Source organism: Undibacterium sp. TJN19 (assembly GCF_049339485.1).
Classification (GTDB): domain Bacteria; phylum Pseudomonadota; class Gammaproteobacteria; order Burkholderiales; family Burkholderiaceae_D; genus Undibacterium.
This window is the reverse complement of record NZ_JBMPPL010000008.1, coordinates 172,616-287,600: the sequence shown is the minus strand read 5'-3', so window position 1 is coordinate 287,600 and position 114,985 is coordinate 172,616. Positions and strand designations below refer to the sequence as shown.

General features: G+C 50.4%; 115 protein-coding genes, 4 tRNA genes and 1 riboswitch. Of the genes, 29 read left to right on the top strand and 90 right to left on the bottom strand.

Translation table 11 applies throughout. From position 1 onward, the window contains the following. Positions 1–414 precede the first annotated feature (414 nt). Positions 415–1,371, top strand: coding sequence for a polysaccharide deacetylase family protein (locus tag ACO0LH_RS21155; protein WP_422943107.1), 957 nt, complete (start codon positions 415–417; stop codon positions 1,369–1,371). A 58-nt stretch (positions 1,372–1,429) separates the two neighbouring features. Here the strand turns inward: ACO0LH_RS21155 and ACO0LH_RS21150 are convergent, their stop codons facing one another. After that, positions 1,430–1,858 carry a hypothetical protein gene (locus ACO0LH_RS21150; RefSeq protein WP_422943106.1) on the bottom strand — a complete coding sequence of 143 codons (429 nt, stop codon included), beginning with the start codon at positions 1,856–1,858 and terminating at the stop codon, positions 1,430–1,432. Between ACO0LH_RS21150 and ACO0LH_RS21145 the strand changes: the two genes are divergently transcribed. After that, the gene (locus ACO0LH_RS21145) at positions 1,857–2,159 is read left to right on the top strand and encodes a hypothetical protein (protein ID WP_422943105.1); all 303 of its coding nucleotides are present in this window, start codon (positions 1,857–1,859) and stop codon (positions 2,157–2,159) included. The genes ACO0LH_RS21150 and ACO0LH_RS21145 overlap by 2 nt on opposite strands. On the opposite strand, the gene ACO0LH_RS21140 is transcribed toward ACO0LH_RS21145, so the two are convergent. The 22 genes from ACO0LH_RS21140 to ACO0LH_RS21035 all read right to left on the bottom strand — a co-directional run bounded on the left by ACO0LH_RS21140 (position 2,133) and on the right by ACO0LH_RS21035 (position 25,607). After that, complete coding sequence (locus tag ACO0LH_RS21140; RefSeq protein WP_422943104.1) at positions 2,133–3,371, bottom strand: beta-ketoacyl-ACP synthase; 1,239 nt, start codon at positions 3,369–3,371, stop codon at positions 2,133–2,135. The genes ACO0LH_RS21145 and ACO0LH_RS21140 overlap by 27 nt on opposite strands. Further along, positions 3,368–4,093: a 3-ketoacyl-ACP reductase FabG2 gene (locus ACO0LH_RS21135; protein WP_422943103.1), complete on the bottom strand. Its 726-nt coding sequence runs from the start codon at positions 4,091–4,093 to the stop codon at positions 3,368–3,370. Before ACO0LH_RS21135 ends, ACO0LH_RS21140 begins: the two co-directional genes overlap by 4 nt. Continuing rightward, on the bottom strand, positions 4,093–4,560 hold the full coding sequence (locus ACO0LH_RS21130) for a 3-hydroxylacyl-ACP dehydratase (RefSeq protein ID WP_422943120.1): 468 nt from the start codon (positions 4,558–4,560) through the stop codon (positions 4,093–4,095). Before ACO0LH_RS21130 ends, ACO0LH_RS21135 begins: the two co-directional genes overlap by 1 nt. Positions 4,561–4,562: 2 nt before the next feature. Continuing rightward, on the bottom strand, positions 4,563–5,759 hold the full coding sequence (locus ACO0LH_RS21125) for a beta-ketoacyl-ACP synthase (protein ID WP_422943102.1): 1,197 nt from the start codon (positions 5,757–5,759) through the stop codon (positions 4,563–4,565). 16 nt (positions 5,760–5,775) lie between these two features. After that, entirely contained in the window at positions 5,776–6,327 is a 552-nt protein-coding gene (locus ACO0LH_RS21120; RefSeq protein WP_422943101.1) for a DUF3261 domain-containing protein, read from the bottom strand. After that, positions 6,311–8,698: an MMPL family transporter gene (locus ACO0LH_RS21115; protein WP_422943100.1), complete on the bottom strand. Its 2,388-nt coding sequence runs from the start codon at positions 8,696–8,698 to the stop codon at positions 6,311–6,313. The genes ACO0LH_RS21120 and ACO0LH_RS21115 overlap by 17 nt, the downstream gene beginning before the upstream one ends. 34 nt (positions 8,699–8,732) lie before the next feature. After that, positions 8,733–9,350, bottom strand: a complete 618-nt coding sequence (locus ACO0LH_RS21110) for a LolA family protein (protein ID WP_422943099.1) — start codon at positions 9,348–9,350, stop codon at positions 8,733–8,735. Further along, on the bottom strand, positions 9,347–9,790 hold the full coding sequence (locus ACO0LH_RS21105; protein WP_422943098.1) for an acyl-CoA thioesterase: 444 nt from the start codon (positions 9,788–9,790) through the stop codon (positions 9,347–9,349). The genes ACO0LH_RS21110 and ACO0LH_RS21105 overlap by 4 nt, the downstream gene beginning before the upstream one ends. Next, positions 9,783–11,339 (bottom strand): HAL/PAL/TAL family ammonia-lyase, encoded by a 1,557-nt coding sequence (locus ACO0LH_RS21100; protein ID WP_422943097.1) that lies wholly within the window; start codon positions 11,337–11,339, stop codon positions 9,783–9,785. The genes ACO0LH_RS21105 and ACO0LH_RS21100 overlap by 8 nt, the downstream gene beginning before the upstream one ends. Beyond that, positions 11,326–12,282: an acyltransferase gene (locus ACO0LH_RS21095; protein ID WP_422943096.1), complete on the bottom strand. Its 957-nt coding sequence runs from the start codon at positions 12,280–12,282 to the stop codon at positions 11,326–11,328. The genes ACO0LH_RS21100 and ACO0LH_RS21095 overlap by 14 nt, the downstream gene beginning before the upstream one ends. Continuing rightward, complete coding sequence (locus ACO0LH_RS21090) at positions 12,279–13,046, bottom strand: glycosyltransferase family 2 protein (protein ID WP_422943095.1); 768 nt, start codon at positions 13,044–13,046, stop codon at positions 12,279–12,281. Before ACO0LH_RS21090 ends, ACO0LH_RS21095 begins: the two co-directional genes overlap by 4 nt. A 1-nt stretch (position 13,047) precedes the next feature. Next, positions 13,048–14,127, bottom strand: a complete 1,080-nt coding sequence (locus ACO0LH_RS21085; protein ID WP_422943094.1) for a class I SAM-dependent methyltransferase — start codon at positions 14,125–14,127, stop codon at positions 13,048–13,050. Further along, on the bottom strand, positions 14,121–15,860 hold the full coding sequence (locus ACO0LH_RS21080) for an AMP-binding protein (protein ID WP_422943093.1): 1,740 nt from the start codon (positions 15,858–15,860) through the stop codon (positions 14,121–14,123). The genes ACO0LH_RS21085 and ACO0LH_RS21080 overlap by 7 nt, the downstream gene beginning before the upstream one ends. Then, complete coding sequence (locus ACO0LH_RS21075; protein ID WP_422943092.1) at positions 15,853–16,365, bottom strand: hypothetical protein; 513 nt, start codon at positions 16,363–16,365, stop codon at positions 15,853–15,855. The genes ACO0LH_RS21080 and ACO0LH_RS21075 overlap by 8 nt, the downstream gene beginning before the upstream one ends. A gap of 47 nt (positions 16,366–16,412) precedes the next feature. Continuing rightward, positions 16,413–16,658 carry an acyl carrier protein gene (locus ACO0LH_RS21070; RefSeq protein WP_422943119.1) on the bottom strand — a complete coding sequence of 82 codons (246 nt, stop codon included), beginning with the start codon at positions 16,656–16,658 and terminating at the stop codon, positions 16,413–16,415. A gap of 29 nt (positions 16,659–16,687) precedes the next feature. Continuing rightward, a complete protein-coding gene (locus ACO0LH_RS21065; protein WP_422943091.1) occupies positions 16,688–16,942 on the bottom strand; it encodes a phosphopantetheine-binding protein in 255 nt (84 codons plus the stop codon). Then, positions 16,935–17,708, bottom strand: coding sequence for a lysophospholipid acyltransferase family protein (locus ACO0LH_RS21060; protein ID WP_422943090.1), 774 nt, complete (start codon positions 17,706–17,708; stop codon positions 16,935–16,937). The genes ACO0LH_RS21065 and ACO0LH_RS21060 overlap by 8 nt, the downstream gene beginning before the upstream one ends. Continuing rightward, a complete protein-coding gene (locus ACO0LH_RS21055; RefSeq protein ID WP_422943089.1) occupies positions 17,701–18,438 on the bottom strand; it encodes a beta-ketoacyl synthase chain length factor in 738 nt (245 codons plus the stop codon). Before ACO0LH_RS21055 ends, ACO0LH_RS21060 begins: the two co-directional genes overlap by 8 nt. Before the next feature lie 404 nt (positions 18,439–18,842). Then, positions 18,843–21,998, bottom strand: a complete 3,156-nt coding sequence (locus ACO0LH_RS21050; protein ID WP_422943088.1) for an efflux RND transporter permease subunit — start codon at positions 21,996–21,998, stop codon at positions 18,843–18,845. 9 nt (positions 21,999–22,007) lie between these two features. Continuing rightward, the gene (locus ACO0LH_RS21045; RefSeq protein ID WP_422943087.1) at positions 22,008–23,234 is read right to left on the bottom strand and encodes an efflux RND transporter periplasmic adaptor subunit; all 1,227 of its coding nucleotides are present in this window, start codon (positions 23,232–23,234) and stop codon (positions 22,008–22,010) included. Between the two features lie 164 nt (positions 23,235–23,398). Beyond that, positions 23,399–24,859, bottom strand: coding sequence for an efflux transporter outer membrane subunit (locus ACO0LH_RS21040; RefSeq protein ID WP_422943086.1), 1,461 nt, complete (start codon positions 24,857–24,859; stop codon positions 23,399–23,401). A 7-nt stretch (positions 24,860–24,866) separates the two neighbouring features. Then, entirely contained in the window at positions 24,867–25,607 is a 741-nt protein-coding gene (locus ACO0LH_RS21035) for a CerR family C-terminal domain-containing protein (protein WP_422943085.1), read from the bottom strand. A gap of 194 nt (positions 25,608–25,801) precedes the next feature. Between ACO0LH_RS21035 and ACO0LH_RS21030 the strand changes: the two genes are divergently transcribed. Then, on the top strand, positions 25,802–27,811 hold the full coding sequence (locus ACO0LH_RS21030; protein ID WP_422943084.1) for a methyl-accepting chemotaxis protein: 2,010 nt from the start codon (positions 25,802–25,804) through the stop codon (positions 27,809–27,811). 218 nt (positions 27,812–28,029) lie between these two features. Here ACO0LH_RS21030 and ACO0LH_RS21025 read toward each other — a convergent pair whose 3' ends face one another. The 9 genes from ACO0LH_RS21025 to ACO0LH_RS20985 all read right to left on the bottom strand — a co-directional run bounded on the left by ACO0LH_RS21025 (position 28,030) and on the right by ACO0LH_RS20985 (position 36,282). After that, the gene (locus ACO0LH_RS21025; protein ID WP_422943083.1) at positions 28,030–28,404 is read right to left on the bottom strand and encodes a MerR family transcriptional regulator; all 375 of its coding nucleotides are present in this window, start codon (positions 28,402–28,404) and stop codon (positions 28,030–28,032) included. Between the two features lie 8 nt (positions 28,405–28,412). Continuing rightward, positions 28,413–28,826, bottom strand: a complete 414-nt coding sequence (locus ACO0LH_RS21020; protein WP_422943082.1) for an integration host factor subunit alpha — start codon at positions 28,824–28,826, stop codon at positions 28,413–28,415. A 50-nt stretch (positions 28,827–28,876) separates the two neighbouring features. After that, the gene (gene pheT, locus ACO0LH_RS21015; protein ID WP_422943081.1) at positions 28,877–31,303 is read right to left on the bottom strand and encodes a phenylalanine--tRNA ligase subunit beta; all 2,427 of its coding nucleotides are present in this window, start codon (positions 31,301–31,303) and stop codon (positions 28,877–28,879) included. A gap of 76 nt (positions 31,304–31,379) precedes the next feature. Next, a complete protein-coding gene (pheS, locus tag ACO0LH_RS21010; protein WP_422943080.1) occupies positions 31,380–32,396 on the bottom strand; it encodes a phenylalanine--tRNA ligase subunit alpha in 1,017 nt (338 codons plus the stop codon). Between the two features lie 284 nt (positions 32,397–32,680). Beyond that, entirely contained in the window at positions 32,681–33,040 is a 360-nt protein-coding gene (gene rplT / locus ACO0LH_RS21005) for a 50S ribosomal protein L20 (RefSeq protein WP_422943079.1), read from the bottom strand. 28 nt (positions 33,041–33,068) lie between these two features. Continuing rightward, positions 33,069–33,266 carry a 50S ribosomal protein L35 gene (gene rpmI / locus ACO0LH_RS21000; protein WP_110253942.1) on the bottom strand — a complete coding sequence of 66 codons (198 nt, stop codon included), beginning with the start codon at positions 33,264–33,266 and terminating at the stop codon, positions 33,069–33,071. A 202-nt stretch (positions 33,267–33,468) separates the two neighbouring features. Further along, positions 33,469–33,990 carry a translation initiation factor IF-3 gene (gene infC / locus ACO0LH_RS20995; RefSeq protein ID WP_110253943.1) on the bottom strand — a complete coding sequence of 174 codons (522 nt, stop codon included), beginning with the start codon at positions 33,988–33,990 and terminating at the stop codon, positions 33,469–33,471. A 70-nt stretch (positions 33,991–34,060) separates the two neighbouring features. After that, positions 34,061–35,968, bottom strand: a complete 1,908-nt coding sequence (gene thrS / locus ACO0LH_RS20990) for a threonine--tRNA ligase (protein WP_422943078.1) — start codon at positions 35,966–35,968, stop codon at positions 34,061–34,063. A 237-nt stretch (positions 35,969–36,205) separates the two neighbouring features. Further along, positions 36,206–36,282 (bottom strand) — tRNA-Val (locus tag ACO0LH_RS20985). 185 nt (positions 36,283–36,467) lie between these two features. Here ACO0LH_RS20985 and ACO0LH_RS20980 point away from each other — a divergent pair. Next, complete coding sequence (locus tag ACO0LH_RS20980; protein WP_422943077.1) at positions 36,468–37,394, top strand: cation diffusion facilitator family transporter; 927 nt, start codon at positions 36,468–36,470, stop codon at positions 37,392–37,394. A 74-nt stretch (positions 37,395–37,468) separates the two neighbouring features. Here the strand turns inward: ACO0LH_RS20980 and ACO0LH_RS20975 are convergent, their stop codons facing one another. The 3 genes from ACO0LH_RS20975 to ACO0LH_RS20965 are packed head-to-tail and all read right to left on the bottom strand — an operon-like array spanning position 37,469 to position 40,943. Next, a complete protein-coding gene (locus tag ACO0LH_RS20975) occupies positions 37,469–39,706 on the bottom strand; it encodes a RelA/SpoT family protein (protein ID WP_422943076.1) in 2,238 nt (745 codons plus the stop codon). Between the two features lie 5 nt (positions 39,707–39,711). Beyond that, the gene (locus ACO0LH_RS20970; protein ID WP_422943075.1) at positions 39,712–40,062 is read right to left on the bottom strand and encodes a RidA family protein; all 351 of its coding nucleotides are present in this window, start codon (positions 40,060–40,062) and stop codon (positions 39,712–39,714) included. Positions 40,063–40,073: 11 nt separating this feature from the next. Then, a complete protein-coding gene (locus tag ACO0LH_RS20965; protein WP_422943074.1) occupies positions 40,074–40,943 on the bottom strand; it encodes an alpha/beta fold hydrolase in 870 nt (289 codons plus the stop codon). Positions 40,944–41,240: 297 nt separating this feature from the next. Here ACO0LH_RS20965 and ACO0LH_RS20960 point away from each other — a divergent pair, with 297 nt between their 5' ends. After that, positions 41,241–41,768 carry a DUF3617 domain-containing protein gene (locus ACO0LH_RS20960; protein ID WP_422943073.1) on the top strand — a complete coding sequence of 176 codons (528 nt, stop codon included), beginning with the start codon at positions 41,241–41,243 and terminating at the stop codon, positions 41,766–41,768. 108 nt (positions 41,769–41,876) lie between these two features. Here the strand turns inward: ACO0LH_RS20960 and ACO0LH_RS20955 are convergent, their stop codons facing one another. Then, positions 41,877–42,518, bottom strand: a complete 642-nt coding sequence (locus tag ACO0LH_RS20955) for a CoA transferase subunit B (protein WP_422943072.1) — start codon at positions 42,516–42,518, stop codon at positions 41,877–41,879. A gap of 19 nt (positions 42,519–42,537) precedes the next feature. Continuing rightward, positions 42,538–43,239 (bottom strand): CoA transferase subunit A, encoded by a 702-nt coding sequence (locus tag ACO0LH_RS20950; protein ID WP_422943071.1) that lies wholly within the window; start codon positions 43,237–43,239, stop codon positions 42,538–42,540. A gap of 179 nt (positions 43,240–43,418) precedes the next feature. Here ACO0LH_RS20950 and ACO0LH_RS20945 point away from each other — a divergent pair, with 179 nt between their 5' ends. Then, entirely contained in the window at positions 43,419–43,979 is a 561-nt protein-coding gene (locus tag ACO0LH_RS20945) for a LuxR C-terminal-related transcriptional regulator (protein ID WP_422943118.1), read from the top strand. A 29-nt stretch (positions 43,980–44,008) separates the two neighbouring features. Here the strand turns inward: ACO0LH_RS20945 and ACO0LH_RS20940 are convergent, their stop codons facing one another. Both ACO0LH_RS20940 and ACO0LH_RS20935 read right to left on the bottom strand, forming a co-directional pair. After that, positions 44,009–44,470, bottom strand: coding sequence for an acyl-CoA thioesterase (locus tag ACO0LH_RS20940; RefSeq protein ID WP_422943070.1), 462 nt, complete (start codon positions 44,468–44,470; stop codon positions 44,009–44,011). Further along, positions 44,467–45,243 carry an SDR family oxidoreductase gene (locus ACO0LH_RS20935; protein WP_422943069.1) on the bottom strand — a complete coding sequence of 259 codons (777 nt, stop codon included), beginning with the start codon at positions 45,241–45,243 and terminating at the stop codon, positions 44,467–44,469. Before ACO0LH_RS20935 ends, ACO0LH_RS20940 begins: the two co-directional genes overlap by 4 nt. A 344-nt stretch (positions 45,244–45,587) precedes the next feature. On the opposite strand from ACO0LH_RS20935, the gene ACO0LH_RS20930 reads away from it, so the two are divergent. Further along, positions 45,588–47,210 (top strand): electron transfer flavoprotein-ubiquinone oxidoreductase, encoded by a 1,623-nt coding sequence (locus ACO0LH_RS20930; RefSeq protein ID WP_422943117.1) that lies wholly within the window; start codon positions 45,588–45,590, stop codon positions 47,208–47,210. Positions 47,211–47,444: 234 nt separating this feature from the next. On the opposite strand, the gene ACO0LH_RS20925 is transcribed toward ACO0LH_RS20930, so the two are convergent. The 27 genes from ACO0LH_RS20925 to ACO0LH_RS20795 form a co-directional block, all read right to left on the bottom strand. Further along, entirely contained in the window at positions 47,445–48,011 is a 567-nt protein-coding gene (locus ACO0LH_RS20925) for an NUDIX domain-containing protein (protein ID WP_422943068.1), read from the bottom strand. Continuing rightward, entirely contained in the window at positions 48,004–48,315 is a 312-nt protein-coding gene (locus ACO0LH_RS20920) for a DUF2818 family protein (protein WP_422943067.1), read from the bottom strand. Before ACO0LH_RS20920 ends, ACO0LH_RS20925 begins: the two co-directional genes overlap by 8 nt. A gap of 12 nt (positions 48,316–48,327) precedes the next feature. Beyond that, positions 48,328–49,812, bottom strand: coding sequence for an NADH-quinone oxidoreductase subunit NuoN (nuoN, locus tag ACO0LH_RS20915; protein ID WP_422943066.1), 1,485 nt, complete (start codon positions 49,810–49,812; stop codon positions 48,328–48,330). Between the two features lie 76 nt (positions 49,813–49,888). Beyond that, positions 49,889–51,382 (bottom strand): NADH-quinone oxidoreductase subunit M, encoded by a 1,494-nt coding sequence (locus ACO0LH_RS20910; RefSeq protein WP_422943116.1) that lies wholly within the window; start codon positions 51,380–51,382, stop codon positions 49,889–49,891. A 26-nt stretch (positions 51,383–51,408) separates the two neighbouring features. After that, a complete protein-coding gene (nuoL, locus tag ACO0LH_RS20905; RefSeq protein ID WP_422943065.1) occupies positions 51,409–53,499 on the bottom strand; it encodes an NADH-quinone oxidoreductase subunit L in 2,091 nt (696 codons plus the stop codon). A gap of 77 nt (positions 53,500–53,576) precedes the next feature. Next, positions 53,577–53,885: an NADH-quinone oxidoreductase subunit NuoK gene (gene nuoK / locus ACO0LH_RS20900; protein WP_422943064.1), complete on the bottom strand. Its 309-nt coding sequence runs from the start codon at positions 53,883–53,885 to the stop codon at positions 53,577–53,579. After that, positions 53,886–54,536 carry an NADH-quinone oxidoreductase subunit J gene (locus ACO0LH_RS20895; protein WP_422943063.1) on the bottom strand — a complete coding sequence of 217 codons (651 nt, stop codon included), beginning with the start codon at positions 54,534–54,536 and terminating at the stop codon, positions 53,886–53,888. Between the two features lie 15 nt (positions 54,537–54,551). Further along, a complete protein-coding gene (gene nuoI, locus ACO0LH_RS20890) occupies positions 54,552–55,040 on the bottom strand; it encodes an NADH-quinone oxidoreductase subunit NuoI (RefSeq protein ID WP_422943062.1) in 489 nt (162 codons plus the stop codon). 12 nt (positions 55,041–55,052) lie between these two features. Beyond that, positions 55,053–56,117: an NADH-quinone oxidoreductase subunit NuoH gene (gene nuoH / locus ACO0LH_RS20885; RefSeq protein WP_422943061.1), complete on the bottom strand. Its 1,065-nt coding sequence runs from the start codon at positions 56,115–56,117 to the stop codon at positions 55,053–55,055. Continuing rightward, positions 56,117–58,423: an NADH-quinone oxidoreductase subunit NuoG gene (gene nuoG, locus ACO0LH_RS20880; RefSeq protein WP_422943060.1), complete on the bottom strand. Its 2,307-nt coding sequence runs from the start codon at positions 58,421–58,423 to the stop codon at positions 56,117–56,119. Before nuoG ends, nuoH begins: the two co-directional genes overlap by 1 nt. Positions 58,424–58,455: 32 nt before the next feature. Continuing rightward, positions 58,456–59,751: an NADH-quinone oxidoreductase subunit NuoF gene (nuoF, locus tag ACO0LH_RS20875; RefSeq protein ID WP_422943059.1), complete on the bottom strand. Its 1,296-nt coding sequence runs from the start codon at positions 59,749–59,751 to the stop codon at positions 58,456–58,458. After that, positions 59,751–60,236, bottom strand: coding sequence for an NADH-quinone oxidoreductase subunit NuoE (nuoE, locus tag ACO0LH_RS20870; protein WP_422943057.1), 486 nt, complete (start codon positions 60,234–60,236; stop codon positions 59,751–59,753). Before nuoE ends, nuoF begins: the two co-directional genes overlap by 1 nt. 37 nt (positions 60,237–60,273) lie before the next feature. Next, complete coding sequence (locus ACO0LH_RS20865) at positions 60,274–61,527, bottom strand: NADH-quinone oxidoreductase subunit D (protein ID WP_422943056.1); 1,254 nt, start codon at positions 61,525–61,527, stop codon at positions 60,274–60,276. Beyond that, positions 61,527–62,123, bottom strand: a complete 597-nt coding sequence (locus ACO0LH_RS20860) for an NADH-quinone oxidoreductase subunit C (RefSeq protein ID WP_422943055.1) — start codon at positions 62,121–62,123, stop codon at positions 61,527–61,529. Before ACO0LH_RS20860 ends, ACO0LH_RS20865 begins: the two co-directional genes overlap by 1 nt. Before the next feature lie 29 nt (positions 62,124–62,152). Then, positions 62,153–62,629 carry a NuoB/complex I 20 kDa subunit family protein gene (locus ACO0LH_RS20855; RefSeq protein WP_162041816.1) on the bottom strand — a complete coding sequence of 159 codons (477 nt, stop codon included), beginning with the start codon at positions 62,627–62,629 and terminating at the stop codon, positions 62,153–62,155. A 6-nt stretch (positions 62,630–62,635) separates the two neighbouring features. After that, positions 62,636–62,995 (bottom strand): NADH-quinone oxidoreductase subunit A, encoded by a 360-nt coding sequence (locus tag ACO0LH_RS20850; RefSeq protein ID WP_422943054.1) that lies wholly within the window; start codon positions 62,993–62,995, stop codon positions 62,636–62,638. Positions 62,996–63,110: 115 nt separating this feature from the next. After that, positions 63,111–63,195 (bottom strand) — tRNA-Leu (locus ACO0LH_RS20845). A gap of 85 nt (positions 63,196–63,280) precedes the next feature. Beyond that, positions 63,281–63,664, bottom strand: a complete 384-nt coding sequence (gene secG / locus ACO0LH_RS20840; RefSeq protein ID WP_422943053.1) for a preprotein translocase subunit SecG — start codon at positions 63,662–63,664, stop codon at positions 63,281–63,283. Between the two features lie 40 nt (positions 63,665–63,704). After that, the gene (gene tpiA, locus ACO0LH_RS20835; protein ID WP_422943052.1) at positions 63,705–64,454 is read right to left on the bottom strand and encodes a triose-phosphate isomerase; all 750 of its coding nucleotides are present in this window, start codon (positions 64,452–64,454) and stop codon (positions 63,705–63,707) included. Positions 64,455–64,639: 185 nt separating this feature from the next. Then, complete coding sequence (locus ACO0LH_RS20830; RefSeq protein ID WP_422943115.1) at positions 64,640–65,623, bottom strand: NAD(P)H-quinone oxidoreductase; 984 nt, start codon at positions 65,621–65,623, stop codon at positions 64,640–64,642. 159 nt (positions 65,624–65,782) lie between these two features. Further along, positions 65,783–67,924: a polyribonucleotide nucleotidyltransferase gene (gene pnp / locus ACO0LH_RS20825; protein WP_422943051.1), complete on the bottom strand. Its 2,142-nt coding sequence runs from the start codon at positions 67,922–67,924 to the stop codon at positions 65,783–65,785. Positions 67,925–68,143: 219 nt separating this feature from the next. Then, positions 68,144–68,413 (bottom strand): 30S ribosomal protein S15, encoded by a 270-nt coding sequence (gene rpsO / locus ACO0LH_RS20820; protein WP_110253976.1) that lies wholly within the window; start codon positions 68,411–68,413, stop codon positions 68,144–68,146. A gap of 139 nt (positions 68,414–68,552) precedes the next feature. Further along, positions 68,553–70,091, bottom strand: a complete 1,539-nt coding sequence (locus ACO0LH_RS20815) for a 2-isopropylmalate synthase (RefSeq protein ID WP_422943050.1) — start codon at positions 70,089–70,091, stop codon at positions 68,553–68,555. Between the two features lie 395 nt (positions 70,092–70,486). Next, positions 70,487–71,356 carry a CDP-diacylglycerol--serine O-phosphatidyltransferase gene (gene pssA / locus ACO0LH_RS20810; protein WP_422943049.1) on the bottom strand — a complete coding sequence of 290 codons (870 nt, stop codon included), beginning with the start codon at positions 71,354–71,356 and terminating at the stop codon, positions 70,487–70,489. Between the two features lie 263 nt (positions 71,357–71,619). Next, the gene (gene ilvC, locus ACO0LH_RS20805) at positions 71,620–72,636 is read right to left on the bottom strand and encodes a ketol-acid reductoisomerase (protein ID WP_110253979.1); all 1,017 of its coding nucleotides are present in this window, start codon (positions 72,634–72,636) and stop codon (positions 71,620–71,622) included. A gap of 63 nt (positions 72,637–72,699) precedes the next feature. Beyond that, entirely contained in the window at positions 72,700–73,191 is a 492-nt protein-coding gene (gene ilvN, locus ACO0LH_RS20800) for an acetolactate synthase small subunit (protein ID WP_110253980.1), read from the bottom strand. Next, complete coding sequence (locus ACO0LH_RS20795; RefSeq protein ID WP_422943048.1) at positions 73,191–74,906, bottom strand: acetolactate synthase 3 catalytic subunit; 1,716 nt, start codon at positions 74,904–74,906, stop codon at positions 73,191–73,193. Before ACO0LH_RS20795 ends, ilvN begins: the two co-directional genes overlap by 1 nt. A gap of 540 nt (positions 74,907–75,446) precedes the next feature. On the opposite strand from ACO0LH_RS20795, the gene ACO0LH_RS20790 reads away from it, so the two are divergent. From ACO0LH_RS20790 to rarD, 11 genes are all read left to right on the top strand, one after another. Beyond that, entirely contained in the window at positions 75,447–76,019 is a 573-nt protein-coding gene (locus ACO0LH_RS20790; protein ID WP_422943047.1) for an RNA polymerase sigma factor, read from the top strand. Next, complete coding sequence (locus tag ACO0LH_RS20785) at positions 76,016–76,432, top strand: DUF3619 family protein (protein ID WP_422943046.1); 417 nt, start codon at positions 76,016–76,018, stop codon at positions 76,430–76,432. The genes ACO0LH_RS20790 and ACO0LH_RS20785 overlap by 4 nt, the downstream gene beginning before the upstream one ends. Positions 76,433–76,434: 2 nt before the next feature. Beyond that, positions 76,435–77,139, top strand: coding sequence for a DUF3106 domain-containing protein (locus ACO0LH_RS20780; RefSeq protein ID WP_422943045.1), 705 nt, complete (start codon positions 76,435–76,437; stop codon positions 77,137–77,139). A 4-nt stretch (positions 77,140–77,143) separates the two neighbouring features. Further along, positions 77,144–77,662, top strand: a complete 519-nt coding sequence (locus tag ACO0LH_RS20775; RefSeq protein ID WP_422943044.1) for an RDD family protein — start codon at positions 77,144–77,146, stop codon at positions 77,660–77,662. Positions 77,663–77,735: 73 nt separating this feature from the next. Next, positions 77,736–78,407, top strand: coding sequence for a TetR/AcrR family transcriptional regulator (locus tag ACO0LH_RS20770; RefSeq protein ID WP_422943043.1), 672 nt, complete (start codon positions 77,736–77,738; stop codon positions 78,405–78,407). Then, positions 78,404–78,985 (top strand): TIGR00730 family Rossman fold protein, encoded by a 582-nt coding sequence (locus tag ACO0LH_RS20765; RefSeq protein ID WP_422943042.1) that lies wholly within the window; start codon positions 78,404–78,406, stop codon positions 78,983–78,985. Before ACO0LH_RS20770 ends, ACO0LH_RS20765 begins: the two co-directional genes overlap by 4 nt. Before the next feature lie 106 nt (positions 78,986–79,091). Continuing rightward, positions 79,092–79,301, top strand: coding sequence for a DUF3460 family protein (locus ACO0LH_RS20760; protein ID WP_422943041.1), 210 nt, complete (start codon positions 79,092–79,094; stop codon positions 79,299–79,301). Positions 79,302–79,351: 50 nt separating this feature from the next. Further along, positions 79,352–80,209 carry a segregation and condensation protein A gene (locus ACO0LH_RS20755; RefSeq protein WP_422943040.1) on the top strand — a complete coding sequence of 286 codons (858 nt, stop codon included), beginning with the start codon at positions 79,352–79,354 and terminating at the stop codon, positions 80,207–80,209. Between the two features lie 43 nt (positions 80,210–80,252). Next, positions 80,253–81,092, top strand: a complete 840-nt coding sequence (gene panC, locus ACO0LH_RS20750) for a pantoate--beta-alanine ligase (protein ID WP_422943039.1) — start codon at positions 80,253–80,255, stop codon at positions 81,090–81,092. Next, positions 81,092–81,985 (top strand): cobalamin-binding protein, encoded by an 894-nt coding sequence (locus ACO0LH_RS20745; RefSeq protein ID WP_422943038.1) that lies wholly within the window; start codon positions 81,092–81,094, stop codon positions 81,983–81,985. Before panC ends, ACO0LH_RS20745 begins: the two co-directional genes overlap by 1 nt. Before the next feature lie 81 nt (positions 81,986–82,066). After that, positions 82,067–82,963, top strand: a complete 897-nt coding sequence (gene rarD / locus ACO0LH_RS20740) for an EamA family transporter RarD (protein WP_422943037.1) — start codon at positions 82,067–82,069, stop codon at positions 82,961–82,963. Positions 82,964–83,044: 81 nt separating this feature from the next. Here the strand turns inward: rarD and ACO0LH_RS20735 are convergent, their stop codons facing one another. After that, positions 83,045–83,563, bottom strand: a complete 519-nt coding sequence (locus tag ACO0LH_RS20735; protein WP_422943036.1) for a hypothetical protein — start codon at positions 83,561–83,563, stop codon at positions 83,045–83,047. A 196-nt stretch (positions 83,564–83,759) separates the two neighbouring features. After that, positions 83,760–83,858, top strand: a riboswitch (TPP riboswitch). A 58-nt stretch (positions 83,859–83,916) separates the two neighbouring features. On the opposite strand from ACO0LH_RS20735, the gene ACO0LH_RS20730 reads away from it, so the two are divergent. Beyond that, entirely contained in the window at positions 83,917–86,037 is a 2,121-nt protein-coding gene (locus tag ACO0LH_RS20730) for a TonB-dependent siderophore receptor (RefSeq protein ID WP_422943035.1), read from the top strand. Between the two features lie 71 nt (positions 86,038–86,108). Here ACO0LH_RS20730 and ACO0LH_RS20725 read toward each other — a convergent pair whose 3' ends face one another. The 10 genes from ACO0LH_RS20725 to ACO0LH_RS20680 form a co-directional block, all read right to left on the bottom strand. Then, positions 86,109–86,861, bottom strand: a complete 753-nt coding sequence (locus tag ACO0LH_RS20725; RefSeq protein WP_422943034.1) for a CPBP family intramembrane glutamic endopeptidase — start codon at positions 86,859–86,861, stop codon at positions 86,109–86,111. 141 nt (positions 86,862–87,002) lie between these two features. Then, on the bottom strand, positions 87,003–87,554 hold the full coding sequence (locus ACO0LH_RS20720) for a TetR/AcrR family transcriptional regulator (RefSeq protein ID WP_422943033.1): 552 nt from the start codon (positions 87,552–87,554) through the stop codon (positions 87,003–87,005). A 368-nt stretch (positions 87,555–87,922) separates the two neighbouring features. Continuing rightward, entirely contained in the window at positions 87,923–89,380 is a 1,458-nt protein-coding gene (locus ACO0LH_RS20715; protein WP_422943032.1) for a Ppx/GppA family phosphatase, read from the bottom strand. 120 nt (positions 89,381–89,500) lie between these two features. After that, positions 89,501–90,388 carry a class I SAM-dependent methyltransferase gene (locus ACO0LH_RS20710; protein ID WP_422943031.1) on the bottom strand — a complete coding sequence of 296 codons (888 nt, stop codon included), beginning with the start codon at positions 90,386–90,388 and terminating at the stop codon, positions 89,501–89,503. Between the two features lie 241 nt (positions 90,389–90,629). Continuing rightward, positions 90,630–90,705: transfer RNA gene (locus ACO0LH_RS20705), tRNA-Lys, on the bottom strand. 55 nt (positions 90,706–90,760) lie between these two features. Next, a tRNA-Lys gene (locus ACO0LH_RS20700) sits at positions 90,761–90,836 on the bottom strand. Positions 90,837–90,905: 69 nt separating this feature from the next. Further along, entirely contained in the window at positions 90,906–91,667 is a 762-nt protein-coding gene (gene ybgF / locus ACO0LH_RS20695) for a tol-pal system protein YbgF (protein WP_422943030.1), read from the bottom strand. Positions 91,668–91,768: 101 nt separating this feature from the next. Continuing rightward, positions 91,769–92,299, bottom strand: coding sequence for a peptidoglycan-associated lipoprotein Pal (pal, locus tag ACO0LH_RS20690; RefSeq protein WP_422943029.1), 531 nt, complete (start codon positions 92,297–92,299; stop codon positions 91,769–91,771). A gap of 32 nt (positions 92,300–92,331) precedes the next feature. Beyond that, positions 92,332–93,579 carry a Tol-Pal system beta propeller repeat protein TolB gene (gene tolB / locus ACO0LH_RS20685; RefSeq protein WP_422943114.1) on the bottom strand — a complete coding sequence of 416 codons (1,248 nt, stop codon included), beginning with the start codon at positions 93,577–93,579 and terminating at the stop codon, positions 92,332–92,334. 45 nt (positions 93,580–93,624) lie between these two features. After that, positions 93,625–94,488, bottom strand: coding sequence for a TonB C-terminal domain-containing protein (locus tag ACO0LH_RS20680; RefSeq protein WP_422943028.1), 864 nt, complete (start codon positions 94,486–94,488; stop codon positions 93,625–93,627). Between the two features lie 329 nt (positions 94,489–94,817). On the opposite strand from ACO0LH_RS20680, the gene ACO0LH_RS20675 reads away from it, so the two are divergent. The 6 genes from ACO0LH_RS20675 to ACO0LH_RS20650 all read left to right on the top strand — a co-directional run bounded on the left by ACO0LH_RS20675 (position 94,818) and on the right by ACO0LH_RS20650 (position 100,271). Beyond that, entirely contained in the window at positions 94,818–95,219 is a 402-nt protein-coding gene (locus ACO0LH_RS20675) for a VOC family protein (RefSeq protein ID WP_422943027.1), read from the top strand. A gap of 91 nt (positions 95,220–95,310) precedes the next feature. After that, positions 95,311–95,859 carry a cytochrome b gene (locus ACO0LH_RS20670; protein ID WP_422943026.1) on the top strand — a complete coding sequence of 183 codons (549 nt, stop codon included), beginning with the start codon at positions 95,311–95,313 and terminating at the stop codon, positions 95,857–95,859. A 147-nt stretch (positions 95,860–96,006) separates the two neighbouring features. Then, positions 96,007–96,873, top strand: a complete 867-nt coding sequence (locus ACO0LH_RS20665) for a hypothetical protein (RefSeq protein ID WP_422943025.1) — start codon at positions 96,007–96,009, stop codon at positions 96,871–96,873. A gap of 84 nt (positions 96,874–96,957) precedes the next feature. Further along, the gene (locus ACO0LH_RS20660; RefSeq protein WP_422943024.1) at positions 96,958–97,197 is read left to right on the top strand and encodes an N-acetyltransferase; all 240 of its coding nucleotides are present in this window, start codon (positions 96,958–96,960) and stop codon (positions 97,195–97,197) included. 192 nt (positions 97,198–97,389) lie between these two features. Beyond that, complete coding sequence (locus ACO0LH_RS20655; protein WP_422943023.1) at positions 97,390–97,959, top strand: hypothetical protein; 570 nt, start codon at positions 97,390–97,392, stop codon at positions 97,957–97,959. A 344-nt stretch (positions 97,960–98,303) separates the two neighbouring features. After that, positions 98,304–100,271: a TonB-dependent receptor plug domain-containing protein gene (locus ACO0LH_RS20650; protein WP_422943022.1), complete on the top strand. Its 1,968-nt coding sequence runs from the start codon at positions 98,304–98,306 to the stop codon at positions 100,269–100,271. 107 nt (positions 100,272–100,378) lie between these two features. Here the strand turns inward: ACO0LH_RS20650 and ACO0LH_RS20645 are convergent, their stop codons facing one another. The 7 genes from ACO0LH_RS20645 to ACO0LH_RS20615 are packed head-to-tail and all read right to left on the bottom strand — an operon-like array spanning position 100,379 to position 106,191. Further along, positions 100,379–100,876, bottom strand: a complete 498-nt coding sequence (locus tag ACO0LH_RS20645) for a lipocalin-like domain-containing protein (protein WP_422943020.1) — start codon at positions 100,874–100,876, stop codon at positions 100,379–100,381. Between the two features lie 33 nt (positions 100,877–100,909). Next, on the bottom strand, positions 100,910–101,134 hold the full coding sequence (locus ACO0LH_RS20640) for a hypothetical protein (RefSeq protein WP_422943019.1): 225 nt from the start codon (positions 101,132–101,134) through the stop codon (positions 100,910–100,912). Beyond that, a complete protein-coding gene (locus tag ACO0LH_RS20635; protein ID WP_422943018.1) occupies positions 101,131–102,393 on the bottom strand; it encodes a PQQ-dependent sugar dehydrogenase in 1,263 nt (420 codons plus the stop codon). The genes ACO0LH_RS20640 and ACO0LH_RS20635 overlap by 4 nt, the downstream gene beginning before the upstream one ends. 6 nt (positions 102,394–102,399) lie before the next feature. Next, the gene (locus tag ACO0LH_RS20630) at positions 102,400–102,945 is read right to left on the bottom strand and encodes a manganese efflux pump MntP family protein (protein ID WP_422943017.1); all 546 of its coding nucleotides are present in this window, start codon (positions 102,943–102,945) and stop codon (positions 102,400–102,402) included. A 10-nt stretch (positions 102,946–102,955) separates the two neighbouring features. Beyond that, the gene (locus ACO0LH_RS20625) at positions 102,956–104,638 is read right to left on the bottom strand and encodes a PQQ-binding-like beta-propeller repeat protein (RefSeq protein ID WP_422943016.1); all 1,683 of its coding nucleotides are present in this window, start codon (positions 104,636–104,638) and stop codon (positions 102,956–102,958) included. Between the two features lie 24 nt (positions 104,639–104,662). After that, positions 104,663–105,697, bottom strand: a complete 1,035-nt coding sequence (locus tag ACO0LH_RS20620; RefSeq protein ID WP_422943015.1) for a ferritin-like domain-containing protein — start codon at positions 105,695–105,697, stop codon at positions 104,663–104,665. A gap of 44 nt (positions 105,698–105,741) precedes the next feature. Continuing rightward, positions 105,742–106,191: a GAF domain-containing protein gene (locus tag ACO0LH_RS20615; RefSeq protein ID WP_422943014.1), complete on the bottom strand. Its 450-nt coding sequence runs from the start codon at positions 106,189–106,191 to the stop codon at positions 105,742–105,744. A 353-nt stretch (positions 106,192–106,544) separates the two neighbouring features. Between ACO0LH_RS20615 and ACO0LH_RS20610 the strand changes: the two genes are divergently transcribed. Further along, on the top strand, positions 106,545–107,231 hold the full coding sequence (locus tag ACO0LH_RS20610) for a VTT domain-containing protein (protein ID WP_422943013.1): 687 nt from the start codon (positions 106,545–106,547) through the stop codon (positions 107,229–107,231). 102 nt (positions 107,232–107,333) lie between these two features. Here the strand turns inward: ACO0LH_RS20610 and ACO0LH_RS20605 are convergent, their stop codons facing one another. Continuing rightward, positions 107,334–107,615 carry a hypothetical protein gene (locus ACO0LH_RS20605; protein WP_422943012.1) on the bottom strand — a complete coding sequence of 94 codons (282 nt, stop codon included), beginning with the start codon at positions 107,613–107,615 and terminating at the stop codon, positions 107,334–107,336. On the opposite strand from ACO0LH_RS20605, the gene ACO0LH_RS20600 reads away from it, so the two are divergent. Further along, positions 107,607–108,410 carry a MipA/OmpV family protein gene (locus ACO0LH_RS20600; RefSeq protein WP_422943011.1) on the top strand — a complete coding sequence of 268 codons (804 nt, stop codon included), beginning with the start codon at positions 107,607–107,609 and terminating at the stop codon, positions 108,408–108,410. The genes ACO0LH_RS20605 and ACO0LH_RS20600 overlap by 9 nt on opposite strands. A 112-nt stretch (positions 108,411–108,522) precedes the next feature. On the opposite strand, the gene ACO0LH_RS20595 is transcribed toward ACO0LH_RS20600, so the two are convergent. The 5 genes from ACO0LH_RS20595 to ACO0LH_RS20575 all read right to left on the bottom strand — a co-directional run bounded on the left by ACO0LH_RS20595 (position 108,523) and on the right by ACO0LH_RS20575 (position 112,937). Next, complete coding sequence (locus ACO0LH_RS20595; RefSeq protein ID WP_422943010.1) at positions 108,523–109,665, bottom strand: acyltransferase family protein; 1,143 nt, start codon at positions 109,663–109,665, stop codon at positions 108,523–108,525. Positions 109,666–109,790: 125 nt separating this feature from the next. Next, a complete protein-coding gene (locus tag ACO0LH_RS20590; RefSeq protein ID WP_422943009.1) occupies positions 109,791–110,741 on the bottom strand; it encodes a DMT family transporter in 951 nt (316 codons plus the stop codon). 91 nt (positions 110,742–110,832) lie between these two features. Continuing rightward, the gene (locus ACO0LH_RS20585; RefSeq protein ID WP_422943113.1) at positions 110,833–111,657 is read right to left on the bottom strand and encodes an AraC family ligand binding domain-containing protein; all 825 of its coding nucleotides are present in this window, start codon (positions 111,655–111,657) and stop codon (positions 110,833–110,835) included. Between the two features lie 79 nt (positions 111,658–111,736). Continuing rightward, positions 111,737–112,171, bottom strand: a complete 435-nt coding sequence (gene rnhA / locus ACO0LH_RS20580) for a ribonuclease HI (protein ID WP_422943008.1) — start codon at positions 112,169–112,171, stop codon at positions 111,737–111,739. After that, positions 112,164–112,937 carry a class I SAM-dependent methyltransferase gene (locus ACO0LH_RS20575; protein WP_422943007.1) on the bottom strand — a complete coding sequence of 258 codons (774 nt, stop codon included), beginning with the start codon at positions 112,935–112,937 and terminating at the stop codon, positions 112,164–112,166. Before ACO0LH_RS20575 ends, rnhA begins: the two co-directional genes overlap by 8 nt. 8 nt (positions 112,938–112,945) lie before the next feature. On the opposite strand from ACO0LH_RS20575, the gene gloB reads away from it, so the two are divergent. Together gloB and earP are read left to right on the top strand one after the other, a co-directional pair. Beyond that, positions 112,946–113,731 (top strand): hydroxyacylglutathione hydrolase, encoded by a 786-nt coding sequence (gene gloB, locus ACO0LH_RS20570; protein ID WP_422943006.1) that lies wholly within the window; start codon positions 112,946–112,948, stop codon positions 113,729–113,731. A 35-nt stretch (positions 113,732–113,766) separates the two neighbouring features. After that, complete coding sequence (gene earP, locus ACO0LH_RS20565; RefSeq protein WP_422943005.1) at positions 113,767–114,957, top strand: elongation factor P maturation arginine rhamnosyltransferase EarP; 1,191 nt, start codon at positions 113,767–113,769, stop codon at positions 114,955–114,957. The last annotated feature ends 28 nt before the right edge of the window (positions 114,958–114,985 follow it).

The following is a 114,985-nucleotide window of genomic DNA, read 5'->3' as shown; positions in this document are numbered from 1 at the left end:
TCGTCAGATTCGCGTAAGTCGCTGCGTATTCTGGTTGCACTGAGAAACTTTGGGCGATGTCTTTTAAAGACGAATTGCTTGCTACCCAATAGGCCAGACCCAACGGGTCAGCTGGACGGTTGAAATAAGCGATGTATAACTTCTGGATGTCAGCTGCTGTGTTGGCCATTTGGGGTCCTGGGAAATTAATTCAAAAATACGAAATTGCATTAGTTACACACTATTACAAATAGTAGCGATGTGAGGTTAACAGGTCAATATTGATTTACTCGCAAGACAGATCATTAATCACTAATAGCAAAGATTTGATAAGAATTAACATTTTCTGACAATGATCACAGATCATAGCACCGAAAAATGCTAAAAAGACCATTAAACATATTAGCCAATCCTTCGTTGTTTATACTGCCAGAAATGAACAAGAAAAATTTACGGAGGGCAGATACAATATGCCTTTCTGGCAAAACCCGTATCCCGACTTTGTTTAGCTTCCATAACAAACATTCCCCCTCCTCTTGCCTGCTATTCCTGCTGATAGCGGGATTGTGCAATGTATCGTCAGCTACCAATACCTGCGAGGCAAATCCTGCCCCTATCCGGTTTGTCCTGACCTTCGATGATGGGCCAAGCGCGGTACAACCGAATAACCCGACAGAAAAAGTGCTGAGCACTTTGCTGAAAAACCGTTTCCAGCAAGATATCAAAGCGATTTTTTTCACGCAAACCCGAGCAGTGAATGGTGGCGGCACCGAATTTGGCAGGAGCATGCTGAAACGCGAAGTAGAGGCTGGCCATGTGCTGGCTTTTCATACTGCGACACCGCGTCACTCTAATCATCGTTATCTGAAAGAAGGACAACTCGATACCTCACTGGACCTGGGTATCGCTGACCTGACGGGTATGACCGGCATTGCACCAAAGCTGGTGCGTCCGCCTTTCTGGAATTATGATGCCCGTACACTGGATAGTTATCACGGCCATGGCCTGCAAATGCTGTTGACGGATCTGAGTGCGAATGATGGCATCATTTACGGCATCAATTTCAGTCTCACCAAGCGTCGCAATATGCGCAAGATGCTGCTGACAGTCCGTCCACAATGGTGCCGGAATGAAATGCCCTCAGTCGACGGGGCAACGCCCATTATCGTCACATTTCATGACATCAATTCCTATACCGCCAATCATATGGATGAGTACCTGGAAATTCTTTTGGATGTGGCAAAAGAACTGGAAATACCGACCAGCGAAAAACCCTTTTATGATGACCGCGAAGAACTGGAGCGGGCAGCCCTGGTGAGGGTCATCAAAGATGCCGGCAATCCACCGGAATTGCCTGGCATGTGGAACTGGTTCTGGCGTTTATTCAGTTGACGAACCCGTTTGCAACAGTTGCGTGTCTCTATGAAATGCCCTGTGCATCGAATTCGTTTTAGCGCGCCAGTGCTTTTTCATCGGCACCTGTTGGCCCACCTTTTGCCGTAGTGTAGTTGGCGATGATGTAGTCGGTCGCCAGATTCGCGACGCGGGTAAGCATCAAGTTATCATGCACCCCGAATATGAACCCTGCTGCCATGGCACCGGCGCGCTGGAAGAATTCGGGGGAAGCTATCGTTACACCAGTTGCATCAGTGATCTTCAAGCGCAGCAACACGCCTGAACTGCCCGCCAATGGCCCCAGCAAAATACGTTTGGCACCATGCTTGAATTGCATTTCCTCAACGATAGGCTCTATGATCAGAGTACGTCCATTGTCGGGGCGTTTGTTCCACGTATCGACGTAACTGGCCATGTCTTTTTGAATATTCTCATTGATCTTGGTCAAGCCGGACATATCGCCTGCATAACCGTCTTTAAACATGGCTGTCTTTATCTGTATGCGCCCGAAAGCAGAAAATGCTTCCTTTGGCGCAGGGTTTTCCAGTGAAGTTGCCTTAACCGAAGTTGCACACTCTTGCAACAAGCTCAGTGAAAATAATGTTGCCAATAACAACCCGAGTTTTACAACTGTCTTCATTTTGAATACTGTCAAATTAAAAAAGGGGGGAAACAAGCAAATCAATTTGGCTTTCATTCTCACGCTTCTATCAGGTGTCTTTATAAAAGCGCGTCAGGCTAAAATCCTGAAATTTAAATCACCGGTATTTTTTAAAAATCAATGATGTATTGATGCCGCCAAATGCAAAGTTATTGGACATCACATATTCGCCGTCAATCGCCCTGCCCTCGCCCCGGATATAATCAAGTTCTGCACATTGAGGATCAAGTTCCTGCAAATTGATGGTAGGTGCAAACCAGCCTTCGCGCATCATTTCTATGCTGATCCAGGCTTCCAGTGCGCCGCACGCACCCAGGGTGTGGCCCATATAGCTTTTCAGTGAACTGATGGGGATGCGGTTACCGAAAACCTGGGCGGTTGCCTGGCTTTCGGCAATATCACCCTGTTGTGTACCTGTGCCATGCGCATTCACATAAGCAATATCGGATGGCACAAGTTCTGCGTCAGCCAGGGCCAGTTGCATGGCAATTTTCATGGTTTCGGCATTGGGTTGCGTCACATGACAACCGTCGCTATTGGTACCAAAGCCCACCAGTTCTGCATGGATGACGGCACCTCTGGCCAAGGCATGTTCGAGTTCTTCGAGTATCAGGCAACCAGCACCTTCACCGATGACAAGGCCATCACGGCCAGCGTCAAAAGGCCGTGGCGTATCACCAGGGTGGTCATTGCGTACGCTGGTGGCAAACAGGGTATCGAACACCGCCGCTTCCGTCGCACATAACTCTTCTGCGCCACCGGCTATCATGGCAATTTGCTTGCCACTGCGTATGGCTTCATACGCATAGCCTATGCCCTGACTGCCCGAAGTGCATGCCGATGATGTTGTAATCACGCGGCCAGTCAATCCAAAAAACACACCTATGTTGACTGGCGCGGTGTGCGCCATCATCTTGATATAGGTAGTGGCATTGATGCCTTTGGTCGTACGTTCTTCCATCATGCGGCCGAAATCACCTATGGCGCTGGGCGTACCCGCTGACGAACCGAAGGAAATACCCATCTGCCCGCTGGTAAGCAGCGAGTCTTCAAGCAGGCCGGCATGCGCCAGCGCCATCTCACTGGCACGGGTTGCCATCAAGGCCACCCTGCCCATGCTGCGTGTGGCTTTGCGGTTATAGCGTTCATTCAACTCAAACGGTGCAGCGGGCGCACCGAGTTGCGTGTTCAAACCATCATAATCACTCCACTCCTGCATGCGGGTGATGGCATTGCGGTATTCACCAAGTTGCTTGCGTATGCTGGCCCAGTCATTACCCAAGGGACTGATACCGGCCATGCCGGTTACGACTACACGACGGTTGGTCTGACTCATGCCATGCCTCCATTGACCGAAATCACTTGCCGAGTGACATAAGCCGCATCTGCATGCATCAGGAAGCTGACTACGGCTGCCACTTCTTCGGGCTTGCCAACGCGGCGTGCGGGTATCATTTTCAATGCCTCTTCCATCGGTACTTCACTGATCATATCGGTTTCTATCAAGCCCGGCGCCACGCAATTAACAGTAATAGCGCGCTTGGCCAATTCGATTGCGAGCGCCTTGGTGGCGCCGATAATGCCTGCCTTGGCAGCACTGTAATTGACCTGTCCACGATTACCGATCAGGCCAGAAACTGAAGCCAGGGTAATGATGCGGCCTGGCTTGCGACGTTGCACCATGGGCATGACGACAGGGTTCAGCACATTATAAAAACCATCGAGATTGGTATTCAAAACAATGTCCCAGTCTTCGCCTGACATGGCGGGAAAAGCATTATCCCGTGCCACACCGGCATTGCAAACGACGCCGTAGTAGCAACCATGCAGTTCGATATCAGCCAGCAGTGTTGATGCGGCCTGTTCGCGATCGCTGATATCAAATTGCAATACCCGGGCCTGCTGGCCCATGGCAATAATTTCAGTGGCGACCAGTTCAGCCTCTTCTCGCTGGCTGCGACAATGCAAGACGATATCGTAGCCATCGCGGGCCAGGCGCAATGCAATTGCCTTGCCTATGCCCCGCGACGATCCTGTCACCAACACACTCATACTCATTACGAACTCCGTTGCAAAAAATCTTTCACATTGTCAGGCTGAAATACCGTGACTGTGGCGGTTGCCAATACCGTGGCGCTGGCACTATCATCAATGTGGCATTCAAAAGCACCGAGGCCATTGTCACCTTGCAGCGCACGCTTCACGTGCACATGCAATATACTGCCCAGCTTAAACAGTGGCTGGCTGCATTCATAGCGACGCGCCCCCAGCAAAAAACCTACTTTGACAGGTTCACCACGCAGGCTGGCCAGATAGCCTGCATGGGCAGCAATGGCCTGCGCCATGTATTCGATACCGACCCAGGAACCTACACCCTGCCCATCGCAAAAAAGCGTATCTGCCTGTATTGCTACTTCTGCACACAGGGTTTCATCGTCGGCTGCAAGCAGGCGGTCGAGCAAGACCATGTCGCCATCATGCGGAACCAGTTCACGTACCGGTGGCAGGCTTGATGCGTTTATCATATTCATACTGCCCGTCCCAATATCAGGGTTGCATTCGATCCACCAAAGGCAAAGGAGTTACTCAGTGCCCAGCGCAATGGGCGTCCCAAAGGCTTGCTGCTTGTCGCCAGACATAAGACTGGTAATTGAGCATCAGCAATGCCGTCCCACAAATGAGGTGGCAGGCAACCCTGTGCATTATCGTCCTGCATCGCCAGCCAGCACAAGGCCGCTTCTATCGCGGCAGCAGCGCCAAGCGTATGCCCGGTAAAGGGTTTGGTGGAACTGACTGGCACGGTATCACCAAACAAATCGTGAATCACCCGTGCCTCCATCGCATCATTTTGCAGGGTGGCAGTGCCATGCAGATTGATATAGTCAATGTCCGATGCGGCAATACCCGCACGTTGCAATGCCTGCGCGATCGCCAGACGTGCGCCGCCGCCAGCAGGGTCAGGCGCAGAAATATGATGGCCATCCGAAGATTCACCCCAGCCGCATAACATGATGTTTGCGCCACGGTCTACCGGTTCCGCAGTCATCAGGAAGAAAGCCGCACCTTCGCCGATATTAATACCATTGCGGTTGGCGCTTAAGGGGTTACATCGTTCAGCACTGACCGATTCCAGCGCAGAAAACCCTGCGACAGTAAACGCACACAGCGTATCCACGCCACCAGTCAATACAGCATCACACAAACCCATTTTAATGAGTCGTGCAGCACTTGCCATCGCTTTTGCACTGGACGAGCAGGCGCTGGAATGCACATAAGCCGGGCCGCTGATGCCCAGTTCAAAAGCCAGCATTTCTGCTGGCGACGACATCTCTTGCTGGGCATAATGAAACGATGCTGGCAAATGCCCCTGCTCGCTATATTCACGCAAAGCGGTTTCTGTGTTGGCAATGCCGGATGTACTGGTGCCGATGACAATACCGACGCGGTCAGCACCAAAACGGGCAACGACATTATCGACAGCTGTCCTGATCTGCGCCAGCGCTGCCAGTGCCAGCTGATTATTGCGGCTATGCATGCTTATGGGCAAGTGACTGACATCCGGCAATGGGCTGCTAACTTCGCCCAAAGGCAGGACGCGGCCTGGAGACCAGGCATCGGTCGGCAGCACGCCGGTACTGGCTTCATGCAGCAGGTGTTGCTTGATATCGTGATGATTATCGCCCAGGGCGCACACAATACCGCAGTGATTTAAATACATCTTCATAGTGACAAATAAGCGATCAGGATGCTGACTGTATGGTCAGGCGGTAGTGGTAGCGCAAATTATTCAAGACCACCGTCCCACTCCAGCGTGGCAAACCACTGTAATCAATGGTCGCGACCACATTCTCAGCCAGATACAAGGTGCGGTGCAGGCCTTGTTCTTCTATACGCCAGCCTTCTGGTAATGCCATGGCAATGGCCTCTACCGGCCACAGGCTCAGTTGCATGTCCTCCAGCACGTCTTCAGCTTTTACCTGTGCCGGCAGCATGACATGCCGCCAGGATTTCAATTCTTTCCCATCATAGCTAAGGCTCAAAACGCGCTGGCCAAATGCCAGACCCACCAGTTCGAGGTGCGCGGGATCAACTTCCAGCGCAGCATCCAGTTCATCAATACGGCCATTTCTTTCCACTTTCAGATGTTGCTGCACACTGAAAGTATCACCCAGCGCCGACGGCGCCAGCATCAGACCCAGCCTTGCAGAATTAGCGGGCGGAACACTGGCACAGGCGCTTAACAATAAAGGAATCAGCAAACCACGGATAAATAATTTAAGAGGTTTGCGCATGCTTACTTTCTGAAGAGGTGAAACAAGGGACGATCAGCCACACCAGGCCGGTACCGATCAGCATGGTCAGGCCAAAAGCCTGCAAGGCTGGCGTATGGCTCAAGCCCAGCAGGCCGAACGACAGTATGGTATTGGCAGCCGACAAACCAACTGCCAGCCACGGTGTCGCATTGCGACGGTCTGGATGCTCCTGCATGAAAATACCATAATCGACGCCGACTCCCAGCAACAGCATCAGTGCCAGCACATGAAATAGTTGCAGGTTTTGTCCGGCCAGACCCAGCAATGACAATGTAGCTATGCTGGCAAACATGGTAGGTGCCAGCACCCGCCACGCATTGCCACGATAGCGTGGACTCAATAGCGCAAATACGACCAGGTAGGCTGCCATGATCACCCAGCCCATATAGCTGCGGTAACGCCCCAGCACGGAAGATATTTCATTGACCTTGTCGACCCACTGTACTCCTTCTAGGCCATGGCCGGCCTGCTGCAAAGCCGTAAAATTGTCGGCACCATAAGCAAGGCCGCGCAAGGCGACGATGCTGGCATGCTCGTTGCCAATCTGCCCCAGCCATAAGTGGCGCCAAGGCTCACCTGCCGGTGTTTTCAGGAAATCATCGACCGTCATGTTGCTGGTTAATTGCTTTAGGTGGGTACGAATGCCAGCGGACCAACTTGTATCTTCTTCCACCTTACTGGCCAGCATGGACAAAGGCCCACCATCTGCGAGCAGTTTTTCGTATATCAGTTGCTGATGCGCCTTCTGCAATTGTGCTGAAGGTATCCAGTTCGACAGCGCCTGATAGCCGGAAATAATATGGCGTATAACCAAAGGATCAAGCTTGCGCTTCAATGCCTCTTCTCTTTGCAGGACGATTTCAGCGCTTTTACCTCGCACCAGAAAATATTGGACTGGTGTTGGTGCATCCAGCAATTTACCCAACTTGATCTGATCGCTGACCAGTTGTTTGGGCGGCGTTTGCAACAGGCGGATATCATCATTCACACCCAAGCGGGAACAGCCAAATACAGCAAATACAATGAAAACCGTAATTGTTGCCATGCTGCGGCGATTGAACCCTAATCGCGGCCAGTGCAATAAGGCCGCACTATAGACTGCCACCAGTCTGCCACTTTTCAGGCTGCTCGCGCTGATCAGTTGCGGGAACCAGCAAACCACTGTCAACCACGCAAACACCAGACCCAGCGCCGAAAAAGCCGCCATATGCCGCAAGCCAGGGAAAGGTGTCATACCCAGGCCCAGATAACCAATGACGGCCGCCAGCAAAGTCAGGCACAGGCCGGGCATCAGGCGTTTCAGCAGTTGGGGTGAACTTTGCTGGGAGTCGGCACTGAGACGGTTACACAAAAAATAAATACCATAATCTTGCGCGACACCGATCAGGCTCGCGCCAAATACCAGCGTCAGCAGATGAATGCCGCCAAACAAAATCCAGCACATCGACAGCGCACCAAGAAAGCCGACGCCGATAGACAGCAAAATTAAGGCGATCGGTTTCAGCGAGCGAAAGCTCAGCCACATCAATAAAATGATACCAATCAAGGAACCAACACCGATAGTGGACATTTCCGACGCCGCCTGTTGCCCGGCTGCAGCTGCGTGCAGGATCACGCCAGCACTGATGATTTGTACTGATGGGACAGCCTGCCTGGCGGCATCGGCAGCCCTGTTTAGCAAAGGCAATGCGGCCTCTTGCGCGCTCAGTGAAAAAGCTGGTGGTTTTAAAGTTAAAGGCAGCAAGACATACTGGCGTTCAGCATCGGCAACGAAAAGATGCCCATCACGTGGACGTACTGGGGTTTCCTGCGCCCTTTCCTGTATCCAGCCACTGAACAGGCTAAATGGATCATCCTGGAATGCGCCCAGCTTGGGGCCTGAAAATGCACCATAGATTTTTGCCAGCGCGATATCTGTCCAGAATTGCGGTGTTTCAGTACGCAATTGCAATTCCTGTTGCGCGGTCAGCAAACCCAGGCTATTTTTCTGAAAGGTCGACAGCCAGTCGCTTTGAGTCTGGTCATTGATAGTCGTCGACACCAACAAATCACGGCGAGTTGCCAGTACGGCTTGATAGGCATCGGCGGCACGTTTTGCCTGCTCCCAGTCGGGTGCGCCCAGCAAGATAATGACGCGCTGCTGTGCTGTATCCACCATGTGGGCGAAAGACTGCTGCAATACCGCGTCACGTTCCTGCACGGGCAACAACGCCAGAATGTCGGTATCAGGTGTAATGCGTTTGCCCAGCCACAGATAAGCATTATGCGCAAGCAGCAGGCAGACCACCAGCGCCCAGGCAATTGCCAGGCTTGATTTAAACCGTTTCGTTGTTGGAATACCTGCGCTCATCATCCCTGCTATTGAAATCTTATTATTTTATATATCAGAACAGTGCCAGCTCTTCCGCCGTAATGGCAGTCTCGCCTGTCTTGATATCTGAAAATACGATGCTGGTACGGTCACCGCTGGCATCGTCGATATGGATATTCTTGACGTACAAACCACCATCAAGCGAAATGGCACCAATGGCTTTCGCCAGTGCGGCTTCTTTTGCTTTCAGGCTGACTTTCCAGCTGGAGACATCGGCAGTGCCATCGACTTCAAACAGGGTTTCGAGTTTGCTCAAATCACCAGACAACAAGGAAAACAGCACACTGTTAATCATGCGCACAGCAGGTTCTTTCTGCGCATCCAGCCGCATCGCCACGCGTTCGCCTTGCAGATGCACAATTTCGTCGCGTGTCAGACGCAGGGTATTTGGAAAGGGTTGCAAGGTACGCCATAACACGCCTTTGCCGTTGACCACACAAAAACGGCCATTCGATGCCAGAGGCTTTTTCATGCCTGTCAGCTGCTTGGTCTGGTCGAAACGCCCACATAAAACTGCAGGCTTGGCCAGCATGCCCTGGATTTTTGCGATGGGGGCAGCCGCTGCAATGGCATTCACACTGTGCAATGCGGCGACAGCAGTAATGCTCAGCGCGATAAAAAAACGTTTCATGGTGCAGGTACTCCCAATTTTTCAAACAAGACTGGCGGCGAAACAAAACACATTTCCCCGCTGGCGATATCAACAGCGACCTGGGTCGTAGTGGCACGTGTCAAACGCTTGCCGCTGGCCGCATCGGTGATCAGGTAATCTATTTTCAGGCGGTTTTCCCATTCCACAATTTCTGCACGCAATGTCAGGCGCTGGCCAAAACTGGCTGGTGCAACATAGCGCAACTGCATATCGATGACTGGCCAGGCATAACCCGACTGCTTCATCTGTACATAGTTATACTGAATCTTGTCGAGCAAGGTACAGCGCACGACTTCCAGGTATTTGACGTAGTTGCCATGCCAGACGATTTCCATCGGATCAAGGTCAAAGAACTGTACCAGCATCTCAGTTTCAGCAAACCAGCGGCTGCTTGCGGCATTCTTGTTCACTTTACGCATACAACATCCAGTCTTGTTCGCGTATGCGTTCAAGCATCAGGCGCAAATCCGGTTCCAGGCGACGGTCTTCCTGTACTACAGCGATATCGGTTTCCAGGGAATGCATCATTTGTTGCAAGGCTGTTGACAATCGCAGTTCAGGGTTCAATCGCGCGCGCAGCCATACGCCCTGGCGTACCGTAATCAGCAGGGCGGCGACCACTTGTTCTGTCAGTTCGAGCACGCGCAGGCAGTCACGGGCGGCAATGGTGCCCATGCTGACCTTGTCCTGGTTATGGCATTCGGTCGAACGTGAAAATACCGATGCAGGCATGGTCAGTTTCAAGGCTTCGGCTGTCCAGGCAGAAGCGCTGATCTGCAATGCTTTCAGGCCATGATTAATGGCGGCACGTGGCCCTTCCATGCCTGACAGATTCGCTGGCAAGCCGTGGTTGTAACGGCTGTCGACCAGCAAGGCCATCTGGCGGTCTAGTAAATCAGCCAGGTTGGCAACAGCGTTTTTCATGCCATCCATGGCAAAAGCGATATGGCCACCATAAAAATGTCCGCCATGTAAAACACGTTCATTGTCGGCATCAATGATGGGATTATCGTTGGCGCTGTTCAATTCATTTTCAATTGCCTGGCGAAAGAAAGGCAAGGCATCGGCCAATACGCCTATCACATGCGGCGCGCAACGGATGGAGTAACGATCCTGCAAACGCTTGCCATTACGTTCAGCCTCGCCGGCTGGCAAGTCTGCACGCAGCCATGCTGCGACGCACTGCATACCGGCATGCGGCTTGACTGAGAACAGCACTTCATCAAAGTGGTGTGCATTGCCGTCCAGCGTAACCGATGCCATGGCGGTGATACACGTTGTCAGTTTCACCAGATAACTGGCACGATCATAAGCCAGACAAGCCAGGGCTGTCATGACAGCCGTACCGTTCATGATTGCCAAACCTTCTTTAGGGCGCAGACGCAGGGGTTTGATACCGGCCTCGTGCAGTGCCTGAGCGGCAGGCACCTGCATGCCATTGCGCCAGACTTCACGCTCCCCACAAAGAACAGCAGCAAGGTAAGACAGCGGGGTTAAATCTCCACTGGCCCCCACCGAGCCTTCAGAAGGAATCAGGGGTAACAAACCAGCATCAAGTAAACGCGCTATCTGTTCCAGCAACTCTACGCTGACGCCGGAAAACCCCTTGGACAAAGACGCCAGGCGTGTCGCCATCACCGCACGCGTTTGCGCCGGGCTCAGGTATTCGCCCAGGCCGCAGCCATGATAGGTATACAAATGATGTGGCAATTCACCGACCAGGTCAGCCGGAACTGTCACCGTACAGGAATCGCCATAACCGGTAGTCACACCATAGATAGTGCCGTCTTCACGCAACAGGCGGTCAAGGAAATCTGCGCCACGGGCAATAGCCGCACGAAACGCGGGGTCGGCAGACAGTTCTGCTGTTGCCCTGCCCTTGGCGATATCGACGATATCTTCTATGCTGAGCCTGTCACGGTCAAATTGGACAGTGCGCAGTCTGGTATTGGTGTCAGCGGGATGCATCAGTTTTTTCCAAATGAGGTAAATGCCAGAAATCGTAAAAATTAAACCATTGCAAAGGGGCGCGCAGGCAATAATGTTCGAGGCGTGCAGCATAAGCAGCCACCAGGTCTTTCAGCGCATCATCGCGCCCCTTGCGTGGCAGTCTGACTGACTCTTGCAAAAGCTCAAAGCATACATGCGGCATATCGTTGATTTGCAGCGAAAACAGCAGATATACCGGACACTGCAAAATACTCGCCAGTACATACGGGCCAACCGGGAAGGCTGCTTCGCGGCCTAGAAACTGCGCATACGCAACGCGAGGCTGTGGCGCTACGGGAATACGGTCACCGGCGATAACGACAAATCCACCCGCAGCAATTTTGTCTGCCAGTAGCATGGCAGTGGCCGGGGTCATTTCGGTCACCTGCAATAAATCCATCTGGCTGGCGGGATCAAGCTGTCCCAGCATGCGATTAAATGCCTGTGCATGCTTGGTATGAACCAGCACCGTCAATTTGACCTCAGGGAAATTGCGCGATAACACACGGCACATCTCCAGATTGCCGACATGCGAACAAATCAACAGGCCACCCCGCCCTGCCATGACCTGTTCATGCATATACGCCTGGCCTTCGTAACGTACCTGTCCGGTCTTGAACAGGCCACCCCACAGCAACATCTTGTCGAGTATATTTTCGGCAAACGCAGCAAAATGTTTGATGACGCCGCGCCAGCCTATAGTTACTGGCACGTAGGCGCGCATGCGCTGCAAATAGGCGATGGAAGCACGTCTTGCCGCACCTTGTGCAAGTACGTACCAGACCAGTACGGGATACAGAATAATGCGAAACGGCCAGCGCCCGAACAGGCGGAATATCCAAAATAACAGGCGCATACCTGCCACGAAACTGACTTCGTTGATATTCGCCCAGTGACGTGAGGTATCTGGCCTGGTGGTCATTTGCCATCCCTTTGCGACTTGCCTGACTCACGCCAGTTCCGCGCCAGAAGGTTGGGCAAACGCAGCAACATGCCGAAGAACAATCTGGTATGCATGCCGGTAATGAGCACATTGTCGCGCCAGACGCGGAAATGCGATACGCCATCCGCAGGATAACCCACACGGGTCGGCAGATTAACCATCGCCAGCCCTTGCCAGTACAACCTGACCAGGATGTCTGTATCAAAATTCATGCGCCGGCCTATCCTCTGCTTCGCCATCAATGCCATGACAGCCGCAACAGGATAAACACGAAAGCCACACATGGAATCCCGTATGGCGAACGACAGCGTATTGATCCATACCCACACATGCGTCAGGTAACGCGCGTACAGGCGCAATGCGGGCACGCTTTCATCATAGACCGGATAACCAACGATCACTGCCTGCGGATGCGCTGCTGCCTGTGCCAGAAAATGTGGAATGTCGGTCACACGGTGCTGACCATCGGCATCAATTTGCAGCACATGCGTGTAAGCCGTTTTTGCAGCATAAGCAAATCCGGTCATGACTGCGGCTCCTTTACCCTGATTGTGCGCATGGCGCAGCAAGTGCAGACGTGCTGGCCGCGTTGCAATTAGCTCATCGAGTACTTTGGCGCAAGCGTCTGAACTGCCGTCATCGACTAGTATGCAATTGACATCATGCGTCAATATGCCATCAACCACCATGGCAATCGCGTGCTCGTGGTTATAAACGGGGATGAGGACACAGGGTTTAAACAATTTACTTACCTGCCTTGGCAAAACGCAGCAATGAATGGCAATAACCGATATCGTCACGTGCCGTTAATAATTGCAACCCCGCCGCTTCGGCCATGCGTATGTAATCGGCGCTCTCATAAATCTTGCTGTTACCACTGGCCATCGCAGTGAAATATGGGGAAGTGTTGATGAGACAAAAAGCAGCGATATCGTAACGCTGGCGATCCCAGAAAGTATCCATGATCAGCAGTTGACCGTTTGTCGCCAATGCCTCAGATGCACGTTGCAAGATACTCGCAATTGCCGGTTCAGAGAAACAGCTAAGGAACTGGCTCATCCAGATCAGATCCATGTCTGCAGGCAAAGCGGCTTCTTTATCGAGCAAATCGATGCCATGAAAACTCGCTCTTTCGTGTACACCGGCTTTTTGCAAATTATCTTCTGCAACGGTCAACTGCCGCGGCAAATCAACCAGATGCATTTCTACACTGGGGTTATAGGCCAGCGCTGCACAACTGAACTTGCCAGTATTAGCGCCTATATCCATCAGGCGGCGTGGTGCTGTAGCAAACACATCAGGCAAAATCGTCGGGAAGGATGTGTCGGAATAATGATGATCGAAAGCAAACCAGCTGGTCTTGGCGGGTTCAGGTAATTGCGACAACCCCTGATACAAGGTAGCCCAGTTGCCAAATGCTGTCAGACCAAGCGGTTTTTCCTGGTCAAGAGACTGATCCAGCTTGAACAAGCCTTCGTAACAGACGTCATGATTAAAATCAAGGTTGATCTGGGTAATGGCATCAGTCAGCACACAATAGCCCGTTTTATCGATGACATAACGACCCGCACTCAGATAAACGACGCCTGCCGACAGGCAGGTTTCAAGCACTACTTTCAGGGCGTATTCTGTCCATTTGCCAGTTTCAGCCATGTCAGTGACCGTCAACCCGGTGCCACCAGCATCTGCCAGTGCTTGCAGCATGCCGCGTTTCCATGCATAACGCACACATTGGAAGACCACAGGGCCGAAGGCGATTTTTTGCGCTTCAAAACGGGCTGCGAACGCGCTCTGGCGCTCAGGGGAAAACTTCTTATCTAGCATGTGGTCTTTTCGTTGGCAAACAAGATGCGTCCACCGGCATGCTGCCCGGCGTCGGAAAAATAACGGAACTGCAAACTACTTTTCGCTACGTCATGAATAAGTTCCAGCATGACCGGGCTTTCCGCATGAATCACATGCTGGAATTTTAAGGCGTGAATACCCAGAAATACAGGTGGCAAGTCCAGGTATTGCCTGGCAAAACGAATAACCCAATCGACCTGTACAACGCCAGGCAAAACCGGTGCCACGTTGAAATGCCCATCAAAATAAAACAGCGAGGCTGGCACTATCAATTCAAACATCACCCGCAGTGGTGTTTGTTCCAGCAAGCGCAGGCGTGGCAAACGTGGCCGCGGATCCGCCTCTTCATTGAGCAAAGCAAGCAATTGCACATGACTGGTTTTACCTTGTGCATTGACGGGTATCTGCTCAAGAAAGCGCCAGCGTCGCGGTAAAGCGATAGCTTCGACAACGCCCGCCAGTATCGCCCGCAAACGCTGGTTGAAGGCGTACTTCCCCTCGTCCGAAAAGATTGCGGCACCTTTTTCTGAAGTGACGACGAAGGCTGTCAGTTTCTGCCTTTGTCCGGTATCAGCATGATCCGCAATAACTCTGACTTCGCTGACCAGATCTGAAGCCAGCAATGCCATCTCCATGGCATCGAGTGAAATGCGTTTTTCTTCTATCTTGACGATACGGTCACTGCGCCCCAGTAATAGAAGGCGACCATGTTCAGTCATCTGCGCTTTGTCGGCAAGGCGTAACCATTCTGTATTTTGCAGATGAGGGGAACGCACTTCCAGCAAACCCTGATCCTGCGCAATACGCAAAATCACATTGGGCAAGGCGTCCCAGGCATCCACTGCACCGTGCTGGCGCTGCCGCCAGGCAATGCCGCCAGTTTCAGAGCTTCCGTAAACTTCAAGTGGGATTTTTCCCAATAATTCACCGACCGCAAAGGCGGTTTCAGGCGCCAATGGGCCACCAGATGAAAATACGGCGCGTACGTTTTTCCTGACTGACTGCCAGTCCAGATGTTCCGGCAGGCGTTTCAGATGTGCCGGGCTGGCGATCAAAACAGATTCGCCTTGCGCCAGCACTTGGGTAAATTGCTCAGGAAAATTCAAACTCAGCGCGTGGACTGGGCGGCCTGCCATCAGTGGCCACAATACCTTGAATAACAAGCCATAAATATGCTGATGAGAAACCGTTGCCGCGATGCTGGCATGACCAACCCGTGCGCCGAATACCTGTTCCAGGCTGGCAACTTCACTGAACAATTGCGACAATTTTTTGGGTATAGCCTGGGCGACACCCGTACTGCCGGAAGTATGCACAACCAGCCCGATAAATTGAGGATCAAGCTTGCCAGGGATGGCCAGCCTGCTTGACTGCGCTGCGGCCTGCAAGGGCTGATATGCATCCGGGAAATTACCCAGAAATGCATCGACGGTTTTATGCAATACCTGGCAAGTGGCAGGCAAGGTGTCAGCGGTCAGCCATACCGTTTTTTTTAGCTGCCATGCAGCAAACAAGGCGGCGGCAAATTCCAGACTATCATCCATATACAATGCCAGATTATCTCCGGCAATATTTTGCAGCAGACTGTCCCACGCGGCCATACGCTGTAAAAACATTGTCTTTAAGACAGGGCCTGACGCATTCCAGCCCATGACATTCTGCGCTGAACGGGAGGCCAATGCCTGGCAAGGATCGGGATAAAAATCAGACATGGTGAAGTCGTTTAAAGCGCAGGCGTACCAGGTATTCAATACCAAACAGCAAACCCATCAAGAGGTAGGCAATGACGCCTGTATAAAGTGACCAGACCGCTTCAGACGCCCACAAGGCGGTAGAGAGAGCGAGGGCACCATTGATGATAAAGAAGGCGCACCAGACTTGCGTCACACGACGCGTGTAGGCAATTGCGACATCTGGCAAATCAGGTTCACGCAAACGCGCAAAACGTTCCACCATTGAAGGTGGTACGGCAAGACTAAAGCCAAATACACTCAGCAACACCGCATTGACCAGCACTGGATACAATTTCAACGGCAACAAGGCATTTGCCCACACGGCACAGGCGGCCAGCAATAAGGCACACAGCATGAACCAGCGTGCAACCGTACTGACCTTAAAAGTTGGTATTCTGCTAGCGGCAGCCAGTAGCAACAGACCTGCGAGCCAGCGCGGCTCCACCTGCCCCTGACCATACCAGATCACGAGCGGGTATAACACAGTCAGAATGACCGCCACTGCGGTCAAAATTACGCGAATGATGCTGATTACTCCGCAGGCAGGTCGACAAGCGCATCAATCACATCACCAATAGTGCGGATTTTCTTGAACACTTCAGGTTGTAAACGCATGCCTGTCATTTGTTTCAACTTCACCGCCAGATCGACCGCGTCAATACTGTCGATATCCAGATCGGCATAAAGATTCGACTCCAGCGTCAGCGAAGATTTATCCAGCTCAAACATATCGGCCAACAGCTCTGTTACCCACACAAAAAGCTCGTCCTTACTCATTGCACTTACAACTACCATCACCAGCTCCCTTACTTCTTTCTATTTGCTTCAATTAATGCAGCAAGTGCGTTCACCGACGCAAAATGACGGCGTGTATCTTCTGAATCTGCCGACAGTGAAATGCCATAACGCTTTTGCAATGCCACGCCGAGTTCCAGCGCATCAATAGAATCAAGACCCAGCCCTTCTACGAACAAAGGCGCATTGCTATCTATATCAGCGGGGGTAATGTCTTCCAGCTGCAACACTTCTATGATCAATTCTTTTACTTCTTGCTCAAGCATAATGTTGACTTTCTTCGGTAAAATAATTTTGCAGATACTCCGTCAAATGACGGGCTGCCATGACATCTGATTCACCAGCACCAATAAAACGCTGGATGGGAATGTCTTCTTTCACTTCTATCCGGAACCTTGCAAAATGCGGCGGTACCCGCCACCACTTTTCGCCTTTACCCAAGGTGGGCGGATCGCAACTTATCACTACTGGCGTCACATTGCAGATGCCACGCACTGCAATATTTGCGGCGCCACGTTTCATGCTGATCACGCCATCTGCCGGAGTGCGCGTCCCCTCAGGAAAAATGATCAGGTTATTCCCTGCACGCAGGGTAGCGATACAGGCTTCCAGCAATTCCGTACCTTGTTCATTACTGATGTAGCCTGCTGCCCTCACCGGCCCACGGGTAAACGGGTTATTCCACAAATTGCTTTTGACTATGCAATCTGCGTGTTTCACAAATGCCATCAAAAATACGGTGTCAATCAAAGTCGGATGATTCGCCAGTATCAGCAACCCCTTGCGCTCGAGCTTTTCACTCCCGACGATTTCGTAACGTAAAACCCCAAGCAAACGCATCAGCCCCACAAAACCACGAAAAACCCAACGAATAATGCTGCGTGACCAGGCAATACGCTGATTTTTTTGCCTGACAAGCAATTGCAATACTGGAAAAACCAGCACCCTCAATAGCAAGCCGCCAATACCGAAGGCAGTAAAACTGATGCCCGTAGCCAGGACACGCCAATACCGCCCGAGTCGGTCAAGCATGTCTTGACCATCGCCAGCAGCGCTGCCCTGCCACACGTTCCAGCAATGTCTGCCCACTCAGTTGAAAGCGCAAGACTTCCAGCCCTGCTGCCATGGCAGCATTGCCCTGCATCACCCCATCAGACGACAGGCAACTCAATTCAATCACATCAGCCTGTTCTGGCACCATCAACCAGGCCCAGGCATAAGCCTGCTCATTTCCTTCCTTGAACTGGCTAAAGACATCTGGCAAGGTATTATCATAGGCAACCAGCAATACCATAGGTTCGCCTTCCGCCAATAAACCACAGGCTTCGATGACTGCATGCTCTATGGTCCCGTCCCCGGCTGCCAGCGCTATATGATTTGCCTGATCTTTACGCGCAATAGAAAACAAGCCAGCACTGGCATTGTGCACAGCCAAACCAAAACCGGTTGGCGACACAGATTGTTGCTCTACCAATTCTGAAATCAGATCAACAGCGCGTGCCACCTCACCATGACGTGAACAAAATACGGTGGGTACACCGGTACGCCCATCCAGACACTGATAGGCAACTTCAAGTGCCATTTTGCCAAGAAAACCTGCACGCCTGCGCAGCATCGCTGGCATTGCAGTGACAAGCGGGTCAGCGCCTCCCGCAAACGGGAAAGGTGCTTGCGCCCATTCCTTCCAAGCTTCTGTTGTATTTACCCCTGGTGCCCAGGCAGCATGACTGGCAATTGAAAAACGAACCCCATTCACACGCATTATTTTAATTTTCCACTAAGCACTGATACTGAACAGCGGTTTGCATGCTGCTAAAAATACAAAACTGGTATATACAATTTGTAACAAATTTGGCTGGCATTATAGCAAAGCCTGATTGGACTTCATAATTAGATATATCTTCGCGCAATGACTTGCTCTTTCTGTCTATTTATTACAACTTATTTTTAGAAATTATTTTTCATAACTTACTTGTCAAATGTTTATCACATGCTTATCACATACTGATCACAGCTTGAAATTGCCATCCGATATCAATGATCTTAAAAAAATAACAAAAAGACAATAATAAAAAAGCCCGACAGCATCTTTGCATGCTATCGGGCCTTTATATGCCTGACTGTTACCTGGCGCACATAAGAACCAGGACTTGACGGAATTAAAACCTAGTGAACTACCGGGGCCACACTGCCGCCCTTCAAGCGATTTTTGATTTTCCCAAGTAAGTGTTCAAAATCATCCACATAGGTGAACACGGCTGGCACCACCAGCAAACTGAGCAGGGTCGAAGTGATCAGACCACCGATCACTGCAATCGCCATCGGCGAGCGGAAACTGGGGTCAGCACCCCAACCCAGTGCCAGTGGCATCATGCCAGCACCCATGGCAATCGTTGTCATGATGATGGGGCGGCTACGCTTATGACAGGCATCAACCAGGGCATCAAAACGGCTCATACCAGCTTCACGGGCAATCACGGCATAATCCACCAGCAAGATGGAATTCTTGGTGACGATACCCATCAGCATAATCAGACCAATCATTGATGGCATGGACAAGGCGCGGCCGGTAATCAGCAAGGCGACGAATGCACCGCCTATGCTTAAGGGCAAGGCCGCCAGGATAGTGATGGGTTGCAAAAAATCCTTGAACAGCAACACCAGCACACCATAAATACACAGCACACCAATCATCATGGCAATACCGAAACTGGCAAACAGTGCCTGCATCTCCTGGGCGTCACCCAGTTCAGCAATGCTGACAGAGGGTGGCAGGTTTTTCATGCTGGGCAAGGCACGCGCCTCTTCATTGACTTCACCGAGTTGACGGCTGCCCAGTTCTACATCCAGCGTGACGTTACGGCTACGGTTGAGCCTGTCTATCTGCGCCGGGCCGGATTCCATTGTTACGGTGGCGACACTGCCCAGCATGACAGGGCCATTTTTACCGGGCACGGTCAGGCGCTCTATCTCGGCCAGGTCAGCGCGGAAACTGTCCGGCAATTTGACACGAATTGGCACCTGGCGTTGTGACAGGTTCAGCTTGGGCAAGGCCTGGTCATAATCACCGGCTGTTGCCACGCGCACTGTTTCACCTATGCTGGCCGCAGTCACACCCAGATCTGCTGCACGTGCCACGTCAGGGCGGACTATGATTTCTGGTCTTACCAGTGAAGCGCTGGAGCTGACATTGCCGACACCTTTCAGGGTCCGCAATTCCCTTTCGACTTTTTTAGCAGCCTCTACCAATGCCAGCGGGTCTTCACTTTGCAATACCAGCTGCATTTTGACGCCGGTATCCGGGGGGCCGACATTGAATTTGGCACCCGAGATATTAATGACTTGCTGACGGATTTTTGCATCGATATCGGCAATGGATTCTTTACGCGAATTCCTGTGCTTGGCTGTGACCGTCAACACGGCTCTCCTTGCCTCTGCTGCGGCGCCTGGCGCAAAAGCATCACCGCTGGAACCACCACCTACAGAACTGAACACGCTCAGGATATTTTTATCATTCATGATGGCCACACGTGTCTGCTCAGCCACTGCACGGGTTTCTGCCAGCGTGCTGCCTGGTGGCAATTCAATATTTACCTGCGTTTGCGCACGGTCAGCGGATGGGACGAAACCGGTTGGCAACAAGCCCACCAGGCCAATCGAGCATACAAAAAAGACAGTAGCAGCAATCATCGTCACCAGACGATGACGCAGACACCATTGCATGGTCTTCATATAACGTGTCATGACCCAGCCATCTTTTTGCCCATGCATACCCTCGGTATGCTCACCAGACTTGCCAGATGGTTTTGGCGATTTCATGATGTAGGCTGCCATCATCGGTGTCAGCAAACGCGCCACCACCAGCGACGCCAGAATCGCGATCACTGCGGTCCAGCCAAACTGCTTGAAGAACAGGCCAGGTACACCTCCCATGAAAGCAGTAGGCAAGAACACCGCAACCAGCGCAAAGGTGGTGGCGATAACCGCCATGCCGATTTCATCAGCGGCTTCCATCGCTGCCTGCATCGGTGTTTTACCCATATGCAAATGGCGCGCAATATTTTCGATTTCAACAATAGCATCATCAACCAGCACACCGACTACCAGGGCCAGTGACAACAAGGTGACCGTATTAAGCGTATAGCCAAAATATTTCAAGCCCAGAAAAGTAGGTATGACAGACAAAGGTAAGGCTGCCGCAGCCACCAGCGTTGCACGCCAGTCACGCAGGAACCACCAGACCACGAGAATAGCCAGCAAAGCGCCTTCATACAGTAAATCCATCGAGCCATCGAAATTTTCTTCGACCGGTTGGGCATTGTCGATGGCCTGGTGAAACTTCATGTTCGGATGTGCGGCCTGCAATTCAGCGACAGCTGCGTGCGACCCCCTGGCGACATCAACTTCACTCGCCCCCTTGGTACGGAAGACTTCAAAACCGACGACAGACTTGCCATCAAGCGTAGCGACAGCACGCGGTTCACTGACGGTATCAAGGACGCGGGCAACTTGGTCCAGACGGATATGCCTGCCATCTGGCAAGGGTATATCCAGCGTCGCCAGTTCTGCCGCTGTCTTGACGGTGGCAATCGTACGCACTGATTGCTCGGCACCACTGACATCACCGCGACCACCCGGCGCTTCCTGCTGTACCAGTTTCAAACGACGCGATACGTCCACAGCGGACACATTGAGTGCCGCCATTTTATTGATGTCCAGCTCCACCCGTACTTCGCGGCTGACACCACCCATGCGCCTGACAGCCCCCACACCTGGCACGCTGCGCAGGCGTTTTGCGACTGTGTTGTCAACGAACCAGCTCAGTTCCTGATCATCTGGCCGGCTGCTTTCACCTGCCTTGACGGTGGCGTCTTGAGTCGATGCTGCGGCCTCGACCGTATAAGTCATGATGACACGGCCTGCGGTAGATGCCTTGGTGACTGTGGGATCACGCATTTCGCTGGGCAGGTCAGCACGTACGGTTGCCACGGCATCACGCACTTCATTGACTGCATCCGAAATCACTTTTTCCAGCACAAATTCGACGGTGACTTCGACGTCGCCATCAAGTACCTTGGTGTAGACGTTTTTCACGCCTTGCAAGGACGCAACGGCATCTTCGATCTTACGTGCGACCTCGGTTTCCAGCTGTGCCGGTGCAGCGCCTGACAGCGGCGCACTGACCGTCACGATAGGTAATTCGATATCAGGAAAATCCTGCACTATCGTGCTGCGGAACGACAATATCCCTGCCAGCGTCAGCAGCGCGAACAGCATGATGGCAGGGATCGGGTTCTTGATTGAGAGAGAAGAAAAGTTCATGTCTGTCCCTTATTTCCTGGCAGTGCCAGCTGCTGGAGCTGGAGTTGGAGTTTGGGCAGGAGCAGCCGCCGCTGGTTTGACCGCTGCCACGACTTTCACCGCGTCCCCATCATTCAAAAAGCCTGCGCCATTGGCAACGATAGTACTATCAGCGTTCAAGCCTTGTGTGACCTCGACCTGATCACCGTCGCTGGTAGCGATACGGCGGCCCGTCTGCAATTTGATCTGGGTCACACGGCCATCGGCATTGAGGCGGAAAGCATAGCTGAAGCCATCACGTACCACTACGGCTTGCTGAGGTATCGTCAATGCCTGTGAGTTACCCATGATGAATTCGCCCTTGGCATACATGCCGGGTTTGAATGCGGTGACTACCGTGCTGCCAGGTTTAAGCGCTTTCATATCTGGCACCAGGTCGACATACACCAGACCCATGCGGGTTTGGGCATCGACGGTAGGGGATACTATTCTGACCTTGCCCTTCCATTGCGCACCGCCCGGTGCGGTGACGATGGCTTCGGTACCTGGTGCTATCCTGGCCATTTCACTGGCGGTGACTTCGGCGCGCCACTCAAGACGACCCTGGCGTATCATACGGAACAATTCTGTCCCATTGGCAACCACGGCCCCCAGCGTTGCAGCGCGTGCGGTAATAATGCCGCTGTCGGGTGCCAGTACCTGGGTATGCTTCATACGCAACTGCTGGGTATCCACTGTCGCCCTGGCAGATTCTACCCTGGCCTTGGCAGTTTGCTCGGTGGTCACATATTGGCCAATTTGCTGTGCGCTTAAGGCACCGCTGGTTTGCAATGAACGCGCTCGCTCTGCATTGGCGGTGGCATCAGCCAGATTGGCGTTGGCTTCTGCCAGGCCAGCCTGAGCCTGGGCCAGGTCTGCCTTCACCGTTTCACTGGCAAAACTGACCAGCAATTGTCCGCGCTGTACGACATCGCCGATATTGGCGTGTAATTCCTGTATGCGTATGCCGTTGGCTTCTGAACCTATCAGGGCTTCCTGCCAGGCTGCGACATTACCATTGGCAGCCAGCTTGATAGCCAGAGTGCTGATGCTGGCCTTGGTGGTGGTCACTGTCAGAGCGGGCTTGGTTGCTGCTTTAGCGGGCGCGTCTGCGGCAACGGATGACGCTGTCACCCATAAACTGCCTGTACCGACGGCAATCATGCCTGCCAGGGCCAGGCCAAGAGAAATTGGTTTGCGTGAAGTGAATTTGATCATAGCAATCTGCCTTCTACTAATCGTTAATTATTCGTTAGAGTATTGGTTTGAAGTTTGAATATGGGTCGCGCTATCGGCTTGAATATCAGTTTGGATATTGGTTTGGATATCAGTTGGATATCGGTTTGAACGCACGTCGCCATATTCCTGTTTATTCATTCGATTCAGGTATTTGATCCAGTAGACATGCTGACGCTATCCTTGCCGTTAACGTTGCCATTGCTGGTAGGAACGGGCTGGCTGGCATCCCAGCCGCCGCCGAGGGCGCGGTACAGCGAGATCCAGGCACGGTTTCTTTCGAGCTGCAAGTTCACTAAAGTCGATTGCGAAGCAAATGCAGTGCGTCTCGCATCTTCAAGTTCCAGCAAACTGGCCATACCCTTGTTATAGCGTGCCGTAGTAGATGCCAGCGCTTCACTGTAAGCCCTTGCCGCCAATTCAGAATCCAGACGACGCGCATCTGTGCTTTGCAGGTTCACCAATGCTTCTTCCACTTCACGTACCGCCTGCCGGACTTTGCTGTTGTAGTTGCTGGCGGCAGCAACATAACGGGCCTTGGCAGCTTCAATATTGGCGGAGATCTGTCCGCCATCAAACAGGGGGAGCGTTAGGGCCAGCGGGCCAACTGACCAGGTATTCATATTGGTATCTGTACCCATGGTGCTATACCGCATCGTCCCTATTGACCCACTGAGGCTCAGGCGCGGGTAACGACGGGCTTCTGCGGCACCTGTCTGCTCACTGGCGGCTGTCACTTCTTTTTCGGCCGCATAGATATCTGGCCGCTGATTGAGCGCCTTGGCGGGCACGCTGGTGACGCCAGCGGGCAACAGGTTTTTAAACGTGGCAGCAGCGGCTGTCAATTTTTGGCGCAACTCGGGTTCTGGTATGGCGGTCATGGCAACCAGCGCCTTGATATCGAGATCACATTGCGCAGCCTGCTGTATGGCCCGGCTATTGCCTTCAGCGGCACTGGCACGTGTCACGCCTGCGACTGCACTGGCGGTCATGCCTGCCTGGGCGCTCAAGTCAGTCAGCCTGGCAGTTTCTGCACGGGATTTTGCATCTTGTGCAGTCAAATCGGACAATTGCTGGCAACTGAGCGCAGAAAAATAGGATTGCGCCACTTCAGCAGCGACAGATATCCGCGCATCATGCCACAAGGCCTGGCTGCCTTCAAAATCGGCCTGCGCTGCACGATTGGTTGCCCGGTTGCCACCAAATAAATCCAGTTCCCACGCTGTCTGCAAACCCGCTTGCGAAACTGTCGCAACAGGTACACCAGGCTGGTTTTTCACGCGGCTGCTATTAACCACAGCATCCAGCGACGGCAACAAGGCTGCACCGCTGGCTACCCTGCTCGCCCTTGCAGCTTGTATTCGCGACCATGCCTGAGCAACGGAAGGGCTGACCGCCTGTGCCGCATCAATCAATTCCAGCAATGTGGCATCGGCCTGGGCTTGCCACCAGAGTCGTAAATCTGCGGCTTTTTCATTTTGTTGCGGCAAGCTGGCTTGCCATTGCGGCGCAGGTGGTGTCAATGGCGCATTGACCGGCCCGGATGCAGTGCAGGCCACCAATGCAGATGCCGCACTGACGGTAAGAATGAGACGTGTTATTTTCATGGCGTTGTCAGGAAGTTGAAATTTCAGAAGAATGCAAGAGGCGACGACGTTTTTCGTCTTCACACATCGCCAGGGCATAATCAACCAGACGCCCGGCATACAGATCAATTGCTTTTGGCTTGGCTATCAATGCTGGCCTGATGGCTTGCATGATATCGCCGCTGAGCATCAGGGAAATCGCCAGACCGGTAATGGAAAAAGCCAGTCTGTGGATGTCATCATCAGCGCGCGTTACACCGAGGTGACGACAAAGCAGCTTGACCAGCCCCTGATGGGCTGGCCGTATGGTGTTATCGATTTCTTCCACCCACAGCCCGGTCGGTTCCAGCATTTCACGTAGATGCAGTTTCATGCAGGTTTCTATGATTTCACCCTGTTTCAAAGAATCGGTAAAGGTGCAAAGCAGCATGGACAAGGCAGAACGCAAATCACTGTTTCCCGGCTCGAAGATGGCCGGATCGACAGTAGGATTGGTGCGCGGGTCGTTATACACGGCACGATAAAGGCCAGCCTTGTCACCGAAATAATAGCTGATAGCTGAAATATTGACGTTGGCAGCTCTGGCGATTTCCCGAGTGGAAGTCTTGGCATAGCCGCGTTCAGCAAACAGATGCAATGCGCTGTCAAGCAGACGTGTGCGCGCTTCTATGCCATCGACCCGGAGTGTTTTACCACTGTGAGCGGCTGGCGAAGGCTGATTGCTCCCGGCTGGCTGATGGACAGTTGTGATGTGTTTAGATTTTCCCATGCTGCGCATCCTAACACATAAATCAAACGTTTGATTTAACTATGACTCATTTTATAAACAGGAATGAGATGAGTTCATATCATCAAGACAGGGGCCAGAAAAAGCTCTGTCATTTGCATGCCAAGGTCACGGCATAGTCATATTGACGGTTTAGGCTACCCGGAAATTGTATTCACATATCATTGGTGCCCCAAATGACTATACTAAGTTCGACCACCTCCCCTGCCATCCATTTTTTTCGCAATTTTAAAATCGCTCGCAAGTTCAGCTTCGTAGCAATTGCTTTTGCCATTCCCTTACTTGTCGTACTCGCCTTGCTCTTTCAGGATTTGCGCTTGGGCGTTTTGCAGATTCATGAAAAACAGATCGCCATACAAAAAATTGCAGACAGAAACACCGTTCGCGGTTTACTGCAAAAACAGCGCGCACTGACCCATATGCGCCTTATTGGTAACAAGCAGCTTGACAACGAAATAGCCGGCAACCAGGGCAAGCTGGAGCAAAAAATTGAATTGCTGAACAATAAGGAGCAAATCAAATCTCTGTGGAAGGGATTGCAAGGAAGGCAAAGCAGTTTGAAAGCGGTAGACAATTTTGCCGGGTACAGCAAACTGATCGCCATCCTGGATATGGAAATTACCAATATCGCCAATACGTCAAAGCTGACACTGGACAGTGATTTGAAAACACATCAATTGGCAAATTCCTACGTACATACGCTGCCACAAATAGAAGAAAAAATCGCCATAATTGCAGGTCGTGGTGCCGCCTATATAGATAGCGGTCTGTTTGAGGCAGGTGAAGATGTGATGCTCAATTCCCTGCATATGCTGGCAAGGCACGAATTGTCGCAGCTGACGCAATTGATGCAAGACATGGGCAAAAGCAACCCGGCATATGCAGTGACGTCGGTGCAGATACAGGAAAAGATTGCAGACGTAAAAAAATATCTGGATCGCTCTCAAGATGAGGTGTTAGCTTCTGTGAACCAGACTTCAGGAACTGCTTTCTTCCAGGCTGGCATTGAAACTCTTGAAAGACTGAGCATGGCAAATACTGCCATTGCAGAACTGGTCAATGCTAATCTCGCTAAAGAAATTGACAAGGCAAATCAAAGTGCATGGAAGATGTCTGCAGGAATTATTCTGCTGTTACTGATCGCCAGTTATTTTTTGACTGCCATTTATCTTGCGCTGACCAGAGACTTGAATTTATTGACACAAGCCATTGCACAAACGGCAGCGGGAAATCTGCAGCATGAAATCAGCAGCAAAGGAAAAGATGAGCTGGCACACCTGATCAATGCAGTTGGCAGAATGAATGCTGGTTTAAGTGAAATGGTGGCGAATATACGTAATAGCGCGTTGACGGTGGACATCATCGCCAGAGAAATTCATGACGAAAATACGGATCTTGCCAGCCGCACGGAAAGCCAGGCCAGCGCCCTGCAACAAACTGCCAGCACCATAGATGAACTGACTGCCACCATTACAGAAAACGCAGGCAACCTGGCACAGGCCAATAGTCTTATCCATACTTCAGCAGAAAGGGTACAGCAGGGCTTAGAGGTGATGGATAACACGATCTTGTCCATACAGACCGTCACTGCCAGCTCAAAAAAGATTTCAGAAATTATCGGTGTGATGGATGGTATCGCATTCCAGACCAATATTCTGGCATTGAATGCCGCCGTGGAAGCAGCCAGAGCAGGACAGGAAGGTCGCGGATTTGCAGTGGTCGCTGCCGAAGTTAGGAACCTGGCTCAACGCAGTACCAATGCTGCCAGAGAAATCAAGCAACTGATCGCCGCATCTGGCAAAGCAGTGGAAGACGGTAGCAGCATGATCAATGCGGCTGGAAAAACCATGCAAGATATTGCCGTGAACGTGGACGTAGTGACGGAACTGATACGGCAAATTGCAGATGCCAGCCAGGAACAAAGCACCGGAATATCGCAGGTCAATGAAGCCATTGCCGACATTGACCAGATCACCCAGGATAACACCCGCCTGGTAGATGAAGCGACCGAATCCACTGCAAGGCTGGAAGAACAGGCCGCCTTGCTGGGTGCAGCGGTCAGTGTATTCAAAACCAAACAATCAGTTGCTGAGGTACCGGAATTGCATCTGGCAAATACGTCTCACCAGGACTATCCGCTTGATATCGCAATCCAGAGAAAGGAAAGAAGAAAACTGGCGGCGTAATTAAAGGCTGCTGCAAAAACTGCCTGGTCGAATTGACCGCCTAGCGGGAAGCCCTGAGCCATCTCGATTTTTAAAGCGCCTCACTTATTCATTCCGGTCATATACATTTTTCAGCTATAAGCCAGATTGTGAAGCAATAAAAAAACCACCGTATTCGCTGCTGCGCAGCACGGTGGTTTTTTAAGTAATTCAGGGTCAAACGGATTGTCGGTACATTCTCAAATTTTTAGCAGCGCCTGTATGGACAGTAATTCATCCCGTATCTGATGCAGATTCACTGGTTCTTCTGCATGCTCTATCACCACGGGATCAGCAGGACCACCATGCACATTAAGCTTATTTCTGGCTCCATTGATGGTGAAGCCCTGCTCATATAACAGTTCACGGATACGGCGTATCAGCAAAACCTCATGATGCTGATAATAACGGCGATTACCACGCCGCTTTACAGGCTTGAGTTGTGAAAATTCCTGTTCCCAGTAACGCAGAACATGCGGTTTAACGCCACACAATTCACCAACTTCGCCTATCGTAAAATACCGCTTGGCCGGAATAGGCGGCAGTACAAAAGACTCAATCTTGATTTCAGTCATGGAAAATATCAGGCAGCGTGTGCAAGAGGTTGATTACCAACTTCATCGACCATGCCCTTGAGTTTTTGACTGGCGTGGAAAGTAACGACACGACGAGCGGTAATAGGAATTTCTTCGCCAGTTTTAGGATTGCGACCGGGGCGTTGCGGCTTGTCACGCAACTGGAAATTACCAAAACCGGACAACTTGACGGCCTCGCCTCTTTCCAGTGCGTCACGAATTTCATCAAAAAAAGTTTCTACCATATCCTTGGCTTCGCGCTTGTTCAAACCGACATGCTCGAACAAAAGTTCTGCCAATTCTGCCTTGGTCAGGGTAGGCAGTTCCTTTTCCGCCTGTGAGCGCGCCCTGGCTTCCAGCATCGCACGATTCAAATCAGCATCCAGCACCGACTGAAATTCAGCGGAAATAACGTCATTCATTTTGAAACTCTTCTCAAGTAAATCTAATAGGTCTGATGATATAAGTAAACTCAACGCAGTTTGGCCGCAAATTGCAGGCCAGCAGCTTCCACCAGCGCTTGCTTCGCTGCTTCAACTTTATCATCTTGCAGGGTACTTTGAGTATCTTGCAAGCTAACGCGGAAAGCAAGACTTTTCTCATCAGCTTCCAGACCCTTGCCACGATATTCATCAAACAAAACAACAGCTTGCACGATTTTACAAGCTTCGTTTATTTGCGTTTCACGTGTAAATACATCCAGCAAATTCTGCACCAAAACTGTTTGCTTGACAACCAAGGCGATATCCCTGGTCACAGGTTGAAATTTGGAAATTTCCTGATATACCGGCACATCAATATTTTGCAAGGCAGCGACATCGACTTCAAACAAGACTGGCGCCAGTGGCAAGTCATATTTTTGCTGCAAACGCGGATGCAATTCACCAATAAAGCCAATCACTTTACCATCGCACTCGATTGTAGCGCTACGACCAGGATGCAATGCAATATGCTCAGCTTTGGCAAAGCGCAAGGTTTTGGGTGCAAACAAAGCTTCCAGATCAGCCTTGACGTCAAAGAAATCGACGTTGCAGGTATCCTGCCCCCACTGCTCTTCCGCTACCGGACCATAGGCCAGTGCAGCCAGACGCTTGGGCTGATGATAGCCTGCCACTTCGAGCGGGCCATCCTGCACACTGGCATCCTGCAAATACACTGCACCGATTTCAAAAATACGCACACGGTTCAGTTTGCGGTTCAGGTTATAACGGGTATTTGCGATCAGGCTGCCGATCAGATTGGTGCGCATGACACTCATCTGGCTGGCAATCGGATTCAATAAACGCACTGGCGCATCATTACCGCAAAAATCTTTTTCCCATGCTTCTTCAACAAAACTGTAGTTCAGCACTTCCTGATAATCCTGATCAGCAATCAGGCGGCGTATGGCAAACAAAGAGCGCTGGCTTTCTGGCGCTATCAGCATGGCACTGGCCGCGACAGGTGGCAAAGCCGGAATATTTTCAAAACCATAAACACGGGCGACTTCTTCAATCAGGTCTTCTTCGATTTCTATATCGAAGCGATATGAAGGTGGTGTCACCAAAAATTCACCAGGCTGCTGTGTGAAAGCCAGACCCAGGCGAGTAAAAATATTCGCTATCTGTGCATCGTCAAGCGCAACACCAATGACTTTGACAGCACGCGCCGTACGCAATTTCACCGGTGGACGCTGTGGCAAATTGACAGACTGGTCATCGACCGGGCCAAGCTTGACCTGGCTCGCGCCCCCACAAATTTCAACGATCAGTGCACTGATGCGCTCTATGTGCTCGACGATAGATGCGAAATCCACTCCACGTTCAAAACGATGGGATGCATCAGTAGAGAAGTTGAAACGACGGGCACGACCCTGTATCGCCTGCGGCCACCAGAAAGCGGCCTCCAGATAAATATTCTGCGTGTCCAGCGTGACAGATGTGGAATCACCACCCATGATACCGGCCAGGGATTCAATTTCCTTGTCATCCGAAATCACACCCACCCATTCGTCAATGGCAACGGTGTTGCCATTCAAGAGCTTCAGCGATTCACCAGCTTTGCCCCAGCGCACTTCCAGGCCACCGTGGATTTTATCGAGATCAAAAACATGCGAAGGACGACCCAACTCCAACATGACATAGTTGGAAATATCGACAAGCGCAGAGATAGGACGCTGACCGCTGCGTTCCAGTCTTTGCTTCATCCAGTCTGGCGTTGCGGCACGGGCATTGACGCCACGGATAACACGACCAGCAAAACGGCCACACAAGTCAGGCGCACTGACTTTAACAGGCAAAACTTCCTGCAAAGTCACAGGCAGCACAACGGCTTCCGGCAATTGCATGGCGGTGCCAGTCAGCGCAGATACTTCACGTGCCACGCCGAGTAGCGACAGGCAATCTGCCTTGTTCGGTGTCAGCTTGATGGTGAATTTCAGGTCATTGAGTTGATAGTAATCGCGGAAGTTCTGACCGACTGGCGCATCGGATGGCAAGTCCATCAGGCCACCGTGGTCTTCCGACAATTTCAATTCACGGGCTGAGCACAGCATGCCGTAAGATTCTACGCCGCGCAGTTTGCCTATCTTGATTTCAAATGGTTTGCCGTCTGCACCAGGAGGCAGAATAGCGCCTACCATGGCGCATGGCACCTTCATGCCCACGCGCACATTTGGCGCGCCGCAGACGATGTTCAGCAAGCTGCCTGTGCCTACATCAACCTGGCAGACATTGAGCTTGTCAGCATCAGGATGCTTGGCGATTTCGCGGATTTCCGCGACGACGACATGACTAAATGGCGGAGCAACCGGCTCTACCTCTTCGACTTCCAATCCCGACATGGTGAGCAGATGGGACAACTCATCCGAAGTCATCTTCGGATCGACCATGGTACGTAGCCAGTTTTCAGAAAATTGCATAATTCAGCCGTCTAATGTTGGATGCAGGGCGCGATGCGCCACTCAAAAATTCAGGGATGCGCTGCTTAAATTTGTTTTAATTGAATTGTTTCAGAAAGCGTAAATCGCCTTCGTAGAACAGACGCAAATCGTTGACGCCATAACGCAGCATGGTCAGGCGTTCGAGACCAGAACCAAAGGCGAAGCCTATGTATTTTTCCGGGTCCAGGCCCATATTACGCACCACGCTAGGATGTACCTGGCCAGAGCCGGACACTTCCAGCCAGCGGCCTTTCAGCGGGCCACTACCAAAGGCGATATCGATCTCGGCTGAGGGTTCAGTGAACGGGAAATACGATGGGCGGAAACGCACTTGCAAATCGTCGGTCTCAAAGAAGGCTTTGACGAAGTTCAGGTACACGCCTTTGAGGTCAGCAAAGCTGATGTCTTCAGCAATCCACAAGCCCTCAACCTGATGGAACATCGGGGAGTGTGTGGCATCGCTATCGACACGATAAGTACGACCAGGTGCAATGACCTTGATCGGTGGTTTGTTCATGCGTGCATAACGCACCTGCATGGGGCTGGTATGGGTGCGCAGCAATAATTGCTTACCCTGGCTATCTTTGCCATCGACATAAAAGGTGTCCTGCATCGAGCGTGCAGGATGGTTTTCCGGGCTATTGAGCGCGGTAAAATTGGTCCAGTCCGTTTCGATTTCAGGGCCGTCGGCCACGTCAAAACCGATGGAACGGAAGATTTCTTCAACACGCTGCCAGGTGCGCATGACAGGGTGTATGCCACCAATACTGCGGCCACGACCGGGCAAGCTGACATCGATCGCTTCTGCATTCAGGCGCGCCTGCATTTGCGCATTGGCCAGTGCATCGCGTCTTTCGGTCAAGGCATCTTCAATCTGTACCTTGGCAGCATTGATCACTGCACCTTGTACTTTTTTTTCTTCTGGAGGCAATTTACCGAGGCTTTTCATCTGCTCGGTAATCTGACCGCTCTTACCAAGGTAAAGGGCTTTTGCGTTCTCTAATGCGGCAGCATCATTTGCTGCCAGAAAATCAGCACGTGCCTGGCTGACGATTTGATCTAAAGGGTTCATGCCTTGTTCCCGCTTACCACGAAGCTGAAATAATGATCTGAAAACAAAACGGGGCATAGGATTCAACCTCTGCCCCGCTTGATATTTGCAACTGACCTTGGTCAGTCGCTACGACTCACTGATTGCAATCACTAAGAACCTATTTGCGATCTTACTGCGCCTGCCTGATCGGTGCTCATGTGCTGCTCAAAATGCTCATGTACTAAAGTACATTCCGCTTTTTGCGCTGCTCTTCACCCCGCTGACGCACGCTCGCTACAGATCGTAAATGGGTTCGAATGTGATTAGGCAGCCAGGTTAGCTTTGACTTGATTAACAATCGCAGCGAATGCTGGTTTGTCCATCACAGCCATGTCAGCCAGTACTTTACGGTCGAGTTCAATCGCGGCTTTTTTCAGGCCGCTCATAAACACACTGTAAGTCAGGCCATGCTGGCGAGCCGCTGCATTGATACGTGTGATCCACAAAGCGCGGAATACACGTTTCTTGTTGCGGCGATCACGGTATGCATATTGACCAGCGCGCATAACTGCTTGCTTGGCAATACGGAATACCTTACTACGACGACCACGGTAACCTTTAGCAAGGTTGAGAACTTTCTTATGACGGGCACGAGCTGTAACCCCACGTTTTACTCTAGGCATAATAACTCCTTAAATAATGAGTATGAGGTTAAGCTGTTGGCATCATGCGCATGACGGATACCATGTTGGTGTCATGAACACCGACGGAACCGCGCAATTGACGTTTGTTCTTGGTAGTTTTCTTAGTCAGAATGTGACGTTTGAAAGCTTGACCGCGTTTAACGGTTCCACCTGGACGGACGCGGAAGCGCTTCTTGGCGCTGCTTTTCGTCTTCATTTTTGGCATAGTACTATCTGTCTTTTAAGACAGCTCCACTTTTATATGATGGTAGGTGGCAGCAACAATCGCTACTCTTGGATGCCTACTTCTCACTTATTGTGACCCGCCCAGAAGGTGGGTCTTTCGCAATGCGCGCTGATGCGTGCCTCACAAACCTGCTCAAGAAACACACAGAAAATAAGCAAAACTTATTTTCTGTTATTTCTCATTATTTCTTTTTCTTCGGTGCCAGAATCATGATCATCTGACGACCTTCCATCTTCGGAAACTGCTCGACCTGGCCATACGGTTCCAGATCAGCCTTCAAACGCTCCAACATACGCATACCGATTTCCTGATGCGCCATTTCACGACCACGGAAACGCAGTGTGATTTTAGTCTTGTCGCCATCATCCAGGAACTTGGTCAGATTACGCAATTTGATATTGTAATCACCATCATCTGTACCCGGACGGAATTTGACTTCCTTGACCAGAATGACTTTTTGCTTCAGCTTGGCTTCGTGAGCTTTCTTTTGCTCCTGGTATTTGAACTTGCCGTAATCCATCAAACGGCAAACTGGCGGCTGCGCCGTCGGCGCTATTTCCACCAAATCAACATTGGCCTCTTCCGCCAAGCGGAAGGCTTCACCCAGTTTTACGATGCCCAGAGGCTCGTTCTCAACGCCGGATAAGCGCACTTCTGGCGCTGTAATTTCACCGTTGATGCGATGTGACTTGTCAGTAGCTATTGCAGTTTCCTTCGAAAATAATAATAAAAGGCTATGCAGCCCTGTTTAAAACAGGGTCGCTGCTAATCTGTTAAACCTTGGTTTCAACTTCGTTTTTTAAACGAGCTATAAAGGCGTCCAGAGGCATTACCCCCAGATCCAGATTGCCACGCGTACGCACAGCCACTGTATTGGCATCCCTCTCTTTATCGCCTATCACGAGGATATATGGCAGTTTTTGAATGGAATGCTCGCGTATTTTATAGGTAATTTTCTCATTACGCAAATCAGTATTTACTCTAAACCCTTGTTTCTTCAGGATTTCTGCAACAGATTGTGAATATTCAGCCTGCGATTCCGAGATATTCAGGACGGAAACCTGCACCGGCGCCAGCCACACAGGCAAGGCAGCAGCATGATTTTCTATCAAGATACCGATGAAGCGCTCCATCGAGCCGACAATCGCACGGTGCAGCATGATAGGCACTTTACGGCTGTTGTCATCTGCGACATATTCTGCACCCAGGCGACCAGGCATGAAGAAATCGACTTGCATGGTACCTACCTGCCATGGGCGACCTAGGCTGTCTTTCAGGTGATATTCGATTTTAGGACCGTAGAAAGCGCCCTCGCCCAGCAATTCTTCCCATTCCACACCACAAGAACGCAAAGCAGTACGCAAGGTATCTTCAGCCTTGTCCCAGATTTCATCGCTGCCGATACGGTTATCAGGACGCAAGGCCAGCTTGATGAAAATCTTGTCAAAACCAAAATCTTCATACACTTTCATCGCCTGCGGATGGAAAGCCATGACTTCCGCTTGGATCTGATCTTCAGTACAGAAAATATGACCATCATCTTGAGTAAAGCCACGTACGCGCATGATGCCGTGCAGCGCACCAGACGGCTCATTACGGTGACATTGCCCAAATTCGCCAAAGCGCAAAGGCAGGTCGCGGTAGCTCTTCATGCCAGAATTAAAAATCTGCACATGGCCAGGGCAATTCATCGGTTTAAGTGCGTAGACGCGGTTTTCCGACTCAGTGACAAACATATTGTCTTTGTAGTTATCCCAGTGACCAGTCTTGCCCCACAGGCTGCTATCAAGAATTTGCGGGCCCTTCACCTCCTGGTAACCACAGTCCTGATAGACCTTGCGCATGTATTGCTCTACCTGCTGCCAGATAGTCCAGCCTTTGGCATGCCAGAACACCAGGCCAGGTGCTTCGTCCTGGAAGTGAAACAGATCCAGCGCCTTGCCCAGCTTGCGGTGATCGCGCTTTTCTGCCTCTTCCAGCATGTGCAGATAAGCTTCCTGATCTTCCTTCTTGGCAAAAGCAGTACCGTAGACACGTTGCAGCATCTCGTTTTTGGAGTCACCACGCCAGTAAGCACCAGCCAGTTTCATGAGCTTGAATACTTTCAGCTTGCCAGTCGATGGCACGTGCGGGCCACGGCACAAGTCAGTGAAACTACCTTCTGTGTACAAGGACACATCCTGGTCAACAGGAATCGATTCGATGATCTCCGCCTTATAGGCTTCGCCTATGGATTTGAAATAGGCAACAGCCTCATCACGCGGCAAGACCTTGCGTGTAACTGGCTCGTCTTTTTTCGCCAGTTCAGCCATTTTCTTTTCTATCGCTACCAGATCATCTGGCGTGAATGGGCGCTTGTAGGAAAAGTCGTAGTAAAAGCCATTCTCGATGACCGGGCCGATAGTGACTTGCGCATCTGGATACAATTCCTTGACGGCATAGGCCAGCAAGTGCGCGGTAGAGTGGCGTATCACTTCGAGGCCATCCGCATCCTTGTCAGTGACAATGGCGAGATCCGCGTCAGCATCAATCAGATGTGAGGTATCGACCAGTTTGCCATTAACGCGTCCAGCCAGAGCAGCTTTTGCCAGGCCAGCACCGATGCTGGCAGCAACTTGCGCTACCGTTACCGGCGCATCGAATTGTCGTTGCGAACCATCAGGAAGTTTTACTGAAACCATGTCACTCTCCAAAGCGGAAAAAATACAAAAATAATTGAGATAATTGAAATAAAGGATGAGTCTAAAAAACGCAGACGAAAAAAAAGCACGGCTAGCCGTGCTTTTTCAGTTTGTTTCAAACGAAAAGTATCCTCGACTAGAGTCGCTCCCAAACCAGTTTAGTGGTAGTTCGCGGTGTCATAACCAAGGATGCCTTTCTCGCTCTTAACTATAATGTTTTAATAATTTTAAAATCTTTGGTAGGCACGATTGGACTCGAACCAACGACCCCTACCATGTCAAGGTAGTGCTCTAACCAGCTGAGCTACGCGCCTAAAGAAACGAGAGTATAGCAGAGACTTTTGAGAAATTGCTAGCCCTACGGCCAAATTATTTTTCCACCGCCCTTCGACAGGTGCTCAAATCGTGGACAATCAGTCTGCTATAAATTTGGCAAACCTATAAATTACCGCCTTAGGCTACACTAACGCCATCTTCTCAATTCCAGCGATTTTCTGCCATGTCTGAACAAGCCCACAGCAACAATAGCGAGCATTTGCACGATCACCGTCATGGCGATGCCGAGCACAAACATTTCTTTGAAAACCGCAGCCAGAAAGTCTTATCCTGGGCACTGGGCCTGACACTGAGTTTTGCCGGCGTTGAAGTCGCATTTGGCTTCTTGTCAAATTCACTGGCGCTGATTTCCGACGCCGGGCATATGGTGACCGATGCCGCTGCGCTTGGCCTGGCCTTGCTGGCACAAATGATTGCCAAACGGCCGCCAACAGCCAAGAATTCTTTTGGCTTTGGCCGCGCTGAAGCCCTGGCTGCCTTTGTCAATGGGCTGGTCATGCTGGGCGTGATCATCTGGATAGCGAAAGAAGCGATACAGCGCTTTTCAGCACCGGAAGTCGTACAAGGCGGTACGGTAATGCTGGTGGCAAGCATAGGCCTGGTCATTAATATTGTCGTTGCCTGGGTCTTGTCGCATGACAAGGAAAGTGTCAATACCAAGGCTGCCCTCGTGCATGTCATGGGCGATTTGCTAGGCTCAGTCGCAGCCATCGTTTCTGGTGCCGTCATTTATCTGACAGGCTGGATGCAGATCGACCCGCTGCTTTCCATTTTTGTTTCCCTGCTGATTCTTAAATCCACATTTTCGGTACTTGCAGAGTCTTATCATTTTCTGATGGAAGGTGTTCCGCACAATATTGACTATGTACAAATCGGTCAGGATCTTGAAAGCATCAACGGGGTTTTATCAGTGCATGACTTGCACGTATGGGAAATGTCACCTGGCTTCCCTGCCCTGATTGGCCATCTCGAAATCGAAGACCTGAGCGCCTGGCCCAGAATATTGGAAAGCGTCAAAAGCATGCTGCTGAGCAAGCATAAGATTGATCACATAACGCTACAGGCAGAAGTGCCTGAAGATGAAGGCTAGCAAACAATTGTCACCGCCAGTGCGCTGGCAATGACAATCTCAGTGAGGAACCAAGCAATTAAATGGTCGACCATTTAATTGCGCCGCACTTCCAACACACCACTTACCTCATGCAAAACTGTCAGTGCTTTTTGCAATTGTGTTGTGCCGCCAATTTCAACAGTGAAAGACATTCTCGCCTGCGATTTGGCACTCTGCGTATTCACCCCAATCACATTGATTTTCTCACGTGAAAAAATTTCAGAAATATCCCGCAGCAAGCCCTGCCGGTCTTGCGCCAGCACAAAAATATCAACGGGATAGACAGTGTCCTTGCCATGATCACCCCAGGTGGTTTGAATAACACGCTCGGGTGCCTTATTGCGCATTTCTGCAAAATTCTTGCAGTTCAGCCGGTGAATTGATACGCCTTTGCCACGAGTGACAAAACCGACGATATCATCAGGTGGCGCTGGTTTGCAGCAACGTGCCAACTGGGTCATCAAACCTTCGGTGCCCACTACCAGCACGCCAGATTTGGCACCTTGGGTCACACTGGACGCACGGCTTTTATTGGTGAAGCTCAGCTCATCCGGTTCGACTTCAGCTACATTTTCGCGCAATACCGTTTCAATCTGACGCAGGCTGAACTCATCTTTACCAACAGATAAAAATAGTTCGTTGACTTCGGCAAATCCCAGCTTGCGCGCCAGGTCTTCCAGGTTGACGGCGGTCTTGCCTTCACGCTGCAAGGTTTTTTCAACCAGGGCACGGCCATTCGACAGGGTTTCTTCCTGGTCGATGGTATTAAACCATGCGCGAATTTTTGTACGCGTACGTGTGCTGGCAGAATATTCAGGCGTCAGCCAGTCGCGCGAAGGACCAGCCTGAGGCGAACCTACTTTCAGGGTAATGATTTCCACCGTCTGCCCGTTTTTCAACGGCGTATTCAGTGGCACCATGACATTATCGACACGTGCGCCGCGGCAGCGGTGACCAACATCGGTATGCAGGTGGTAGGCAAAATCTACCGGCGTCGAATCACTAGGCAACTCGATGACCCTGGCTTGTGGTGTCAGCACATAAATTCTGTCATCAAGCGTGGCAGCTTTAAGCTTTTCCACCCATTCGCGCTGTAAAACTTCCTGCTCGACGACGACATCGGTGACATCGGTTTTCCAGGCCAGTAATTGCCTTAACCAGGCAATTTTTTCATCATATTCCTGCGCTGAAAAATTTGATCCACCAGATTCCTTATAGCGCCAGTGTGCCGCCACACCATATTCAGCAAACTGGTGCATTTCGCGTGTGCGTATCTGTACTTCCAGTGGCCTGCCATCTTCTACGATGACGACCGTATGCAGCGATTTATAGCCATTTGGCTTGGGCCGGGAAATATAGTCATCAAATTCTTTGGGTATCGGCGTCCAGGCGTTATGGACGATACCCAGAACGGTATAGCAATCCTTGATGTCGTCGACGATGACACGGAAGGCACGCACGTCATACAATTCGTCGAAATCGACAGACTTGCCTTTCATCTTTTTCCAGATGCTATAGATATGCTTGGGGCGGCCTGTCACTTCGGCCTTGACGCCAACGGTGGTCAATTCCTGATTCAAACGGGCAATGGCACTGACGACGAAGCTTTCACGTTCCAGCCGTTTTTCTTCCAGCATCTTGGCAATGCGCTTGTACTGTTGCGGCTCCAGGAAACGGAAAGACAGGTCTTCCAGTTCCCATTTCAACTGCCAGACACCCAGGCGGTTTGCCAACGGTGCATACAAATCCATGGTTTCACTGGCGTATTGCTGGGCAGCGCCATCTTCCCGTTTGCATTCGGCAAAATAACGCAAAGTGGTCACTCTTGATGCCAGCCTTACCAGCACCACACGCATATCAGTGGCCATGGCCAGCACCATTTTGCGCAGGGTTTCCATCTGATTCGCCGCTTTTTCGGCAGCATCTTTGCCACGTCCCACGTCATGCTGGGTCAAGGCGGCTTCGCGTAATTTCATGAGGCGGCGTATGCCTGAAACGAGGTCGGCAATTTCCTTACCAAAACGTATTTCTATTTGCGATGCCGCGACAGGATTTAATTCCGGTAACTCGAACAGGAGCGCTGCAATGCGCGTATCCACATCGGTACGCAACATCGCCAGGGTAGCCACCACGCCATTCACAAACTGCAAGGCATTTTGTTCAGTAATGACATTTTTATTGACATACAGGGGCGTGACAAATTCGAGCGCAGCAATAACGCGGTCTGCATCTGCTTCAGACAAACCTTCAAGCAGCGCTGATTCAGAAGCTGTGGTCGAGATTGATACCATATGATTTATTTCTGTGCGGCAGTAACAACGATCTCAATCAACCATTCAGGTTTGGCCAATTTCGCCTCTACCGTTGCCCTTGGGGGCGAATTGCCTTCTGCAACCCAGGCATCCCAGACCTGATTCATCGCACCAATCTGGCTGATATCTGACACAAATATCTGGCAACTCAGGATGCGTGTCTTGTCGCTGCCCGCTTCTGCCAGCAAACGGTCTACATGCGCCAGTACCTGCCGGGTCTGGCCTTGCATATCCTGGGTAGCATCATCGGGAATTTGTCCCGCCAGATACACGACATTATTAAATACCGCTGTTTCTGACAAACGTGGCCCTACATGAAATCTTTGAATACTCATTTTCTCTGCAATCAAACCTGGTTCAATAAAAAATCACTGGCGATGGCAATCTGCTCAGGCTGCACAAAGGTCGGGGCATGCCCGACACCTGGAATTTCGACCAGCTTTGCGCACGGCCCGCGCTGCGCCATTTCGTGTGCTGATGCAGTTGTGAGTAAATCCGATTTCTCACCGCGCACCAGCAAGGTTGGACACTTTATCGCATCATACGCTGCCCACAACATATTCTGTCCAATGGCTGCCATTTCCGGCGTACTGGCTTTCAAGGGTATCGCCAGACCAAGATCATAATGGCGCACCCATTGACCGTCTTCATTCTGCCGCAAGACATCACGCGCCAGCTTTTCCCATTGCTCTGGCGTATGCGGACCGAACGACAATGAAATGCTCTTGATATATTCCTGCGCGTCCTCGAAATTATCAAAGCGTACATCCTGCCCGATATAGTCACCGATTCTGGCCAGAGCATCCGGGTTCAGCACAGGTCCGACATCGTTCAGGACCAGTTTGGCGATCGGGTTATCCGGCAAACTGGCCAGGCTCATGCCTATCAAGCCACCCATGGATGTGCCAAACCAGTGTACCGTTGTGGCATTCAGGCGTGCCAACAGTGTCACCATATCACTGACATATTGCGGTATCTGATAATGCATGGGGTTGCGCAATCGCCCTGAATAACCGCGCCCCACCACGTCCGGGCAAACCACGCGATAATCCTGACATAAGGCGATGGCCAATGCATCGAAATCATCTGATACACGCGTAATACCGTGTACACAGACCAAAACCTTAGGGTTCAGCGGATCACCCCATTCTTTATAGGACATGGTATGCAAGCCGGAAGGCGAGATACATTGCACTGTTTTGCGTGTCGCCTGCATGAGCTATCCTTGTGAGCAATATTTTTACTAATGTCTATGAATGACATTTTACCGTTCGTTGCGTTTAAAATCTTTGATATATGTTCCAGCGCACGATTTTTAAGCCAAACAAAGCTTAAGGATCACTACATTGGCAGCGAAACCAACGCCATGAGGCATACATATACAAGACTAAGTTGACACAATAACACTTGATGCCTCAAAACCCTAAAACCTTGCCTTAAGCTGACATTTATTGCTTTCATCGCTTTTTTTTCAGATGTATAGTTGCATAACACTAACGGACCGGGATTTCCTATGCATACTTTTACTCGTTTTGTCGGCATCTCTACGCTTTTTTTCACTGCTGCAACTTGTAGTGCGGCAGATAAAATGAAACCCGGCCTGTGGGAAATGACCATGAAGTCGGATGCCATGAAGACCATGCCCAAGATTCCGCCTGAGCAACTGGAAAAAATGAAGCAGATGGGTATCAAGATGCCCGACATGCAAAATGGCGGCATGGTACATAAAGTTTGCTTTACCAAAGAAATGGTCGATCAGGATAGACCGCCCTCCGCCAGTGGACGCGATCAAAGCTGCCAAAGCAAAAACTTTACGCGCTCAGGTAATAGCTACACTGGGGATATTGTGTGCGAAACCGGAGACATGAAAGGCACGGGTACGGTGAAGGGCAGTTATACACCAGAAAACCTGACTTCCGTCTATGATTTCAAGGGCACAGCGCATGGCCAGCCCGTATCGCAACATATGGAAACGACAGGCAAATGGATAGCCAATGATTGTGGCGACACCAAGCCCTACCCTATGCCAGCAAAGAAATGAAGTTGCTGTTTGCAATTAAGACTTAATCAGTCAAGATAAAACAGGAAAGCCGCTGCAAATACAGCGGCTTTCCTGTTTTAATTCAGCTCGAAAAACCTTAACAAGGCGTCAGCCCAGGACACTCACATCAAGGTTGGCTTCAGTCTTGGCGATAATTTCTTCTTTTGTCACACCCGCCGCCAACTCAACGAGTTTCAAGCCAGTTGGCGTCACGTCAATCACCCCCAGATCGGTGATGATGCGATTGACGACGGCGACGCCTGTCAACGGCAAATTACAGGCTTTCAAGATCTTGTGGGCATCACCCTTGGCAACGTGCTCCATCAAGACTACAACACGGCCTACGCCAGCGACCAGATCCATCGCACCACCCATGCCCTTGACCATCTTGCCGGGAATCATCCAGTTGGCCAGGTCGCCGTGCTCACTGACCTGCATCGCGCCAAGGATAGCCAGATTGATTTTACCGCCTCGTATCATGGCGAACGAATCTGCCGAACTGAAAATCGAAGAACCAGGCAAGGTCGTCACCGTTTGCTTGCCGGCATTGATCATGTCAGGGTCAACTTCTTCTTCAGTAGGGAAAGGGCCTATACCCAACAAACCGTTTTCGGATTGCAGCCAGACTTCCATGCCTTCTGGCACGTGGTTGGCCACCAGGGTAGGCAAGCCTATGCCCAGGTTGACGTAAAAACCGTCTTGCAATTCCTGTGCTGCACGTGCAGCCATTTCATCACGATTCCATGCCATCTTGTGTCTCCTGCTAGTCTTATTTTGAAGGGCGTACGGTACGCTGCTCTATACGTTTTTCGGGATTGGCATTGACGACAATACGCTGCACGAAAATACCTGGTGTATGGACTTCATCGGGATCAAGCTCGCCGGTTTCGACCAGTATTTCCACTTCCGCCACGGTGATCTTGCCAGCCATGGCGACATTAGGATTGAAGTTACGGGCGGTTTTGCGGTAGACGAGATTGCCGGACTTGTCGGCCTTCCAGGCTTTGACGAGGGATACGTCAGAGACCAGCGAGCGCTCCATCACATATTTCTGGCCATCGAATTCGCGGATTTCCTTGCCATCAGCCACGATGGTACCGACACCGGTTTTGGTGAAAAAAGCCGGGATACCTGCACCGCCGGCACGCAGTTTTTCTGCCAGCGTGCCTTGCGGCGTGAATTCCAGTTCCAGTTCACCAGCCAGGTATTGGCGTTCAAATTCCTTGTTTTCGCCGACATAGGACGAAATCATTTTCTTGATCTGGCGGGTCGTCAGCAACTGCCCCAGGCCAAAACCATCAACCCCGGCATTATTGGAGATTGCCGTCAGGTCTTTGATGCCGGAATCGCGCAAGGCAGCGATCAGCGCTTCAGGAATGCCACACAAACCAAAACCACCTACAGCGATAGTCTGCCCGTCCTTCATGATGTCTGCGAGAGCGCTTGCTGCATCAGGATAAACCTTGTTCATCGTGTCCCCTTTCGTTATTCTTGATAAGTATATTTCTCGTGCTTATGCTACAGCAGAAGTGCGGGAAATGCTGTCAACAAGCTATATTTTCAGTAAGCTTACAGGATATGATGCTGCGTTATACTGCGCAATACCGTAAAAATACGCCTTTACTGAAACCACATTAGCAGATCATGGAAATGAACGTCGAACAGAGCATAGATTTCGAATCCATATTTCAACAAGCCCCGGTCGGCATGTGCGTGTCGCAAAACCGTGTTATCCGCGCATGCAATGATGATCTGGCGAAAATGTTCGGCTATAAAAAAAATGAATTGCTTGGCCAGTCTTTTCTGGTGCTTTACCCCAGTCCGGACGAATTTGAACGCACTGGCGCCAGGATCACGCCTATCATGAATGCCAAAGGTTATTATTCAGACGAGCGCATCATGAAGCGCGCCAGCCAGGAGTTATTCTGGTGTCATGTGTCAGGACGTGGCTTGAATAAAGATGATCCGCATGCTGCAGGCATCTGGACTTTTGAAGACCTCAGCGCCAAGCGTTCCGTCACCGCAGAACTGACACCGCGTGAGCGGGAAATTGCCGCCCTGCTGGTTGAGGGTAAAACCAGCAAACTGATTGCACGGCAAATCGCACTAAGCCCACGGACCGTGGAAATGCACAGGGCAAAACTGATGCGCAAATTCAATGCGTCTACCTCCAGCGAACTGGTACACAAGCTGCTGGGAATAATGCACTAGCGGACTATGGCCGCCCTTCCAATGTGCCACTATGATGAAGTCAAGGTTTTGCGTTTGCCAGCAGTTTTAATCTCACTTAGTTTTTGCTTGATGGCATCAGGCAAGGCGATTGACTTACCATTTTCAGCCGCAACCCAGACGACTTTGGCACCGCCCTCAGCATACAGGGCATAACCATCGCCGACAGAACGCATTTCCTGCATGGTTTCAAAACTGCTGCGCCCTGCCGCACCGATATAAGTGCAGACCTCTACCTGGCCTGGGTATTTCAGGGGCTTCTTGAAGGTGCAATAGGCATTGACGATGACCGGGCCATTGCCGTTTTCATCGGGCATACAACCCATCATGCTCAGCCACTCTATCCGCGCCTGTTCCATATATTGGAAATACACGGTATTGTTGACATGCCCCATGGCATCCATATCGCCCCACCGGATAGGAATGGTGACGGTATAGACGAGCTTCTTTTCCGTAACCTTATTCTCTATCATTGCACGCTCATACCATCATCAGCTGTAACAATGGCACCATTGAGGAAGCGTGATTCTTCAGCTGCCAGCAATAGCAAGATGCCATCCAGATCTTCAGGAACGCCAACGCGCTTGCGTGGCAACATATCAACCAGTTTCTGACCTGCGTCAGTGGCAAAATAATCTGAATTGATTTCAGTGGAAATATAGCCAGGGCAAATGGCATTCACATTAATGCCGTATTTACCCCATTCCACTGCCATCGATTTGGTCATGTGCACGACTGCTGCCTTGCTGATGCAATAAATGCCGATTTGCGGCAGGTTACGCAAACCGGCAACGGAAGCGATGTTAATAATACGGTGCTGTTTTTTCGGGTCGCCTTTGTGTCTGGCGATCATGCGCTTGGCGGCTTCCTGTGCAACAAAGAAGGCACCACGCTGATTGGTGTCCATCACATAGGCATAATCATCCGGGGTCACATCAACCAGGCGTTGCGTGGTTGATACACCTGAATTGTTGATCAGAATGTCGATGGGACCAGCCTCTGTCTCAGCATGGGCAATGGCAGATTTGATGCTGGCATAATCAGTGACATCCAGAGCAACCACGTGGGCCGCACCACCTTCGGCTTCGATTTCAGCACGCAATTCCTTTAACCTGTCTATGCGGCGTGAGGCCAGCACAACCTGTGCACCCGCCTGCGCCAGTATTTTGGCGAATCGTGCACCCAGGCCACTGGAAGCACCAGTGATTAACGCAATCTTGCCTTCGAAATTGACTTCTATGCCCATCTGAATCTCCACTAATATTTGGAATAAGCTTACGCATCTACGAAGCGCTATGATGACATACTGATTATGCTTTTGTGGTATGGATTTGAATTAGTTGAAGATTTTTACAGAAATATCAGATCTATTTCATAGGATCTTGATGCATACCAGAGTTGGCTCTGCGATAATTCCAGATATTTTGCGTATCAATAACAAAAGAATATTCGAGTACGCTCTCAGTTGCGCAATACCTTAACAGCAGCTAACATGCTAAGAATAAATAAGCACGCTCGTTCGAAAATATTCAGAAAGTGAAAATAGCCATGACACAAAGCATACTTGAACAGTACGGCCCCCGCGATGCAATGGAATATGATGTCGTCATCGTCGGTGGTGGGCCAGCTGGCTTGTCGGCAGCCATTAAGTTAAAACAACTGGCGGCAGAGAAAGGCACAGAAGTGTCTGTCTGCGTATTGGAAAAAGGCGGCGAACCTGGCGCACATATCCTTTCTGGCGCAGTCATGGACCCGAAGGCACTGACCGAGCTGTTTCCCAACTGGAAGGAAATGGGGGCGCCTCTCAATACCGAGGTGACCGAAGACCGCGTTCTGGTACTAACAGAAAAAAACGCCTACCGCACCCCCAACTGGATGCTGCCTGCCTGTTTCGAGAATCATGGCAACTACATCGTTTCGCTGGCGAATGTCACGCGCTGGCTGGGTCAGCAGGCAGAAGCGCTGGGCGTAGAAGTATTCCCGGGCTTTGCCGCAGCAGAAGTCTTGTACAACGATGATGGTTCGGTCAAAGGTGTGGCAACTGGCAATATGGGTGTTGACCGTCATGGCCAGCCTACATCGTCATTCCAGCTGGGTATGGAATTGCACGCCAAATATACCTTGTTTGCCGAAGGTGCCCGCGGCCACTTGGGCAAACAAGTGATTGCCAAATACGACCTGAGCAAAGGCAAGGACCCACAATCGTATGGCATAGGCATCAAGGAATTGTGGGAGATCGATCCCAAGCAGCATAAACCCGGCCTGGTTGTGCATACGACTGGCTGGCCTTTGATGGATCAATATAGCGGCTCTTTCCTGTATCACCTCGAAGACAATCTGGTCGCCGTAGGCTATGTGGTCGGGCTGGCATATGAAAACCCTTATCTGTCGCCTTACGAAGAATTCCAGCGTTTCAAGACCCACCCTTCCATCCGCACTTTCTTTGAAGGTGGCAAACGGATTTCCTATGGTGCCCGTGCCATTACAGCGGGTGGCTTGCAGTCCCTGCCCAAGCTGGTGTTCCCTGGTGGCGCACTGATAGGTTGTGATGCTGGCTTCCTCAACATGAGCCGCATCAAGGGCAGTCATGCAGCGATCAAGACTGGCATGCTGGCCGCCAGCGCCGCCTTTGATGCCCTTGCAGAAAACCGCCAGCATGATGAGTTGACACGCTATTCGTCGACCTTTGAAACCTCATGGCTGCATGAAGAATTGCATACGGCCCGCAATGTCAAACCGCTGTTGAAACGCGGCACTTATGGTTCTCCCCTGGTATGGCTGGATCAGGTTGTCTTACGCGGCAAGGCACCGTGGACCTTGCATCACAGCAAGGCAGATCATGAATGCCTGCGACCAGCGGCCGACTTTAAGCCGATTGTCTATCCAAAGCCGGATGGCAAACTGACCTTTGACCGTTTGTCTTCGGTATTCATTTCCAACACCAACCATGCAGAAGACCAGCCTATCCACCTGACGCTGAAAAACGCCGATGTGCCGGTATCAGTCAATCTGGCCACCTATGCAGGGCCAGAATCGCGTTACTGCCCGGCGGGTGTGTATGAGTTCGTCAAGAACGAAGAAGGCAAAGATCGCTTGCAGATCAATGCACAAAACTGCGTGCACTGTAAAACCTGTGATATCAAAGACCCGACCCAGAATATCGTCTGGGTCACACCGGAAGGTGGCGGCGGACCGAATTATCCAAATATGTAAGCGAAGCCCTGATTAAGCTACTGCACAGGGCGATTTCGAGCCTGTTTTTTTGCAAATGCGTAGTCATACATCCGTACAACTACGCTTCTTAACTCACACTAGCCCTGCTCGCTACGCTTACTCATAACTTCTTGAGATACCGTAAACACTGCCTGCTTTGGATAGGTCATGAATGCAAAACGCCGCTGATTAGCGGCGTTTTGTTTTTACGGCTTTCACGATTCCAAGCTGCAATCACCACTTACCGGCCAGGATTTTCTCTAGCCAGAATGTGCCTATAACGGTTTTTACGTCGGTGATCTGCCCATTTTTGATCCATGCCAGCATTTCTGGCAAGCTTGCGGTAAATACTTCGAGGAATTCTTCTTCATCCAGTGCCGCCTGCCCTGCTGTCAAACCCTTGGCCAGGTAAATGTCAAGATGTTCATCAGAGTAAGCGATGGCATTGTGGATGGTGCAGACAAACGACCAATCTGTTGCGGTATAACCCGTTTCTTCGCGCAATTCACGCTGGGCACAGACCAGGGGGTCTTCACCCGCGTCAATTTTACCTGCGGGAAATTCAATGAAAACTTGGTGCAGCGGATAACGGAACTGCTTTTCCAGTAATATGCGCCCGTCATCAAACAGGGGAATCACCACCACTGCACCGGGGTGGCGTATATATTCGCGGGTGGCTGTCTGACCATCCGGCAACGACACTATATCCTTGTCGACCTTCAGGAAGCTGCCGTCATAGGCCAGCTCACCGGAAACACGGGTTTCCTGCAAGTTGAGATTGGTCTGAATTTTGTCAGTCATGTCGCCGTCTCATATAGCGATACACGAAGCCAGGAAATGCCAGTACCAGGAACAGGCAGGCATTGATGGCGTAAAATTCCCAGCCTTGAGAAAAGGAATTACCTGCGCCGGCTTCCAGCGCATAAGCAATTACCCCTACGCAGAAATACAGCGTGATCAATTCCAGCAAGCGTACCCACAACGGCTTGGAAATGACAAAACGCTGGATTGCGACCAGCGCAAAACAGCGTTCGTTTAAAAAGGGTAGATTGGCAGCCAGGACTGCCAATACGATTACCAGCCAGCTTGATGCAGAGCTACTCACTAATCTACCGTATCAGTACTTAAGTGTGTTGGCGATGGCATTCACGCAGGCTGTCATCAAAGAACCAGGCAACAAGCCCATCACCAATACGGCCAGACCATTAATGCTCAGGACGATACGCATGTCAGTATGCACAACGATAGGTTTGTTATCGACAGGTTCATCAAAATACATGAGCTTGACCACACGCAGGTAGTAGAAAGTACCAATCAGCGAGAACAGTACTGCAACGATGGCCAGCCACAACTGCCCCGTAGACAGGACTGCCTGCAAAACTGACAGCTTGGCATAGAAGCCCATCATCGGAGGGATGCCTGCCAGTGAGAACATCAACAGCAACATCACCAGCGCAAACCATGGGCTACGCTTGTTCAGGCCTTTCAGGTCTTCGAGGTTCTCGGCTTCAAATCCGGAACGTGCCAGCAACATCACGACACCAAAAGTACCCAGAGTCGTCAATACATAGGTGATGCTGTAGAACATAGATGCGCTATATGCATCCACTGCCAGATCAGCATTGCCGTTGGCGACGCCAGACAGCATGCCCAGCAACATGAAACCCATTTGCGAAATGGTGGAATAAGCCAGCATCCGTTTGAGATTGGTTTGCGCAATCGCTGTCAGGTTACCAACCGCCATTGACAAGACCGCCAGCACTACCAGCATTTGCTGCCAATCAACCGCCAGCGGGAACAAGCCTTCTACCAGCAAACGGAAAGTAATTGCAAATGCTGCCAGCTTGGGTGCACCGCCCAGCAGCAAGGTCACCGCCGTTGGCGAGCCCTGATACACGTCAGGCACCCACATATGGAAAGGTACAACACCCAGTTTAAACGCCAGGCCAGCTACCAGGAAGACGATACCAAACACCAGGATAGTCTTGTTGGCCGTTGCTGTCGCTGCCACTTTGACGACTTCGCTTAAATGCAAAGAGCCAGTTGCACCATACAACATGGAAATACCATACAGCATGAAGCCTGATGCCAGAGCACCGAGGATGAAATACTTCATCGCCGCTTCTGTTGATACGGTATGGTCACGACGCAAGGCAACCAGAGCATATAGCGACAGGGACATCAATTCCAGGCCAAGATAAATGATCAGGAAATTATTGCCCGAGATCATGATCATTTGCCCCAACAGAGCGAACAGGGCGAGTACATAAAATTCACCACCCAGATGCGTATTGGTCATGCCACGGTCACTGACATATTGACGCGAATAAATCAGCGTAATGCCCACCGCAACATACGAGAACAATTTCAGCAAATTCGACATCGGGTCAGAAACAAACATATTGTTACTGACATAAATCGATATCACCGTATCAGAATTTGCCACGGTCAATGCGCCGCACACAGCCAGCGCAATGATACTGAGGACATAGGTGACATTGCGCTTGCTGTCCGCCAGGAACATATCAATGAGCAGGATGGCACAGATTGCCAGCAGCAAAAAGATCTCAGGATAAAGTGGTATCAGGTTCATATTATTCATTTTTTACTAGCATTGATCTGCAGCCACGAATTAAATCCAAACTGGACGTTGCGTGGTGTGCGCATCCATATCTCTATCAAGGCAACACTTTTGTCGTCGCGACGTGCTTCAACAAGTCTGTCACTGACACCTGCATTGCATCGGTAAATGGTGCCGGGTACAGACCCATCGCAATTACCGCAATCGCCAATACACCCAGCATGAAAAATTCACGCTTGTTGACATCAGCCAGATGCGCTACGTGCTCATTGGTAATAGCGCCAAACAAGACGCGTTTCACCATCCACAAGGAATAAGCTGCGCCGAAAATCAAAGCGGTTGCTGCCAGCATGCCTATCCAGAAATTAAACTGAACCGCACCCAGTATTACCATGAATTCACCAACGAAACCCGAGGTCGCAGGCAAGCCGCAATTAGCCATGGAAAACAGGACGAACAAGGCAGCAAACTTGGGCATGGTGTTAACCACACCGCCGTAGTCAGCGATTTCGCGGGAATGTACACGGTCATACAGAACACCGATACACAGGAACATTGCGCCTGAAATAAAACCGTGAGAAATCATCTGCACGATGGCACCCTGCACTGACAACTCATTAAACATGAAGAAGCCAAGTGTCACAAAACCCATATGAGCGATGGAAGAGTAGGCCACCAGTTTTTTCATATCCTTTTGTACCAGAGCCACCAGGCCAATATAAATCACCGCAATCAGCGACAGAGTGATAATAAAGTTCGCCATGTAATGGCTCGCATCCGGGGCAATCGGCAAAGAGAAACGCAGGAAGCCATAAGCACCCAGTTTCAGCATGATCGCTGCCAGTACGACGGAACCACCCGTAGGTGCTTCAACGTGGGCATCAGGCAACCAGGTATGCACTGGCCACATCGGCACTTTGACTGCAAAAGCCATCAGGAAAGCACAGAAAATCATGATTTGTGCTGTCAGTGGCAAAGGCAGTTTATGCCATACCATGATATCGAATGAATGACCGGACTTCAGATACAGGTAAATAATCGCCACCAGGGTCAGCAAGGAACCCAGCAAGGTGTAGAGGAAGAACTTGAACGCCGCATACACGCGGTTTGGCCCACCCCAGACACCCACGATGATGTACATCGGTATCAGGGTCGCCTCAAAGAAAACATAGAACAGCAAACCGTCAGTTGCACAGAAAACGCCAATCATCAGGCCCGATAAAATCAGGAAGGCGCCCATGTATTGCGCAACTTGCTTCTCGACTACTTCCCAGGCAGCGATCACCACAATAACGGTAATGAACGCAGTCAGAGGAATCAACCACAGGGAGATGCCATCAACGCCCAGCGCATAAAATACATTGAAGCGTTCTATCCAGGAAAATTTCTCTACAAACTGCATACCGTGTGCAGTGTTATCGAAATTTCTGACAATAGGAATCGTCACCAGAAAGCTGGCCAGTGAACCGATCAGTGATACACCGCGCACCAAGCCAGGGTTGCTGTCGCGACCAAAGGCCAGTACAAAAATACCGAACACAATCGGACACCAGATTGCGAGGCTAAGTAGAGTAGAAGTTGACTGCATAATGATTATCTTTTTATAGCCGTGGTCACTTATTTAGCGAAGGGAAACAGCACTGTGTACGCAAGGAAGGCCATGACGCCGAGTATCATCACAAACGCATAGTGATAGATATAACCACTTTGCAATTGACGTATCACCCTGGAAACCCATCCAACCAGTTTCGCGCTGCCATTGACGACCAGACCGTCAATCAAGCCTTTATCGCCGATATTCCACAAACCACCACCCAGCATGCGCGCGCCACCAGCAAAGACGATTTCGTTGAAACGGTCCATATAGTATTTATTGTCCAGCAGCGTGTAAATGACACCTGCTTTTTCCTTGATCGCAGCAGGAATACCTGGTTTGACCATGTAGAACACATACGAGGTTGCCACACCTGCCAGTGCCAGCCAGAACGGCGGCGTCATCAGGGCATGCAGGGCCATGGCGAACGGCGAATGGAATTCATGCTTGAGTTCTTCCATTGCATGATGCGCTTCGTTGACGAAGATCACGTTGTCGAAGAACTTGCCAAACAACATAGGCTCAATCGAGAAGAAACCGATGAAGACAGAAGGAATCGCCAGCAAGACCAGCGGCAACCATACTACCAGTGGTGATTCATGCGGTTTTTGTCCTGGTGCCAGTCCATGATGATGCGCGTCGTGGTCATCATGTGCGTTATCTGCGTGTGCGTCGTGGCCATCCTTTGCATGCGCATCTTTGGCATGGTGATCGTCATGATGAGCATGTGCATGGCCGAAGTTTTCTTTACCGTGGAACACCAGGAAATACATACGGAAAGAATAAAAAGCAGTCACAAACACACCCGCCAGCACTGCGAACTGGGCAAAACCTGCGCCTGGCAAATGACTTGCCTGCACTGCTTCAATAATGCTGTCTTTGGAATAGAAGCCAGAGAAGAACGGTGTACCAATCAATGCCAGTGATCCAAGCAGGGATGTCAGCCATGTAATCGGCATGTATTTACGCAGACCACCCATGTTGCGGATGTCCTGATCATGGTGCATACCAATAATTACAGAACCGGCCGCAAGGAACAACAAGGCCTTGAAGAAAGCATGCGTCATCAGATGGAATACCGCTACCGAGTAAGCAGAAGCACCCAGCGCAACTGTCATATAACCCAGTTGTGACAACGTGGAATAAGCGACCACACGCTTGATATCGTTCTGGATGATACCCAGGAAGCCCATGAACAAGGCAGTAATCGAACCTATTATCAGAACAAAGGACAATGCCGTATCAGACAACTCAAACAGGGGCGACATGCGTGACACCATGAAAATACCGGCGGTCACCATCGTTGCAGCGTGAATCAGGGCAGAAATTGGCGTCGGGCCTTCCATCGAATCTGGCAACCAGACGTGCAGAGGGAACTGTGCAGACTTACCCATCGCACCGATAAACAGGCAGATACAGGCAACTGTGATCAACATCCAGTTGGTATGTGGCAGTATCAGTTTTGCCAGTTCTTCTTTTTTGGCAAATACTTCTACGTAATCCATGGAACCCGCGTAAGCGACCAGGATGCCTATGCCCAATATGAACCCAAAGTCACCAACACGGTTCACCAGGAAGGCCTTCATGTTGGCATAAATTGCTGTTGGCTTGGTATACCAGAAACCGATCAGCAGATAAGAAACCAGGCCCACGGCTTCCCAGCCAAAGAACAATTGCAGGAAGTTGTTGCTCATGACCAGCATCAACATCGAGAACGTAAACAAGGAGATGTAGGAGAAGAAACGGTTATAGCCTTCGTCTTCTGCCATATAGCCTATGGTATAGATATGCACCATCAGCGACACAAAGGTCACTACGCACATCATCATCGCCGTCAGGCTGTCCACCATGAAGCCGACTTCCAGCTTCAGGCCGCCAACATTCATCCATTGGTACAGCGTCGCGTTATAGCTTGCACCGTCCAGCACGGCAGACAATGTAATGCAGGAAATGACGAAAGCGATCAGTACGCCCAATATGGTCGCGGTATGTGAGACTTTACGTCCGACCACGTTGCCGAAAAATTTCGTGCCTAGCAAACCTGCAATAGCAGACCCTGCCAGAGGCGCCAGAGGTACTGCCAATAATAGTTGTGGGTTAAGTTGCCCCGCCATGATGACCCTTTGTTAGCTTATTACTTTTCTTAAATCGCCAGCAAATGCCGGAAAACGCCTGGGCGCTTTCCGCACAATTATCCTTTTAATGCATCCAAATCTTCGACATTGATCGTGTCCAGATTACGGAACAAGACCACCAGAATCGCCAGACCTATGGCGGATTCAGCAGCGGCTACTGTCAGAATAAAGAAGACGAATACCTGACCAGCAGCATCACCCAAATAATGTGAGAAAGCGATGAAATTAATATTCACGGCCAACAACATCAACTCAATCGCCATCAGCAAAACGATGATGTTTTTACGATTAAGGAAAATACCCACGATAGAGATGGCAAATAAAATTGCCCCCAATACCAGGTAGTGTGTCAAAGACAAAGCCATTTAAGTCTCCTGCTTTACTGTAGATGCCGCCGCAGCCAATGCATTGTTTTCAGCACGTTCAGATTCAGCTTTCATGCTGACTATGCGTATGCGGTCACTGCTTTTAACTTTTACTGCCGCAGCCGGATCGAAATACTTGCTGTCCTTACGACGACGCAGAGTCAGGGCAACTGCTGCCACAATAGCCAGCAACAGGATTGCAGCCGCAACTTCAAAGGCAAACTGGTAATTCTTGAAAATCTCTATACCCAGCGCTTTGGTATTGCCAATCTTGTCCGCTGCCGCAGGAATGTGATTGTCTGGACGCAAAAAGCCACGCAACAAGACAGCCGACATTTCCAGCACGATGACGATACCAACTGCCGCAGCTACCGGGAAGTGACTCCAGAATCCCTCTCGCAATTTATCAAGATTAATATCCAGCATCATCACCACAAACAGGAACAGCACCATAACCGCACCGACATACACCAGTACCAGTACGATGGCCAGGAATTCAGCCTTCAACAACATCCAGATGCCTGAGGCCGTGAAAAAACACAGCACCAGAAACAATGCGGCATGTACCGGATTGCGGGCAGAAATAACCTGTGTCGCAGCGAGTATCAGTATCGCCGAGAAAACATAAAATAAAACGGTAGTAAATTCCATATCGAACCGGTCCTGTTAGCGGTAGGCCGCGTCAGTTGCGCGGGCTGCTGCGATTTGTGTCTCGTAACGATCACCTACGGCCAGCAACATCTCTTTGGTGAAATACAAGTCACCACGTTTTTCGCCATGATATTCCAGCACATGCGTTTCAACGATGGAATCGACAGGGCATGATTCTTCGCAGAAACCGCAGAAAATGCACTTGGTCAGATCGATGTCGTAACGCGTAGTACGGCGGGAGCCATCTGCGCGTTGGTCCGATTCGATCGTGATTGCCATGGCCGGGCAGACTGCTTCACACAATTTACAGGCGATGCAACGCTCTTCCCCGTTCGGGTAGCGACGCAGGGCATGCAGGCCACGAAAACGTGGTGACTGCGGTGTTTTTTCCTCTGGAAATTGCACCGTGATCTTGCGGGCGAACATATAGCGACCTGTCAGGGCCAGGCCCTTGATCAGTTCGCGCAGCATCAGGCTGCCAAAAAAATCCTTGATTGCTTCCATTTTTTTAGCCTCTTACTTCCAAATATTCCATGGAGTTTGCATCCATGCTGCAACAATGACCAAGTACACCAGGGTCAGCGGGATAAATACTTTCCAGCCCAGACGCATGATCTGGTCATAGCGATAGCGTGGGAAAGATGCGCGTGCCCAGATGAACATGGAAACCACAACAAAAGTCTTGATACCGAGCCAAATCCAGCCAGGAATGAAATCCAGGAAACCAAACGGTGCAGACCAGCCGCCGAGGAACATCAGAGATGCCATGGCAGAGATCAAAATCATGTTGGCGTATTCAGCCAGGAAGAACATGGCGAAAGACATACCAGAGTACTCAACCATGTGACCGGCAACGATCTCGGATTCACCTTCCACCACGTCAAACGGGTGACGGTTGGTTTCAGCGATACCAGAAATCACATACACCACAAACATCGGCAGCAAGGGCAACCAGTTCCATGAGAACAGGTTGAAACCATGGCTGGCAGCAAAACCTTTGGTCTGCGCATTGACGATATCGGTCATGTTCAAACTGCCGGACACCATCAGTACGATAACGAGTACAAACCCCATGGCGATTTCATACGACACCATCTGCGCAGAAGCACGCATGGCACCCAGGAAAGCATACTTGGAGTTGGATGCCCAACCGGCGATGATGATGCCGTAAACTTCCATCGAGGTAATTGCCATGATCAGCAACAAACCTGCATTGACGTTTGCCAGGACAGTTTCAGGACCGAAAGGAATCACCGACCAGGCTGCCAGTGCAGGCATGATGGTCATGATAGGCGCCAGTACAAACAGGACTTTGTTCGCCTTGGCCGGAATGATGATTTCTTTGAGCAGCAGTTTCAGCGCATCAGCGATAGGTTGCAGTAAACCTGCGGGGCCTACGCGATTCGGGCCAAGACGGATGTGCATCCAGCCTATCATCTTGCGTTCCCACAAGGTCAGGTAAGCAACACAGCCCATGACTGGCAAGGTGATGCAGACGATCTTGATCAGCGTCCACAAGGGTGTCCAGAAATAGCCCAGGTAATGCTGGCCCAGTTCCTGGATAGAGAGCAGCAGATTCATTATGCACGCTCCAGTTTGATGGCACCAAACATACCGTCCAGATTGGCTGTCAGGACATGACCCGCAGCGATTCTGACGACGTTGTCAGGCAAGGATGGATCAATTCCCACAGGGATCAAAGTGGAACCTGTCTTGCTCAGCTTTACCATATCTCCGTCTGCAATGCCCAGCTTGCCGGCATCAGCCTGGCTGATCCAGGCTTGTGGCGCACGCGCGTCGGCTGTCAATTGCAGTGATGCTGCACGGCGCACGATGGCATCTGTGTTGTAAATACCGACATCAGCAATACGTTCCATGCCAGCATGTGCAGTTGCTGGTGCAGCAGGAGACAATTTAGCCAGATTATTCAATTGCGCGGTCAGGTCAGCTTGCGTCAATACTGTGTCACGCACTGCTTCTGCCGTTTCAAAATCAAAATTTTCCAGCCCCAGCAAATTGCCAAGTACACGCAAGACTTTCCATGCAGGACGCGTATCGCCCAGAGGCTTGACGACGCCGTGGAAGCTTTGTGCACGTCCTTCGCAACTGACGAAAGTACCGGAAGTTTCAGTGAATGGAGACACTGGCAATAAGACGTCAGCATATTCACTACCATGCTTGAATGGCGACATGACGACGACCATTTCAGCATTATCCAAAGCTGTCTTGGCTTGTACCGGATGCGCGCTGTCAAGCAAAGGCTCGGCGTGCAAGACGATGTAAGCTTTTTTGGCTTCAGTAAATACTGGCTTGGCATTATTGGCAGGAATGGCATTTGCCAGGTAACCACCAACGGTATTCGCTGCTTCTGTCAGATAACCGAAGTCACTAGCCGTGTTTTCAGCTATCCATTGTGCCAGCGCATGCAATTTCGATGCTTCTGGATGGTAAGACGCTGTATTACCCAGGAAGACGCCAGCATTACCAGCCAGCAAGCTCGCCGCAATTGCTTCCGCTTTGGCAGACGCCTGAACAGTTTCCAGACCTGCCGGTTTGGCGATGTCTTTTTTAACTGCTACCGCAACTGCGACTTCAGCCAGGAAAGCTGTCCACAGCGAAGGTGCGATAACTGCCTTGTTTGCCAGCTTGATGAGCAACTCATCATCCGTTGCATTCAAGATACTGAGTTTGGCACCCATTTTCACTGACTGGCGTAGACGCGCTGCCAGCAATGGATGGTCTTTACGCAGGAAGGAACCGATAACGAAAACGTTTTTCAACTGTACAAACTTGGCGATGCTTGTACCCAGCCAAGGTTTGACAGAAGAATTCAGAGCGAAATCAGACTGGCGCAGACGGAAATCAATATTGTCAGAACCCAGGCCGCGAACTACACGTTGCAACAGCGTCAGCTCTTCCAGCGTGGAACCAGGTGCAGCAACAGCGGCGATAGCATCAGCACCGTGCTCAAGTTTGACGTTACGCAAGCCATGCGCAACATATTCCAACGCTGTCTGCCAGTCAGTTTCCTGCCATAGACCGCCCTGCTTGATCATGGGCTTGATCAGACGTTCTGTGCTGTTCAGTGCTTCGTAAGAAAAACGGTCTTTATCAGAAATCCAGCATTCATTGATTTCTTCGTTTTCCAGCGGCACTACACGCATGACCTGATTATTCTTTACCTGAACAATCAGGTTGGAACCCAGACCGTCATGCCCGCTGACCGATTTACGGCGTGACAATTCCCAGGTACGGGCAGAATAACGGAAAGGCTTGGATGTCAGGGCGCCTACCGGGCACAGATCAATCATGTTGCCGGACAATTCGGAATCAACGGTTTGACCAACAAAAGAAGTGATTTCAGAATGTTCGCCACGGTTGAGCATGCCCAGTTCCATGACGCCAGCGATTTCCTGGCCAAAACGAACACAGCGTGTGCAATGTATGCAACGGCTCATTTCTTCCATGGAAACCAGCGGGCCCACATCTTTGTGGAACACCACGCGTTTTTCTTCTTCGTAACGGGATGCCGTGCCACCATAACCCACAGCCAGATCCTGCAACTGGCATTCGCCGCCTTGATCACAGATAGGACAATCCAGCGGATGGTTGATGAGCAGGAATTCCATCACTGCTTTTTGTGCTTTTACTGCCTTGTCGCTGGACGAACGCACGATCATGCCTGCAGTCACTGGTGTGGCGCAGGCAGGCAAAGGTTTAGGTGCTTTTTCAACCTCAACCAGGCACATGCGGCAGTTGGCCGCAATAGATAATTTTTTGTGATAGCAAAAGTGCGGGATGTAGGTGCCAAGCTTATTGGCAGCGTCCATCACCATACTGCCCTCTTGGACTTCGACTTTTTTGCCGTCTATTTCGATTTCAACCATGGTCTACTCTAAGTGTGCTAACCGAAGCTGGCTTACATGTAAGTGGGCACCAAGCAATGCTTATGCTCGATGTGATATTCAAATTCTTCGCGGAAATTCTTGATGAAAGCACGTACCGGCATAGCCGCAGCATCGCCCAGCGCGCAAATCGTTTTACCTTGAATATTGTCAGCGATGGAGTTCAGCATATCCAGATCATCCGGACGGCCATGACCATGCTCTATCCTGTGCACCATGCGATACAACCAGCCGGTACCTTCACGGCATGGCGTGCACTGACCGCAGGATTCTTCAAAATAGAAATAAGACAGGCGCAACAGTGATTTCACCATGCAGCGTGTTTCATCCATGACGATAACCGCACCGGAACCCAGCATGGAACCGGCCTTGGCGATGGAATCATAGTCCATATCGGTCGCCATCATCACATCACCGGTCAATACAGGCATCGATGAACCACCAGGGATCACCGCCTTGATTTTTTTACCGTCGCGCATGCCACCGGCCAGTTCCAGTAATGCTGCAAATGGCGTACCCATAGGCACTTCATAATTGCCTGGTTTGGCTACGTCACCAGACATGGAGAAAATCTTGGTGCCGCCATTATTTGGCTTGCCCAGTGCGGCGTATTTTTCACCACCCATGGCAAACACGAAAGGCACAGCAGCAAATGTCTCGGTGTTATTGATCGTCGTTGGCTTGCCATACAAACCAAAGCTGGCTGGGAAAGGCGGCTTGAAGCGTGGCTGCCCTTTCTTGCCTTCCAGCGATTCCAGCAAGGCTGTTTCTTCGCCGCAGATGTACGCACCATAACCATGGAAAGCATGCAACTGGAAGTTGAACTCAGAACCAGCAATCTTGTCGCCCAGCATATTGGCAGCACGTGCTTCTTCCAGCGCTTCTTCGAAACGGTCGTAGTCAGCAAAAATTTCGCCGTGGATGTAGTTGTAACCTACCGTGATGCCCATGGCATAAGCGCCGATGGCCATGCCTTCAATCAGCGCATGCGGGTTATAACGGATGATGTCACGGTCTTTGAATGTACCAGGCTCGCCCTCATCTGTATTACAGACCAGATATTTTTGACCAGGGAACTGACGCGGCATGAAGCTCCACTTCAAACCAGTAGGAAAACCCGCACCACCGCGACCACGCAAGGAAGAAGCCTTCAACTCAGCAATGACTTGCTCAGGAGGGATTTTTTCATTCAGGATACGCTTCAGGGATTCATAGCCACCACGTGCTACGTAATCTTGCAGATGCCAGTTTTTGCCATCCAGGCCAGCCAGTATCAAAGGCTTAATATGGCGATTGTGCAGACTCGTCATTATTTACCCTCTTTCAATTCATTGACCAGACCGTCAATTTTGTCATTCGACATGAAACTGCACATGCGTTTGTTATTGACCAGCATCACTGGCGCATCACCGCAGGCACCCATACATTCGCCTTCAACTAGGGTGAACTGGCCGTCTGCCGTGGTTTCCCTGTAATCGATGCCGAGTTTTTGCTTCAGGTGATGTGCAGCACGCTCACCACCAGACAAGGCGCAAGGCAAATTGGTACAGACCGAAATCTTGAACTTGCCCACCGGCTTGGTGTTGTACATATTGTAGAAAGTCGCGACTTCCTGCACTGCTACTGCGGGCATGCCGATGTAATCAGCCAGCGTCTGCATAACTTCTGGCGATACCCAACCGGTTTCATCCTGGGCAATAGCCAATGCAGCCATCACAGCGGACTGGCGCTGGTCAGCCGGGAACTTTGCCAGTTCACGATCAATTTTTTTAAATGCCTGCTCTGATAACAACATAGCTAATGCCTCGATTCGACGCCCTCAGGACGCCGCTTTATCTGTCAATCTCACCAAACACAATATCCTGAGTACCGATGATCGTTACCGCATCAGCAATCATGTGACCTTTTGCCATTTCATCCAAACCCTGCAAATGCGCGAAACCTGGCGCACGGATTTTCAGACGATAAGGCTTGTTAGCACCATCGGACATCAAGTAAATACCAAACTCACCTTTTGGATGCTCCACTGCCGCATACGCTTCGCCAGCAGGAACATGGAAACCTTCGGTGAACAGTTTGAAGTGATGGATGAGTTCTTCCATATTCGACTTCATGTTCACACGATGCGGTGGCGCAACCTTGTGATTATCAGTAATCACTGGACCCTGGTTATTTCTCAGCCACTCTACGCATTGTTTGATGATGCGGTTGGACTGACGCATTTCTTCTACGCGCACCAAGTAACGGTCATAACTGTCGCCATTGACGCCAACCGGAATATCAAAGTCGAGCAAGTCATAAACTTCATAAGGCTGCTTCTTGCGCAAATCCCACTCGATACCGGAACCACGCAACATAGGACCGGTAAAGCCCATGGCTTTCGCACGCTCTGGTGACACTACGCCGATACCAACCAGGCGCTGCTTCCAGATACGATTGTCGGTCAACAGTGTTTCGTATTCGTCGACGTATTTCGGGAAACGGTTAGTGAAATCTTCAATGAAATCCAGCAGGGAACCCTGACGGTTTTCATTCAGCAGGCGCATCGCTTTTTCATTCTTCAAAGCCGATGTTGTGAATTGCGGCATCTGATCCGGCAAGTCACGGTACACACCACCCGGACGATAGTAGGCAGCATGCAAACGCGCACCTGAGACTGCTTCATAGCAATCCATCAGATCTTCACGTTCACGGAAAGCGTAAAGGAATACCGCCATCGCGCCGACGTCCAGTGCATGCGCACCTATCCACAGCAAGTGGTTCAACAGACGCGTGATTTCATCAAACATGACGCGAATATACTGTGCACGCAAAGGCACTTCCAGACCCAGCATTTTTTCTATCGCCATCACATACGCGTGCTCATTGGCCATCATGGACACATAGTCCAGGCGGTCCATATACGGTACGGATTGCAAATAAGTTTTTTGCTCTGCCAGTTTTTCAGTCGCGCGATGCAAAAGACCGATATGCGGATCAGCACGCTGTATCACTTCACCATCAAGCTCCAGCACCAGACGCAAAACACCATGCGCAGCCGGATGTTGGGGACCAAAGTTCAGGGTGTAATTCTTAATCTCAGCCATTATTTCATCCCGTAATGTTCTTCACGAATCACACGCGGCACATTTTCGCGCGGCTCTATCGTGACAGGCTGGTAAACGACGCGCTTTTGATCTGCGTCATAACGCATTTCAACATAGCCGGAAACTGGAAAATCTTTACGGAACGGATGACCGATGAAACCGTAATCAGTCAGGATGCGGCGCAAGTCATTGTGACCATCAAACAGGATACCAAACAGGTCAAACGCTTCACGCTCATACCAGTTGGCCGCATTCCAGATATCAATCAGCGAAGGCACGACTGGCATTTCATCATCTGGCGCAAACACGCGCACACGCAAACGCCAGTTATGTTTAATAGACAGCAAATGCGAAACAGCAGCGTAACGCGCACCATCCCAGGCACCATCGCCATAGGTTGAGTAATCGACGCCACAAAGGTCGATCAATTCTTCAAAACTGGTTTCTGCATGGTCACGCAAGGCGCGCATCACATCCAGATAAGCAGTTGCAGAAACCACGACAGTGATTTCACCCAGCGCATTCTTCAAGTCCAGAATACGCTCACCCAAGACATTTTTTACTGCTGCCTCAAGGTTTTCCAGTTTGGTAGTCATAATTTATTATTGCCCCAGCGATCGCGCGATTAACGAGCAATGGTGTTGGTACGTTTGATCTTATTTTGCAACTGTATGATGCCGTACATCAGCGCTTCAGCGGTTGGCGGGCAACCTGGCACATAAATATCAACCGGCACAATACGATCACAACCACGTACTACGGAATACGAATAATGGTAGTAACCACCACCATTGGCGCAGGATCCCATGGAAATAACCCAGCGCGGCTCTGCCATCTGGTCGTACACCTTGCGCAGCGCAGGCGCCATCTTGTTGCAAAGCGTACCAGCAACAATCATGACATCAGACTGACGTGGCGACGGCCTGAACACGACACCAAAGCGATCCAGATCATAACGCGACGCACCTGCATGCATCATTTCTACAGCACAACAGGCCAGACCAAAGGTCATAGGCCACATCGAACCGGTACGCGTCCAGTTAATCAGCTTGTCGGCTGTCGTGGTAACGAAGCCTTCGTTCAATACACCTTCAATTGCCATAATCCATCACTCCCAATCCAGAGCGCCTTTTTTCCAGATATACCAAAATCCAACGCCAAACTCCAGCACAAAGCCGAGCATGATCAGAAAACCGGCCCATCCAAGGTCGCGCATTGCCACGCCCCAAGGAAAGAAGAATGCCGTTTCCAGATCGAACAGAATAAATAAAATTGCCACCAGATAATAACGCACGTCGAATTTCATGCGCGCATCTTCGAATGCCTCAAAACCGCATTCGTAAGCAGAATTTTTTTGAGAATCTGGCTTATAGGGAGCAAGAATACGCCCCAATAGTTGCGGCACCACACCGACAGCGATACCAACCAGAATAAAGAGAAGAACTGGGAAATAATTTGCGAGGTTCACGTTAGGCTACCTGTAATTGAATGCCAGATTGAAGTAAGCCGCTGATTGATTCTTCAAACCAAAAAACGGCCACTTCCTCGACTAAGCCAGCAAAGAAAACTGACTCTATTTTTATTGGTGCCGACGACGAGACTCGAACTCGTACAGCTTTCGCCACTACCCCCTCAAGATAGCGTGTCTACCAATTTCACCACGTCGGCTTAAGCCCAGCATTCTACTATGTCTAGCCTCATTGTTCAACGCACAATTGCAGCAATTCAATGTTTTTTGCCAGGTAAAACTAATTTATTTTGGAATCTGACCAGCCTGACCAGCAGAGGCCGCAGACGCAGGTGCCGGAGTAACTGAAGCAGCAGATGCTGCCGCCGAACTTGCCGCAGCAACAGGCTTAGTCACTTGCGCGCCCTCCATGACGCCTATGGATGGTTTGCGATTGCTACCAAAAACCGCCAGACCCAAAGTTGCTGCAAAAAATACTGCCGCAGCAATGCCGGTTGCCCTGGAAAGGAAGTTGGAAGAACCAGTTGCACCAAACAAACTACCCGACGCACCAGAACCGAAGGATGCCCCCATATCAGCACCTTTACCGTGCTGCAACAAAACCAGGCCAATAATTGCCAACGCGGACAAGACCTGAACAACGACGACCAACGTAAATATAGTTTGCATTCAAAACATCCAAAAAAAATTAAGCATCACAACAAATTAATCAGCTGGCGGCAACAATCGCAAGAAAGTCTTGCGATTTGAGCGCCGCCCCACCTATCAAACCACCATCAATATCAGGCATGGCCAATAACTCACGGGCGTTTTCAGGCTTCATACTGCCACCGTACAAAATCTGCACTTTTTCAGCCATATCAGCGCTTTTAAGCGAGATTTGCTGGCGCAGGAAATGATGCACATCTTGCGCCATTTGCGGCGTCGCTGTCTTGCCGGTACCGATTGCCCACACAGGCTCATACGCCACTACGATTCCTGCCACTGCCGACACCTCAAGCAAATCCAGAACTGCATTTAACTGCCCAGCCACCACTTCATTGGTTTGACCGCTTTCACGCTGCTCCAGCGTTTCGCCAACACAAACAACAGGAATCAAACCAGCCTTCAGCAACTGCACTGCTTTTTGCGCAACCTGCTCACTGCTTTCACCGTGATAAGCACGACGCTCAGAGTGCCCGACAATCGCGTATTTGCAGCCACAATCGGCCAGCATTGCCGCAGACACTTCACCGGTAAACGCCCCCTGAGCATGCACAGAAACATCCTGCCCACCCCAGGCTACAACAGTAGTACCCAACAAATCAGCCGCTTGCGCCAGATAAGGCGCAGGAGGACAAACCAGCACATCACATTGCAACGATGCAGGCAAACCCGCCTTTATTTCAGACAACAAAGAACGATTTGCAGAAAAACCACCGTTCATCTTCCAGTTACCGGCTATTAAGGTACGTCGCATAGTGAGCCAAAATATAAATAACCGTCTATTGTAGCCCTCAGCGCTACCAGGGTCAAACTGGGTATGCCTGATTTCCCACCAAGCCCTTGCAATTCAGCAATTAATATACGAAAAAATTATCATTTATGACAACATACAGCATAGGATTGCCACTATCAATTACCTTCCGGCGCGACAAATAATCATTACGCTTGCAAATTCAGCATGATTTTACCGATATGCGTGCCCTCTTCCATCATTGCATGCGCCTGCGCCGCCTGTTCCAGCGGAAATGCATGATAGATGACAGGGACAATTTCCCGCTCTACCAGAAGAGGCCAGACACGCTCTACCAAATCTTGCGCGATGCGAGCCTTAAAGGCGACATCCCTTGGGCGCAAGGTTGAACCAGTGACGGTCAGACGTCTGCGCAATACCTGCGCCAGATCCAGTTCAGCCGAGCTGCCGCCAAGCAAGGCAATGATTGCCAACCGGCCATCATCAGCCAGGCAATTGATCTCTTGTGGCACATAGCTACCTGCAACCATATCAAGAATGACATCAACGCCCTTGCCAGCGGTCAATTCCTTGACTACATCAGCAAAACGTTCTGTCTTGTAATTAATGCCTCGCTCAGCACCCAGATTTTCTGTTGCACGACATTTTTCATCCGAGCCGGCAGTTGCAAAAACACGATGCCCAAGCGCCCTGGCAATTTGAATAGCTGCAACACCTATGCCTGAAGTACCTCCCTGCACCAGCAAAGTCTCGCCTGGCGACAAATGCGCGCGCTGGAACACATTACTCCAGACCGTGAAATAGGTCTCTGGCAACGATGCAGCCTCCAGCATTGAAAGCCCCTGAGGCACTTTCAAACACTGCCCCACCGGTGCTACACAATATTCCGCATATCCTCCGCCTTGCACGAGCGCGCACACCTGATCACCCATCCTGAATACACTACCACTCAAGTCACCGGCAACAATTTCACCGGCTACTTCCAGACCAGGCAGATCCGATGCCCCAGCAGGTACAGGATAAAAGCCCAGGCGCTGCAAAACGTCGGGGCGATTTACGCCAGCTGCATGCACCTTGATCAGCAGCTCACCCTTTCCAGGCACGGGAATGGGTCTGGCGCAAACTTGCAGCACCTCCGGCTTGCCATATTGGGTAATTTCAATCGCACGCATTTCTGTTTTCATGGCAACTCACATTTGTGTCAGCAAGATTTTGCTGTTAAGCATGGATTGTAAGCGAATAAAAAAACGCCCGTGCAAACACGGGCGTTTTCAACACTTGAAGCCAGGTAGCCAAAGCCACCTAAAAAATCAAGCCATATTTGCAGGCAATTATTGCTGCTGTTGCTGCTGAGGTTGTGGCTGCCCCTCAGTTTCAGCTGCGGCTGCTTTCATAGACAACTTGAAGCGACCACGGTCATCTGTTTCCAGCACTTTAACGCGTACTTGCTGACCTTCTTTGAGGTAATCAGCAACTGCATTCACGCGCTCATTGGCGATTTGGCTAATGTGCAGCAAACCGTCTTTGCCTGGCATGATTTGAACGATGGCACCGAAGTCCAGCAATTTCAATACTGTGCCGTCATAGACCTTGCCCACTTCCACTTCTGCCGTCAGTTCTTCGATACGGCGTTTGGCTTCCTGGCCAGCAGCCGCATCAACAGAAGCGATCGTCACGATACCTTCATCGCTGATGTCGATTTGCGTGCCAGTTTCTTCTGTCAAGGCACGGATCACCGCACCGCCTTTACCGATCACGTCACGGATTTTTTCCGGATTGATCTTGACCGTGATCAGGCGTGGTGCAAAGTCAGACAATTCTGTATTGCCGACTGGTACAGCTTCCTGCATTTTTCCGAGAATATGGATACGGCCTTCTTTGGCTTGCGCCAGAGCGACTTGCATGATTTCTTTGGTAATGCCCTGGATTTTGATATCCATTTGCAAGGCAGTGATACCTGCCGCAGTACCGGCAACTTTAAAGTCCATGTCGCCAAGGTGATCTTCGTCACCCAGAATGTCTGTCAGAACAGCAAACTTGTTGCCGTCCTTGATCAGACCCATGGCGATACCAGCAACGTGTGCTTTCATCGGCACGCCGGCATCCATCAACGCCAGGCAGCCGCCGCAGACGGAAGCCATGGAAGAAGAGCCATTGGATTCTGTAATTTCAGACACCAGACGGACTGAGTAGCTGAAATCTTCCGGATCAGGCAGAGCAGCTTGCAATGCACGTTTAGCCAGACGGCCATGACCGATTTCACGACGCTTAGGTGTACCAACGCGACCTGTTTCGCCAGTAGCGAACGGAGGCATGTTGTAATGCAGCATGAAGCGGTCAGAATATTCACCCATCAGCGCATCAATCTTTTGCTCGTCACGGGCTGTGCCCAGAGTAGCAATCACCAAAGCCTGTGTCTCACCACGGGTGAACAGAGCTGTACCATGCGTACGTGGCAGAACGCCAGTGCGGATAGTGATAGGACGTACAGTGCGTGTATCACGACCATCGATACGTGGTTCGCCTTCCAGGATTTGGGAACGAACAATTTTTGCTTCCAGATCGAACAGGATATTGCCAACTTCTGATGAGTCAGGAGCAGCTTCGCCTTTGGCAGTAGCTTGCTCAGCCAACGCAGCCGCAACAGAAGAAGTTGCCGACTTCAATTGCTCAGTACGCGCCTGTTTTTCTTTGGTTTGATAAGCAGCGCGCAACAAAGGCTCTGCGACTGCTGTGACAGCAGCGATCAGTGGCTCATTTTTTGCAGCAGGTGCCCATTGCACTTCAGGCTTGCCACCGTCACGTACCAGCTCATGGATAGCGTCGATGACTGCTTTCATTTGTTCGTGGCCAAACACAACCGCGCCCAACATGATTTCTTCAGACAATTGCTGTGCTTCGGATTCGACCATCAACACGGCTTGCTCAGTACCGGCAACAACCAGATCGAGCTTGGATTGTTTCAGTTGAGTTGCGGTTGGGTTCAATACATATTGGCCATCAATATAGCCAACACGGGCTGCGCCAACCGGGCCGCTGAATGGGATGCCAGCAACGGAAATCGCTGCAGAAGCACCGATCATTGCAGCGATATCAGGATCGATTTCCGGATTGACAGACAATACATGGATGATGACCTGAACTTCGTTCAGATAGCCTTCTGGGAACAGAGGGCGGATGGGGCGATCGATCAAACGGGAAGTCAGTGTTTCTTTTTCTGATGGACGACCTTCACGCTTGAAGAAACCGCCAGGAATACGGCCGGCAGCGTAAGTTTTTTCCATGTAATCCACGGTCAGAGGAAAGAAATCCTGACCTGGCTTTGCATCTTTCTTGGCAACAACCGTTGCCAGCACAACGGTATCTTCAATTGATACCAGCACTGCGCCAGATGCCTGACGAGCGATTTCACCGGTTTCCAGTGTGACCTGGTGCTGACCGTATTGGAAGGTTTTGGTAATTTTATTAAACACAATGTGTCCTTTCTATTTTGCCGACAGATTTTCAGGCGCTGTCGTTCACCTCACCGCGAGCAACCCGCCTGGATTGCTTTTTGTCCGTTTTCAATCACTTCTTTTGAAAACCTGACTAAACCATGATGCTCAAATCAAAACGCTAGATAGACAAAAAGCCTGCGACAGTAAACTGACGCAGGCTTTCTGCTACAAATTATTTGCTAAATTCAGCAAGAATTACTTACGCAAGCCGAGTTTTTCGATCAGTGAGCGATAGCGATTCAAGTCTTTACCTTTCAGGTAAGACAACAGACTCTTACGACGGTTAACCATCATGATCAGACCACGGCGTGAGTGGTGATCTTTAGAGTGAGCTTTGAAGTGACCATTCAGATCATTGATACGTGCAGTCAACAAAGCAACTTGCACTTCAGGAGAGCCTGTGTCGTTTTGACCACGGGCATTGTCCGCTACGATAGCGGCTTTTGCATTTTTTTCGATAGACATAATTTTCCTTAACATGCGATAACAAGAGTCGCTGTCTTTATAAAACAGCTACAAAACCATCGTTATCGTGAAATAGCAATCCCGCCGGAATGGCAGGACGCGTGACTATAACACCGTTTTCAGCCTGAATCAAATCTTCTTAAATCTGTGGATTCAGTTTTTCTGTCTTTGATTGCAGTTTATTCAAGGCAGATAAATAAGCTTTAGCTGAAGCAACGACGATATCAGGATCTGCACCTACCCCATTAACAATACGGCCAGCCTTGGACAGACGCATCGTGACTTCACCCTGCGATTGCGTACCCGTCGTGATCGCGTTCACTGAGAATAACAGCAACTCTGCCCCACTCTGTACCTTGGAATCAATGGCATTGACGATGGCATCAACCGGGCCATTACCATTGCCTTCACATGTCACCTCTTTACCATCGGAAGTAAATACGACTTTGGCATAGGGCAATTCGCCTGTCTCAGAACGTTGCGAAAGAGAAACATAATGGAAGGCATCATTATTATGAGCATGCTCTTCATCTGAGACCAATGCCAGGATGTCTTCGTCGAAGATCTCGGATTTTCTGTCGGCCAACTCCTTGAAACGGGCAAAAGCAGCATTGACATCGGCTTCCGACTCCAGGGCTATGCCCAGCTCTTCCAGACGCTGCTTGAAGGCATTTCGACCAGACAATTTACCCAGGACGAGTTTGTTGGCACTCCAGCCCACATCCTCGGCACGCATGATTTCGTAAGTGTCACGCGCTTTTAAAATACCGTCCTGATGAATGCCGGATGCATGCGCAAAGGCATTCGCCCCCACCACGGCCTTATTCGGCTGCACGGCAAAACCCGTAATTTGCGACACCAGCTTGGAAGCAGGCACGATCTGGCTGATATCGATGCCGAGTTGCAGATCAAAATAATCCTTGCGGGTGCGCACGGCCATGACGATTTCTTCGAGCGCAGTATTGCCGGCGCGTTCACCCAGGCCGTTGATCGTACATTCAATCTGACGTGCGCCGCCTATCATGACGCCTGCCAGGGAGTTGGCAACGGCCATACCCAGGTCATTATGGCAATGTACAGACCAGACCGCCTTGTCAGAGTTGGGGATACGTTCACGCAAAGACTTCAGCATATTGCCATAGAGCTCAGGCACGGCATAACCGACTGTGTCGGCAAAGTTGATCGTCGTTGCCCCTTCTTTAATAACCGCTTCCAGCACGCGGCACAGGAAATCCATATCTGAACGGCTGCCATCTTCAGGGCTGAACTCAACATCATCCGTAAAATTGCGGGCATAGCGCACGGCCTGTATGGCTTGTTCGAATACCTGGTCCGGCGTCATGCGCAATTTCTTTTCCATGTGCAATGGAGATGTCGCGATGAAGGTATGAATACGCTTGCGCTGCGCGGCCTGCAGGGCTTCTGCTGCGCGGGCAATATCACGGTCATTGGCGCGCGACAAAGAGCAGATCGTCGAGTCTTTGATGATGGAGGCAATCGCCTTGATGGACTCAAAGTCACCTGGCGATGCGGCCGCAAAACCGGCTTCAATCACATCAACTTTCATTCTTTCCAGTTGCTTGGCAATACGGATTTTTTCATCCTTGGTCATGGATGCGCCAGGTGATTGTTCGCCATCACGCAAGGTTGTGTCGAATATGATGAGTTTGTCCGCCATGTTATTGCTCCTGATATGAATTGAAATCTGAAATGTTGTAGATGTAAAACTGCAAACTGTGAATATTCTTTGGCCTACCCTTGCAAGACGCACATGGGTGGCGAGACTACTCGAATTGTGGGTGTAGGGGATTTAGCGCGTGAACGCTAGTAGAGATGCCAGCAATAGCGATAGCAGACCAGACAGGCCTGCCGTAGTGTTTTTTGCTATTGATGTGGATGTGAAGTTCATGTCAAAGACTATAAGCGTAATGACAGAAAAGTGCAAGAATTTATAGCAGTAAAATTCCATTTTTCATGAGGCGAAAAAGCAAAAAAGCCGCCATACATTTTCTGTATGGCGACTTTCTTGAAAAACACCGAATTTAATCTGGCAGCACGAATTTTGATGCCGACTTATTTTTCATCGTGATGGTGATCATCCACACTGGTCTGCACAATACTGATGGGCCGGCCCTTGCGCCAGCGCCACAGCAAAACAATATAACCAGACAGACCATACAGGACAAACAAGCCAAACAAGACCTTCGGAGGGTCGCTGACGACCGCTACGTAAGCCAGAACAATGAGGAAAGGCGCAATAAATGGCACGGAACGGCGCAGGTTGACGTCCTTGAAGCTGTAGAACGGCACATTGGTGACCATGGTCAGGCCGGCGAACAGGGTTATGCTCCAGGTACTCCAGCTCAGCTCTTTACCTGGAAAATGCAGGTCTTCCATCAGCAACACGAAACCGGCAACCAGAGCTGCCGCCGCCGGACTTGGCAAACCCTGGAAGTAACGTTTATCAACCACACCGATATTGGTATTGAAACGCGCCAGCCTTAGCGCAGCACCGGCACAATAAACAAAGGCCGCCAGCCAACCCAGCTTGCCCATGCCCTTCAACGACCATTCGTAAGCGACCAAAGCAGGTGCCGCGCCGAAAGAAATCATGTCCGACAGACTATCGTACTGCGCACCGAACTCACTTTGGGTATTGGTCATGCGGGCCACGCGGCCATCCAGACTATCAAGTACCATGGCAACAAAAATCGCCAGGGCAGACTGATCAAAGCGCTGGTTCATTGCCATGACAATGGCATAGAAACCACAGAATAGCGCTGCTGTCGTGAAAGCATTCGGTAACAAATAAATACCGCGCCGGGGTTTGGCGGGCACACGTAAGCCCTCAGGATCATGCGTGCTGGCAGCCGCGTTCTTGCGCATCCCTTTGGGAAAGAACTTGAAACTACCTTTGGGCTTTCGTTTTAGTATAGGTGCCATTCTTGCTATCGTAATCTGTAAATATGTCCGCTGCCTGCGCAAAGGAATGGAAAAGATTGCGAAGTATAACCCTGATTATTGGCAATGAAAACAAACTCCAGGACATGCCAGCCCACCTGTGTATCAAATAGACATCTCATCTACATGGACCGGCAAACAATTATGGAAGGCAGAAACTAAAAATCGCCCCTGCGGGCGATTTTTAGTCTTAGAACCGTCTGCGCTTACAAGCGTAGAGGAGATGGTGCCGGCGATCTGAAGAATTAATTCTTCGACTGATCAACCAGTTTGTTTTTAGCGATCCAAGGCATCATGGCACGCAATTTCGCGCCTACTTCTTCAATCTGATGCTCGGAAGTCAAGCGCCGGCGGGAAATCAAAGTTGGCGCGCCAGCTTTGTTTTCCAGGATGAAGCTCTTCGCGTATTCACCAGTCTGAATATCTTTCAGGCATTGGCGCATGGCGTTTTTGGTGTCTTCTGTAACGACCTTAGGACCAGTCACATATTCGCCGTATTCTGCATTATTGGAGATCGAATAGTTCATGTTGGCGATACCGCCTTCATAGATCAGGTCAACGATCAGTTTCAGTTCATGCAGACATTCGAAGTAAGCCATTTCTGGCGCATAACCAGCTTCAACCAGGGTTTCAAAACCAGCTTTGATCAGTTCAACCGCGCCACCGCACAGAACCGCTTGTTCACCGAACAAATCAGTCTCTGTTTCTTCGCGGAAGTTGGTTTCGATGATGCCAGCACGACCACCACCGTTAGCCATCGCATAAGACAAGGCGATGTCACGGGCAGAACCGGATTTATCCTGATACACAGCGATCAGGTGAGGTACACCGCCGCCTTGGCTATAAGTACCACGTACTGTATGGCCAGGTGCTTTAGGGGCAATCATGATAACGTCCAGATCGGCGCGTGGTACGACTTGACCGTAGTGAACGTTGAAGCCGTGGGCAAATGCCAGCACTGCGCCTTGCTTGGCGTGAGGCGCAACGTTTTCAGCGTAAACCTGAGCGATGTTTTCATCTGGCAGCAAAATCATGATGACATCAGCAGCTTTGACTGCGTCATTGACTTCAGCCACGTTCAGGCCGGCATTTTTTGCCTTGTCCCAGGATGCACCGCCTTTACGCAGGGCGACAGTGACTTTACAGCCGGAATCATTCAAGTTCTGTGCATGTGCATGACCTTGAGAACCGTAGCCGATGATAGCAACGTTTTTGCCTTTGATCAGGGAGAGATCACAATCTTTGTCGTAGAAAACTTTCATTTTGTATCCTAATAATTAAGTATTTTAATTGGGTATTTTTGGAAGCAGCAGATGTACGCGCTACTACACTTTGAGGATGCGTTCGCCGCGCCCTATGCCTGAACCACCGGTACGCACCGTTTCCAGGATCGCTGTACGGTCTATTGAATCAATGAAAGCATCCAATTTACCTTTATTACCAGTCAATTCTATGGTGTAGGTTTTTTCAGTCACATCAATGATACGACCACGGAAAATATCCGCAGTCCGCTTCATTTCTTCACGTTCCTTGCCTACTGCGCGCACTTTAATGAGCATCAGTTCGCGTTCTATATGTGCACCCTCGGTCAGATCAACCACCTTGACCACCTCAATCAGGCGATTCAAATGCTTGGTGATCTGCTCGATGATGTCGTCTGAACCAGAAGTGACTATCGTCATACGTGACAATGTAGGGTCTTCAGTCGGCGCAACCGTCAGGGTTTCAATATTGTAGCCACGGGCAGAAAACAGGCCAACCACACGGGACAAGGCACCGGCTTCATTTTCAAGAAGGATGGAAATAATATGTCTCATCACAAATCCTCCGAACCAAGCAACATTTCAGTCAGCCCCTTACCTGCCTTGACCATAGGCCAGACATTTTCGGTTTGATCGGTAATGAAATTCATGAACACCAGGCGATCTTTCATGGCAAAGGCTTCACGCACTGCACCATCCACATCAGCTGGATTTTCTATCTTCATGCCGACGTGGCCATAGGCTTCCACCAGTTTGGTAAAGTCAGGCAAAGAATCCATATACGATTCAGAATAGCGTGAACCATAATCGATTTGCTGCCACTGCCTGACCATGCCAAGGAAGCGGTTATTCAGCAAAATGATTTTTGGCGTCAGGTGATACTGTTTGCAGGTGGCCAGTTCCTGTATGCACATCTGTATCGAGGCTTCGCCAGTGATACAGGCAACTGTTGCGCCAGGATTGGCCATCTGCACACCCATGGCATACGGCAAACCGACGCCCATGGTACCCAGGCCACCAGAATTGATCCAGCGACGTGGCTTATCAAAGCGATAGTATTGCGCGGCCCACATCTGATGCTGACCTACGTCAGAAGTAACGAAGGCATCGCCCTTGGTGACTTCCCAGACTTTTTCAACGACGGATTGCGGCTTGATGACTTCAGACGAAGTCGGGTATTTCAGGCATTCACGGCCACGCCATTCATTTACCTGCTTCCACCAGGTCGCCAGCGCCTTGGGATCAGGACGCGTCTCAACTGCACTCAGTTGTGACAGCATTTCCTGCAAGACGTCTTTGACATTGCCCACGATAGGAATATCAACCTTGACGCGCTTGGAAATCGACGAAGGGTCAATATCAATATGAATGATCTTGCGTGGATGTGAAGAAAAATGTTTGGGATTGCCGATCACTCGGTCATCAAAACGGGCACCAATGGCGATCAGCACGTCACAGTGCTGCATGGCCATATTGGCCTCGTAAGTACCATGCATGCCCGGCATGCCGACGAATTTTTCATCGCTGGCACGGTAGGCACCCAGACCCATGAGGGTATTGGTGCATGGAAAACCGAGTAAATCAACCAGCTTGTTCAATTCAGGTGCGGCATGCGCGAGAACTACACCGCCACCGGTGTAGATCATTGGGCGCTCTGCCTGCAACAGCAATTGAACAGCCTTGCGAATTTGTCCTGCATGCCCTTTGTCGACTGGCTTATAAGAGCGCATTTCGACTTCTTTAGGGTAGCTGTAAGTGGTTTTGTGCATGCTGATATCTTTAGGGATATCCACCAGCACAGGGCCAGGACGACCAGTCGTTGCGATAAAAAACGCTTTCTTGACAGTCTCGGCCAGGTCTCTGACGTCTTTCACCAAAAAATTGTGCTTGACGCAAGGACGGGTAATGCCAACGGTGTCGCATTCCTGGAAAGCATCCTGGCCGATAACGGCACTGGGCACCTGACCTGAAATGATCACCATGGGAATCGAATCCATATAAGCAGTTGCCAACCCGGTTACCGCATTGGTAACGCCAGGTCCGGAAGTGACCAGGGCCACGCCTACTTTATTGGAAGAACGGGAATAAGCATCGGCAGCATGTACTGCAGCCTGCTCGTGACGCACCAGGATGTGTTGGAACTTGTCCTGATTGAAGATTGCATCATAGATATAGAGTACGGCACCACCCGGATATCCGAATACATGCTCAACACCCTCTTCGGCCAGACACTTGACAAGTATCTCTGCGCCTGTAAATTCTGAACTCATAAATTGTGTCCTTTCAAGGTCCATAGGAGATTGATCGGATGTTCTTTCCTGGCGAAATCGACATGCAAAAACCGGAAAGCTGAAATCCCTTTATGTGCGTTCACATTCCCCTTTACACATCCGTTGGATATGGTGCCAGGCAAGGCTTAGTGCACTCGTTCAATCAGTATTAAGGCTTTACAACGACAGACTTCTCACGCTTGTGGCATGGGTCAGAACAAACAGCTTCTTAAAGCGAACCTGTCGGCGACGGCATTGTGGGCTGTTCCAGACAAGCATTTTGTGCCCCGAGATTTTGGAGCGGACTCTCAAGGTACTGCGTCGCAGCATTTTGGTCAAGGAAAATTCTCGTAAAAAAACAAATTCCCTCGTCCAGGAAAGGTAGAAGAAAGTTAACAATTGGGTATTCATTACAAAATTCAGGACATAAAGCCGTATTTTTGCTAGCATGTGCGCAATTTTGAGTGCTGGCGTATTCTTTATGAATCGAAACCAAACAGCTTGCAAAGAAACGCCCGCTAAACAACGTAATTGCCAACAATGGCCACAGACAAAGAATTATCCAGCTTTTTAGAAGGCGTCGAACGTCGCGCATTCAAGCATGCCGTCTATACGGTGCGCAATGAAGAATCTGCTTTGGACATTGTTCAGGAAGCAATGATCAAACTCGCCGAAAAATATGGCGACAAGCCTGCCGCTGAATTGCCCATGCTGTTCCAGCGCATCTTGCAAAACACGATACTTGACTTTTTCCGCCGGGAAAAAGTGCGCAATACCTGGGTCAGCCTGTTTTCCAGCATTACGCCATCCAATAATCAAGACGACGATAATTTTGATTTATTGGAAAGTTATGCAGCTGAAGAAGGCTCGGAAGCTTCCGAATCCAGTGCGGACAAGATAGAACGTGAGCAGGTTCTGAATATAATTGACGAAGAAATAAAAAAGCTTCCAGCACGTCAACGGGAAGCCTTCCTCATGCGTTATTGGGAAGACATGGATGTAGCGGAAACCGCCGCTGCAATGGGTTGCTCTGAAGGCAGTGTCAAAACTCATTGCTCGCGGGCCACACATGCATTGGCCGTAACCCTCAAGGCGAAAGGAATACACCTATGAATTATTCAAAAGAAGCGAAAGACCTTGAGTTTGCTTACAAGGTAAGAAGAGCGCTGAATGAGTCAGCGGAAAGCATCCCTGCACCCACTCTCGACAGATTGGCACAGGCACGCAAATTAGCAATAGCACGAAAGAAACAGGAAGCACCTGTTGCTGTATTAGCATTTAAAGGCATACTTGCAGGTAATTCAGGCTTTTCTTTCCAGGGCCCTGGCTCCTGGTTGGGCAAGCTCGGCATCGCATTACCGTTACTGGTACTGGTGGCCGGCCTGATTGGCGTTTATGAGTACGAGCAGCAACAAAACATCAATGAACTGGCCGATATTGATACTGCTGTTCTGGTGGATGAATTGCCACCAGCCGCTTATGTTGACACTGGGTTTACTGCCTATTTGAACAAAACGGAGGAATAGGCGTGCCGTTTCACTTCATGCGTAAATTGCTTTGCCTTATCGCCGTTTCAGCATTACTTCCACTGGCTGTTGCCAGTGGAAGTGGCGCATCTGCGCCTGCACCTGCTACATCAGCCAAATCCGCTCTTGGTCAACCTGGCAGCGCCTCAAAGCCTTTGTGGACAGACCTTAGCCCAGTACAGAAACAAGCACTTGCCCCACTTAGCCCGGAATGGGACAGAATGTCTGACCTGGGCAAGAAAAAATGGCTGGAAATCGCAAACCGGTATGCCTTGATGAAGCCGGATGAGCAGGCAAGATTGCAAGAGCGTATGCGTGACTGGGTCAAACTGACACCAGAACAGCGCATGGCCGCCCGTGAAAATTTCGCCAAGTCAACACAAGTCAAGGCAGAGCACAAATCAGCGCAATGGCAGCAATACCAGCAATTGAGTGAGGAAGAGAAAAAACGCCTCGCTTCTGAAAACGAAAAAAAGAAAAGTGTCACCAATCTTCCGGCAAATGCCTTGAAGAATCCGACCATTCTGGCCCCATTGAAGATCGGCCCCAAACCAGTCACAACGCCAACAGCCAAGCCCGTCATTGTGGCGCCACCTGCTGTCGTCACCCCTGCCCCAGTCGCTGTGCCTGCCTCTGCACCAGCAGCGTCCAGCGCTGATGCCACACCAGCCAGCACACCTGCTGCTACGCAAGGTACTACCAAGTAAATCTGTGAATCCTGAACTTTCTGCACCACCTTTACGTCGTCGACTGATTTGCATGGTCTATGAAGGCATGCTGCTATTTGGCATCGTTTTCGTGTCTGGCTGGATTTTCGACGTCTCTACGCAAAGCAGGCATGCCCTTACCTTGCGTCACGCACGGCAGTTCTGGCTGTTTTTTGTTGTAGGCGCGTATTTTGTCTTTTGCTGGAGCCGTAGTGGCCAGACCCTGGCCATGCAAACCTGGCGTATCAAGGTCACTGACCTGGATGGCGGCAAACTGCCTGTCGTCAAGGCCATCGTTCGCTATTGTCTTGCCTGGATGTGGTTTTTGCCGGCGGCAGCGCTGGTTTATCAGCTTGGCCTTAAACAATGGCCGATGGTTATTGTCGTCTCCCTCGGTATGCTGGCATGGGCAATGACAGCCCGCCTGGATAAAAACGGCCAGTTTCTGCATGACCGGCTTGCAAAGACACGCCTGGTTCATATTCCCGCCGAAATTGACCGCAAAGCAGACGCTGACGAATGATAGGTAACTGATCTTCTTTTGATGTTGGCTTTTCAATGTTATTCTTATGAAATAATCTATCGAGAAGAATGACATGCAACACAAAGCTCCTCGTCGAACCAGAGAACGCATCCTGGAATTATCCCTGCGCCTGTTCAATGAATTCGGCGAACCCAATATCACCACGACAGTCATCGCAGAGGAAATGAATATTTCCCCTGGCAATCTCTATTACCATTTTCGCAACAAAGACGACATCGTCAATTCCATTTTTGTTCAGTTTGAAGCTGAAATCAACAAAAAACTGGCCTTCCCTCAAGGCAGGAAAGCCAATATCCAGGATATCTGGACTTACCTGCACCTGACTTTCGAACTGGTCTGGCGTTACCGTTTTTTCTATCGTGACCTCAATGACCTGCTGTCGAGAAACCGCAAACTGGAACTGGAATTCAAGCAGATTCTGACGCACAAGATCAAGGTAGCGACCGAACTCTGCAATGGCTTGCGCGCAGATGGTGAGTTTGAAGCAACAGATATGGATATTGATGCCTTGTCGACCAATATGGTGGTCGTGGCGACCTACTGGCTCTCTTATGAATATGTGCGCAATCCCCGCAAATATACTGAATTGCAAACCATGTCCGAATCGCTGGCACGCGGTTGCTACCAGGTCATTGTATTGATCAGCCCTTACCTGCGCGGTGAAACCAAGCATGTCTTTGAAAAATTGTCGCAAGACTATTTGCGCAAGATGAATCCACAATGAAAACTGTTTGCGTCTATTGCGGCTCCTCTCCTGGCATTACAGAAAACTATGCGACCGGCGCACGCCAGTTGGCCGCGCAACTGGTCGCGCAGAATCTTGGCCTGGTCTATGGTGGCGGCAATGTCGGACTGATGGGCATCATCGCCGATGAGGTCATGCGCCTTGGCGGCCAGGTAACCGGCGTGATACCGCAAGCCCTGATGGACAAGGAAGTTGGCCATACCGCTCTGACCAAGCTGCATATCGTTGCGAATATGCATGAACGCAAAGCCATGATGGCAGATTTGTCGGATGCCTTTATCGCCATGCCAGGCGGTATAGGCACGCTGGAAGAATTATTTGAAGTATTAACTTGGTCACAACTGGGTTTTCATGAAAAACCAATAGGTTTATATAATATCGGTGGTTTTTACCAGAAGTTGCATGATTTTCTTTTACACACGGTAGAACAGGGGTTTTTGCGCTCCCAGCATCTGGATTTGTTGTACATAGACAAAGACGCAGCGTCCCTTTTGCATAAATTTGCCAGCTACCACCCTCAGCACGTCAAAAAATGGCTGGATGTCAAAGACTTGTGATCCACTCTGTATGATCTGGCACCTCAAGCCTGGTGCAAAAACCGTTATCAGGTCAAAAGCAGAGTAAAATGCGACTTTAATTGATCTTTCGTATTTATTTCAAATTATGAAATTTTCCAAGCAATTCCAGTTGTACGAGTCCGAAGCGACTCAATTCATCAAAAGCCTGAAAGAGGCGAACCCGGCGCTGGAGCAAAGCCAGCGTGATGGCCGCTTCCTGCTGTGGGACAAAAAGCCTGTCGATCTGGATACCCAAAAACGTCAGCAAGAATCACGTATCAACCAGCAAGCCTACGTTTATCAAAATAAAGGCTGAGCCAGCCTTTACATCAAGAACTTCGATAAATCGACACCATCGAGAAGCTTGTGACATCCACAACGGCTTTACCCGCAACCGAACTCCCTTTGGTTGGCGCAGTCGACAGCACACCTGATGTTGTCGATGGTTTGGCATTTGCCAGACTGTATGGTGAGCCGCTGTTCAAATTGCCGAACGACCTCTACATCCCGCCTGATGCGCTGGAAGTTTTTCTCGAAGCATTTGAAGGCCCGCTGGATTTACTGCTGTACTTGATACGCAAGCAAAACTTCAACATTCTCGACATCCCGATGGCGCAAGTCACGCTGCAGTATTTGCAGTATGTCGATCAGATCCGTAAGCATAATCTTGAACTGGCAGCTGAATACCTGCTGATGGCAGCGATGCTGATTGAAATCAAATCACGCATGCTGTTACCGTCAAACAAGACTGCTGACAGCGATGAAGCCAATGATCCGCGTGCAGAACTGGTACGTCGCCTGCTCGAATATGAACAAATGAAGCTGGCTGCCTATGACCTGAATGCCGTCCCGCAACTGGGGCGGGATTTTTTGCATGCGCAGGTGTTCGTCGAGCAAAACACTGTACTGCACTGGCCGCATGTTGATATCGCTGATTTACAATCTGCCTGGGCAGATGTATTAAAACGTGCGACCCTGGTCGCGCATCATAAAATCAGCCGCGAAGAATTGTCAGTGCGCGAGCATATGACGGGCATTTTACGTAAATTGCAATCAGCCAAATTCGTTGAATTTTCTGATTTGTTTGATCCCAGCCGTGGCGCGCCTGTACTGGTCGTCAATTTTGTGGCGCTGCTGGAACTAGCCAAAGAAACGCTGATAGAAATCACCCAGGCAGAAGCATTTGCGCCCATCTACGTGCGTCTGGCGTATTCGCCAGCCTGATTGCCATTCAATAAAAAAAACCTACCCAACATAGGGCAGCAACATGAAAATCATTTCCTCCATTGAAGAATTGCGCGACCAGTTAAGTGGGCAACTTCGCACTGCTTTTGTACCAACCATGGGCAATCTCCACGAAGGGCATTTATCCCTGATGCGCCTGGCAAAAAAACATGGTGACCCAGTCGTGGCATCGATTTTTGTCAACCGCCTGCAATTTGGCCCCAACGAAGATTTCGACAAATACCCGCGTACCTTTCAGGCTGACGTAGAAAAACTGGAAAAAGAAGGCGTGTACGTCTTGTTTGCTCCAACCGAAAAAGACCTGTACCCGGAACCGCAAGAATATCGCGTACGCCCACCGGATGACCTGGGCAATATTCTGGAAGGCGAATTCCGTCCAGGTTTCTTTACCGGTGTCACTACCGTGGTACTGAAGCTGTTTTCCTGCGTGCAGCCACGCGTGGCCGTATTTGGCAAGAAAGATTACCAGCAACTGATGATCGTCCGTAACATGAGCAAACAGTTTGCCCTGCCAACTGAAATCATCGCGGCGGACACCTATCGTGCCGAAGATGGCCTGGCCCTGTCTTCACGCAATATGTATCTGTCACCCGAAGAACGCGCTGAAGCACCTGCCCTGTACCAGGCGCTGAATGACGTTGCCAATGAAGTGCGTGGCGGCCATCTGGATATGTTTGAACTGGAACGTCGGGCCATGGCGAAACTGGATGAACGCCACTGGAAACCTGATTACATTTCCATACGCAAGCGCGCTGATTTGCAACCACCATCCGCTGGTGACATCGCCCAGCAAGCGCCGCTGGTGGTCGTCGCTGCCGCCAAACTGGGTAACACCCGCCTGATCGACAATCTGGAAATCTGATGTCGATATTTTGCCCGGCCCTGCGCATTGCCAGCCTTACTGCCCTGCTTAGCCTGTTTGCCAGCGCCGCGCAAGCCGGTATTACGGTCACAGATGATTCCCAGCGTCAGATCACGCTGGAGCAACCGGCGCAACGCATCGTCAGCCTGGCTCCGCATGTGACCGAGTTATTGTTTGAAGCTGGTGCGGCAAAAAATATAGTCGCTGTGACGGATTACAGCGACTATCCAGAAGCGGCAAAAAAATTGCCGTCGATAGGTAATATTTTTGCGCTGGATCTGGAGCGCCTGCTGGCAATCAAGCCGGATTTGGTCGTCATCTGGGGCACCGGCAATGCAAAGGTATTGGCAAACAAATTGCGCAGCAACCATATTACCGTGTTTGAAAGCGAACCACGCGATTTCGACATGGTGGCAACATCCATAGAAAGACTGGCGATACTGGCAGGAACAGAAACAGCAGGCAAGGCTGCCGCAGAAAGATTTCGCACCCGCCTCGCCAGCCTGCGCAAAACCTATCAGTTACCCGCATCTGCCACCCCGGTCAGCGTGTTCTACCAAATGGTGCGCAAACCCCTGATGACACTCAATGATGATCACATGGTGTCTTCTGCGATACGCCTGTGCGGTGGCAGGAATGTCTTTGGCAAGCTGAAAGAACTCAGTTCCACCATCACCACGGAAGCAGTGCTGGCTGCCAATCCCGACATGATGCTGACCAGCGGAGAAAGCACCGATGCACTGTCAGACTGGCAGCAGTTTTCGATATTGACCGCAGTGCGCAAGAATAATTTTTACGCTGTCAAAGGCGACTGGCTCAATCGCGCCGGGCCACGCATACTCGATGGTACTGAAGCCCTGTGCAAACACATCGCAACAGCCAGGGCAAAATAGCCCTGCCCTGCAAGCATTCGTCTTTACAGCGATAATAAGAATCCGGCTTGCAAGTGCAAGCGTATTTTTTGATTGTCACTCATGCGTCAAGGCATTTTGTTTGCAGGCTCCGCTTATTTGCTATGGGGTCTGTTTCCTATCTATTTCAAGGCACTGCACGAAGTCCCCGCACTGGAAATTTTATTAAATCGCATGGTGTGGTCATTGCTGTTCCTGGCTGGCGTGCTGACCTGGCGCAAGCAATGGGGATGGATCAGGCCAGCATTTCGCCAGCCTAAACTTATTGCCGGCTTCGCCCTGAGCGCCCTGCTTTTATCTGCCAACTGGTTCGTCTATATCTGGGCAGTCAATAGTGGGCATGTGATAGATGCCAGCCTTGGCTATTTCATTACACCGCTGGTCAATATCCTGATCGGCTCGCTCTTGCTGCGCGAACGACTGCGCCCAGGTCAGTGGATAGCCGTTGCCCTGGCCGCGTTTGGGGTTGCCTGGTTAACGTTCCAGACCGGGCACTTGCCATGGATAGGCCTGGTACTTGCCATCACGTTCGGCAGCTATGGCTTATTGCGCAAGACCTCAGCACTGGGTGCGTTGGAAGGCTTGTCGCTGGAAACTGCCCTGCTGTTTCCTTTTGCCTTTGGCTATCTGATCTGGATGGGCATGCAAGGTCACAATGCCTTTATTGCCGGCGCTGCGAACATCAAGCTGCTCATCCTGCTGAGCGGCCCCATCACCGCCATCCCCCTGCTCTTGTTTGCAGCAGGTGCGCGTCGCATACCAATGACGACGCTGGGCTTGCTGCAATATATGTCGCCCCTCATACAATTGCTGTTGGGCGTGTGGCTATACCACGAACCTTTTGATACCCACAAACTGGCTGGTTTTATCGCCATCTGGGCTGCCCTGGTCGTGTATTCAGCTGAAGGATTGTGGAAGAACTTCAGGACACAAAAGAGCATCGTCAAACAAACAGCCTAGCCTGCCGTTTTCATCTGTAATTTGCCAGCCTGCCGCTTTTACTATTGCGAGGTCTTGCAAAGACATCGCAGGCGCCCTGCTTCAATGGGATGTCGTCAGGGTGATATGCAACGGATAATTCATCTTGCAAGCCTGGCCTTTACAGATTGCTGGCTTGAATTGCTCATTCATCAGCTCCATGGCAACCAGCTGCGACATGCGGGCATCAGGTGACTTGACAACGCCTACTGAGGTCGGCTTACCTTCTTCATTGATTTCAGCAAAAATGACTAATTCACCCTGCAAATGCAATGCATCCTGGCCTTTTGCGATCACACGGTATAAGTCCTTGACCCCATTCAAAGGATAAGGTGGTTCGTCTGCTTCATCCATTTTTTCATAACGGGACTTCACCAGCTTTTTTTGTTCCGGCGTCAAGTCAGCATACGCTTTATTGATGGGCACATTCAAACCGGTCACGGCATTTCGCTGGATATTTGAGCCGGTTGATGCACGCTCCTGTTTCAGATTGAATTCGGGCGCACTAACCGGCTGCTGCGCATATGCCGCGACCGCATTCAAGGCAGCCAGGCTGAATATTATTTTAACGAAGGCAGACATAGGGATCTCATAGTAGGCAAGGCAAATTAACAGGCGTAGCTTGATATATTAAACGCAATGTTTTCAATTATACAAATACTTGTCTGAAAAGTCATTCTCATAATGATTTCGCGTATTTATGGACACGCCATAAAATGCCGGACACCAGTACCGTCGCCCCAGCGCAAGGCACACCGCTCATTTCATGTTAAAGTAGCGGCTTGGCTAGGGGTCCTGGAAATAGTGTTTCCGGGTGAGAGAGTCCCTTCTACCTGATCTGGATAATGCCAGCGAAGGGAAGCGCAAAGTCCCGTCAAATCCGATTCTTTGTTTGCTCCCGCGCTGTCATGCCACAACGCACTACTGAGCAAATCATGTCAAACATCACGTTTCGCCCGAGCACTATTGCCATTTCTATCGCACTGGCCTATGTAGCACTGCCGTCAGTCTATGCCCAAAGCACAGAAAAATCCTTGCCGGAAGTCACCATCACAGGCAGCAAAACCACAGAGCCCAAGGCAGAGCGCAGCAAAACAGCTGGCTTTATCGAAACACCACTGGTTGATACGCCGTTTTCAGTTAACGTCATGACCAGCAGCCAGATGCAGGATTTGCGTGTGCGTCAGACCAGCGATGCGATGAAATTTGATGCCAGCGTCAACGATGCCTATAACGCGATCGGCTATGCAGAACAATTTTCCATACGCGGTTTTGCACTCGATAACTCATCAAGCTATCGCAAGGATGGCTTCGCCATACCTGGTGATGCCTCAATCCCGCTGGAAAACAAGGAACGCATAGAAGTATTAAAAGGTATTGCCGGTTTCCAGGCAGGCTTTGCAACACCAGGCGGCATCATCAATTATGTGACCAAGCGCCCAACGACTGCGCCCTTGCGTTCAATCACGATGGAAATCAGTGAGCGCGGCACTCTGTATGGCGCAGCCGATATCAGCGATAATTCCAGCGACAGGCAATTTGGTTTCCGCATCAACGCTGCTGGTGAGCGTTTGCGCTCCTATGTGAAAGGTGCAAATGGCGAGCGCCAGTTTATCTCTGGTGCATTTGACTGGCACATTAGCCCACAGGCCCTGCTGCAAATTGATGCAGATTACCAGCATAAATCACAGTTGTCTGTCCCTGGTTTTCAATTGTTCAACGGCACAGATTTGCCGCGTGGCGTACCTGCTGACCTGATGCTTAATGAGCAACCCTGGGCAAGGCCGGTTGATACACGCAACAGCAATCTGGGTCTGCGATTTGAATATCAGTTGAATACGGACTGGCGCATGTCGCTGGCGGCGAATAAGCACGAATTCAAGCGTGATGATTACACAGCCTTCCCTTACGGCTGTGGCTCAGCCAATTTGTACCCTGGTTATTGCGCGAACGGTGACTATGATGTGTACGACTATCAAAGCGTCAATGAATCCAAATCATTATGGGGTACGCAGGCGCTGCTGAACGGTAAATTTGCTACTGATGGCTTACGCCATGAATTTGCTGTTGGCCTCAGTAACTCACAAAGACGTGATTACTATGGTGATTATGTGTACGACTATGTGGGCACGAGCAATTTGTTCCACCCCGTCGTCGTTCCGCCTTCAATGAACAAAACCGGCCCGGTCTTTTTGCGCCGTACAGATAAGGAATGGTCAGCATTTGTTCAGGACATCATCAGCTTGCAAGACAATCTGAAATTGCATCTTGGCTTGCGTCAGTTGCATATCTCACGCACACAGTTTGACAATCCGGGCTACGACCAGAGCAAGTTTTTATCTACTGCGGCTATCGTTTTCAATCCAGTTCAAACGGTTTCGCTGTATGGCAGTTTCGCGCAAGGTCTGGAGCACGGCGGCATTGCGCCTTTTGGCACCAGCAATGCCAATCAGATGCTGGACCCTGGCAAATCGACACAGTTTGAAATTGGCGTCAAAGCCGATGTCCAGCGCAATCTGAATTTGTCGGCTGCGATTTTCCGCATCAAGAAACCACTGGAATATACCAATGCCAGCAACATCTATGTCAGCAATGGTGAAGCACTGCATACCGGGCTGGAACTGTCGGCACAGGGTAAGTTACTGCCACAACTGAATCTGGGTGCCAGCCTGACTGCACTGGATGCCAAGCAGCAAAATACCGGCATCAGCAGCCTTGACGGCAAGCGTGTCATGAATGTGCCGCGATTGAAATCTTCGGTCTATCTGGATTATGCCGTCGCAGAAATCAAGGGGCTGAATTTGAACAGTACCTGGCAATATGCATCGAGCAAAGCCTTCAGCCCTGACAATACCGTCAGCGTGCCTGGCTATCATGTATTGAACCTGGGTGCACGTTATACGACGCAAATTGGCAGCACCGCGACGACCCTGCGCTTTAACATCGACAATGCACTGGATAAATTTTACTGGCGTGACGTGACGCAATCACTGGGCGGCTATTTGTTCCCGGGTGCACCGCGTACTTATAAAGTATCAGCGCAATTTGATTTCTGACAGATTCAAAATTTCGAGGTAGATTCACAAAAAGACAGATTTGAAAATCTGTCTCTTTTTATTTCACAGGACTACCAATTTGCACCGATGAATCCGAATCCGGCAAGAATATCCCAGCCAGCATGCTCAATAATACCAGCGCGGATATTGCCGCGCCATTTTGCCAGAATACCCAGGAACAGGCCGTGCAACACGATTGCCAATACCGAGCTAAGTCCTTCGTAAGCATGTCCAATACCGAACAGGATGGCCTGGAGCACGATGGCGACACCGACGTTTCCCGTCATTGAAGTAAGCTGGCGTTGAAGATAACCACGAAACACGATCTCTTCACATATGCCCGCGCTGATAGATAAGCATATCCAGGCACTTATACCAAAGAAACCCGTCGGCTGTGAAGAAAGAATCGGATTGCCTGCCTGCGAAGCCTGGTCCGGCAAGAGCGTGTGCACACCATATGAACATGCATAAATCAGTGCGAATGCCAGTGCTGCATACGCGCAATCACTGAAAATTTTATGCAGTTTGAAGCTCGTTAATCCAAAAAATTCCAGCACAGAATGACCATAATCTTTCATGCCTTTGTAAATGAAAAATGCCCAATACCAAAGCACGCAGATCATGACCAGGTTGGTCTTGAGCATTTGATTCGAATCAGGTATCTGTTTGGCTGCCCCAGTGTTTGAAGAGTTCATCACACCAGCCACCAGTAAGATCATGACGATGCCAAACAGCATCAAGGTGTGCCGGGGTGAGGCCAATAATTTCTTAGGGTTGTCTATTGTTTCTACTACATTTGCCGGGGTGTTATTGATGCTGTTCATGTCAGGCACGTCCTTATGCTGGTTAGTATCATGCGTAATAAAACATTCGAAGGTCTGTATTGATTGAAATTTGTTAGCTTGCCTGGCTTCGCCACATCTTCAGCGCGACCACCGATGCAGTGTCCACAAATAGAGAAATGCTTACTTGCTGAATTTTCCTGAGTGCTGACTTAACAGGGAGACGAAGAATTTCAATGCGGCAGTAGTCCGATCAAGGTCACCTGTACTCATGTATTCCAGCACCAGGCCATCGATCACGCCACTGCACAGGGTGGCAATGGTGCGACGCTGGGCTGACTCAGGTATGCCATGCTCCAGCACGTCCAGCCAGCTGGAACTGGTATCGGACAAGAATTGCGCATAGATGGCAGGGTTTTGCATTGCCAGTACCTGGACTTCAAATAGCAGGCGCACATAACGGATGTTTTCTTTATCGGTAATCCAGCTCCAGAACGATTCCATGCTCGCTTCACCGCGATTTGCCTGCATCATTTTCATCACTGATAGTTGTACACGCGAACGCACCTCTTCCATCACCACCGTGATCAGCTTTTCCTTGGACTCGAAGTGGTAGATCAGTAATCGCGCACTGGTCCCGATATGCTCCGCCAGCGGCCGCAACGATAGCTCTGCCAGGCCATGTTCCAGAAAATAATTAAGCGCGTTGTCGCGCAGTTCATCTCGTCTATTCATGAAACGAATGTTACATGAAACATTCGTTTCATACAATGATCAATGAAATATTTTTTTTAAGTATTTCAAACAAAGCGCTTTGTGCCGCCCACTGTCGTCGCAATCTACCGCATGACATACTGCCATCACTATCAGCCTGGTTACGAATAATCGGTTTGTGCGGTTTCGACCGCTTCATGACTGACTCTGGGTTTCACATACGGGATCGGGATATGGGACGAAGATGGGGGATGGGAGATAGAAAATCGGCAAAGCAGACATAGGCTGAAGGTCATACTCCAAAAGTCTGACACTATCTAGCGCCAGCTTGAAGAGATCGCATTACTCAAAAAAAAAGACAGGTTGCAAACCTGTCTTTTTCGGAGGCGTTAAACACTCGCCCTGACCAGAAAATCAATGCCGATTTCACGCCAAGACTCGATTTCCTTTTGCAGCCAGTACGCGACTGTCGGGTGGACTGTCACCCAGTCGCGTTTCATTTCCAGCTCGATACGACCTTTCATTTTCAGGCGTATATCCTCAAAATCAATTTCTGCACGTGAATGCATGAGCATGACCGATAAACGCAGGGCCAATACTGCCTTGGCAAAATCCTGGTCTGCCAGGCCGTCACCGATCTTGCGCAGATTACCTTTCTGGCTCAGTATCAGCTTGCTCATGACTCTTTGTTCGCGTGTGGTAAAGCCTGCCATGTCGGCATTTTCTATCATATAGGCACCATGCTTGTGATAACCCGTATGCGAAATCACCATACCAACTTCATGCAGGGTCGCACTCCATTGCAATAAGCGCACATAGGTTTCCGAAGCTGGCTTCAATTGCTGATACAAGGACTTCACCATGTCCGCCACGCGGTTGGCGCGTGACAGGTCTGTGTGGAACAGGCTTGCCACTTTATGCACGGCAGTTTCGCGGCGATCGCGTTTGGTGGCACGCAAATACAGATCCCACATCACCCCCATACGCAAACCGGCTTCTATAGGCTGCAAGACCGCGATATTGAATTCGGTCAGCAAGCCTATCAGTATCGCCAGCCCACCGACCACCATGGCCACGCGCTCAGGTTTGATGCCACTTAATTCCAGTTGATCAATGCGGCCAGACTGCACGCAATACTGCTTTAGCGCATTCAGGCTTTTCAAGGTCAATGTCCCATCACCCAGGCCACCTTTGCTGATCGCATCGGAAATGGCACGCATGGTGCCAGAGGAACCATAGGCTTTGCGCCAGTGCTCAGGTTGATACGGTGGTGCCGCATCTTCAAACATCGAACGTGCCGATAAAATGGCGGCTTCAAAAGCGGCATCGGTCAGCCGCCCGTCAGGGAAAAAACTGGCACTATGCCTGACCGTGCCTATGCTAAATGACTCAACTTTGACAATCTCGTGGCCACGGCCAAGTATGACCTCGGTGGAACCGCCGCCGATATCAAGCACCAGGCGGCGCTCGCCCGGAACCGCAACAGCATTTGATACGCCCATATAGATGAGGCGGCCCTCTTCTTCCCCGGAAATCACTTCGATGGGGCAGCCTATGGCAGCTTCTGCCAGGGGTAACAGGACGTGGGCGTTTTTAGCGATGCGTATGGTATTGGTAGCCACCACACGCAGGCTTTCTACTGGATAGGCGTTGAGAATTTCACGAAAGCGCACCAGGCAGGACACTGCCTTCTGTATCGCCTCTGGCGTCAAATTACCATTCTTGTCCAGACCTGCGGCCAGGCGTATCGGGTCACGCGCGCTCTTGATGACCTTGATCACATCACCCTCGTGGCGGGCGATGTGCATACGAAAACTGTTGGAACCCAGATCAACGGCGGCCAGCATGTTTTCTATCCTTTTCTGAAATGAGGTAAAGACGTGTACGAAACAAATTAAGCATAAATGATATTAATCATTTTTTATGACCGGTCAGTGACTATTTCCGTCATTGTCCTGAAAACGACGCTATTGCACGAAAAACCGTCTTTCCATGGCTTCCAGCCCTGTTGTTTTCAGGACTTCAGCCAGACGCTCTGCCGGCCGCCTGGCAGGCAGGTTTTTATATTCTGCCACGATGAGTTCGTTTTTCATCGAATGTTCCCATCCTACCAATTCCGTAACACGTACCTGGTAACCATGTGCCTCCAGTTGCAAACAGCGCAGTACATTGGTGATCTGGCTGCCAAATTCACGCGTGTGGATAGGATGACGCCACATTTCCGACAAGGCATTATTTTTCACCGCATCGCCTTTGGCCTTGCGCAGTTCTGCCGCCACTTCTGCCTGACAACAGGGCACCAGCACCATGAATTGCGCCTTCTTCTTCAACGCAAACTGTATGGCATCATCTGTCGCCGTATCGCAGGCATGCAGAGCTGTGACGATATCAATTTTTTCCGGCAAGGCATCAGAAGTGATGGAATCAGCCACCGACAAATTGAGAAAAGACATACCAGGAAAATCCAGGCGCTGCGCCAGCTCTGTCGAGCGTTGCACCAGTTCATCACGCGTTTCTATGCCATAGATCCTGGCCTTGCTTTGCGCCTGCGCTGACTTGAAGAACAGGTCATACAAGATGAAGCCCAGATAAGACTTGCCGGCGCCATGATCAACCAGGCTGATATCAGCATGATCCTCTTGCAGCTTCAGCAACAGAGGCTCAATGAATTGATACAAATGATAAACCTGCTTGAGTTTGCGGCGGCTGTCCTGGTTCATCTTGCCATCACGCGTCAGGATGTGTAGCTCTTTGAGCAATTCCAGTGACTGGCCTTCACGAATCTCGTGTTTTTCCTGCGATTGTTTCGCCTCTGTTGTTTTCTTCACTTCAGTTCTATCTGTTTTCTTTTTCATATTGTGACGCTCGTAGAGAGAAAAGGCATGCAATCACTGACTTAAAGGGATGAAAGCATGCTGATTATGATCCACCATAACAACTTCGTTAATTGAAATCAAACTGAAACAGAATTAAGCTAAAATAATCTGGCAGGACTTAGTGGCAAAAAAGCATGGCAGGCACAAACCATGAACTGCCATTGAACAGTCTTCTGAAAAACAAAAAAGGACTCAGGCTTTATACCTGAGTCCTCTGTTTTGGTAGGCCGTGCGGGATTCGAACCTGCGACCAACGGATTAAAAGTCCGCTGCTCTACCAGCTGAGCTAACGACCCAAAACTGCTAAAAAAGATAAAGACTTAGATGTTGACCTAAGTCTTTTTGTATTCGTGGTAGGCCGTGCGGGATTCGAACCTGCGACCAACGGATTAAAAGTCCGCTGCTCTACCAGCTGAGCTAACGACCCGAAAGACCGAGATTATAGTAGGTTTCAGGTACCCTGTCAACGCTGCTGCCAGATTATCGGCCTTGCGGCTTACTTCAGGCCAGACAGGCGGTTCTTGGCAGCCTGTGCAGCTTCGGTCTCAGGATATTGCACAATCACATTTTCAAGGACTTTTTTGGCCGCTGCTTTTTCTTTCAGCTCGACATGGCAGGTTGCGATATTGAGCATCGCATCTGGTGCCTTGGGATGGTCAGGATAATTCTTGACCAGTTGCTGCATGGCTGAAATCGTATTGCGGCAATCACGTTGCGCATAATACGAATTGCCCAGCCAGTATTGGGCAGAGCCTGCATAGGCTGATTGCGGGTAGTTCACCATGAAGCTGGAAAATGCAGTCGCTGCATTTTTATAATCCGCTGACTTGAATAAAGTCATGGCTGCGTCGAAGACGCGCTGTTCATTGACATCGACAGTGGCTTCCTTGCCATCCACCGTCATGCGCTTGGGTTCAAGCTTGCGCACACGATTATCCAGGTCGACATAAAAATCCTGCTGGCGGCGCTGGGTGTTGGCAAGGTCATTGGTCAATACTTCAATCTGACCACGCAGCTTGGCGATTTCACTACGCAACAACTCGTTTTCATTTGCCAGTTCAAGTGCGGTATTTTTATCTGCCTTGGTTTCCAGTTTGGAGTCGAGCCTGGAATTGACAGCATCAATTTTGGCACGCAGATCAAGTATTGCTTTACGCGCTTCATCATCATCAAAAATGCCGGCAGAGGCAACGGTAGGAGCCAACACAGCAGCGAATGCTACCGCGATGAATGACGCATGTATGGATTTGAGTTTCATGGCGATCTGTAAAAGATTGAAGCACACCGGATGAACGACTGCGTATCCGGTGTCAAGCGCGAAAGAAAGCCCTGGAAGAGGGCTTTCAGGCGCAGTGAAAATTACTTGTAAATAATGTCAGAGCGACGGTTTTCTGCCCAGGACGCTTCATCGCTGCCAGTTGCTTTTGGTTTTTCTTTACCCAAAGAAACGGCTTCGATTTGTGCTTCAGACACGCCCAGCAAAGCTAAAGCCTTGCGAACCGCTTCGGCACGTTTCTGACCCAGCGCCAGGTTGTATTCACGGCCGCCACGCTCATCGGTATTACCCTGGATCAGGATGCCACGGCCTTTGTTGGCGATCAGATATTTCGCATGCGCTTCGACGACAGGCTTGAACTCGTCTTTAACAACATAGCTATCATAGTCAAAATAAATACTGCGCTTGGCCAAAGCACCTTGCGTCAGTGGGTCAACGGTTGTTGTCACTGTCTTTACCGCATTGGGGTCAGCCTGATTGTTTGTCGTCGTCGTTTGTGTTGATCTTTCTTCGACTTTTTTTTCTTCCAGTGGCACTTTGGAAGCACAGGCAGTCATTAACACGACACTGGAAATCAATATGGCCAGAGTCTTGGATTGGGATGTGAAGCGCATTTTCTCTCCTGATTAATTAAGTTAAGTACTGCTTATTTCATGAAAGGACCCCAGGTGGGCTCCCGAATATCTCCGGCCTGGACCGTCAATTTTTGCTTCACCTTACCATCTACTGAGACTACTGCAAGCGAACCGCGGCGACCTGATTCCGTGGCATACATGATGTAGCGACCATTGGGTGAAAAGCTTGGTGACTCGTCTTTGGTGGTATCTGACAGTCTTTGTTCCTGTCCGTTCGCCAAATCCATTGCATACAGCTGGAATTTGCCGTCACGACGTGAAATATAAGCCAAAGTCTTGCCATCTGGAGAAATTCTTGGGGTGATATTATATGTGCCACTAAAAGTCACGCGCTTTGGCTCACCACCTGCCGTACTGATCTTGTAGATCTGAGGGCCACCACTACGGTCGCTCAGGAAATAAATCGACTGTCCATCTGCCGAAAATTGCGGCTCGGTGTCAATACCCGCACTGCTTGTCAGTTTTTGCAGGCCACTGCCATTGGCATTCACCGTAAAAATCTGAGTCTGCCCATCTCGCGACAGAGCGACTGCCAGTTTGCTGCCATCAGACGACCAGGAAGGTGCCGAATTGCTGCCCTTGAAGTTGGCAATGATCGTACGTTCCCCCGTGATCAGGTTTTGCACCCAGATCACCGGCTTGCGCGATTCAAAAGATACATAGGCCACTTTGGTGCCATCAGGCGACCAGGCTGGCGAAATGATGGGTTCAGGAGAACGCAAGGCTACCTTGATACCCTCGCCATCTGCATCGGCAACTTCCAGGCGATATTCGGAACCAGACTTGGTTACATAGGCGATACGGGTAGAAAACACACCACGCACGCCAGTCAATTTTTCATAAATATCGTCAGCAATGCGATGTGCTGTCAGACGTATATTGGCCGGTGGCGCAGAAACCGAAAAACCGGAAAGTGTCGCCGATTTCACGGTATCAAACAATTTATAGCGTACGTCAAAACGACCATCGCTCAGGCTTTGCACGCTGCCGACAACCAATGCATCAGCACCTTTTGATTTCCAGTCACCAAAATTGACTGCTGCGGTTTCATTGAGAACGACACCGGCATCAATGATCTTGAAGTAACCGCTACGTGCCAGGTCATCCTTGATGATACTGGTTACTTGCTGGGGTGTTAATGCCTCATCAGTAAACCCAGCCACTGCAATGGGTATCTGCGTGGCAACACCAGCAACTTCAACCCGGATCTGTGATTGGGCAGACGCCTGCAAAGTCATGCTACCTATGGCAGCAAGCATCGAACTGATCGCAATTTTTTTTAACAGTGACATCATGAGTATGTTTTATTCCTTCATCTTGTGACTTAGCAAGAAATTAGCCGGAACCTCGCCGGATTTATCGCGCGGGAACGGAGCCGATTTTCTTATACCCTCAGCGACAGCCTCATCAAAGTTGAGATTGCCGGAAGATTTGGTTTTGCGTATTGCACCACGGAGTGATCCATCTGGCAATAGGTCAATGCTGTATTCGACTGTAGGATTAGCGCTCGTGCTATCACCTTCAATGAAAACAGTGTTGGAACGCACTTTGGCACTGACTTTTGCTGCCCAGCCAGGATCACCATGGTTATTACCTGTTGATTTTGCAGCAGTTCCCGTACCGCCGCTGCCGGTGTTGGCTGCCTGGTTACTTAATCTCGCCATTTGCTCTTTGAAAAGCTTGTCATTGGCCAACTTTTCCTTGGCTTGTAATTTCTTCTTATCGGCTTCATCCAATGCCAGCTTTTCAGCCTTGCGTTTTTGCTCGGCCAATTTTTCCTGTTGTTCTTCCTTGCGTTTCTTCTCGTCGAGTTCGCGCTGGCGCTCTTCTTCTTTTTTCTTCTCGATTAATTTACGCTTTTTTTCTTGCGCAATAGCGATTTCAGGATCTTCCTGCTGCACTTCTTCTTTGACCGGCGGTGGCGGTGGTTTCGGTTTTTCTTCTACGACTGGTTCAGGCACGGGCACAGGCTTGGGGGCTGCTTCACGGTAAGTCAAGTCCCAGACTTCTGCTTCAACGGCGGTACTTTCCTGATTTTGCCAGCGTATGCCCACCCATAAAAAGCCAAGCAAAAGCATATGCACTAACGCAGCCAGTGCGATAGAACGCCATTGGCTGGATTGTCTTTTGTTAAACCCTGTGTGTGCTTGGTTTGAAACCTGATTCATAGTCTATGAGACTCACCATGTCCAACTTGGTTCCTGCCAGAACCCAGATTGATGATGGAAATGCCAATCATTAATGTTGTAACAGCTGAAATTATAAACTGCATTGCAGCATTTTCCCCTGTCTTCGTATTCTAAGGGCAAACAAAATAATGATCAAAAAAACAATGCGTGTAAAATTCGGTATGATTTTCTCTTTTTAGCTTAGCGCGAGCTGGCGCATCAAGGGGTCAAATCATGATGCCTGGCAAGAATGCGTCCGTCTATCCTTTACTGCTTAGGTGAACACAGCGCAGCTTTTCTTTTATCCGTTTCAAGACTCAAGGAAGATTATGCCAAACCATGTATCCCCCGGCGCAGTCATCTATGCAAAAGATGTACGCAAACTCAGTCTTTTTTACGAGCAAGTCACGCAACTGACGCGGACGCTCGTGGACAATACTTATACCATTCTTGAATCATCGCAATTTCAACTGGTGATTCACGCTATCCCTGCGCATATCGCAGACAGCTTCGAGATACGGATACCGCCAGATCGCCGGAAAGATACCGCCATCAAGCTGATGTTGACTGTCGCCAGTATTCACAATGCAAGGGAAAGCGCAGCTACCCTGGGCGGACAGGTCGATGCAACCGATCATGAATGGCAATTTCAGAACTGCCTCATCTGCGATGGCCATGACCCAGAGGGCAATGTATTCCAGCTCAGGGAATTTCTTGCAGAAACAGTCTAATGCCTGTGAAAGCAGTATCAAGCACGCAGCTTTGAAACTTTCAGGCGCGGTCATTGTCCATCTGTTATTGGCCAGATGAAGGAAAGCCGCAATGGATCAAGTAGAAAAACTCAGCACAGTCACGATCTCATTACACTGGATCATTGCTGTCATCATCATGGGTTTATGCGCGACTGGCCTTTACATGAGTCGGGCAGAAGCCTGGAATCTCTATCCCATCCACAAATCGATAGGCGTAGCGGTCTTTTTTATTGCCTTGTTGCGTGTGATATGGCGCATGACCAGTGGCTGGCCAAAGGCCGTTGCCGATTACTCAGCGTTTGAACGTCTGGCTGCAAAAATCATCAAGTGGGTTTTGATGATTGCCTCCATCGCCTTGCCAGTGACAGGCATGCTGTTTTCAGGCGCTGGCGGTCACGGGTTTGGCGTGTTTGGCCTGGTGATCGTCCCGGCCCAGCATATGCCTGGCAACCCGGCCGAAGTCATGGCCTACAGCGAATTTTGGGCAAACCTGGGTGAAATTTTGCACCATGCCAGCGCCTACGTGTTGATCGCAACCATCCTCGCCCATATGGCGGGCGCGCTGAAACACCATTTTGTCGATCGCGATACGACATTAAAGCGCATGCTGGGCAAGTGAATGGTCATGCTCGCTTGCTATAGCGCACACTATAAGCGCCCGGCGTTATTGGCAAATTAATGGTACATTTTGCTCACCTATGGCAACAATTTCCCTAGCCTCCACCCTGCTTTATATACCCCCATGCGAAATCTCAGGCAATGTTGGATGAACCTAAGCTGGTTTGATTTTTTAAAAATTCAGGTAGTTTTTTTCTTCACCAGCGCCGTGCTGTCCCTGATCATTAAATCACCTGAAACCAGATTACTGAATAAATTTACGCTGCCCGCCATGCTGATCATGCTGGTGTTCAAGGATTTATCTGAGGCAACCGCCGCATTGCAGCGTTTAAAAAAAGCCCGGCAGCAAGGTGGTGGATGGGTAGCATGCATTCCCACACTGCTCCCATCAGAAATCACCGCATTTTTTCGCCTGGACCGCGCCATGTGGCGGGGGTTTTATGCCTGGCTGTCACAAAAGAAAACAACGCGCCATCCTGAAGGCGAAGCTTTCGGCTTTCTGAATAAAGGTTCATACAGCACGGTATTTGCCATTATCCTGCTGGCCTTATGCACTGAAATCCCGTTCTCTGCCTTGATGATCGCCTTGATAGAGGCCGACCCAGCAAAGCGGCATCTGGTTCATATTATTTTGTTTGCATTAACGGCCTATTCCCTGATCTGGTTGCTTGGAGACCGCTATCTGGTCAATCATAGTCACCACATCTTGAGCGAGACGGATTTATATCTTAAAGTGGGAGCACGAAGTACAGGGAAAATACCTCGCTCGGCCATCGTAAGCTGTGAGTATTTCACGCATGACGATGCACAGCGCCCACGCGAGAAGTTACGCTACCCCGCCAACTCCATCGTTGTCACGCCGTTTGACAGACCGAATCTGGTCATCAGTTTGCATGCAGATGCGATATTGGAAATATCTCATTTTCAATTGAACAGAACTGGATTGACAAAAATATTTCTATTTGTTGACCAGCCCGCACGTTTGAAACTGGCGCTGGACCGCGACCCTGCTTGAACCTCATCATTAATGCGCTAAATTCAAACAAATATGATCATTGTCCGACCAGTTCAAAAAAGCGAAATCAGCACTCTTTTAAGCATGTTGATTGAACTGGGTCACAGCGATGGCGTGAAAGAAATCCACATGGGAAAAGCTATCATGCAGCATCTGGCAAAAATAGCAGTTGAACATACCTGTTCCAGAATCGAGTGGCTAACAGTCAAAGATAAAAACCTGAGCAAACGCTTTTACGACGCCATCGGTGCGACAGAAGCTTCACATATGACAATACGGCGCTTGCAGGGCCCAGTTCTGACAAGGCTGGCGTCACCGGAATGATATTGCACAAGAACTTCTATGCGAGACAACAAAGATCCCTGCCTTGGGTTTTGAGTGCCTGGCAAGAACATACTTAGGTATATAACTTTAACTACCGGGCTTTGCCTGTGTTATCTTGAAACCTCCCATTTATTTGGTGTCCCTGGCTTCCCTGCAGAAGCTCTCTTGCAGCAATCATTTCAAAAAATATTTATGAGCGCACTCGTTATTAAAGAATGGAAAGTCGGCAACAAGGCAATTGACGACAAGAATAATTTCATCAGCGTCACTGGACGCAAAAGTGGCCTGATCGCCTGGCTTTTATCTTTGCTAGGTGTCGATCCAACGACAAAAATCATGGTGGGTCTTGATCGCGTGGAATTTACCAGTAACTCGCTGGCTGGCACAGAATCGCGCATGATTCCTCTGCAAAGTATATGTTCCAGCTACTACGGTTATCACAAGCCCTGGAAAGAGGCGAGTACATTTTTTGTTATCGGCCTTGGATTTTCATCCTTACTCTCACAAGCATTGGGGGCCACTGGCTCCCTGGTAATTTTACTGGTAGGCATAGCGATAGCACTTGCTTATTATTTCCTGAACCGTGAACTGACTTTGGGTTTCGTTGAAAACAGTGGCGTTATCAATGGCATACGTTTCAAACGTTCAGTCATCGAAAATATTGATGTCAACGAAGAACAAGCCAAGGCTGCCTGTGTCATCATACAAAAATTGATAGAAGCGAAAGAAAAACGCACCTTGACCACTGCGAGCGCAAGTTAAAAAACTGTCTTCCCCGTAGCCACTGACAATTCTGCCTGACAGTTTGCAGTGGCTGCGACTCCTAATCTAATTTCAAAAAACGCTGGTCTTATCGTCGCACCGCCTCATCACCAGCAATACCTGGTGAGTACAGCCAGCCTCATCCCCTCCATTCAAGCAACACAGCAATACTAAATCCATACCGTTGTTTTTTTGTTATTTTCTCATTGACAATAAGAATACTATTAAGTATTTTGCTGTTAAATTAAAAATATCTTTTTCCCAAGATTTTTATCAATTTCCATTCGGTGAAAATCTTCAGGTTAAGCCAGCAACCAGCTTGCATAGCGGAATGACGTGCTCACATGATTGCTACAAAAAAACTGCAAAGGCAGCAACTGATGAAATGCTTTCATACTGATCAAGGTTCACTTGCTACTGATATCAACAAACGTTCCATCAAGATACATTGCAATACTGCGCTGCTGCTCTTCTCGGTCTGTGCGGTATGTACGATCACTGCGACGGCACAGGAAAACGACGCCAAAGTTTACATCAGCGCCACCGCCCTGCCAGTAACGGCCGCCGCAGCAACCCAGGATGTGACCATGATCGGCCGCGAAGAACTGGCTGCCATGGGCGATATCAGCGTCAGCGAAGTGCTGGCCAGACAGACTGGCATCGTGGTGGACCGCAGTCCGCGCAGCGGCGGTTTTGGTTCTTTGTTTTTGCGCGGCGCGGACCCCAGTCATGTTGTGATCCTGGTTGATTACATACGGCAGAACGACCCGCTGTCTTCACGCGGCAGTGCCGTGGATTTAAATACGCTGACAACAGCTGATATAGAACGCATAGAAATCGTCCGTGGCAATGCCAGCGTCGTGCACGCAGAAGCGATAGCCGGACTGATTCATATTTTCACACGCCGTACCCCCAATCAGGGTAGCATCAGCCTGGGTGCTGGCGGCAATCATCTGCGCAGTGCGCAAGCCAGCTACGCCGGTAATAATTTTAGCGGCAGCATCAGCGACCGTGAAGAAGGCGACAGTACCCTGGGGTTCAACCGCACACGCAGCGTGAACGGGGCATGGCAACAAAGCCTGGAACGCAATGGCTATGTATCACTGACAGCCAGGCACAATGACAGCCTTAACCTGGCCTTCCCGGATGACAGCGGTGGTGAACTGTATGCTGTACGCCGCAACCTTGAAAGCAGGCGCGCCGACAGTACGCAGGCATCAGGGCGACTGGCAATCAACACTGAACAGATGGGCCGCGTTGAAATGCAGTTAAGTACCCTGAAACGCAATGGTGAAGAAAACACGCCTGGCGTGGCAAGTGGCAAACGTGATCCGGCGGGCTTGCCTGCGATACGTACACTGACAGATTATCAGCGCCATGAATTACAGGGTTTATGGCTGCTGTCAGTCAGCCAGGAGATGCAGGTAACGCTGGGCCTGCAACATCAGCGCGAACAAGGCAGCATGGATAGTCTGATCAATTTCGGCAGGTTTTCATTACCCGCCAAATTTGAACTGCAAAGAAATACCAGCAGCGTGTTTGGCGAAGCGAATTACCAGTGGGGTCTGTGGACTGCACAAGCAGGCTTGCGTTATGAAATAGTTGAGCATGGAGATACCTTTACCAATCCGGCTTTTTCGCTGAAACGGCGTATTGCAGATACCCAGGCACACTGGGGGTTTTCATTTTCCCAGGGTAGCAAACAACCCAGCTTCTATGCACTTGGTCACCCGCTGGTGGGTAATCCCGATTTGCGTAGTGAACGCACCACGCAGCGTGAAATCTATTATGCCAGCGATGAGCGCAGCAGTTGGCCCACTCGCATCAGCATTTTCAGCGCCAGTTATCCTGACCTGATTGACTTCGATGCCGGCCCACCGCCACGCTTGCTTAACCGCGCCAAAATTGAAGCGCAGGGTGTTGAGTGGCGCACCCGTCACAACTTTGGCAATGACTGGCGTTTGCAGCTGGAAGGCACGATGATGCGGGTGCGCGATCAGGATGGCATCGCCAGTTTGCGCTTCCGCCCTGAAAACCAGTTAGGTGCGCAACTGTCCATCCCGCTCGGTGAGCGCAGGGATTTATCCATCCATAGCAGCTACCTCAGTCGCCGCCTTGATTCATCCATACCGACAGGTGACCGCTGGCTTGATGCCAGGCACACAGTAGATGTTTCCCTGCGCATGCCTGCGGGGAATAAGGCATGGCTAAATTTTGCAATCGACAATGTCTTCAATAACCGGGCTGAAGAATCGATGGGCACACCTATGGCAGCACGCAGGTTGCGCGCTGCCATCAACTGGACACTGTAAGAATCTGTCGACGATCTGTAGCGAGCGTGCATCAGCGGGTTGAGGAGCGGCGCATGAGTCCCGATCTTGCTCGCGCTGAAGATCGTCAACAGCTTTTAAGGCGCAACCTAGCTCAAGCGTTTGAGCCGCCGCAAATACTGGCCTGGTGTACCGACATTCAGATAGTCAGGGCCGTCAAACACGAAACTGCGCTTCTGCACCGTGGCAGTGTAGGCACGCATCACATCAGCAAACACATTCATGACGATAGTGCCACCCAGATGCGGATGCTTGTCATCCATCTCTACGGTATAGGTGCCAAAATAGGCATAGGGGCTGGCAGTGGCAAAGCTGTCGATCAGCAATGACTGTGGCACTTCCCAGGGCTTTTGCGGTGTCAGCCAGCTTGCTTGCGGCTGGCCACTGAACGGGTCAGTGGGAATGGCCAAGGGTGGATTTTTTGAAATCATCAGACTGAAATGACCACTTTTATCATAGACCCAATAACCTGCCGAGGGATTACCCCAGGGGTAGGTTTTCTTGGTCGGGTCATTGGGGTCATCACCGATATCCCAGGCTTCCACCATTTCCCAGCTACCGATCAGTGTATGTGCATTGAGGCTCATATTTTCTCTCTTTCCAGAATTGACGTGCGCTGCTTATTTGGGAAAACCCTGATTTATCCAGGCCTGGAACATCGCCACCTGCTGCTTGGTCAGGGGTGGATAAGGTGGTGGTGGCATACCGCCCTGAATCTGGGCCAGTACCATATCTGCATTCTGTTTCACATCGTCGTATTTGGTCAGGTCCAGCCGCCACATCATTGAGGCACGAAACTGGTTAAACAACGGCGCTATATCTTTTTCAAACGAAACCGTGCTCATGATGTCAGCTCCATAAAATCAACAGGTATTTTCCAGATGCCACCACTGCCAGCGCGGGCGATGATGTCCTTCTGGACGGTAAATTCAAAGTCGCCAAAATCCACCACATAGAGGTAAGCGCCATCGACAGAAAAACCAGCATCTATCGGCCTGTGCCAGGGCAATTGTGGCAAAGAATGTGTACGCCAGTCATCGACGCTTACCCTGACCAGATTGCGGCCTACCCATGGGCCGGGCGGGCCGGTCATTGGCCGCTCATCGCCAAACTGCGCCACAATCAGATCACCGGCGTGCTTTAATCCAGGTGGGATTTGCGCCAGTTTGACTGCGCAGGCATTCACATCAAATGCCAGCAAGGGCAATTGTGGCGGTGGCAGCTCAGCATGATTCGCCAGTACAAAGGCTTGCGCCTGTCCTTGTGGACTGCGATAAACGGGTGCATCAATCGGCAAGCCACCAAAATAATCTGGCCAGCCATACCATGCGCCCGGCTTTACTTCATAGAGAAAATCAGGGCAATTCCAGACCGGGCGAACGCCGCGCACATCTGTACCCTGTTCAGTGGCCAGCAACCTGCCGTCAGGCAAAAACAGCAAGCCATACGCATTGCGCATACCCCAGGCAACCAGCTCCAGCCCGCTGCCATCGAGATTGCAACGCATGATGCTGGCGGTAGCCGGGGTTTGCCCTGGCAAACGTGTCCCGGCAGCATGGGCATTACCAAACCTGGCAAATGCCCCGGTAGACACAGGCTTTCCTTCAGGATCAGTGACAGTCGCGACATGACCGGTCAGGGTAATGGCGTAACCCGGGATATCTGGTGCATGCTTGATTTCGCGCAGCCAGGCCAGGTCATTTGAATCGGTACCAATGATGCCGCTGTTGGTCATGGATCCCTGGCCAAAATACATCTTGTTGTCCGGCCCGATTGCCACCATGTTGGTGTGGTAATTACCAAAACCGGGCAAGTCATCAAGCAGCGTGGTATGCCGTCCGCTTGCCAGGTCCAGATGACTGATGCGACCGGGGAAGCCACCTTCTGAAATGATCAGCCCATTCTCGTGCCAGACCAGGCCATTGACAGGCTGGCGCAGGCCATTGAGCAATTCAAGTACACTGCCGTCATCATTGACACGCAGTACCCGGCCACCTTTTGGCGCACCATCAAAAGGCAGGCCTGATTCGGCCACGTAGACTGTGCCATCCGCAGCAACTGCCAGGCTGGTAGGAAAATGAAGATTTTTGACAAATGCCTGCATGGTGCCTCAACCTACGTCGGCATACATCATGCGCACAGCCAGAAAGCATAGATAAATACCCGCGAGCATCTCTATTCTTTTTGGTAAAAATTGTCGCATCCAATGCGCAAAATACAAACCGCAGCACGACATGCCAGCACTGATCACTCCAATGAGCAGTGCCGATGTCATGACCGGTAAGCCAGAAAAACTGATGCCCGCACCAGCAATCACATTATCAAGACTGAGCGCCACTGGCAAACCCAGCAGCAGGACCTTGTGATTGACAAATTTAGGCAGGTTTTCTGCATCATGGCGATAGGCCAGCATCAGTACGACAAGGCCACACACCAGCATGATGACCGGTGCCACACCTGGTGCGACCGGGCCGATGAATTCGATCAGCACATGGCCAAACATCCAGCCCAGCAATGCACCGCCAATCTCGCAAATGGCAAAGCCAATTGCCAGCAAGTGCAGGCGGCTTTTTTGCATAGGCAAGAGACCAAGCGAAGACCCCACTTGCAAGTTATCCAGACCGGCGGCGACACCAAATAAAATGACGGCGAGCATAATGATTCCTTTAGTCTTTTAATCCATAGATGCGTAACACGCCACCCTGTTTGCCAAATACCAGCGCACCGACCACCATATAATTCCCGGCCACCGCAGGGCCCAGGCAATAGCCATAACCGCCGTTCATCCCGCCGGTTTGCTCGCCCAGCTGGTCTTGCCACAGCATTTTGCCGCTATAGGCATCAAAGGCATATACCGCTACTTTGGAAGTAGAGAAAAACACCAGGTCATTTACCACCACCGGTGAACTGAGACCAGACTCACCCGGCGTGCGGTACATAGGCGGTTGCGCTTCAATATACAAACGTGGGTCACTCTGGTCCATGGCCCAGGCGTCTGCCAGTGTTTCCCAGTCCAGCGCACGCATGAAAGGTGTGGTGGTGTAATCAATACCTGCTTCAACGTTGTGATAATTATTGCCGCCTACCCCCATGAACAGTCGCCCAAGCTTGCTGTGCACGGCAGCGGTACTGTAGGTGCCGGAATAATTTTCCTGGTCTTCGTCATCCGATGCCTGGTTTGGTACATACGGGTCTATGCGCTGGTCGTTGGGTGATACGTGCGCATCGACCGTGGGGATTTGAGTGCCGTCATTGTAATGAGGTAGTAACTGACGCCAGTTCAATAATTCCAGTGTGGCCGCGTCAAGCCTGAAAAAACCACCATTCTTGCAGCCCGCCGTGACGATGCGGCGGCCATTGATGGTCATCAGGGTTGGTGACCCGCCAAAATCCACGTCGACATCGGTTGCCCGATAACTGCTCTCTGCCGGTGGCTGGAAAAAGCCGCGAAATGTCCCGGTGGCAGCATCAAGTGACAAGATACCGTTGGAAAAACCTTTGCTCGGCAAGGCACTGTCAGGCACAGGGTTGCCAGTGGCGCAGTAAAGGCGGTCAAGCTTTTGATCATAAGCAATCGATGACCAGACCGAAGCCCCACGTATTGCCGGGTTGTTCGGACCTATTGAATACATGGCAGGCAAGGTGTCAGGATCAACCGATTCTGGCGGCAATACATTGGGAAGGTTTGGCACGCCTTCTTCATATTGACAAGTACAGTATATCCATTGCACCTGCCCGGTCTGGGCATCGATTGCATAGACAAATCCAAAGCAGCCGGGGTTTTCACCTTCGCCCATCCCGACAAATACCAGTCCGTTGTTGCCATCTTCGGCAGCGATGACGGGTGACGACCAGCCAGCCGCAGGCACGCCTGCCGAGACATCTCCGAGATTGGATGCGGGTTGATTGTATTTCAGGTCAGCATGGCGCAAATCCACCACCCAGTTCAGACTGAGGTCAGTTGCACTGAGGCAGTAAAATTTACCGTTGAAAGCGCTGAAATAAACTTTGTCCTGCCAGATGGCCGGCGTACAACCCATGCCCATGAAGCCGTGGGTATCACCTTCTTTCGGATCTATCGGCCATTCATAATGGGCCACCGTCTTGCCGCTTTCCAGTTCTATCTTCATGAACTTGCCGCCATTCGCACCAGGCAATTCATGGTTGTTTGCCAGACCGACATAGAGAAACCCATCCACGATGGCTGGCACGGACAAGACCGGGCCAGGAATGGGAATGTCATGCAGGAGTGTAAAGCGATCCAGCGTATCGCGATTGATATGGCTGCCTTTTACCTCACCGCTGTGATCGGTATCGCCATGAAACATCCACCAGTTAGTTTGCGTCATTGATGCTCTCCAGGTATCCAGAACTCAGGCAGGAATATAATCAAAGGTCGGACCAGCGGTCTGGCCAGGCACGACTTCCAGCGCCATCATCAGTTGCGCCTGTTGCCGCAATCCCTGCATGGACAACAATGCCAGTGCCAACTGGTCAGGATGGCCATTAAAGACCTTGTGCAATTTGCGCAGCATGTCCGAATAGGCGCGGTTGAAAGTCAGGTTCAAATCTGCCAGGCGCGGGTTTGCCATATAACTTTTTGAATTGGGATTACTGATGACGGGGTAGATGCCACAGGCATCAAATTCTATGCGGTGACCTTCAAATACCCAGGGCGGGACAGGCACATGCGGCGCCGGGTTGGCGATCAGTTTCCTGCCGTAATAGACTTCGGCGTATTTATAGTAATGCGCCAATTCATGCTCAGGGTCCAGCGGGCTGATATGGCTCCCCTCGCCTTGCTCGATAATCATATCGATTGCAGCTAGGGCACTGGCTTCATCGGTCACACCCTTGTCTTGCAATTCCGGAAAACCCGTGACCAGCTGTTTTTCATGGGCACCCGTGAAGATATTACCCATTCTGGAGAGTGCACTGATTTCGATCTTGATATGGTCATAAAACTGCCCTATCGTAATACCGTCTGGTGGCGGGTCTACACCATCCACGGTTTGTTCAGGTTCTTCAATCACCATGAACACATCCAGCACCAGCTGCTTGGAGAGGGCTGCAAGGGGAACAATCAGGCTGTCTTCTACAGTACCAGGCAGATGACCAGGATAATCAGGAATAAAATGCGGACTGTCTATTTTGGGGTGGCCGCCTATCGCATTGAGCACATTGCAATCAAGCGACATATGCAGCATTTCCTGCTTGACGACTGATTTGATGAGATGGGCAATTTCCAGATTTTGCTCTGTCTTGATTGAATACAAGGCATACAGATAGGGCGGTATGGTGGAATGCTCAAGCTCGATGGCGACTTGCAATTTATGCTTGAGCGCTTTGAGCCTGAATTCAAAACTGTGATCACCAAGCTCCAACAGTTCAGGTTTGAGACGTATCATGCGCGCTCCTTACGAATATAGTCATGCAGAAATGCGGGTAATTGCTACAGGTGCCCGGAAAATTCACTGACCCTGGCATTGATTTGCTGCTGTTGTTCGCCAGTGAGTTCTCCAGCGGTGTTCCACGCGATACCAATCACTGCTTGCACCTCACCCTGCGTATCAAGCAAGGGCACGGCAATGGCCGCCTGCGCATTGACCGCCTTGGCACCAGGGCGCACATCGCCTGAAGCATCATTTTGCAAATCACAGGTTTGCACCGCTTGCTTGCGCATCTGCGCCAGACCGGCCATGCCTTTACCGTCAGGTATGCAAGCCACGATCTTCAATACCGGTTCGGGGATATGCACCGCTGCGGTGAGGTGTAGAAACTGCTCACGGGGAATATGAACCGTGCCAGCAACACCACCCAGGCTGGTAATTGCCTGCTCCAGCCATTGCTGATGGCTGCTGTTTTGCTGATACATCCTGCCCCCTGATTGAATGGCTTTCATGATCTTATTAACATCATCCTTCATGCTTGCAAAATACGCAAGTAATTAGCTCGTTTGCAAGAAAAAAATCATCGACATCTATCTTCAAGATATAAAATTTTTGCCACCGGTTTGCCCCACCTTCCCTATGAAATCTCATCTTGGTTGTGGATTGCATCAAATTTTTTCATGATGAACATAGCTGGCAATATGTGGTTTTTTTGTACACAATCAATTTAGCCGAGTTGCAATTTTAATTGGCAATGTTATGTTATTGATAGTTATTAAATTTTAAATTCTTATTGGCAATATAAATTTCAATAATTTCAATCGGAAATCTTTTCGCCAGTCCATTGCAGAAAGCGCCTGAATCCATGAAGACCCAAGCGGCTCATCCCTTGTATTCCTGGCGTGCCTGGTCGCGTCTTGGCACGCTCAGCCTGCTGGTCTTGCTGGCCATACTGATTCCGTTTGGTTTGTGGGGCGACGCACTGGACAAGTTAACGCCGCAGATGCTGGCAAATACCAATGGCAAAATCTGGATCGCCCTGCTTGGTATAGCCTTGTTGATCGCAGATGTGCTGTTGCCCATTCCCAGCAGTCTGGTAGGAATGGCGGTGTGCTGGTCCCTCGGGCCGTTCTGGGGTGGCATCAGCCTGGCGACCGGCCTGGCGTTGGCATTTGCCTTTGGTTATTTGCTGGGCCGGATGATGCCTGAAGCACGGCTAAGGCAATGGGTAGGAGCGGCACTGTGGGACAGCGTACGCAACAATGCGCAACAACAAGCCTTGTGGTGGATAGTGATCGCCCGCCCCTTGCCTGTGCTGGCAGAAATGAGTGCCATCCTCGCGGGTGTCTGGCGTGTGAGGCCGCTTCCCGCCTTTTCCATGGCCCTGCTTTCTTCGATAATTGTTGCGGCGCTGTACGCAGGTAGCGTGTGGCTGGGTGGTGAAGAACCCGGAATAGGCACCATCATTCTCTGCACCATGCTGGTTCCGACGTTTGCGTGGGTAACGCATCGCCTGCTGCTAAGAAAAACCTTGTGGAACAAACGTCTCTGAATCAGCTACACCATATTTTTTAAAGCTTCAAAGAAAATCTGGCTGCTTGCGGCACATCAGATTTGCGGCTTGTTCGCCGGGCATGCGGATCAACTGCAAAACTTAGCGTTTCTTGTCTAAAAGCACTTCCATCACTTCCTTTTCACACCCTCCCCTATCTCCATCGCGCCTTGCGATTTTGCGGTCTGATCTGCATAAACTGGCATAAGTACCGAAATTCAATACCAGGCGTGCAAGCAGACTGAGCCTGCCATATTCCATTGGCTTTGATGATTTTTCTTTGCGAAACTTCGCTCCAAGCTCTCCCATACGAGGGTGTTGAGCGGCCTGAGTGCCATCAAGAAATTTTAGTTTCCCACCGATTAAAGGAACACCATGAAACATATTTTCAAATTGACCGCCATCGCATTTTCGACCTTCATGGCTCTGCCATTTGCAGCCCATGCCGAAGACAAGCCGGCAGAACAGGCCGAAGCGGAAGCCGTGATTGGCGTAGGTGCGTTTTATGCGCCTGAATATCCGGGTGCCAAGAAAAATCGTTTCGGTCCGGCGGTTTTTGCTGACTATCAAAACAAGAACGGTTTCTTTGTCAGCACGACACGCGGCCTGGGTTTTGCGAAAAAAGTAGATGACTTCACGCTGAGTGCAGCAATTGGCTATCGCCCTGGCCGTGACGATGCACGTGATTCAAAAAATTTATTCAGCTCTTCCGATGACCTCAAAGGCATGGGCGATGTTTCTGCCTCTGCGACCACCAATCTGCATGCAGCAACCACCATCGGTGGCCTGATCAACGCTAGCGTCGACGCCAACCTTGCGCTGTCGCGTCGTGAAAATGGCAATGTCTATCATTTCGGTTTGTCAGCCCCCATCCTGCAAACACCTGGCGATAAAGTGGAAGTGTCTGGCAATGTCAGTTATAGCGATGCCAAATACAACCAGACCTATTTCGGTGTCACGTCAACCCAGAGCGCAAATTCGGGCTATAAAGCCTATAACCCCAAGGCTGGTTTCTCACAGGCTGCGGCCAGTGTAGCGTGGACTCATGTCATTGATAAACACTGGTCTGTTCGCACTGCTGCGGGTGTCTCACAAATGCTGGGTGATGCTGCCGACAGCCCATTGACGAAAAAGAAAACCAGCCCTATCGTCATAAGCACCGTCAACTATACTTTCTGATTTTCATTTGCTTTTACATGATGCGATTTTTCTGAGCGAGAAAGGAGGTAACGGGCACAGGTTCACGCGAACGCGAACCCGTGCCCGTTCTCTTTATTGGACGGCTTGTAAATCAGGAAACAACTTTCTGGCTCTCTCTTTTGAATTTATTACGCAGATAGAAATTTGCTGGTTCAGCAACATAGCGCGACACCAGGCCAGCAAGCGCCGCACTCAGCAACAGGAATAAAAACAGACAAGGTAAACGCATTTCATATGACAACTCTTTCTTGCTGACGACATTACGCATCAATGCCAGCATGATGATATGAAACAAATACAGTTCATAACTATGCCTGCCCATCCAGCCCAGCCAGGCCATTCCCTTGCGATTTGCCCAAACCTGTTGCATAGCCTGTGTCGTCGCCATCAGGAAGGCCGCACTGCATAAGGAAATCAGCGTAAAACCTTCTACCTCATGCCCACCTATACCCTGCAAATAAACGGCTATCAATGCAAGCATGGAAAGCCAGCGCACACCTATGGCCATCGTTTTATCCAACGTCACTTTTTGCGTCAGCAATGCAGTCAGGCAGCCGATGGCAATGGCGTCAAAGCAGGCGAAATAGGCATACATATAATCAATTTCATTTTTCAGATGCTGGCTGCGATAAAGTGGCGCATAAGCAATCAGGCCAAGACAAAGCAGAATAAACAGACTCTGCTTGCGCAAGCTGATGCACAGCACAGGCAGGCCAAGATAAAACATTTCCTCTACCGACAGTGACCAGTAAATATTGAGGCAATAATTAAAATAACCTGCCGATTGCATGAGCACGTTATGCCAGAATGTCAGTACTGAACCAGCAGCGATAAAGAAATAAGATGCCGGTAACTGATTGCCATTATCCGCATTATCAAAATACGGTACGCCCAGAACACCCAGCGTGACGATGATCAGCAACGCCAATAACAGTGGTGGCATGATGCGGGCAATCCGCAACAGGTAGAATTCGCGCCAGTTGATTTGCGCCAGACTGCCCCAGCGCTTGATGGAGTTGGCGGTAATCAGGTAACCAGAAATGGTGAAAAAGATAGTGACACCATAATTGCCGTTCAAGACGATAGCACGCAATAAATCTGGCCCGAGCAGACTACCGAGGGGGCTATCTTTCAAGCCAAGTCCAAGTGAGAAATGCAAAAGCAGGACCAGCAAAATTGCCAGTCCACGTAAAAAATCAATCCCGGCATTTCTGCTGCTTATGTTTTCCGGCATGGAGAAGCATCCTTAAAATTTGATAAATACAAAAGAAGAGAGTTGATTCCCAAATCAAACTATTCGTTCCTTTGGATACCATATTTTCCGGGATTAATTACCGGCAGCATAGATGAAGCAAACTTCTAGTGACCAGTTTGAGGTTTGGCACGCAAGGCAGTGACAACACCAACAATCAATAAAAATATACCCAGCAGCACCATGGGCTCTGGCATGCGTTTGCTCAAAATGAAGGCGTAGGCCAGCGCAGCCAGCGTCTCAAATACAATGAGTTGCCCTGCCAGGTTGGTAGGCAGACGCTGGCTGGCCTGGTTCCAGCACATCGTGCCCAGCCAGGAGGCAAACAAACCGATGATGAGCATCAGGGTGATGAAGTATTGTGGCCGGGGGCCAAATGGCATGGAAAAATCCTGCCCGCTCACACTCATGTATGTCCACAGCCCCAGATAACCAAGCATGGCCAGCGGCAAAGTCGCAACCCCCTGGGCACTGGCCCAGACCCTGGGATTGCGGTCAGGGTGATGACGCAGCCAGTCAGCATTTCTCAAGGGGTACCAGGTCCAGCAGGCAACGGCAACCAGGGCAAACAGGCCACCGATGATATAGGTATGAATATCTTCGTCAGAGGCTGCCTGCAATGCGGTTATTTCTACGCTATTGACGCAGGCAACACCGGCAAAAATAATCAATAATGAGGGCAGCATGCGTGGCCAGGCAATGCTGCCGTCACGGTGCGCATTGCGGAAATTGGCAGTAATCGCGATGACGACAGGCAAGGTCCCTATCAACATGGTGGGCAATGGCGCACCTGATCGTTGTATGGCACTGGCCAGGCACAGGTAGTACAGGATATTGCCAACCGCTGCCAGCTTTAGCGCCTCTATCCAGTCTGACTTATTCAGCAAACGCAATTGACGCCTGTCCATCCAGGCTATCGGCAAGGTGATCAGGCCAAATGCCAGATAGCGGCCAAAAGATTGCAGCGCTGCCGGGTATTCAGGCAAGAGCAAGGGACCGATAAATACCAGTCCCCACATCAAACCTGCTGCCATCGCATATAAAACACCGATACCCATGCTGTCTATCCCCTGAAAAGAATCAGCTTAAAACAGGATAGAAAAGCAGTCTTGTACCAGATTGCGCTTGTGATCAGTTTTGAAGTGAAAACTATGCACGCATTTGCTGCTGGTAGCGTGCCGGTGTCACGCCATAGCGACGCACGAAAGACTTGTTCAAATGCGACTGGTCTGTCAGGCCGGTCGCAGCTGCCACCTGTGCCGGCGGCAAGCCCTTGCCCAGCAGGCATTTGGCTTCATACAGCCGCAAGGCCATCAGCATTTGCTGCGGTGTCGCATGATATTGCGCCTTGAAACTGCGCAAGAAATGAAAGGGACTTAAACCCGCAACCAGCGCCAGTTGCTCAAGGCTGATACGCTCTGCCATGCTGGTGCGCATATAATCAAGCACGACAGCAAAGCGCTGTTTAGCCAAAGACGCTGGTGCTTGCGGCGCACTGGCAAAGCGTTTGAATTCAAACAGGATATCAAACAGGAGGCTGTCAAAACTCAGCTTGTCCGTGGCTTGCCAGATTTGCTCCAGCATGACACCCAGCCGGCGCGCGCTGATGGCATCATGCGCGACCGCATCCTTGAACCACCAGCCTTGCTCGCCCGTGACTTCGGCCACCACTTCAGGGTTGATATACATCATACGATAGCGCCAGCCTGTATCCGTCTCCGCCCTGCCGGTATGCAGTTCGTCCGGGTTCATGAGAACGACGGAATCTTGCGGTGCCAGATGGTCACTGCCCAGGTAACGAAAACGCTCAACGCCACTGGCAATAGCACCCAGCCCAAAAGCTTCATGCGTATGCGGTTCAAATGCATGGGCAACAATATGGGCACGATATAACTCTACACCGGGGCGATGCTGCGCCCTTTTAAATTCGGCACGGTCAGAAATATGCTCAAAGCTGTCAGGCACACCAGGCATGGACAGTGCGCCCTGGTCGCCCTGTTGTATGCTGGTGTGGATGCCTGCTATGCACATGAATATTTTTCCCTACAGATATTTACAAGATGGATTCAACACCACGGTTAGCCAGTTGATCAGCCCTTTCATTACCGGGGTGCCCGGTGTGGCCACGCACCCAGCGCCAGTCTATTTCATGGATATTTCGCGCTTCATCCAGTTGCTGCCACAAATCCACATTCTTGACAGGTGCCTTGGATGCCGTCTTCCAACCCTTGGCTTTCCAGCCAGTAATCCATTCGGTGATACCTTTCAGCACATACTGGCTATCGGTATGCAAGGTAATCTGGCAAGGCCGTTTCAAGGCACCCAGTGCCTGTATGACAGCCATTAGTTCCATACGGTTATTGGTGGTTTCTTTTTCACCGCCAAACAGTTCTTTTTCTTTATTGCCGGCAATCAGCAACGCACCCCAACCGCCGACGCCGGGATTACCCTTGCAAGCACCATCTGTGTAAATTTCTATTTTATCCATGTTCTTTTTTTGATTTGTTTGCTACTGGCAAGGCATGTGCGTGGGAAACCCGCTTCTGTTTCCAGGCAGGTCCAATCAGATGCATGCCTTTTACGCGTTTTACTGCCTGCAACATATAAACTGCGCCCAGGTAAGGCCACCAGCGCTGGCCGGCTTTTTCCATGAAACCGTACCGTTGCAGCCATTTTTCTGTTTTAAAAGGTGGGGCATAACAGCCAAAATCGCTGCTGCCCACTTCCATATCCAATAATTTCAGCCAGTCTTTCAGGCGAGGATGACCGATGAACTCTCCATTCCTGGGCAAGAAATAATTCTTGCTCAAGCGCCCCATCGCCTGCCTTGCCCCCCACAGACTCGTGCGGTTGAAGCCGCTGATGATAACGCGCCCTTCGGGTATCAACACCCGCTCAACCTCACGCAAGATCTGGTGTGGCTCGCTGGCAAATTCCAGCACGTGCGGCAGCACGATGAGATCTATGCTATGTGTATCAAATGGCAATTCGGCAAAATCATGTACGACTACGATGGGTCGGTTCTGTTGACGCAATGATTCATCCGGCACGCTCGAATTGGTCAGCCAGCGTTGCGGCATGCGGCTGGCAGCAAGTGCATCTATCTGCGGCAAACCTATTTGCAAGGCATTGAAGCCGAAAATATCGACTGTCAATTTGTCAAGCAAAGCCTGCTCCCACTCACAGATATAACGGCCTGCCGGCTGCTGCAACCATTCACCTAGGTCTATAATGTTTTTTTCCAAAGCTTCCATGTGGGTCTATGAAGAATTCTCTGAGTATATTGACTGTACCGGCTTTTGACGACAATTATCTATGGATAATCCACGACGGTGTGCATGCAGCCGTGGTTGATCCGGGTGATGCCCAGCCAATTTTGCAGGCACTGGCGCAGCATGGTCTAACATTGTCCGCTATTTTACTCACTCATCACCACGCCGATCATATTGGTGGCGTGCCGGCCTTGCTGGCACATGCACCTGTACCTGTATTTGGGCCGACCAGGGACAAGATTGCCGTCGTCACGCAAAAATTGCAGCAAGGTGATGAACTGCAAGTACCTGGCATCAAGCTGGATTTGCGCGTCATCGATGTACCGGGACATACCCTGGGTCATATTGCCTATTTTGCACCCGAACAGCGATGGCTGTTTTGTGGCGACACCCTGTTTGCAGGTGGGTGTGGTCGCCTGTTCGAAGGTACGCCAGCGCAAATGCTGCACTCGCTGGACCAACTGGCTGCCTTGCCTGAAGATACTGCTGTGTATTGCGCGCATGAATATACGATGTCGAATCTGCGTTTTGCCAAAGAGGTCGAGCCTGGCAACCAGCAATTAACGGCACGCATAGTGCAAGAACAGGCAAAACGCGACCAGGGTATACCCACTGTACCAAGCAGCATAGCGCTCGAAAAACAGACCAACCCATTTTTGCGCAGCCGCGAAGCCAGCGTGATCAGCCGCTTGCAAGAACGTGGCAAGATCCAGCCAGAAGCAGACGCCAGCAGCCGTTTTGGCGCTTTGCGTGAATGGAAAAATCATTTCGCCTGAAATGATGAAGCAGACCATATAGATTGAAGCAAGAAATGCATGTAAAAGAACAACCGACAAGACATAAGCCAGGATCACTGGCCTTGTTTTGCAAAGTCGTTGATAACTATGGTGATATCGGGATTTGCTGGCGACTGGCCAGGCAACTGCAACATGAGCACGGCATCCGTGTCAGTTTGTGGGTCGATGATTTAATCAGTTTTCAACGCATCTGCCCCGAAGTGGACATCAACAGTGAAAGCCAGTTGATTGCCGGTGTCAGCGTACGGCACTGGCATGACCAACAGGCTGAATTCAATGTCAGTGACATTGCCGATATCGTCATTGAATTCTTCGCCTGTGACATACCGCCAGCCTACATCAAGGCAATGGCAAAATGTACACCAAGCCCGGTCTGGCTGAACCTTGAAGGGCTGACTGCCGAACAATGGGTGGAAGGCTGCCACACCCTGCCCTCGCCACATCCATCATTGCCTTTGACCAAGTATTTTTTCTTTCCTGGTTTTACGAATAAAACTGGTGGCCTGCTGGTGGAATCTGCATTAGAACAACAAAGGCAGGCATTCCAGGATGATGTAATCGCTAGACAGGCTTTTCTGGCCAAACTGGGCTTAAGTCTGGCAGAAATAGATGCGCTGAAAATTTCACTGTTTTGTTATCCGCAAGCACCAGTCAATGCAATGTTCGATGTCTGGCAACATGGCAGCACAGCAATCTGCTGCCTGGCACCAGAAGGTGTTGCTGCTGATGCCGTAAAAAGCTTCCTGGGGCAAGACGCCATCGCTGGCACCAGTGCAACACGCGGCGCCCTGACGGTTCGTGTACTGCCATTTATTCCCCAGCCTGACTATGATCGCCTGCTGTGGGCCTGCGATATGAATTTTGTACGTGGCGAAGATTCTTTCGTCCGTGCGCAATGGGCAGGCAAACCCTTTATCTGGCATATCTATCCACAGGATGAAAACCTGCACCACAAGAAACTGAAAGCTTTTTTGCAATGCCATACAGCCAATACGCCAGACTTGCATGCGCTTTCCCTGGCGTGGAACGGTGTTACAGGACATGGTGACGATTACGCTGCCATGTGGAACACTTTGCATGCAGATTTCGACAGGATTACCGGGATGAGCAACGACTGGCGGCAGCAAATGCTGGAAAACGGCGATCTGGCGTCCAACCTTGTAAAGTTCGTCAACACAGTTTCTAGCGGTGAGACGAAAAAATAAGGTACAATATGCGGTTAATTTTTACCGT

Bases quoted from the DNA above. Each gene is read 5' to 3' on its own strand.
- ACO0LH_RS20945 (WP_422943118.1), top strand. From the start codon at position 43,419: ATGAACGTCGAACAGAGCATAGATTTCGAATCCATATTTCAACAAGCC.
- ACO0LH_RS20590 (WP_422943009.1), bottom strand. From the start codon at position 110,741: ATGGGTATCGGTGTTTTATATGCGATGGCAGCAGGTTTGATGTGGGGA.
- ACO0LH_RS20670 (WP_422943026.1), top strand. From the start codon at position 95,311: ATGGATCAAGTAGAAAAACTCAGCACAGTCACGATCTCATTACACTGG.
- tolB (WP_422943114.1), bottom strand. From the start codon at position 93,579: ATGCTTGCTGCCATAGGTAGCATGACTTTGCAGGCGTCTGCCCAATCA.
- ACO0LH_RS20675 (WP_422943027.1), top strand. From the start codon at position 94,818: ATGCCAAACCATGTATCCCCCGGCGCAGTCATCTATGCAAAAGATGTA.
- ACO0LH_RS21065 (WP_422943091.1), bottom strand. From the start codon at position 16,942: ATGCTTGAGCAAGAAGTAAAAGAATTGATCATAGAAGTGTTGCAGCTG.
- ACO0LH_RS21080 (WP_422943093.1), bottom strand. From the start codon at position 15,860: ATGTCTGATTTTTATCCCGATCCTTGCCAGGCATTGGCCTCCCGTTCA.
- ACO0LH_RS21085 (WP_422943094.1), bottom strand. From the start codon at position 14,127: ATGCTAGATAAGAAGTTTTCCCCTGAGCGCCAGAGCGCGTTCGCAGCC.
- pssA (WP_422943049.1), bottom strand. From the start codon at position 71,356: ATGGCACCTATACTAAAACGAAAGCCCAAAGGTAGTTTCAAGTTCTTT.
- ACO0LH_RS20955 (WP_422943072.1), bottom strand. From the start codon at position 42,518: ATGGCATGGAATCGTGATGAAATGGCTGCACGTGCAGCACAGGAATTG.
- ACO0LH_RS20745 (WP_422943038.1), top strand. From the start codon at position 81,092: ATGTCGATATTTTGCCCGGCCCTGCGCATTGCCAGCCTTACTGCCCTG.
- panC (WP_422943039.1), top strand. From the start codon at position 80,253: ATGAAAATCATTTCCTCCATTGAAGAATTGCGCGACCAGTTAAGTGGG.
- ACO0LH_RS20605 (WP_422943012.1), bottom strand. From the start codon at position 107,615: ATGTTTCATGGTGTTCCTTTAATCGGTGGGAAACTAAAATTTCTTGAT.
- ilvC (WP_110253979.1), bottom strand. From the start codon at position 72,636: ATGAAAGTTTTCTACGACAAAGATTGTGATCTCTCCCTGATCAAAGGC.
- ACO0LH_RS20645 (WP_422943020.1), bottom strand. From the start codon at position 100,876: ATGAGCCTCAATGCACATACACTGATCGGTAGCTGGGAAATGGTGGAA.
- ACO0LH_RS21115 (WP_422943100.1), bottom strand. From the start codon at position 8,698: ATGAGCGCAGGTATTCCAACAACGAAACGGTTTAAATCAAGCCTGGCA.
- ACO0LH_RS21145 (WP_422943105.1), top strand. From the start codon at position 1,857: ATGGCTGTCTTTATCTGTATGCGCCCGAAAGCAGAAAATGCTTCCTTT.
- ACO0LH_RS20575 (WP_422943007.1), bottom strand. From the start codon at position 112,937: ATGGAAGCTTTGGAAAAAAACATTATAGACCTAGGTGAATGGTTGCAG.
- ACO0LH_RS20680 (WP_422943028.1), bottom strand. From the start codon at position 94,488: ATGAATCAGGTTTCAAACCAAGCACACACAGGGTTTAACAAAAGACAA.
- ACO0LH_RS21150 (WP_422943106.1), bottom strand. From the start codon at position 1,858: ATGTTTAAAGACGGTTATGCAGGCGATATGTCCGGCTTGACCAAGATC.
- ACO0LH_RS20665 (WP_422943025.1), top strand. From the start codon at position 96,007: ATGAACCTAAGCTGGTTTGATTTTTTAAAAATTCAGGTAGTTTTTTTC.
- ACO0LH_RS20795 (WP_422943048.1), bottom strand. From the start codon at position 74,906: ATGAGTTCAGAATTTACAGGCGCAGAGATACTTGTCAAGTGTCTGGCC.
- ACO0LH_RS21050 (WP_422943088.1), bottom strand. From the start codon at position 21,998: ATGAACTTTTCTTCTCTCTCAATCAAGAACCCGATCCCTGCCATCATG.
- ACO0LH_RS20980 (WP_422943077.1), top strand. From the start codon at position 36,468: ATGTCTGAACAAGCCCACAGCAACAATAGCGAGCATTTGCACGATCAC.
- ACO0LH_RS21135 (WP_422943103.1), bottom strand. From the start codon at position 4,093: ATGAGTATGAGTGTGTTGGTGACAGGATCGTCGCGGGGCATAGGCAAG.
- ilvN (WP_110253980.1), bottom strand. From the start codon at position 73,191: ATGAGACATATTATTTCCATCCTTCTTGAAAATGAAGCCGGTGCCTTG.
- ACO0LH_RS20940 (WP_422943070.1), bottom strand. From the start codon at position 44,470: ATGATAGAGAATAAGGTTACGGAAAAGAAGCTCGTCTATACCGTCACC.
- nuoG (WP_422943060.1), bottom strand. From the start codon at position 58,423: ATGGTTGAAATCGAAATAGACGGCAAAAAAGTCGAAGTCCAAGAGGGC.
- rpmI (WP_110253942.1), bottom strand. From the start codon at position 33,266: ATGCCAAAAATGAAGACGAAAAGCAGCGCCAAGAAGCGCTTCCGCGTC.
- ACO0LH_RS20790 (WP_422943047.1), top strand. From the start codon at position 75,447: ATGGCCACAGACAAAGAATTATCCAGCTTTTTAGAAGGCGTCGAACGT.
- ACO0LH_RS20925 (WP_422943068.1), bottom strand. From the start codon at position 48,011: ATGACTGACAAAATTCAGACCAATCTCAACTTGCAGGAAACCCGTGTT.
- ACO0LH_RS20730 (WP_422943035.1), top strand. From the start codon at position 83,917: ATGTCAAACATCACGTTTCGCCCGAGCACTATTGCCATTTCTATCGCA.
- ACO0LH_RS20600 (WP_422943011.1), top strand. From the start codon at position 107,607: ATGAAACATATTTTCAAATTGACCGCCATCGCATTTTCGACCTTCATG.
- ACO0LH_RS20650 (WP_422943022.1), top strand. From the start codon at position 98,304: ATGATTGCTACAAAAAAACTGCAAAGGCAGCAACTGATGAAATGCTTT.
- ACO0LH_RS21095 (WP_422943096.1), bottom strand. From the start codon at position 12,282: ATGACCACCAGGCCAGATACCTCACGTCACTGGGCGAATATCAACGAA.
- ACO0LH_RS20815 (WP_422943050.1), bottom strand. From the start codon at position 70,091: ATGGCGGACAAACTCATCATATTCGACACAACCTTGCGTGATGGCGAA.
- ACO0LH_RS20640 (WP_422943019.1), bottom strand. From the start codon at position 101,134: ATGAGCACGGTTTCGTTTGAAAAAGATATAGCGCCGTTGTTTAACCAG.
- ACO0LH_RS21055 (WP_422943089.1), bottom strand. From the start codon at position 18,438: ATGCGTGTGAATGGGGTTCGTTTTTCAATTGCCAGTCATGCTGCCTGG.
- nuoK (WP_422943064.1), bottom strand. From the start codon at position 53,885: ATGGCTTTGTCTTTGACACACTACCTGGTATTGGGGGCAATTTTATTT.
- ACO0LH_RS21130 (WP_422943120.1), bottom strand. From the start codon at position 4,560: ATGATAAACGCATCAAGCCTGCCACCGGTACGTGAACTGGTTCCGCAT.
- ACO0LH_RS20725 (WP_422943034.1), bottom strand. From the start codon at position 86,861: ATGAACAGCATCAATAACACCCCGGCAAATGTAGTAGAAACAATAGAC.
- ACO0LH_RS20785 (WP_422943046.1), top strand. From the start codon at position 76,016: ATGAATTATTCAAAAGAAGCGAAAGACCTTGAGTTTGCTTACAAGGTA.
- nuoE (WP_422943057.1), bottom strand. From the start codon at position 60,236: ATGTTGTTATCAGAGCAGGCATTTAAAAAAATTGATCGTGAACTGGCA.
- ACO0LH_RS20860 (WP_422943055.1), bottom strand. From the start codon at position 62,123: ATGACTACCAAACTGGAAAACCTTGAGGCAGCAGTAAAAAATGTCTTG.
- ACO0LH_RS20865 (WP_422943056.1), bottom strand. From the start codon at position 61,527: ATGGCTGAGATTAAGAATTACACCCTGAACTTTGGTCCCCAACATCCG.
- ACO0LH_RS21040 (WP_422943086.1), bottom strand. From the start codon at position 24,859: ATGAAAATAACACGTCTCATTCTTACCGTCAGTGCGGCATCTGCATTG.
- ybgF (WP_422943030.1), bottom strand. From the start codon at position 91,667: ATGAAACTCAAATCCATACATGCGTCATTCATCGCGGTAGCATTCGCT.
- ACO0LH_RS20765 (WP_422943042.1), top strand. From the start codon at position 78,404: ATGAAAACTGTTTGCGTCTATTGCGGCTCCTCTCCTGGCATTACAGAA.
- ACO0LH_RS21045 (WP_422943087.1), bottom strand. From the start codon at position 23,234: ATGATCAAATTCACTTCACGCAAACCAATTTCTCTTGGCCTGGCCCTG.
- ACO0LH_RS20595 (WP_422943010.1), bottom strand. From the start codon at position 109,665: ATGCCGGAAAACATAAGCAGCAGAAATGCCGGGATTGATTTTTTACGT.
- ACO0LH_RS21155 (WP_422943107.1), top strand. From the start codon at position 415: ATGAACAAGAAAAATTTACGGAGGGCAGATACAATATGCCTTTCTGGC.
- ACO0LH_RS21120 (WP_422943101.1), bottom strand. From the start codon at position 6,327: ATGCGCAAACCTCTTAAATTATTTATCCGTGGTTTGCTGATTCCTTTA.
- ACO0LH_RS21025 (WP_422943083.1), bottom strand. From the start codon at position 28,404: ATGACTGAAATCAAGATTGAGTCTTTTGTACTGCCGCCTATTCCGGCC.
- ACO0LH_RS20960 (WP_422943073.1), top strand. From the start codon at position 41,241: ATGCATACTTTTACTCGTTTTGTCGGCATCTCTACGCTTTTTTTCACT.
- ACO0LH_RS20975 (WP_422943076.1), bottom strand. From the start codon at position 39,706: ATGGTATCAATCTCGACCACAGCTTCTGAATCAGCGCTGCTTGAAGGT.
- ACO0LH_RS21060 (WP_422943090.1), bottom strand. From the start codon at position 17,708: ATGCTTGACCGACTCGGGCGGTATTGGCGTGTCCTGGCTACGGGCATC.
- ACO0LH_RS20615 (WP_422943014.1), bottom strand. From the start codon at position 106,191: ATGAAAGCCATTCAATCAGGGGGCAGGATGTATCAGCAAAACAGCAGC.
- ACO0LH_RS20630 (WP_422943017.1), bottom strand. From the start codon at position 102,945: ATGCTCGCCGTCATTTTATTTGGTGTCGCCGCCGGTCTGGATAACTTG.
- ACO0LH_RS20770 (WP_422943043.1), top strand. From the start codon at position 77,736: ATGCAACACAAAGCTCCTCGTCGAACCAGAGAACGCATCCTGGAATTA.
- secG (WP_422943053.1), bottom strand. From the start codon at position 63,664: ATGCAAACTATATTTACGTTGGTCGTCGTTGTTCAGGTCTTGTCCGCG.
- nuoN (WP_422943066.1), bottom strand. From the start codon at position 49,812: ATGAATAATATGAACCTGATACCACTTTATCCTGAGATCTTTTTGCTG.
- ACO0LH_RS20610 (WP_422943013.1), top strand. From the start codon at position 106,545: ATGAAGACCCAAGCGGCTCATCCCTTGTATTCCTGGCGTGCCTGGTCG.
- thrS (WP_422943078.1), bottom strand. From the start codon at position 35,968: ATGGTTTCAGTAAAACTTCCTGATGGTTCGCAACGACAATTCGATGCG.
- ACO0LH_RS20660 (WP_422943024.1), top strand. From the start codon at position 96,958: ATGTTGATTGAACTGGGTCACAGCGATGGCGTGAAAGAAATCCACATG.
- ACO0LH_RS20965 (WP_422943074.1), bottom strand. From the start codon at position 40,943: ATGCAGGCGACACGCAAAACAGTGCAATGTATCTCGCCTTCCGGCTTG.
- ACO0LH_RS20715 (WP_422943032.1), bottom strand. From the start codon at position 89,380: ATGCTGGCCGCCGTTGATCTGGGTTCCAACAGTTTTCGTATGCACATC.
- nuoI (WP_422943062.1), bottom strand. From the start codon at position 55,040: ATGGAAGCAATCAAGGATTTTTTTGGCAGCCTGATGCTGCGCGAACTG.
- gloB (WP_422943006.1), top strand. From the start codon at position 112,946: ATGAAGAATTCTCTGAGTATATTGACTGTACCGGCTTTTGACGACAAT.
- ACO0LH_RS21020 (WP_422943082.1), bottom strand. From the start codon at position 28,826: ATGAATGACGTTATTTCCGCTGAATTTCAGTCGGTGCTGGATGCTGAT.
- ACO0LH_RS20625 (WP_422943016.1), bottom strand. From the start codon at position 104,638: ATGACGCAAACTAACTGGTGGATGTTTCATGGCGATACCGATCACAGC.
- ACO0LH_RS20635 (WP_422943018.1), bottom strand. From the start codon at position 102,393: ATGCAGGCATTTGTCAAAAATCTTCATTTTCCTACCAGCCTGGCAGTT.
- ACO0LH_RS21110 (WP_422943099.1), bottom strand. From the start codon at position 9,350: ATGAAACGTTTTTTTATCGCGCTGAGCATTACTGCTGTCGCCGCATTG.
- ACO0LH_RS20760 (WP_422943041.1), top strand. From the start codon at position 79,092: ATGAAATTTTCCAAGCAATTCCAGTTGTACGAGTCCGAAGCGACTCAA.
- ACO0LH_RS20620 (WP_422943015.1), bottom strand. From the start codon at position 105,697: ATGATACGTCTCAAACCTGAACTGTTGGAGCTTGGTGATCACAGTTTT.
- rplT (WP_422943079.1), bottom strand. From the start codon at position 33,040: ATGCCTAGAGTAAAACGTGGGGTTACAGCTCGTGCCCGTCATAAGAAA.
- ACO0LH_RS20950 (WP_422943071.1), bottom strand. From the start codon at position 43,239: ATGAACAAGGTTTATCCTGATGCAGCAAGCGCTCTCGCAGACATCATG.
- pheT (WP_422943081.1), bottom strand. From the start codon at position 31,303: ATGCAATTTTCTGAAAACTGGCTACGTACCATGGTCGATCCGAAGATG.
- ACO0LH_RS20735 (WP_422943036.1), bottom strand. From the start codon at position 83,563: ATGTCTGCCTTCGTTAAAATAATATTCAGCCTGGCTGCCTTGAATGCG.
- ACO0LH_RS20970 (WP_422943075.1), bottom strand. From the start codon at position 40,062: ATGAGTATTCAAAGATTTCATGTAGGGCCACGTTTGTCAGAAACAGCG.
- rarD (WP_422943037.1), top strand. From the start codon at position 82,067: ATGCGTCAAGGCATTTTGTTTGCAGGCTCCGCTTATTTGCTATGGGGT.
- ACO0LH_RS20830 (WP_422943115.1), bottom strand. From the start codon at position 65,623: ATGCGTGCGATTGAAATTACCCAATATGGCAAGCCGGAGGTGCTGCAA.
- ACO0LH_RS20655 (WP_422943023.1), top strand. From the start codon at position 97,390: ATGAGCGCACTCGTTATTAAAGAATGGAAAGTCGGCAACAAGGCAATT.
- ACO0LH_RS20710 (WP_422943031.1), bottom strand. From the start codon at position 90,388: ATGAAAAAGAAAACAGATAGAACTGAAGTGAAGAAAACAACAGAGGCG.
- nuoH (WP_422943061.1), bottom strand. From the start codon at position 56,117: ATGAATCTGCTGCTCTCTATCCAGGAACTGGGCCAGCATTACCTGGGC.
- pal (WP_422943029.1), bottom strand. From the start codon at position 92,299: ATGCGCTTCACATCCCAATCCAAGACTCTGGCCATATTGATTTCCAGT.
- ACO0LH_RS21035 (WP_422943085.1), bottom strand. From the start codon at position 25,607: ATGGGAAAATCTAAACACATCACAACTGTCCATCAGCCAGCCGGGAGC.
- rpsO (WP_110253976.1), bottom strand. From the start codon at position 68,413: ATGTCTATCGAAAAAAATGCAAAAGCCGCTATCGTAGCGGACAATGCC.
- tpiA (WP_422943052.1), bottom strand. From the start codon at position 64,454: ATGCGACGTACCTTAATAGCCGGTAACTGGAAGATGAACGGTGGTTTT.
- earP (WP_422943005.1), top strand. From the start codon at position 113,767: ATGCATGTAAAAGAACAACCGACAAGACATAAGCCAGGATCACTGGCC.
- ACO0LH_RS21140 (WP_422943104.1), bottom strand. From the start codon at position 3,371: ATGAGTCAGACCAACCGTCGTGTAGTCGTAACCGGCATGGCCGGTATC.
- rnhA (WP_422943008.1), bottom strand. From the start codon at position 112,171: ATGGATAAAATAGAAATTTACACAGATGGTGCTTGCAAGGGTAATCCC.
- ACO0LH_RS20930 (WP_422943117.1), top strand. From the start codon at position 45,588: ATGGAATATGATGTCGTCATCGTCGGTGGTGGGCCAGCTGGCTTGTCG.
- ACO0LH_RS21105 (WP_422943098.1), bottom strand. From the start codon at position 9,790: ATGCGTAAAGTGAACAAGAATGCCGCAAGCAGCCGCTGGTTTGCTGAA.
- nuoL (WP_422943065.1), bottom strand. From the start codon at position 53,499: ATGGCGGGGCAACTTAACCCACAACTATTATTGGCAGTACCTCTGGCG.
- ACO0LH_RS20855 (WP_162041816.1), bottom strand. From the start codon at position 62,629: ATGGCAATTGAAGGTGTATTGAACGAAGGCTTCGTTACCACGACAGCC.
- ACO0LH_RS21070 (WP_422943119.1), bottom strand. From the start codon at position 16,658: ATGAGTAAGGACGAGCTTTTTGTGTGGGTAACAGAGCTGTTGGCCGAT.
- ACO0LH_RS20585 (WP_422943113.1), bottom strand. From the start codon at position 111,657: ATGCCTGGTGTGCCTGACAGCTTTGAGCATATTTCTGACCGTGCCGAA.
- ACO0LH_RS21030 (WP_422943084.1), top strand. From the start codon at position 25,802: ATGACTATACTAAGTTCGACCACCTCCCCTGCCATCCATTTTTTTCGC.
- ACO0LH_RS21125 (WP_422943102.1), bottom strand. From the start codon at position 5,759: ATGAAGATGTATTTAAATCACTGCGGTATTGTGTGCGCCCTGGGCGAT.
- ACO0LH_RS20935 (WP_422943069.1), bottom strand. From the start codon at position 45,243: ATGGGCATAGAAGTCAATTTCGAAGGCAAGATTGCGTTAATCACTGGT.
- ACO0LH_RS20895 (WP_422943063.1), bottom strand. From the start codon at position 54,536: ATGGAATTTACTACCGTTTTATTTTATGTTTTCTCGGCGATACTGATA.
- ACO0LH_RS20720 (WP_422943033.1), bottom strand. From the start codon at position 87,554: ATGAATAGACGAGATGAACTGCGCGACAACGCGCTTAATTATTTTCTG.
- pheS (WP_422943080.1), bottom strand. From the start codon at position 32,396: ATGAACCCTTTAGATCAAATCGTCAGCCAGGCACGTGCTGATTTTCTG.
- nuoF (WP_422943059.1), bottom strand. From the start codon at position 59,751: ATGACGAGTCTGCACAATCGCCATATTAAGCCTTTGATACTGGCTGGC.
- ACO0LH_RS21100 (WP_422943097.1), bottom strand. From the start codon at position 11,339: ATGCATCCCGCTGACACCAATACCAGACTGCGCACTGTCCAATTTGAC.